This window comes from Maribacter polysaccharolyticus, from assembly GCF_028882255.1.
Classification (GTDB): Bacteria; Bacteroidota; Bacteroidia; order Flavobacteriales; family Flavobacteriaceae; genus Maribacter_A; species Maribacter_A polysaccharolyticus.
The window spans coordinates 643,017-756,064 of the sequence record NZ_JARBUY010000001.1; the positions used below are offsets into that span (position 1 = coordinate 643,017).

Below are 113,048 nucleotides of genomic sequence, written 5' to 3' on the forward strand. Positions count from 1 at the left end.
GATGTCGATACTGAACTCAACCAGTTGTGCATGTATGACATTCATAAGAATGCCATAAATATCATTTTGTTTCTGTTTATAGGCGGCATTCCCGATACGTACGGGCTTAGAACCTTTATAACCACTCAAGTGGTCCAAAGTCTCCTCGGTCAATTTCTTTTCCTTATTGATCCCGTACATGATCTGAAGCTTTTCATCCTTATCGGGCATCAAATCGATGATAAATTGCAAATATCTTTTTGCTACGTTCTTATGTTCGAGGCCACTCATTACCCTAATGACCATTGAGGCATCGCGGATCCAACAGAAACGATAGTCCCAGTTCCTGACCTCACCAATAGTTTCGGGCAAGGAGGTAGTTGCTGCCGCCAAAACAGCACCCGTTTTTTCATAACTCAATAGCTTAAGGGTAATCGCACTACGCGTTATTTCGTCATTGTACTTTTTGTAGGTGGGTGTTTTATTGGTCCAATTCAGCCAATAGACCTTAGTACGCTCTAGATCTAAATAGATTTTTTGGGTCGTTGGCTGTAGGATCTTCTCATTGTATCCCATGAGGAAATAACCGTCTTCGGTTACCGTTATTTCCTTACCTTCCAAAACGGAAACCTTATCAAAGGAGGTATAAAGGAAAACCGTATCGAATTTAACGGTTTTGGTCAAACTCACGATAAAATCGTCCTTAATATACGTTTCCGTTTCCCCTTGGGCATATTCCAATTTAGGATTGTACAATACCGTGAAAACCGGCTTTCCCTTTATGTGTTTCACATAACGCACCAATTCCGGAGGGGCGTTGTACTTCCCCTTTTGGTCATAGTAGCGGGGCATAAAGTCCCGGATTTCAAAAATGTTCCCATTTTTGGAAAACCTGGTAACAAGAACGGCCGTATTCTTTTTATAATATTGTTCTATCTTATAATCTTCCGGGACTTTTATTTCAAAACTCCCCCCTATTTCCTCATCCAGTATTTTGGCAAATACCGATGACGAATCGAACTCCGGCAGGCAACACCATTCAATCGAACCTGTTTTCGATATCAAGGCCGCACTCCTACAATTTCCGATAATTCCATAATCCAGATTGTCCATATTTCAATAATCCTCTAAAAGTCCGTTATTAATTGGTTTTGCCACGCAATTTCACGAAATTTATAGAAACTAAGGATAAATCACTTTAAAATAATCCACTTTATGGGAAAAACTATCATAATCTCAAATAGACTACCTGTTCAATTACAAATTAGCAACGGAGCCATCACTGCCATTCCAAGTGTCGGGGGACTTGCAACGGGTATGAAGTCCGTTCATTCCGGAAGCGATAGTGTTTGGATAGGCTGGAGCGGTCTCACCGAGGAAGATATTCCCAAACAGTTGGCCCCAAAAATAGATCAGGCCTTGGCCGAACATGGATCCTCGAAAGTCAATCTTACTTCCGAAGAGGTCGATGGCTTTTATTATGGGTTCAGCAATAGGACCATTTGGCCTTTGTTTCATTATTTCCTGGAATATTCCGAATTTGAGCTCGACAGCTGGAATGTCTATAAGGCCGTAAACCAAAAATTCGCCGATGCCATCTTGGAAAAAGCCGAAGATGACGATATCGTTTGGGTTCATGACTATCAGTTGATGTTGGTGCCTCAGATGGTACGGGAAAAACGCCCGAATATTTCCATTGGTTTCTTTTTACACATCCCATTCCCTTCTTTTGAGATTTTCAGGACCCTCCCTTGGCGTGAAGAAATACTACAAGGTCTTTTAGGTGCCGATCTCATTGGATTCCATACTTATGATTACGAACGCCATTTTTTGAGCTCTGTTCGACGATTATTGGGGCTGGAAGTAAGTTTCAATGATATTTACCTTGACGATAGGATCATCAAGGTCGATTCTTTCCCCATGGGCATCGATTATAAAAAATTCAGTGAAGCGGCCAAAGAGCACGAAAAGAACACTACGGCCCAGCAATCGGACCTGCAACGTCGCCTAAACAACCATAAACTTTCAACCCCTGATGCCAAGTTGATACTTTCCATTGACCGGCTGGATTATTCAAAGGGAATTGCCAAACGGCTGAATGCTTTTGAATATTTTTTGAATAAATACCCACAATACAAAGAAAAGGTAAGGCTGATCATCCTAGCGGTACCCTCCCGATCCAACGTGCCCCAATATCAGTTGCTGAAAAAGGAAATCGATGAGTTGGTGGGCCGGATCAATGGGGATTTTTCGACCGTAAACTGGACGCCCATCTGGTATTTTTACCGTTCGCTCCCTTTTGAGAACCTTATAGACCTATATACCTCCAGTGATATTGCATGGCTTACCCCGCTTCGGGATGGCATGAACCTCGTTGCAAAAGAGTATATCGCCACCAGGACAGATAAAACAGGGGTACTTATCTTGAGCGAAATGGCAGGTTCGGCCAATGAAATGAACGAATCGCTCTTGGTCAATCCCAACAATTTCGAACAAACTGCCGACGCTATCTTTGAGGCCATAAACATGCCCAAGGAAGAACAGATTTCACGTAACACGGCGTTACAGAATCGATTGGAGCGTTATAATGTGGAAAGATGGGCCCATGATTTTATGTCTTCCTTACAGGAACAAAAAGAGAAAGACGTGGCCTATGTATCGAAACGGTTGACCGAACATCGATTAAACGCCATTTTGGAAGATTTTAAAAACGCAAAAAAACGATTGCTTTTCCTCGATTATGACGGAACACTTTCCGGATTTCATGTCGATCCACAGAAAGCAGGGCCCGATAAGGAACTCTATGACCTATTGGACGAATTAAATGCCTTGAAAGATACCGAAATCTATTTGGTAAGTGGTCGTGACAAACAAACATTCACCAAATGGTTCTTACCCAAAAAATACAATATGATCGTGGAACACGGGGTATGGATCTCTGAAAACGGGGAAGATTTCAGGATGCTCGAAAATGTTAAAAATGACTGGATGGAAAAAATCCGTCCCGTATTGGAATCCTTTGTAGACCGAACACCGGGTAGTTTTATCGAAGAGAAGAATTACTCCTTGGCATGGCATTATCGTAAAACGGATCCCGATTTCGGTAATCTGCGGGCCAATGAATTGAATACCGTATTGACCAGTTTGATCGCCAACGATGATCTAAGTGTCCTGAACGGCAACAAAGTCATGGAAATAAAAAGTAGTAACGTGAACAAAGGGCGTGCCACAATGCGTGTTTTAGGAGATGGCGATTATGACTTTGTATGGGCTATCGGCGATGATTGGACGGATGAGTTCATGTTCCAGGAACTTCCTGAAAGCACCGTAACCGTTAAGGTCGGAAGGCAAAAAACCCATGCGAAGTTTTTTATCGATGACATTAAATACGTCCGCAATGTCCTAAAACGGTTTACCGAATAAAAAGAATAAAGAAGAAACTTTAAGGGCTTGATCACATTACCTTAGGCATCCAATGCTTTCCCTTGCCCTTGTTTACCCTAAAAACAAATCAAATCAATAAATCTATGAAAAAAACACTCTTAGGCTTACTATTTCTCTTTCCCATCCTAGTATGCGCCCAGACAGACGATCGTATTTACGATATTATCGATGCCATTTCCGCAGAACGCATACAAACCGATGTTACCAAACTTGTAAATTTCGGAACCCGACATACCCTAAGCGATACCATTTCCCAAACAAGGGGAATAGGTGCCGCCCGCAGATGGATTAAAAGTGAATTTGAAAAAACATCAAAAGCTTGCGGGGATTGCCTAGAGGTATTTTACCAAAAAGACCTTGTAAAAAAAGGGGACAATAACCGTATTGTCAAGGATGTTATGGTCGTAAATGTGGTGGCCATCCAACGCGGCACCAAATACCCCAATCGCTTTATCATCATGAGTGGGGATATCGATTCAAGGGTAAGCGACCCCAACGATTATACCTCCGACTCCCCAGGGGCCAATGACAATGCCAGTGGTATGGCCGGCACGATGGAAGCCGCAAGGGTACTGTCTAAATACAAATTTGAGAACAGCATCATTTACGTAGGACTTTCAGGGGAAGAACAAGGACTTTATGGGGGTAAAGGACTTACGGCCCATGCCAAGGCGAATGGTTGGGAAATCATCGGGGTTCTGAACAATGACATGATCGGTAACATTAAAGGAGTAGATGGAATCATCGATAATCGGGAATTCCGGATTTTTTCCGAACCCGTACCTCCCACAGAAACCGAAAAAGAACGCAAAGCAAGACGTTTCTATGGCGGTGAGGTCGATGGCATATCCCGCCAATTGGTCCGCTATGTTTACCAAACCACCAAAACGTATATGCCGGAAATGAAACCGATGATGGTCTATCGTTTAGACCGCTTCGGTCGTGGGGGACACCATAGGCCTTTTAATGATGCCGGTTTTGCCGGTATTCGAATAATGGAGGCCCATGAGAATTATACGCAGCAACACCAAGACATAAGAACGGAAGACGGTATTGCCTACGGAGACGTATTGGAACATGTGAATTTTGAATACGCCCGAAAGTTAACAGCGGTAAATGCCATTAATCTGGCATCCATTGCATGGGCACCCCCTAGCCCCAAAGAAGTGAAAATAGGCGGTATCGTAGAGCCATCGGCACGATTGGAATGGAGTAAAGTTGATGGTGCCGCCGGTTATAAAGTGTACTGGCGCGATACAACCGCCCCTCAATGGCAACATAGTAGATTTATTGAAAACGCTACCCAACTCACCTTAAAAGGCATCGTTATCGACAACTCGTTCTTCGGGGTTTCCTCGGTAAGTGAAGATGGATTCGAAAGTCCGGTAGTATTCCCAAATGCAATTTTAAGATAACCTATTGACAATGAAACAAACATTGATTTTATTTATTTCAAGCTTATTTACCTTGAGTATTTCAGGCCAACAGTTTACCCATCAAGATACCATAAGGGGAAGTGTCACCCCGGAACGTGCATGGTGGGATTTGAAATATTACCATTTGGATATTGAGGTAAAACCCGATGAAAAATACATTTCGGGAAGCAACCTTATCGGGTATGAGGTGTTAAACGGCCAAAAAACACTTCAAATAGATCTTCAACCCCCTTTAACAATAGACAAAGTAACCCAAAATGGAAAACCACTCAAAGTAACCTCCGATGGCAATGCCCATTATATCACCCTCAAAAAAAAGCAAGAGAAGGGTGATTACAATGAAATCAAGGTGTATTATTCCGGTCACCCCAAAGAAGCCGTTAAAGCCCCTTGGGACGGAGGATTTTCTTGGAAAAAAGATGCCAATGGCAAGCATTTTGTGGCAACGAGCTGCCAAGGTCTGGGGGCCAGTGTATGGTGGCCCAACAAAGACCATATGTACGATGAGGTCGACAGTATGGCCATAAGTGTAAAAGTCCCCAAAGGATTAATGAACGTCTCGAACGGAAGATTGCGAAAAGTGGATAAAGCCACCAACACCTATCATTGGTTCGTGGCCAACCCCATCAATAATTACGGGGTGAATGTCAATATTGGCGATTATGTACATTTTGGAGAGAAATACCTTGGAGAAAAGGGTATTTTGGATTGTGATTTTTACGTCTTGAGGGACAACCTTGAAAAGGCAAAAAAACAATTCAAACAAGCTTCCATGACCTTAAGGGCATTCGAACATTGGTTTGGCCCATACCCCTTTTACGAAGACAGTTATAAATTGGTCGAAGTACCTTACTTGGGTATGGAGCACCAAAGTTCGGTCACCTACGGCAACCAATACCAAAACGGGTATTTGGGTCGAGACATTTCGGGCTCGGGCTGGGGATTGGGATTTGACTACATCATCATTCATGAATCCGGACATGAATGGTTCGCAAATAACGTTACCTATAAGGATATTGCGGATATGTGGATTCACGAGAGCTTCACTTGCTACTCGGAAAATCTCTTTTTGGACTATCATTACGGAACAATGGCGGCCGAGGATTATGTAGTTGGGCAACGAAAAAACATTCGGAACAAACAGCCTATTATAGGCCCGTACGGGGTTAACCGGCAAGGATCGGGAGACATGTATAACAAGGGGGCCAATATTTTACACACGCTACGTCAGCTGGTGAAGGATGATGAAAAATGGCGTCAGGTGTTAAGGGGCCTCAATAGGGATTTCTACCACCAAACGGTTACCACCGACCAGGTGGAAAAATACCTTATCGACCATACGGGAATAGATCTCACTACCTTTTTTGACCAATACCTACGTACCACCATGATCCCGACCTTGGAATACACCATTGCCGACAACACCCTTAAATACCGTTATAGCCAAGTGGTAGACGGCTTTAATATGCCGATACGGATCGAAATCGACGGAAAAGGACATTGGATCACCCCCAAGAAAGAATGGCAGCGACAAGCCTTCGATGGAGATCTTTCTACGTTTAAAGTAGACAGGAATTTTTTCGTCGAGAACACGCTGATCGATTAGCGGAGTTTCGGATATCAATACCTATCACACGAATATGTATTGAACCAATATTTCGGTGTCGCCTTTTAAGGTCATTGCAAAGGGGAACTATATTTGGATCACGGTATGGGCGGGAATTTTATCGACCGGGATATATAACCAAACTTTTCAATTATAGTACCGTAATGTTTTTATCCTTGAATTTCTGCAAGGCCATATCCGCTGGGTCAAGTTCCGTAATCATGATATCCACTTGCTCTATATTACAGATCTTATAGCGTTGAACGGAATTGATTTTTTCGGAAATTACCGGTGCCACTATTTTTTTCGATGCCCTGATCATGGCTTTTTTAACCTCAACGATTTCCCAATCGAACTCGGTCAGCCCATGTTCCAAATCGATGGAATTTGTCCCCAAAAAACAAATATCGGCCCTTATATCGGCCAACATGTTTATCGCCGTACCCCCTACGGCAATCTGTGAATCCTTTGACAATTTCCCGCCGATCAAAATCACATCAACGTTGTGTTTGGATAGTAATTGATTGGCTATAGGTATGCTGGGGGTAAAACATGTTAAATGAAGGGAAGGGGGCAATTCATTGGCCAATTCCAAATTTGTGGTTCCACCGCTGAGTAATAACCGGTAGTGCTCTTGGAGATGCCACCGGAGATGATTTCTCGGTGGGTAACGGTGGATTCTATACCAGTCCCACTTCACCAACCTATATGATCACCTACAGTGAAGTTAAATTCATATCGGCAGAAGCTAAGTTTAGAAAAGGAGATCTTACAGGTGCCTATACCGATTTTAAGGAAGGGGTTAAGGCAGATTTGGAAAAGGTTACCGTATCTACGGAGGAAATCAACGAATATCTTGCGAAATTGGATGAGGAAATTGGCAGTACGGGCATCAGCCTTTCCCATATATTCGTTCAAAAATACATTGCCAATTTGCTTAACCCTGAAACTTGGGTAGATATGAGAAGGGCCGACTACAGCTCTGACATCTATCCTGGGTTGGAAAGACCCGAAAATGTCAACCTGGATATTTTCCCCAACGATGATGATTGGATCCAAGCGATGATGTACGAATATAATGAAGAGGACCGTAACTATAAGAATATGCCGGATAACAACCCTTATGTACGATTGACCACTCCAGTTTGGTGGAATACGGAAGAATAAGGGCAAGATGACTTAACCAAAAGAAGGGGCGCTAATCGCCCCTTTTTTATGGCCTTATATTTAAGCTTACAATAGGCATGGACCATAGAACACCCATGGCAAACCATATAAAATCCACTAAGAACCCAGACTTGGGATTTATAGCGCAATCGATTCGCTATGCTTCCGGCCACAAAAGACATTGCGGATTTCCGTACTACCCCCCTTGCAACTTATCCGCACCATCCAATAAACCGACCAAATCCTGTGGATTATGGATCAATACAGGAAGATGTTGTGGACAAATGTAAAATTCACTGTCTTTATGATAAAATTTTGTCACTGGGGTTTCGTTTGAGGATTTTTTACAAACGATACACGTTCTGCTCGTATTCATACTTTGATTTTTTATAGGGCAAAGCTATCCTTTCCTACGGGCATAAAAGCTAACAATTATCATGCTTTTTAAAATTTCCCAATCGATTCATGATTTCTTTTCATCCCCTATATCCTTGAATACTTTTTCAAATGGTGTTACTGGTCAAAAATATTGAACCCTATTATTTTTTCATTTACTTCCATTATTTTGTCAACTTAAACGCTTGATATACTTTGTTTTGCATTTTTTCTGTAATTTAAGGTTCCTCTATCAAACAATAGCATAACCATTAGTCAGTACATAGGATGGGCATTTGACGCCCATAGCCCTTAAAACCAAGGGACTATCAAATAAAGCACGTCATGGGTTGGACATCCGTTCATATTGCCACCGAAAAGAGAATGGAACTGACATTGGAAGGAAACTTGGAATACAAATCGCTCTTGGAAGCAGCCTATACCAATTTGGAAAATGCCAGAAAGGTCGGGGCCAACCTACATTTGGTCGATTGCACTTTACTGCGTTCAAAAATCAACAGATCGGAGTTATTTGAATTATCAAATAAGTATTATACGGAATGGGGGCTGCCACCGGGGACTAAAATAGCCCTATTGGAACCCAAGGACAATACATTGAAAATGAAAGCGGAATTCTTTGTTTATGCCATGGAAAAACTGGGTTGGGAATCCGCCCTTTTCTCCAATCGTACAAAAGCATTGGCTTGGTTGCAAGAAAATTGACCCTGAACAATGGGCCTACGATACAACGATCATGGGGCCATATCATCCTTTTGCGTCAAAGTAACCGTACAGGTGCCTGTCAAAGGAATACCGTTACCTTCCCCTTCATCGGTATAACTGGCAGTAATGACCATAACATCATCTGCCTCCGAAGGTTTGGGGAGTATCTTCCCTGACGGTGGTAAGGTTTTCGTTTCAGCTTCATCTTTTACCAAGGACTGGATGTATTGGATGATCTGTCGAGTCTCATTATTGGTAATACTTGAATGGGCGGGCATTACAATATCACCCCAAACTCCAGACCCCCCGGCAGCGATCTTATTCTGCAGATACGACATGGCGTTGGGGTCTTCTTTATATTTTTGTGCCACATTCCGATAGGATGGCCCTATGGATTCCCCTATTTCCTTGTGGCACGATTTACAGTCCATCGATTGTGCAAGGGCCTTCCCCACCAACACAGAGGAAACTTGTTGATGCCCATAGGACATACCAACCTTATCCATCCCACTCACATAATCGACCGAAACATAAATTTTCGAAGGATCTATGGTCTTTCCATCGGCATCGGTTACCGAAATTTTATAGGCTACCGGTATCCCTTCGATAAAAGAGGACGTATTTTCCCCAATGATCATGATTTTTACCTCTGGTTTTGAATTGCCTGCAATAATGGGTACTTTTTCACTGGTCGTAGTCTCATTTTTATCATCGGTCACCCCAACCGACATCATGTACCCCCCACCCTTTACATAGGTATAGGTGAGTTGTGGTTCCTTGGTCTTTATGGTCTCTCCGTTCCCCAAATCCCATGAATAACTGACCGGGTCATTCTCAAGATCTTTCGCTTCAACCGTTGCGGTAATGGTCAACGGTAATTTACCCGAAGTTTTATCCAAAGCCATGGCTTCGATAACCGGCGGCCTGTTCCCTCCGTTATATTCGATATATCCCAAACCCGAATCATCATTTTCCTGAAACCATCCGGTACCGTATTCCAACAGATAAACCCGGCCATTAGGCCCCATTTCCATATCGATAAGATTGTTCAGTGGTATGTCTCCCGCAAAAGGCTCCATTTTATTGAATGACCCATCTTCAAAAAGGCTTACGGCCTTCATCCAACCGCGCATCCAATCATAAACGAGCACTTTGCCGTCATAATAAGATGGTAAGCTTCCGCCATTGGGATATAGGTCGGAATAATACACCGGTCCGGCCATCGCATTTCTTCCGCCTGAACCCACCTGAGGAAACTCCGACGATCTGTCATAAGGATAAAACACAAAAGCACCTTGTGCCGAGGGTAATTCCCTTAGGCCCGTATTGTTTTTCGAATCATTTATGGGTTTCAGGGGATCAAAAGCCTCCCCTACGGTACCGTCGTTATAATCATAGTCCCGATAAGGTTTATTGTCGCCTACAAAATACGGCCATCCAAAATTGCCCGCCTTGCGTGCTTGGTTCAACTCATCATACCCCTTAGGTCCCCGGTGGCCAAAATCATCTTTACGGGCATCAGGACCAACATCGCCCCAATATAAGTATCCATTTTTGGGATCGACGGAAATACGATACGGATTGCGATGCCCCATGGTATAGATCTCCGGTCGGGTATTCCCCTTGCCTTCCGGAAAAAGGTTGCCTTCAGGTATATCATAGGAACCATCTTCGTTCACCTTGATCCTCAAAATCTTACCTCTGAGGTCATTGGTGTTCCCGGAAGAACGACGGGCATCATACTGTCCTTTTCCGGGCATATCGTTCAATGGCGCATACCCTTTGGAAACATAGGCCGCCCCTTTTTCATTGAAAGGCGTCGTATTGTCCCCCAATGACAAATACAACAGCTTATCCGGCCCAAAGGCAATTGACCCTCCGGTATGGCAGCAAATTTCACGCTGACTGTCAATTTCCAGGATTACCTGTTCAGAATCAAGATCAAAATCCGCATCCCTGAATTTGAATCGGGACAAACGGTTTACCCATTTATCGCCTGTTGGGCTATAGTAAACGTAGATCCAGTGGTTGACGGAATAATCGGGATCCTTTTGCAACCCCATAAGACCTTCCTCTACATTTATCCCTGGGGTATTCAAGGCCTTATGGTAAACATTGAGTTTAGCGACCTGATCCAAGGCTTGACTATCCTCATCATAGAGCAGGATTTCTCCCCTGCGCTGGGCAATCAAGACGTCGTTATTCGGTAAAACGGTCATTTCGGTCGGCTCAAAAAACGCTCCGGTGCTTAAGGTAATCTTTGAAAATCGGTCTGTTTCCGGCGGAATTTGCGTTTTCGCCTTACTATAGTCCAATTTAAGGTTTTCCCCGATGGCATATTGTATACCCCCTAGAATATGCTTCCTGAATTTTTCCTCATCAAAACTACTATCGGCATGTCCGGCAGCCGTATAAAATGCCCTTCCCCCATCATATTCATGATACCAACTCATAGGGTGGTCCTTACCGTTCAATCCGCCTTTATAGGTAGATTCATCAACAGTGATCAATACATTCACCTTAGGGTTCAGATTCTTGAAATTATAGAGTTCTTCATCCCTATTCCAAATAGAATCGGTAAAATGTTTCGTGGCAATAAACGAATTGTCCTTGATGATAAAATCCGAATTGGGCGTGCCCGATGGATGGCTCAAAAACTGCCCCCCGACAAGTCTTGTATACCATCCCCAATCGTATTCCGTATCGGTAGCGGCATGGATCCCAACAAATCCCCCTCCAGATTGAATGTAACGTTCGAAGGCCGCTTCTTGATAGTGATCAAGGATATCCCCTGTGGTGCTCAGGAAAACGACCGCTGAATATTTTTTTAGGTGATCATCGGTAAAAAAGGTGGCACTTTTGGTCGTATCCACGGTAAATCCGTTTTCACGACCTAATTCCCGGATCGTCTCGGCACCCTTGGCAATTGAAGCATGCTCGTAGCCCATGGTTTTTGAAAAAACCAAAACCCTAGGCTTCCCCTCCCTTTTGGATCCACAACTCCCCAATGTAAAAAGAGCCCCAATCAACATTAAAAACAGTATCCTTTTCATTATTTAACCTTATCTTTAAATTATCCCTAACGTCGATAAATATAGGCATAGATATAGTTGTTGGCCAAAAGCTTTTTTCAATAAGACAAAAAAAGCAACTAACTGCATTTCCATTTGCCCATTCAGGTAAGGATTGCCAATACACAAGCCCAACCTGACCCGAAGAACGATCGTATGATTAAAGGAATATGACAGGTCGAAAATGAACCTGTAATACCCAATAGCCAAACCGTAAAATATTCTATATGTCGAAATTGCCCCAAGCATACCGATTTTTTGATATATCCGATTACGGTCGTCCTATGGCCAGGTTTATTGCGAACCGTTTAAAACACACCTGGGTAACCCCTATCCATGTCACCATAGGTTTCATAATCTCCGGATTATTGGCGATAGGGTTCATACTAAATCATCACTATTGGGCAGCGACTTTCTTTTTGATCTTAAAATCGATACTCGATGCGGCCGATGGGGAATTGGCCCGGATGAAAAAGACCCCATCCTATACGGGTCGATATTTTGATTCGATATCCGATATCCTAATCAACCTACTACTAATCCTTACGATCCGGTATGTAACCCATGCCTCATTACTTTATGCTTTGCTGGCATTCATCGGACTACAGTTACAGGGTACCTTGTATAACTATTATTATGTTATCCTTCGCAATATGCATAACGGGGATACCACCAGCCGTGTCTTTGAGAACAAACCCCCTATCGCGATGAAAGGGGAAAAACAGAGTCGGGTAAATTTTCTTTTCAAACTATATTCCTTGTTTTACGGTTTTTTTGATAAAACCATCCATTGGTTGGATAAGAACGCGGTAAAGGACACGTATTGGCCAAATTGGTTTATGACGCTGGTTTCTTCTTTTGGGCTGGGCTTTCAGTTGTTGCTTATCGGTCTGTTCATGATCCTCGGACAAATACACCTCATTATTCCCTTTTTTATCTGTTGTACGATTTTTATTTTCATCTTCATTTCCATCAGAAGGTCGATCAATGGATAATCCTTACTTACGGCTGGTTTGGGTGCCGGTTCCTTTTTATGGACCTTATGCCCCCCTAACCCTTTCCAAATTCCATAAACAATCCTAAATTTATGGTCATGAAAAAATATGCCATCTTCGTATTCGCTTTCTTACTATTGGCCTGTACCGATACACCTGAAAAAGGGACCATTGTCATTGACGTGAACGTTTTGGACGTAACCTCAGGGCAACTTTGGGAACATCGGGATGTGGTCATCGATTCGGGAATCATCAAAAGTATTGCCGAACACCGGAAAAACCTGAACGCCTATGAAACCATGGTCGATGGGAAAGGAAAGTATTTGATGCCGGGGCTTTCCGAAATGCACGCCCACATCCCCCATCCTTCCAAAAACAACGACCAAATAGAGGATGTACTCTTCCTATATCTTGCCAATGGCATTACAACGGTTCGCGGAATGTTGGGGCACCCAACCCACCTGCTATTGCGAGACCGGGCCGAATCGGGTGAACTGTTAAGTCCACGTATTTTTACATCGAGTCCGTCACTGAACGGCAAATCGGTCACCTCGGTTGAAGAAGCCATTGCCACGGTAACCACCTATAAAAAAGATGGGTATGACTTTCTTAAAATCCACCCGGGCATAAAAAGGAACGTATTTGACCAGATCGTTAAAACAGCCAATGAATTGGGTATTGCCATTGCGGGACATGTTCCGGTCGATGTCGGTATTCGCCATGCCTTAAAAAGCAAATATGCCTCCATTGATCATATTGATGGATTTTTAGAGGGATTGGTTCCCGAATCGGCAAATGCAAACCCTGGGGAGAATGGTTTTTTCGGATATGCATTCACCCCTTTGGCCGATCCTTCACGAATCGACACACTAGTGGCCCTGGCCAAAGAAAACAAAGTATGGGTAGTGCCCACCCAAAGCCTTTTTGAACGTTGGTTCGCCCCTATCACCACCGATAGTTTACTTCAGGAACCAGAGATGAAATACATGCCAACAAAGACCTTGAGGGCATGGAAAGAACGTAAAAATGCCACCATAGGCCCTGAAACGGGATTCCATCCTACCCAATGGAAACATTTTGATGCCCTTCGTAAGCAACTGATCCGAAAACTTGGTGAAGACGGGCATGGTTTACTTTTAGGTTCGGATGCACCCCAGGTTTTCAATGTACCGGGATTCTCCATACATCGGGAAATAGACGGCTTATTGGAAGCAGGACTCACCCCATTGGAAATCATTCAATCGGGCACTGTAAATCCCGCAAAATTCTTTAATAAAGAAGCGGTCTTTGGTCAAGTAAAAGAAGGGTTTGTGGCCGACTTGATGTTACTCAACGCCAATCCCTTGGATAATATGGATCATCTAAAAGACCTGTCCGGGGTTTTTCGGCAAGGCCATTTTATCCCCAAAATCGACATAAACAAACGTCTGACCGCCATCGCCAATAAAAATGGACATACTTCGGACACCGTTAATCCGGCCGATATAAGTGGCATCTGGAAATACTACAGTCAAAAGGGTAAAAAACCCGCCCCTTCTGCCACTTTTGAGTTGATAAAGTCCTTCGACAACGGCTATTGGTCAATGACCGAAACGAATATCCTTACCAATAAATTGGATTCCTATCAAGGGGGCAGCTATAGGCTTGATGGTTCTACCTATTCGGAAACCACCACTTTCGCAAATAGCAATAGCTTGTATTTGTTGGGGGAAACCCAAGCTTTTGAATTGGAAGTGAAAGGCGACACCCTTATTGAAACAGGTATCGATACAAATAAAAATGAAGTTTGGATTCGAATGGAATAACGGTGGTACCTTACCATTTTTAGCGGTGCTACTTTCATCTTTTCATTAACAGGCTTTTAAGAAATACCCATAAAGAATTATTTATATTTATGCCACGAATAAACCCACCAAAACCAATGAAAAAACTACTTTCCCTTGTGATGCTACTTGCATCGATTTCGCTATTTTCCCAAGATTTCAAAATGGACCTTGTCCAAGACCTTAAACCCCGGAACATCGGTCCTGCCGGTATGAGTGGGCGTGTTACCGCCATAGATGTGGTCCAAGACGCCCCTGAAACCATGTATGTGGGTACAGCTTCCGGCGGGTTATGGAAATCGACTTCCGGAGGCATCAAATGGGATCCCATATTCGACAAGGAAGTAACGGCCTCGATCGGAGCGGTCGCCATTCAACAATCCAATCCATCCGTAATATGGGTGGGCACCGGTGAAGGTAATCCGAGAAACAGCCTTAATGGGGGCTATGGCATCTACAAATCCTTGGATGGAGGCAAAACCTGGAAATCCATGGGCTTGGAAAAAACCCGACACATACATCGCATAAAAATAGACCCCATGAACCCCAATACGGTGTATGTTGGCGCCATTGGTTCCCCTTGGGGCGAACATCCCGAAAGAGGGGTTTTTAAATCCACCGATGGCGGGGAAACCTGGGAAAAGATCCTCTTCGTGAACAATAAAACAGGCGTGGCCGACTTGATCATGGATCCTTCCAACCCCAATAAGTTGATCGCAGCCCTGTGGGAACACAAGAGAGACCCATGGTTCTTTAAATCGGGAGGTGAAGGAAGTGGCCTGTATATGACCCATGATGGTGGAAAAAACTGGAAGAAACTTACAGAGGAAGACGGACTCCCAAAAGGGGAATTGGGTCGGATCGGAGTGGCCATAGCCGCCAACAAACCCAATATCGTATATGCTTTGATCGAAGCCAAAAAGAATGCCCTGTACAAATCGGCAGATGGAGGATTTACCTGGAAGAAGGTCAACGATAAGAGTGATATCGGTAATCGTCCTTTTTATTATTCGGAAATCTATGTTGACCCCCAAAATGAAAATCGGGTTTACTCGGTATTCACCTATGTGAACGTTTCGGAAGATGGAGGTAAGAACTTTTCAGAACTCATGCCTGCTTACGGCGTTTCGAACGGGGTACACCCAGACCATCATGCCTTTTGGATCCACCCCGATAACGGCCAGTTTATGTTAAACGGAAATGATGGTGGACTTAACATTTCAAAAGACGGTGGTCGATCATGGCGATTTATCGGTAACCTTCCAGTGGCCCAATTCTACCATATAAGCACCGATAATGAATACCCCTATAATGTTTATGGAGGAATGCAGGACAATGGCTCTTGGAGGGGTCCGGCTTATGTTTGGAAAACACAGGGAATACGGAATAGTTATTGGCAAGAAATTGCTTTTGGGGATGGTTTTGATGTAGTCCCTGACAAAGATGACTCAAGGTACGGTTACGCCATGAGTCAACAAGGTAATGTTCAAAGATACGATTGGCAAACCGGTAATAATTATATCGTTCGCCCTACCCCACCGGATGCCGAAACCAAACTCCGTTTTAATTGGAATTCCGGAATTGGACAAGACCCCTTTGACAACAGTACGGTGTATTTCGGCAGCCAGTTCGTACATAAGAGTACCGACAAAGGACTTACTTGGGAAGTGATTTCGCCAGACCTGACCACCAACGACCCCGAAAAACAAAAACAATCGGAAAGTGGCGGATTGACCATGGATGCGACCGGAGCGGAAAACCATTGCACCGTTTTGGTCATAGAACCCTCGCCTGTTGAAAAAAACATGTTATGGGTCGGTACCGATGACGGTAGGGTACATTACACCCTAAACGGAGGTGCTACTTGGACCGACGTTTCCCAGAACATAAAAGGCTTGCCCAAAGGCAGTTGGATACCCCAGATCAAAGCATCGAACAAAAATAAAGGAGAAGCACTTTTAATCGCCAATGATTACCGCAGATTCAATTACACCCCTTATGCCTACCGTACCAAAAACTACGGGAAGACCTGGGAGCGTATCGTAGATGGATCCGATGTGGAAAGCTATACCCTTTCGATCCTAGAGGATATTGAAAACCCGAACCTAATGTTCCTTGGCACCGATGATGGACTTTACATTTCTTTCAATGCCGGTGAAAATTGGCAAAAATGGACAGAAGGTTTCCCGACGGTATCTACCAAGGATCTAGCCATTCATCCCAGGGAGCACGATTTGATCATAGGCACCTTTGGACGTGCCGCATGGGTTTTAGACGACATTCGCCCCCTAAGGGCCGTGGCCTCGGATAAATCGATCCTACAAAAAGACTTTAAGCTATTTACCCCTCCTACCGCCTATCTAGCCGCCTACCAACAGCCCACCGGAAGTCGCTTTGGGGCAGACGCCATGTTTAATGCCGAGAACAGGAAGGAAGGGGCCATGATCACTTATTTTTTAAAGGAAGGAAAGAAAAAACCAACCGGAAAAGACAAAGACAATAACGAGGCTGAGGAAGACAAGGACAAGGCCGAGGATACCACAAAAGATAAAACCACCAAAGAAAAACTGACCGGAGTACAGAAGAAAGATTCGATCATGTTCCAATTTTATGATGGGGATAGATTGATTCGCACGATTAAAATGAAAACCCCCGAAAAAGCCGGTTTTCATCGTATGTACTGGGGTATGGATGAAAAAGGGGCCGATAGGCCATCGCGAAAAATCACGGAAAACAAAAGGGAACGTGGTGGCACCGATGTAAAACCTGGAACCTATACCATCAAAATGACCTTTGGGGAAACCACGGACGAAACGACAATCGAGGTAAAATCGGACCCCAGGTTGAACGTTTCCCCCACTTCCATCAATGAGGTTTATGAGGCTTCCAAAAAATTGGAATCCTTCTCTCAGACCGCTGCCGATGCCGTAAAACAATTGGTCGAAAGCAAGGACATTGCCACAAAATACCAAAAAGAACTAAAAGACCTGGATGAAGAGAAATACAAAGACCTGATAAAAGCCTCAAAAGATATTGCAAAAGCCATAGATTCCATCATAGCTGTTTATCTAGGCAAGGTAGACAAAAGGCAAGGTATAACCAGAAATCCCGAGATAACGGTAATGCAGCGTATACGGGAAGCCAGTCGTTATGTAGGTTCCCGTAAGTCAGGAATCACGGCTACCGAAAAACAATTGATACGATTTGCCGAGGAAGAACTCAAGAGCGCCTTACAAACGACCAATGTGTTCTTCAATGAAAAATGGAAACCCTATAGGGAGGAGATTGAAAAGCAAAGTGTCAATCCTTTTAAGACAACAAAGACCTTCAGTCTGGAATAATTCCTGAAAATCGATTGGACCACATAATCCCTTTTTACACAAAAGGGATTTTTTTATGCCCAGAAAACAGCACTTCCAAATCCCCTATTATCGATAGGAGGGCAACCTTAAAAAAATTGTGGAAAATTTATGGGAACTTGACTTTTATCAGGTTTTCCCTTAACGCACGAAAGTACCTTTGCAGCTTCCTTGACGATGTAGGATGCGCACCTTTCCAAATCGACGGGAAGTCCTAATCTTTTGTAACATAAATCCATTGCCATGAAAAAGGGCCTATCGCTATTTTTCCTTCTATTTTCCTTTATTTTGAAATCACAAAGTACCAGTGAAAATGAGTGGGGCTCATGGATCATGTTTTACGGGGACAACCATATCTCCGAACATCTTGATATTGTAACTGAATTCCGGCTGCACCAATATGAGATCTACAATGCCTTGGATAACCGGTTTTACAAAATTGGACTGGGATACCAAATAACCCCAGGGGTTACGGTGGGAGCCGGTTATGTTCATCACTATTCAGAAACAACAACGGATATCAATACCTCGGAAAACAGGCCTTATGAAGAAATATGCATCAAAAGCAAAATCAGAAAGCTGGGCATTTCACACCGTTACCGCATGGAACATCGCTGGATAAACAAAGACGGGGATACCGATTTTGTCAATCGAATGCGCTATCGGCTACAGCTGGCCCACCCTATTTGCGGAAAGTTATATGTCAAGGTCTTCGATGAAATTTTCCTTGATCTCGACGAGGATGTGTTTAACCAAAATAGGTTACATACCGGTATTGGATACCATATTGACGCCAACTTCAAGTTTGAAGTGGGATATGTCAAGAACCACCTGTCGAGCCGTGCGGACGATATTTTTCGGGTAGGTATTTTATTCAACACCGATTTACGAAGAAAACAAGACCCAACAGAATCTTCAGATTAAGTATTCAACACCTTTATCGACCAAGATAGGGTATCTTTAATCTGGGACTTATGAATCTGCAAAAAATATCCTTTAAGAACAAGGAAGGGGAAACCTTGGTCGGACGGCTTGAACTTCCAGTGAGCCAACGTGCCCACAACTTCGCCATTTTCGCACATTGCTTTACATGTAGCAAGAATCTAACGGCCATTCGGAATATCAGCAAGGCCCTAACCTCTAATGGCTTTGGGGTCCTACGGTTCGACTTTACCGGATTGGGGGAAAGTGAAGGCGATTTTGCGGACTCCAATTTTTCAGGGAATGTCCAGGATCTGATCGCGGCATCCGATCATTTAACGGCCAACCATCAAGCCCCCACCCTATTGATCGGACATTCCTTAGGAGGAACTGCAGCCATTTTTGCCGCCGCCCAAATCGATTCCGTTTTAGCTGTAGCCACCATAGGGGCGCCTTCAGACCCTGAACATGTTAAGCACCTCATACAAAATGGTATCGCTGAAATTGAGCAATATGGCAAGGCTTTGGTCAATATTGGGGGAAGGGATTTCACCGTTAAAAAACAATTTTTGGAGGACCTGGAACAAAATACCCTTTCGACTACCGTTAAAAATTTGCGCAAACCCCTTCTCATTCTACATTCACCGCAAGATCTGACCGTTGGCATAAGAAACGCCGAAGAAATTTATAAAGCGGCCCACCATCCAAAAAGTTTTATTTCGTTAAGCGGTGCGGACCATTTGTTAATGAATAAGAAAGATTCCCTCTACGTAGGGAACAGTATTGCCGGTTGGGCAAAAAGATACCTAACGCTTGAAGATGAAGAACATCAAATTGAAAGTGATCACCAAGTAGTGGCAAGTTTGGACTTCGAGGACACCTTTACCACCCGAATGAAAGTTGGCAACCACTACCTGATTGCCGATGAACCCGCAAACTATGGAGGCAATGATTACGGACCTTCCCCTTACGAATTGGTTTCGGCCGCCCTATCGGCCTGTACTGCCATAACACTTCAAATGTATGCGAAGCGCAAAAATTGGCGCATTGAAAATATCGAAGTCCATACATCATACAGCAAAACCCATGCGAAGGATTGTGGGGATTGTGAAGCTGCGAACGCAAAGATCGACACCTTTCATCGAGAAATTAAAATAACAGGGGACTTTGATGAAAAAAAACGCGAAAGATTACTTCAAATTGCCAACAAATGTCCCGTACACAAAACACTTCATAGTGAAGTACTGATATTGACCAAACTTAAACCCTAAAACCCCAATGGGCAACCGACGGTAAATTAAAGCCATTCAAAAAAGCCCTGTAACTACCCATATATTTGCCAAACATAAAATATTACTTAACTTTAAGTCACAACGAAAAAACAAATTCAAATGAAAAAATCCATTCTATTTGCCTTTGCCTTTGTCATTTTGTTAGGATACAACTGCAAAGAGGCAAAAAAAGAAACACATGAAGTAAAAGAAGAGGCTAAGGAGACCATCATTGAAAAGAACAAAGTGGAAGTCATCACGTTTTCAATGGAACCTAAAAGTGACAGCGCGGTACAAGGAGAGGCCAGCTTTTCCCAAACGGGTGATGAAGTAACGATGATGGCCAATTTCTCGGGGCTTACCCCTGGTGAACATGCCATTCACTTACATGAAAAAGCCGATTGCTCATCGGCAGACGGAAAATCCACCGGTGGACATTGGAACCCAACACACGAACCGCATGGCCAATGGGGCGATGAAAAAGGGTACCACAAAGGCGATATCGGTAATTTCGTTGCGGATGAAGCAGGGAATGCCACACTGGAATTTTCAACGGACGAATGGTGTATTGGGTGCGATGACGAAAACAAGGATATTGTAGGCAAAGCCGTCATTGTGCACCAAGGTGTCGATGATTTTGTTTCACAGCCCAGTGGTGCCGCAGGAGCACGCATCAGTTGCACGGGTATTATCAAATAAGGGATCATATACCATCATGAAGCTGCTTTAGGGCAGCTTTTTTACTTTTATGCCATAGGCAAAGATTGCCCAATATTCGAAAATCGAGGGCCAAAGGGTACAAAACCCTTAGTTTTTTATCATGCCAAAACCTATGTCATCCCCTATGCCCAATACCTATCACTTGGGATATTTCAAATCCAAACGATTGACCGAATAATTATTCCCCACAAAGGCGGTGTGTTTTTCCATTTATCTTTAATATTGCATCAAAACCTGTACTAGACAAAGTATCTAATTATTCATACTAATTAAAAATCCATAATCATGAAAAGAATCCATTTATTTACCCTAGGCCTCCTTTTGATCTTAGGTTCGAGTTGCAAACAAACAAAGAAGGAAAATAGCGAGCAGCAGGAAGCATCAAAAGAAGTCGTAGGGGATTCATTCGTCATTATCCCCGATTCTACCAAAGTGAACTTTACCGCATATAAAACCACTGATAAAGTACCTGTAGGGGGACAGTTTAAAAAAATAAGCATTTCGAATGCCAAAACAGGAAGCACCCCCTTGGAAGCTTTGGACGGTATCGAATTCAGCATACCGGTAAGCAGCCTGTTCACCAATGACCCTACCGGAATCAGGGACCCCAAATTATTGGAATTCTTTTTTGGTGTTATGAAAGACACCGAACTCATTTCAGGTACTTTTAAATCCACGGCTGACAAGAAATGTTCGATCGACGTTACTTTAAACGGGGAAACCTCAAATATCCCCTTGGAGTATACCATGGATACCGAAAACAACATCACCTTTAACGGGGTAATGGAATTGGAAAATTGGAAGGCCTTGGATGCCGTAGCCTCCATCCATGAGGCCTGTAAGATTCTGCATACCGGTCCTGATGGGGTAAGCAAGACATGGAGTGAGGTTGCCGTAAAGGCCCAAGTTCAATTCAAGAAAAATTAGTACCGAACCATTACCGTTCCCTTCGAGGAACAAAATCCCGTAAATCGGGATGTTCAGAACGGATTTTAAAAATAGCTGCCCTTTGGCAGCTATTTTTATACGCTTATGTTATGCATCCCAATCGATAAAATAATTTATAGAATACAATTTTGGGGATCGGTTCTTATCAAAACCTCAAAACATGAGGCAAAAGCCAAGATAAAACATGTAATGTCCTTTAATTTGTTTTAATTTGGACCAAAATGATCGTACCATGAACCCTTCGTCCTCAGGATGGATTGATAAATTCGGATATCTGGTAAAAGACCAGGTTGAAAGCTATAAGGATTATATCGATCTTTACGAAGCCTTGAAAAATACCGGTTTTGTATATGGACTTAATGTCAAGTTTCCAAGGTTCATTCAGCCCGAACATAAACTCTCAGAGGATGAAAAGGCCAAGATAAACCTTTTGGCCGCCCTATATTTTACCTTTAGGTTCGAAAAAAAGAGTACCGATTTCGACACCTTTTTACAGGTGGTTTTCCAGTTCTATCAAGATATGGGACTCAACCGGATCTCGTTTTTGAACAAGTTGTTCGTAGGGAACAAGACTTCCGATCAGTTGGAAAAATTAATCGATACAAGGGTGTATCTCGAAGACAATGTCATAAGCAAGACCTTCAATAGCATTATCACGAATTCATTGCTCTACATTGACGTATTGACATTTAAAAGGTATTTGAACGAACCAAACGATATCGCAACGTTCGCCGAGAATTATGAAAAAACGGTAATGAACGTCATTTACCATACCTTGAATTCAAAGGAGAAAAACAACAAAGACCATAAACTGGGCCACTTATTCGAAGCCTCTTTGACCTTTGTCGATAGTGAGACCCATACTTTTGATGCCAATTATCTTGATCGTTTGCAGAAAGATCTTTCGCCACTAGAAAAGCTTTATCTATTAGATCTTGCAGCATTGACGATATGGGAAGATCACTCGATGGATTATCTGGAATCCGAATTCATCTACGGAATCGGAAAAAACCTTGGTTTTGAAAAAAATGAAATAGCGCAGATCCTCGATGGCATTGCCCTGTTTTTTGATGAGAATTTCAAGATCATACCCCATTTAAAAAACCACAATCTAGCCTCCAAGTTTTACGACAGTATGGCCAAAGTGGTGAATAAATTGATTTTAAGGAACAGTAAAAGACTACAAAAAGAACTATCGGAAAGCAAGGAATTGGTAGCACTGATTTCAAAATCGACCATCAGGGATTTAAGTCCCGAAGAAAAGAAAAAAGTCCAACGCCAGCTATTGGATATTTTTAAAAGCATACCTTCCCTTGCTATTTTCATGTTGCCCGGTGGTGCTGTTCTACTACCAATTTTCATTAAATTGATCCCAAAATTACTACCCTCTTCATTCGACGACAACTGGATAGACAAAACCGACTGAAAACAGCGTTTTTCAACACTATAAGAAAAATCTATACTAACATTTAATCACCTGTATTTCAGACGTATAAACGTTCTTACTCCAACCACAACTTAAAGTCTTTTACCCGTTCCCTACTTACGATGATCTCTTGATCAATATAGCGATTTAATTTGATTTTCAAACGTGAATTGGTGTATGCGACAATGTCATTGATATGGTTGATATTCACATAGTGTTTCCTACTTACCCTGAAGAAAATTTTGGGCTCCAATTCTACCTCAAGATTTTCCAATGTGGTATCCAATAAATAATTCCTACCATCTGAAGTTGCTGCATAGGTACCTTTGTTCTCACTATAAAAACACTCCACCTCATCGGCATTGATGATCTTAAGGTGTTGCCCTACCTTGGCCGTAAACCTTTTTTTGTATTCCCGCTCCAAAGGGTTGACCAATAATTTTTTAATATCCTCAAAATCCAAGGTCATTTTTTGGGCATCGGGTTTAACGGCCTTGTATTTTTTTACGGCATTCTCCAACTCATCATCGTCAATGGGTTTTAGCAAATAATCGATACTATTCAATTTAAATGCCTGAAGTGCGTACTCGTCATAGGCCGTTGTGAAAATTATCGCACTCTGCACATCGACGGCATCGAAGATCTCAAACGATAGTCCGTCCGAGAGTTGGATATCCAAAAAAATTAGGTCGGGATGCGCATTGTTTTGAAACCAGGCTATCGCCTCTTCAACGGAATGGAGCATGGTGGATGCCTCCACATCCAATTGCGCCAATTGCCTACTCAGTCTTCTTGCGCTGGGTTTTTCGTCTTCTATGATGATTACGTTCATTCTATCGAGGTTGGGTTTTGAATATCAATTGTGGTTTTGGCTTGCAAAGAAGTTTATTTCGATGCTACCTCCTATACTTTTCGGCTTCTTTCCTATCCTTTTCCATATACTTCTGGATCTGCTTTTTCTCCCACTCCTTCCCGAAAAAAGGATTGTATGAAAAAACCTTGGCTCCGTGGAAAAATAAACCAATGCCCCAGAAAATCCAAACCGCGAACGTCCCAAAGTCCCAAAATGCCTCGCCGAAGCTTTCCCCGTCCCCTAAATTCCGTACGATCTTCATGGTTGAAATAAACGTATTCACCAAAATATAAACCGTAAGGTGAATGTAAAACCCTTTAAGTTCTACTACGCGCTTTTTTGCCCGTCCGAATTTATCATTATCCATAGTATCCATTACTTCCATCTTTTTTGTTGTTTTTCATCTTCTTGCATAAATTCCTTGATCTTACGCTCTTCCCAATTACGCCCGAAAAGCGGATTTAAATCAAAAACCTTAAAGGCTTGGAACACCAATCCTATTCCCCATCCGAAGGCTGCCCAAAGAAACCATGGGTAACGCCACTGGTCGGTCCAATAATTGATAGCTGCTAAAAAGCATATGAAAAAAATATAGGATATTAGACTGGTATAGAACTTTTTAATCCCTTCTACCTTATCCTTTGCTCTAAAATATTTATTGTCTTTTTCCGTTGTTTCCATAATGTTTTAAATTTGATTTGAATTGTCGTTTTATCTATGGTCCAAAAGTAAAATAGCTTTATGCCCTTATAAAACAAACATCACCCAATTGTTGATTTTGTGGAATGGATCGTAGCTTAAAAGTCTTCGTCCTCCATGAACTCCCTCATTTTTCGTTCCTCCCAGGATTTTCCCCATAACGGATTATACCCAAAGACCTCCATCCCATGGACGGCCACTCCAAAACCCCAGCCAATGGCAGGGAATATGACCCACGGAAAAGCCGTTGTATTATAGTTAAGTATAGCCAAAAAGGGTATTACGATACAATAGGCGAGCAGATTGCCGTAAAACCCCTTGAGTTGTTCTACATGTTCCTTGGCCTTTTTATAGCGTTTATCATCAATATACGTTTGTTGTGTTTCCATTACTGTTACTTGTTTAGTCAACATGGGCAGCAATACCTTGAATTCGCTGGACGATTTGGTAATTTCCACCTTTCTGTCTGTTAATATTCCGTAGCGTTGTTGAATATTGTACAACCCAACCCCGCTACGCTTCTTCACCACCTGCTTTTCCTGCAGGTTATTTTCCACCACGAGCATACCCGCTTTCTCATACACTTTGATATGCAATGGTTTTAAGGAGGTCACCACATTATGCTTTACCGCATTCTCAAGTAAAAGCTGAAGGGACAACGGTATGATTTTAGCCTCTGGGTTATTGCTGTGATTCGGGATTTCGAAATGAATGCTATCTTCAAAGCGCATCTTCAACAATTTTACATAGGTCTTGGCAAATTGGTACTCCTCATCCACAGAAACCAAATCCTTGTTCTTCTGTTCCAATACATAGCGATACACCTTGGAAAGGGATGTCGTGAATTTCTGGGCCTGTTTAGGGTCTTCCTCGATCAAACTGGTCAGAACGTTCAAACTATTGAAGAGGAAATGCGGGTCTAATTGGTTTTTGAGGGCATCGAACTTGGCCGAGGCCGTACCAGCAATGATTTTTTGCTCTTTGACCTTGTTCTCCTGCAGGGCCCTATAAAAATAAAAAGCATGGAAAAACAGGGAGATTATCAATGCTATGCCCAAGGCCACGATATAATAGACCGCCTTCTCACCTTCGAAAAATTCGCCCAATGTTTTGCCGTAAAATACCACGGACAAGAGCAAACGCAAAAGGCCAAAAGCCAAAACCGTTAGGAATATCGATCCCAAGGCCCCGAACCATAGCCTTTTTTGGGCCTGTGCTTCCCAACTGAATTTTTTCGAGATATAAGTGCTGAAATAGGCGTTGACCAACGTTAAGGTAAATGCGAATAAAAAATTGATCGCTCCATATTCCAACTGCTCGTTCCAGTCAAAGGGAACATTCCATTTGATTATTCGGGTAACCACAACAATTGCCACCGTTATCAGGATGCTGATCTTCAATAATTTTAAAAACTCCTTCATGTTATGATTTACGGTTCTTGAATATTTTCTAAGCCTTGAATTTCCCCCAATTTGGGATAAAATATCGACCCAGGCTTAAAATTAACAAAAAGTTACATGGCACGTTCCATATACTTGCGCAGGGGCCGGTTTCCTGACTTTGATAACGGTCTTCCCAATACGCCCCTCGGTCAGGGCAGACCATTCCGTTCCTTCGGCAATCCCGCCCCTGCACAGGCCGGTATATCGACTTACAAAAAGACAAAGGAGGATGTTTGTTCATGATGAATGGTATTTTGGATAATTCTTTCCCAAAAATGACAACACTTTGGACCTAAATCCAAAATGAGTTACCCAACTGTTCAATTATCTGGATAGACTGTCACAAAATAGCCGAAACGTCCTTAAAATCATTCAAGATTACGGGCAAACAGGCACCAAACCTACCTCCTATTCCAAAAAAGCCGTTTTGAATTTTATTCAATCACGTTTCGAAATCGGGTAGAATCAAGAAAAAATACATTAGACGGTTTACCCATCCATCCTATACTACCTGAACAGAACCTGCCGTAAAGCCCCATGTTTTATGGTTATTTAGGCTCATTTTAAGGAATTGGAACATTATCCCAACTATTCGACTATCTTTGCCCCTTATTCTTCACGATACATGACATTCAAAGATTTAGGAATTATTGAACCCATCCTTAAGGCCCTTGAGCTAGAAGGTTATACGAAACCCACTCCCATTCAGCAACAGTCAATCCCCATTTTATTGGGCGGCAAGGACCTTTTGGGTGTAGCCCAGACCGGTACTGGAAAAACGGCTGCTTTTGCAGTGCCGATCATTCAACAGATAGCGCTTGACCACCCACCATCTGGGCGAAATCGAAAAATTAAGGCCTTGGTCGTCACCCCTACCCGTGAACTGGCGATACAAATTGGGGATAGTTTTACGGCCTATGGCAAATTCACCGATATCAAGAACACGGTTATTTTCGGTGGAGTCAAACAAGGTAAACAGGTACAGGCTTTAAAAAACGGAATTGACGTATTGATTGCGACCCCCGGGCGATTACTAGACCTTATGAACCAGGGTTTCATATCGCTAAGGGACATTGAATATGTGGTTTTGGATGAAGCCGACCATATGCTCGATATGGGCTTTATACATGACATCAAAAAGGTCATCTCCAAACTTCCCCCTAAAAGACAGTCCCTGTTTTTTTCCGCAACGATGCCCAAGGATATTGTTGAACTTTCCCGTAAGATACTTGGTGATTTTGAAAGAGTCACCGTAAAACCGGAACAAGCTACGGCCGAGAAAGTAAAACAAGAGGTGTATTTCGTAAGCAAAGGCAACAAGGTAAATCTGTTGGTCCATTTGTTACAGGAGCAGCCGGAAAGTTCGGTCTTGGTTTTTTCACGTACTAAGCATGGGGCCAATAAAATAGTGAAAAAGTTGGCACAAGCCGCTATCCCTTCAGCGGCCATACATGGGAACAAATCCCAAACAGCAAGGCAAAATGCCTTAAATGATTTTAAGGATGGAAAATTAGAGGTTTTGATAGCCACGGACATTGCCGCAAGGGGTATCGATGTTGACGGCCTTTCCTTGGTCATCAACTACGATTTGCCGAACGTGCCCGAAACCTATGTGCACCGTATCGGAAGAACCGGACGGGCGAATGCCAGTGGTATAGCGGTTTCCTTTTGCGATAAGGATGAACGCCCCTATTTAAGGGATATCGAGAAATTGATCAAACAGGATGTGCCACGCATTGGCGACCATCCCTTTATGGACGAAAATCAGGAAGCACCTTCAGAAACCCAACAAAAACAAGGTGGTCCAAACAACCAAAACAGGTCAAAACCCCAATCCCAAAAAAGCGGGAATCCTAGGAGGGGTAATAAAAACCAACGTAGAAAGAATACCCGAAACAACCCTCGGTAATCCGCATGAATATGATGTACATACTATTTAGTTGATGGGCAGAATTCATTTGGGCTATGGACATGGACAACAAACCCATAGCCCAAATTCGAATTCCGTTTCATGGCTCCCCCAAACCATTATGGGTTAAAAGTAAGGGTTGTTCCGTATCAAAACTTTGAAAACAGGACGAAACCACGTTATAAGTGTCCTAAACGATACTTTAAATTACCCAAAGAAATGGATAACACCTTCAAATCTTCTGTATACGGTTCAGCAACGGCTCTCTATGCGATTTCCCCATAGGAATTACCTTGCGGTTGATCTCTAAATGTCCTTCGGCCACCACATCGAGTTTCGCAATATTGACCATATAGGAACGATGGACCCTTAAAAATAAACTTGCAGGCAGCTTTTCTTCCATGGTTTTCAAAGTGGTGGTCAACAAATAGTGCTGGGACCCTGTGATGATCTTACAATAATTCCTATCGGCTTCAATGTAATGGATATCTGCCAATAGCAACTTGATCATTTTACCCATATGGCGTATAAAGATGCGATCATCCAAAACTTTCAACGTGGGATTATCCGCAGTTTGACCGCCCGATTTCAATTTGATCTGTTGAACGGCCAATTCAAATGTACGTTGTAACTGTATAATATTCAGTGGTTTGGATATAAATGCAAAAGGGTGCGTTTCCTTGGCCCTATTGAACGTGGCCTCATCGGTATTGGCAGTTAGGTAAATTATGGGGATATGCATAATGGTATGTATCTGTTTGGCCGTTTCGATACCATCGAGCTTCCCTTTTAAATTAATGTCCATAAGGATTATATCCGGACGATTTTCCCGAGCATGAACAAGGGCCTCCTCTCCCCTTGTCTCAATTCCCGTAACCTCATAATCAAGATTGGTCAATTGTAAACTTATGTTGGCCGCAATGATCATATCATCCTCAACGACCAAAACCTTTGTTTTATCTACCATGTTCATGCCGCTTTGTTATATTCAAACTCAAAAGAAACCATTGTCCCTTTTTCAACCTTCAATTGCATTTTACCGTCTAACTGCCTCGTCAGGAGTTTGACCAATTTGGTCCCAAACCCTGTTCCCTCAATCGCACCCCTTTTACAAAACCCTATACCGTTGTCCCCAACCATTAAGGACAATACGGGGCCTGATTTTTTCAATCTGATGGTAATCGTTCCCTTTGCCCCATTGGGGAACGCATATTTCATCGAATTGGTCAATAGTTCATTGACGATAAGACCGATAGGTATGGCGGTATCCAAATCAAGCTCGATTTCCTCCATGTCCAAAAATATCCCGATCCTCTTTTGGGAATCGAATACATTGATGATATAATTCGATAAATTCGAGAAATAGGATTTCATTTCAATGCATGACAAACTTTTTTCCTGATACAATTTTTGATGTACCATACTCATACTTTGGATTCTATGTCGGCAATTTTGCATGGCCTCCACAATTTTTTCATCATTGATTTCCGCCGACTGCAGGGCCAATAGGCTTGAAACGATTTCGAGATTGTTCTTTACCCTATGATGTATCTCCTTCAATAAAAATTCTTTCTCCTCATTTTGCTTTTGGAGCATGCTGTTCTTTTTATTGTTGTTCTTTAAAGACTTATATAACAGTATTAAATAAAGTACCAATAAAATGACAATGGTGATGATCAAGCTCTGCAGTATCTGTTGTTTCGTGATACGGGTTTGCTGTAATTGAATGGTGTTCTCTTTTTGGGCCACGTCGTATTCCGTCCTTAGCTGTGATATTCGATGGTCGGCCTCAGCCGTAAATATCTTGTCCTTTAGATTATCATATACCGCAAAGGCCTGATAGGCCTCTTGGTAATTAAAGTTGCCTGCATAAGCCTTACCTAAAGCTTCGTAGGCCTGACTCAAATAATATTCGTCGCCAAAATCATCGGAAGCAATGGCTATACATTTTTTCAGACTTTCTATGGCGGAAGTATATTTTCCTTGAATATTCTGCAATTTCCCTATAGACAACCACGATCGCATCAACATAAAGTCATTATCCAATAATTCGGCATATTTCACGGCATTTTCACCCGCTTCAACAGCCTTTTCGAAATTATTCAAGTAAGTGTAAAGATCCACCTTGGAAATATATACGTCGCTAAGGTTATTGTAAAACCCATACCGCTCCCCTATGGCTATGGCGCGGTTAAAATAATTCAGGGCCAGCTTATAGGCTTTCAAACTCATATAATTGTTTCCCACAAGGTAAAGGGTAAAGTCGTAATCCAAGTCATTGATCCCCCTTTCCTCAAATAGGGCAACGGATTTAAGACTGTATTCCAAACCCGATTTAAATTTGGACTGCTTCCAAAATAAATTACTTAAATCGCTATAGGCCATAGCTATGGCCTTTTTGTCGTTAAGTTCTTCCCCGATTTCCAAAGCTATCAAGGCAAAATCGGCAGCCCGGTCCAATTCCCCCTTTCTTTCGTATACATATCCCATTTGCGTATATAACATGGGCAGGTCGCTCTTAATTACGTTTTCCTTGGCTTGCGATAAGACGGTCAACGCACTGTCCAATTCCTCCATTCTCAACAAAACGGCTCCTTGGGTAATTCGAAATCTTCCTTCCCACAAGCTGTTCTGCGCTTCAGAGGTCAGTCGCAATCCCTCTAGGGTAAATTGCATGGAGCGCTTTAAATTTCGCGTATGCCAATAATAGGCCAGGTCATTGAGCATGGAAAACTTAAGGGTGTCGGGTTGGGCCAAGGGATATGACCCTTCCAACACATCCAAATAAGAAGCCCCAAAATTATCCGTTGCCACAAATACCTTTGTATACGGATCTTCACGTTCAAAATCGATAATTTGGGATATACCGAAATACCCCATAAATAGAAAAATGGTAAGGGGCAAAACAGTAAGGGGTAAGTCTGTTCTCATTTCTCTATAATTTTTCATCGGGGGAAATGAGTATTTCTAAATATACAAAATTTTGGATAGGAATTGTTCGATAACAAAAAATGGACCTTCGGACAATAATTGCTTCCATTCATCCCCAATGATTTTTTAAGTAAGATCATTATCACTTCTTTTAGTACTCACAATGCAACATTTGTGGTGCCAATTGGCCAACCCCACTAAAATCGAGGATCATGGGAAGAAAGGGAATAGTTTGGATCATTATCGTTTTCTTATCCCTCAACTGTAAAAAGAATTTGAAAAGTGACGGGTCAAATGATCTTGAACAAACCCTTGCAAAGAATTTCAATACTTATATCACCCACGCATGGAACCAAAAAAACATGGATAGCCTAAGAACAATATCGGTTCAAAACTGCAGTCGCCAGCTCAATGGGATAAAGATCGCGGAAAATCTTAATGAACTGGAGGCCAATTTGAATATCTATTTTATCGGTTTTCCCGATTTGAAAATCTCCATAGACCATAGCGCGATCAAAAACAACCAATTGTTTGCCCTGTGGACATTTGAAGGGACCAATACAGGCACCTTTGCGGAATCCGACGCTACTGGCAAACACATCACCGTTAGCGGGTATACCGAAATAACCTTCGACCAAATGGGCAAAATTGCCATCGAAAGAACCTTTTACAATGAACTGGCCTTATTACAACAGTTGGGCTATGCGTTGGTACCTCCCGTCGTTGAGTAAACCAACCCTTAGCTAAACCTGAAAGATAATTTAAATACATCAGTAACACCAAAAGTATTAATCTAAATAGGCATAAAATGAAAACACAAACTTCAATATTTCCAAATTTATTGGTCATGTTCTTATTCATGGGCTTCCTTAACGCCCAAAACGAAAGTTCCCAAGCATTTTGGGTGCATGAGGACGTTGTAAAACCTTCCATGATAGGCCAATACGAAGCTACCTGTAAAGAGCTTACCGACAATATGAAAAAATACAATATCCAAGATTTCAATGTTATCGTAAGCAATACGATCGACAATAGGTACCAATGGTTAAGTCCTATAGACAATATGGCGGATATCGATAAACCGATATTCAAAACATTGGCCGAAAAGATGGGAGAGGATACAATGGGCGCTCTTTTCGATAGGATGGATAAATGCTATGATATTGAACAAAATTTTGTCTTACATCTCGACAAGGAGCTCTCCTATATGCCCGGGGGCATCACCCAAACAATTGAAGGACAAAATTATAGGAAACTACATTACTTTCATTACACCCCCGGGAATAGGGCGGCGGTAAAAAAGAAAGTCCAAGCCATCAAGAACCTTTTTGAAAGTAAAGGTTCAAAGCTACACTACCGGGTCTACCGCAGTGGTTTTGGGACTAGGGGCGAATTTTATCTGGTGGCCATTGCCGCTGAAAGTGCCGGGGATTATGCGCACAAGATCACGGAGAATAATAAAATGATGGGGGAAGAATGGGTTAGTACCTATAACGACTTTATATCGAGTTTGGAGAAGTATGAAGCCATTGAAGCTCGAATGCGACCCGATATGGGTTATTCCCCACAGTAATACCATGCCATCATACAATAACCTCAATACATAGAAAATCATGAGAACACTTAAATTAACGATTTTGAGCATTGCGATGCTCACATTGATTCCGTATACAAGCTTTGCCCAAGAAAATGAAAACCAGCTCTTTTATGTTCATGAAGACCGAGTGAAACCTTCGATGATCGAAAAATATGAGCAAATTTCCAAAGAATTCAAGGAAGCATGTATTGAACATAACCTTCAAGGGCTTAGTTGGCAGGTAGCCGCTACAGCAACAGGACGGTATATGATTATTTCCCCTATGGAGAATATGGCCGAACTTGACAAGAACGTCATGGCGCCTTTAGCTGAAAAAATGGGAGATGAGGCATTTAATAAAATGTTTATGCGCTTTAATGAATGTTACGATAAACATGGGGACTATACGGTGTACCTCAACAAGGAACTAACCTATATGCCAGAGGGCATTAGCACTATTACCGAAGGTCAAAACTATAGAAAATGGCATTTTTTACATGTAACACCTGAAAATATCCAAAACCTTAAGACAAAACTCAAAGAGCTAAAAGCCTTATTTGAACGGAAAGGATCCAAGGAATACTACCGTATCTACCACAATGGATTTGGAACTATGGGCGATTACTATATTGCCGTTTTATCGGCCATTGACGAAGAGGACTATGCTAAAAAATCAAAAGCGAACCAAGTCTTGTTAGGGGAAGAAGGGAAAAAGCTTTTTGACGAAGTCTTCCAGTATGTCTATAAATATGAAGTTGAATCGGGGGGCATGCACCCAGATTTAAGCTATACCCCCAATTGATATCTGCCTTACAAAATTTTAAAGGAATTCTAATATCTTTTAAATCAATGCAATCATGAAAAAATCAAGTATACTAATATTCACGGCAATTCTGTTGATGGGTTGCCAGCAAAAAGCTGCTGAGCGATATACCCAGCAATCACCGCAAATCGACACGGTCAAGAAATTACTGGCCAATTACACCGGTAAAACCTACGATACCAGCATGTATGCAGATACGGCCAAGACCTATTACAATTCCATAGGGAACCCCATGTCCCCTGCCGAGACCATCGCATATCACCAACAAAATGATGCCAATTATTCGTCTAGGGGTTTTCTTGAAGAAGACCAGGAATATGAAATGGCAATCACCGATGATGGGAAAACCTGGGTAAACGCTTGGTTGCATTGGAAAGGCACCTTGGCCGGAAACGGTCAGGTAGTGGATATCCCGATCCACCTGACCTATCAATTCATAGATGGGAAAATCGTTCGGGAGTATGGCTATTGGGACCCCACCGAAGTAGTGCTTGCCCTTCAAAAAATGGAAGCTGAAAAAAGCATGTCGGTCGAAGAAAAGACCGTTCAATCGACCGTGGACAATATAACAAAGGCTTGGAATGCAAATGACAAGGCCTTGATGGCCTCTCATATGACTTCCGATTTCATCAGGACCGAAAATGGCAATATCATAGCCAAAAATCCGCAGGAATATGCTGGGTTCATGGACATCTATTTTGAAGCATTTCCCGACTTTACCGTAAAAATCGATAAAAGTTCGGTGCAGGGCAACAAGGCCTATATATATTGGACCTGTACTGGTACCAATACCGGTAAATTCATGGATAACGACCCTACCGATAAAAAAATAATGACCCATGGTTTCAGCGTTTGGACACTCGACCGGGACGGCAAATGTGAAAGGGAAGATGCTTTTTACGACAAGATGGTCCTTCTCGAACAATTGGGCATGGCACCTTCGATTTAAACCCATCCCCAATCAACATATTCACTATGAAAAAAATTCTTATTACCGGTTGCAGTTCGGGATTTGGCTATAATTCCGCCAAATATTTAGCCGAAAAAGGGCATCATGTATTTGCCTCAATGCGAAATACAGCCCATAAAAACAAAAAGGCCGCCTCCGAATTACGTGATTTTGCGACTTCCAAAGATTTAAAGATAGAGGTACTTGATATGGACGTTACCTCCGATGATAGCGTAGCTAAGGCAGTTTCCAAAGTCCCTCGAGTAGATGTTCTGATCAACAATGCCGGGCGCGGTTTTGGAGGGCCCTTAGAGGCCTTCTCCTCACAGGAGTGTATGGCGCAACTTGACCTGAACATCCTGGGCCCCTTTAGGGTAGCCAAAGCGGTACTTCCGAAAATGCGTGCCCAAAAATCGGGATTGATCATTCAGGTCAGTTCCATTGCCGGCCGGTGTGCGGTGCCGGGTTTCGGTATTTACCATGCCAGCAAATGGGGCCTGGAAGGCCTGAGTGAATCCTTGCGCTATGAACTGGCCCCATTGGGCATCGATGTGGTCGTGGTAGAACCGGGGCCGTTTGCCACCAACTTTTTCCCTGCCCTAGTCCCTGCCGAAAACATAGCGGTCGCTTCGGCCTATAAACATGTGTCGGAATTCAGTGATAATTTCGGTAGTCAGACCCATGCCGCTTTTGAGGATGAAAATGCACCTACCGATCCCATGGTGGTGGTAAAGATCTTTGAAAAACTCATCGATACCCCAATGGGCAATCGCCCACTTCGTACCCTGGCGGGGATGGACTTTGGAATCCAAGACCTTAACAATGCCGTTGAACCGATCAGAAAACGGATTCTTGAATCGTTTGATCTGGCCGATTGTGACGGGCCAAAGGCAAAAATCAAAGCAATATAAAAAACCCATCTTATGAAAAGCCTCCAAGCATACTTCTTATTGGGATCGTTGCTTTTTATAGGTCTGGGCGGACTTTTTGGTCAAGACAACCCCAAAGGACCACCCATTTTATATAAAAGTGGTGACCCTGCCGATTGGCCATTGGACCAAGACGCCGTGATATCCGCACCGAACAATCATAAAATCCTTTTGGAAAATGACATGGTTCGGGTTTTGGAGGTGACCTTATCACCTAATGAACTGGAGCCCCTACACCACCACCAGTGGCCCAGTGTGCTCTATATTATGGAAGCCGGGGATTTTATAGATCGTGATGGGAATGGAAATATCATTTTGGACACCCGACAATTGCCATCGCCTTTGACATTTCCCTTGACCATGTGGAAAGATCCCGAGGCCCCCCATTCCGTTCAAAATTTAAGCCAAACAAAACCGATCCGACTCATACGGGTCGAGATGAAACCATAAAAACCAAATAAATGACAACAACAAAGTACATCCTTACGGGAATTGCCTTAAGCGCTTCAATTGCTTTCTCTAGCTGTAAAGAACAGACCCAAGTGGAAACAACCGAACAAACCGAAACCGTAGTTGAAAACGAAACACCCGAATATTTCCTGCTACGTCCTGAAGTGGAGAAGGCCTATGGCTATTCGCACGCCGTAAAAATCGGTAACGAAATAAAAATTTCCGGCGCCGTAAGTATGGACGATGAAGGAAATGCCACCGCAATAGGGGATATTGAACAGCAAATGATAAACTGCTACTCCGATTTGGAGAAAGTCCTCAACCACTACGGATGCACCTTCGATGATGTTGTGGTAGAAAATGTCTTCACCACCGATATGGCAAAATTCCTTGAAGTCGCCGCCTACCGGGGTGAAATTTACAAAAATCAATTTCCCACAGGGTCTTGGCTTGGCGTCAAGGAACTGGCACTACCCGAATTTTTAATCGAGATAGAATTGGAAGTTTATTCATCTAAATAAAACAAACATCATGATCAAGCTAACAGTACTTTATGGACATCCCACCGACATTCAGGCATTTGAAAAGTATTATTCGGACACCCATTTGCCCAAGGCGGCCAAAATGAAAGGCCATACCAAGCTTGAACTCACAAAATTACTGAGTTCACCCGATGGCAGTAAACCTGAGTTCTACCGCATGGCCGAATTTTGGTTTTCCAGTCCCGAAGCGATGCAGACCACCATGGAATCGCCCGAAGGGCAGGCAACCGCTGCCGACCTTGCCAATTTTGCCACCGGCGGGGCCAAGGTAATGGTAGGGGCCATTGAAAAGTAATTCAACCTGGACAACGGTCCATGCAACTTACGAAAAAGCAAACAGCCATGAAAATATGACCTTGCTGTTATTGATAATAGCAACACCTATTACGGTCCCCATGGCTGTAGAAGTCCAGGCTTTTAACATTCATACCATAAACATCCGGAATCTTAAATACAATTTCACTATGAAAACTACAAAAAAACATTGGAAGAAAACTGAACTACAGATCTATGTGCTGTTGCTCTGTGCAAATGCAGATTCAATGGAAACCGATGAAGAAATAAATTTAATAAAATCAAAAACCGATCCTGACACCTTCAATAAAATGTACAAGGAGTTCATTAGCGATACGTTGGATGAAAGCCTGGAAAAAATCCAACAGAATATATACAAGCACTATTACTCCCACATGGAGCTTATCGAGTTTCGAAAAGAGGTCAATGCGGTTTTCCTTTCAGATAAAAAAATCCATCAGATGGAGCGTAACCTTGATCGGATATTGGATAATATTATCTATTAAGGCGATTCCATAACGCGTTTATGGCAGATTCCTCTACCCAACGATATCAAGGGGAAAACCTTATAGCACCCCATAAACAACCGAGAAATAAAGTTGTATAAATAACTGATATACAGGAAGATGTGTTTTAGTCGTCCCTATAAAAAGTCAACCCATTATGATCAGGGTCATAAAAACCGAATTCCTTGGTACCCCAAGCGGTTTGCCGTAACAAGGTATGGGCATTGAAAACGTCTTTTTCAAAATATTCATCATAGAGTGCTTCAATATTCTGGGTAACTATGCGCAACATAGGCCTGTCATGCATGGCTTCCCTCTCCTTGGGATCACGCCATTGCAAATGGATTTCTATACCATCACGGATTATTCCGGCATAAGTAGGGTTTTTGCTATCATCGGCGAAAGCAATTTTAAAACCTAAACGATTTACATAAAATTTCAACGCTGCGACCACATCTTTTACAGGCAGTACCGGATGTATCTGATGTAAATACCCTTTCATTGTTATCGTTTACTCATATATAATTATCTTGAGTCATAATTTACAAAAAAATAATAGCACCTATGTTCAAATCAAACTTGGGTATACCCATCCTATTTTTTTTATTGGTCCAAGGCCTACAAAGTCAAGAAATTAAGGTAATGACGTATAACATTAAATATGACCATACGATCGACACCCTTAACAACTGGAATGACCGAAAGGAAAGTATGGTGAAATTGATCCGGTACTACAATCCGGTCATTGTGGGGATGCAAGAGGTCCTTCACCGCCAAATTTCCTATTTGGACAGCTCCTTAACGGATTATTCCTATGTAGGGGTAGGCCGTGATGATGGACAACAAAAAGGGGAATACTCCCCTATTTTTTACAACCACAGGAAGTTAAAGGTCTTGGAAAGCCATACGTTCTGGCTTTCCCCAACGCCCGATCGAATATCAAAAGGTTGGGATGCCGCTTTGGAACGCATTTGTACGTATGCGCTTTTTGAAAATAGGGAAGACCACCATAAATTCTATGTTTTCAATACGCATTTTGACCATCGGGGGGCTAAGGCAAGGAAAAATTCCGTGGCACTTATCCTTGAGAAAATCAAGGAAATAAATGACGGTGTTCACCCGTTGGTATTAACGGGCGATTTCAACCTTGGACCGGAAGAAGCCCCCATCCAACACTTAAAAAAATACTTGGATGAGGGTATGGACCATACCCAAAAGCCGTTTTATGGCCCAAGGGGTACTTTCACTGGTTTTGACCCCAATAAAATGGTAAACCATAAAATCGATTATATCTTCGTTAAAGGCTATAAGGTTCAATCTTACACCCATATTGATGACCGTATGGAAAACAACAAGTATATTTCCGATCATTTACCTGTTTTGGCCACCTTGGAAAACTAAAAATCATGTATATCCCACATCACTATAAGAACGAAAATATCACTGAGGTTAAAGATTTCCTCCGTAAAAACAGTTTCGGTATTTTGGTAAACCAAGTAGCGGGTAAGCCTTGGGCGACCCACATCCCCTTGGAATTGGAGACCACCGATGACGGTCAAGATGTCTTGGTCAGCCATATTTCCAAAGCCAATCCCCAATGGCGGCATTTTGCGGAAAACGATAAGGTATTATGTATTTTCAACGGACCCCATAGCTATATCTCGTCGTCATGGTACAAGGAGGAAGAAGTACCTACATGGAATTATATCGCGGTACATGTTTATGGAAGAATAAAAATATTGCCCGAAGCCGCTGTCTTGGCCTCGATGCATAGGCTGGTCGACAAATATGAGCAAAATTCCGAAAACCCCATTTCCTTGGACCAACTTTCCGAAAAGACCCTTCGACAAGTCAAAGGTGTAGTCGGTTTCCAGATCACTATAAACAGCATACAGGCCGCTTATAAACTCTCCCAAGGCAGGAAAGCTGACCATCCCAAGATCATTGCTGAATTGGAAAAGACCGAAAATCCCCTTTCCCGGGATATTGCCAATCGAATGAAGGAATGACCCTATGCATCCGTACTTTTATAGAGCTTCAGGATATGTTCGATCTTTTGATTCGTTTCCGGATTGACAAATTTCCTTTCCGGATTCCCATCCAACCACTTCAATGTCCTTTTAATACCTGTAGCAAAGGGAATCGTAGCTTTAAAACCAGGCACGAAGGTCTTGATTTTGGAATTATCGAAAATAACGCTTTCCGCCTTATCGGCCAGGAGGGTGCCAGTAAACGAAGGTTCTGCTTTACAGATAAAGTCCGAGGCGATATGTACGACCTTGGCCTCTTTACCAAGACTATCGGCCAGAATGGAGTAAATCATGTTCCAACTCAAAATTTCATCCGAGGTAATGTGGAAAGCATGCCCAATGGCCTGTGTAAGTCCCAACAAACCAACGAACCCCTTGGCAAAATCATCGGAATGGGTCACCGTCCACAACGAGGTACCATCCCCATGTATTATGATTTCCTTGCCTTTTTGGATCCTATCTGCGGTAGTATACTCCTTAAATCCGCCTATGGCAATGGGTATTACGGTATCGTAGGTCAATGATGGGCGTACAATGGTCATCGGAAAACCTTCTTCACGATAGGCCTGTTGCAAGCGGTCTTCACATTTGATTTTATTTGCGGAATAATCCCATAAGTTGTTGTAAAGTGGGGTCGATTCGGTAATTACGGGATAGCTCAAAGGCGTTTGATAACAAGATGCCGAGCTGATGAAAATGTATTGCTTAGTCCTGCCTTTAAAAAAGTGGATATCCCTTTCTATATCCTCTGGGGTAAACGCGATCCAGTTGACCACGACATCCCAATGGTGCTTGGTCAATTCCGATACCCCTCTAGTATCATGGATATCCCCGACTATCTTCCTTACCCCCTTAATTTGGAGGGTTGAGTTTCCCCGGTTCAAATGGTAAAGGTCGATACCTTTAAGAATTGCCAAACGACTCGAGGCCGCACTGATATTTCCCGTCCCCCCTATGAATAATACCTTCATGTCCTATCCTTTTTTCAAATAGGGTATGAAGTTAAAAATAAAAGACCAGAAAGACCCTCCGATTCAATTGGATATTGTCATCCCAAATATCAGCTTAGTGTATGGATGGAGGAATTTTTCCCTTTAAGCCACAAAAAGGAGAATGACGATAATCCAATATAAAAAGCAGTGGAATATATCCCATGACTCGAATGAAAAAAAGGTGGAAAGCCTTCCGAAATCGGCACCCTACGCGATTTCTGAAAAACATGCGAAAACCGGTCATAAAAATGGCATTGGGGTACCTTCGCAAAGGATAAAAAACCCTATTTTTATAATCGTTTAAAATTTACCACCTAAATAACTACCACATGGCTCAAGTCTCTATCAGTTCTAAAAAACCCAAGTTATCATTTTGGCAAATCTGGAATATGAGCTTCGGTTTTTTGGGGATTCAATTCGGTTTTGCGTTACAAAATGCAAATGTGAGTCGAATTTTCGAAACCTTGGGTGCCTCAAAGGATGAACTCCCCATTCTCTGGCTCGCTGCACCTGTAACTGGACTTTTGGTACAACCCATCATTGGATATTACAGCGACCGTACTTGGCATAAAAAATGGGGTCGCCGTAGGCCTTTTTTTGCTATCGGGGCTATTTTGGCCACGATCGCCTTATTTGCCATGCCCAATTCAACAGCCTTGTGGATGGCAGTGATCATGCTATGGTTAATGGATGCATCAATAAACATAAGTATGGAACCTTTTCGTGCTTTTGTGGGCGACATGTTGCCCAACGAACAACGTACGAGCGGTTTTGCGATGCAAAGCTTCTTTATCGGTTTAGGAGCCATCATAGCCTCTGCCCTGCCGTATATCTTCACCAATTGGTTTGGAATCAGCAATATTGCTTCCGACGGTGGGATACCCGATGCGGTAAAATGGTCATTCTATGTTGGGGGTATCGCTTATTTCAGTGCAGTCATGTGGACGGTCCTCAATACCGAGGAATATCCACCGGATGATGTGGAAAAGCTGAAACTCGAAAATGCCGAAACCGGTGTTTTTACGGGTCTAAAGGAATCTTTTATGGGCATTTTCAATATGCCGAAGACGATGGTGCAATTGGCCTTTGTACAGTTCTTTTCATGGTTTTCCTTGTTCGCGATGTGGATTTATACGACTTCAGCCGTCACCAGCCATGTCTATGGCACATCGGATACCACTTCGGTCTTGTACAATGAAGGTGCCGACTGGGTAGGTATTTGTTTCGCCATCTACAATGGAATAGCCGCCATTGTTGCATTTTTACTACCCGTAATCGCAAAACGGACCAGTAGACGGATCACGCACTTAATGGCATTGTTCATTGGAGGTTTAGGCCTTGTATCCATATATTTTATCACCGACCCCAATATGCTCTTGGTTTCGATGATCGGTGTCGGAATAGCCTGGGCCAGTATCCTATCTATGCCTTATGCGATGCTTTCCAGTATCTTACCGGCAAATAAAATGGGTTATTATATGGGGGTTTTCAACTTCTTCATCGTAATTCCCCAAATCGTTGCCGCCGGTATCCTAGGTTTTATGCTCAAGACCTTTTTTGAAAACGATGCGATTTATGCCATGATGATTGGCGGTGTTTCATTTTTTATAGCCGGTTTGCTATGCTTGATCGTACAGGACAATGAAGACAAAGATGAACCTGCCGATAAATAGGTGTTCCTTTGATATTACGCCTCCCGGCGTCTGAACCGTTCACCTCCTGAATTACTTTTGTGCCCATTGGATCGGATGTATTCGGCAAGCAAAAAAATACTTTTATATTTCATTAAAAATCAGTAACTTATAGTGTAATCCATTAAATACAAATCGCTATGGGAACTGTAAAAACATTGAATAAATGGGCAAATGCCCATTCGTACTATCTTTTTGATTTGATCCGGGTTGCCCTTGGCGTCTTCCTCTTTGCCAAAGGTGTTGATTTTATGTCGAACCATGTTCAAATGGCCGAAGTGTTAAAACCATTTGAAAATATGCCCGGAGGCATGTTGATCATACATTATGTGGCACCCGCCCATTTTGTGGGTGGATTTTTAATTGTAATCGGTTTATTGACCCGTTGGGCCGTAATAGCACAATTACCTATATTGGTAGGGGCCATACTGGTCAATTTCTTAGGGGAAATGAATATGAACAACCTGATACTTGCAACTGTAGTTCTGATCAGTTGTATGTTTTTCATATTCTTCGGTTCCGGTAAACATTCGGCGGACTATTACCTTAAAATGCAACAATAAGCCAAAACCGCTCCCTACAACGCCCCCCTACTTAGGGACAAATTAAGGCTAAAGGAAGCTACGTCGGTACCCTATAGCCCTAAAATAAAAAAGGCTTCAATTAAGAAGCCTTCTTTATATTTACACTTTCGTGGCCTAAATTTCCTCGGCCAACCAAGCTTTCATCATCCAAACCGTCTTTTCCTGTTCGGAAATAAAATCGCTCATCATGGAATTTGTTCCTTCGTCTTCCGCATCGTCGGAAGCATTTAAGATCTTACGTTCGGTTACCAATAATTGTGTCAATGATTCAACAATAAGGCGTATGGCTTCCTCATCCTTGGTGATATCCTTACCCACGGGAACCTTGGAATTGATTTTATAATCCTCAAACGTGTGTAAAGGAACTCCCCCTAGGGTCAAGATACGTTCTGCAATCTCATCAACCTTAACATTCGCGTCGTTATACAGCTCCTCGAACTTAACATGAAGATCAAAAAAACGTTTCCCTTTGATATTCCAGTGAATACCCCTTAAATTTTGGTAATACGTTTGGAAGTTTGCCAATAATTCATTCAAATCCTCGCTTAACGCCAAGGATTTTTCTGCATTTAAACCTATACTATTGTAAGACATAATGTTTGTTTTTATTATCACGTAAAATTAATGAATATTCAGGTCATTGAAGATCATTTTGATCGTTAGTTTTTATACTTTTATAGGCCAAAATTATACGACATGACCATTACTCAACTACAATATGTATTGGCCGTTGCCGAGTACAAAAACTTCACTTTGGCCGCCCAAAAAAGCTTCGTTACACAACCTACTTTGAGTATGCAGGTTCAAAAACTTGAAGACGAATTGGATGTTTTGATTTTTGACCGAGCCAAAAAACCCATAGCAGTTACCGAGGTAGGTAAAAAGATTGTTGAGCAAGCCAAGAATATTGTGAATGAGGCCGACCGTATAAAAGATATCGTAGACCAAGAAAAAGGGTTTATTGGCGGGGATTATACCTTAGGGATCATACCTACCATTATGCCGACTTTATTGCCCATGTTCCTGAAAACGTTCATCAAGAAATATCCCAAAGTCAATCTAATCATAAAGGAACAGCATACCGAAAGCCTTATCCGCAACCTTCAGGACGGCCATTTGGACGGTGCCATTGCCGCTACCCCGTTGGAAATTGAGTATATCAGGGAACGACCTTTATATTATGAGCCTTTTGTTGGTTATATCCCTCCCAGCCATAGATTGGCCGGTAAGGAGAAATTGGAGCCTAACGACCTCGACATAACCGATATTCTTTTGCTAAAGGACGGGCACTGTTTTAGGGAAGGCATCATCAACCTTTGCAACGCTACCAAAAATTATGGGGAAGAACACTTTCAAATTCAAAGTGGCAGTTTCGAAACCCTAGTGAATTTATCCAATGAAGGACTCGGGATGACCCTTTTGCCCTATCTAAATACCCTTGATCTTGACGGGGACAAAAAAAAATACCTAAAACATTTCAATGCACCTTCCCCAGCCCGTGAAGTCAGTTTGATCTATCACAAAAGTGAGTTGAAAATTCAGATTACCAATGCCTTAAGGGAAGTAATTTCAGGTATTGTCAGGGGAGCAATCGCCTTTCAGGACGTGAAGATCATAAGTCCGTTGGGTAAATAAGATTCAATCCATTCGTTTATACCTGTACAAACACCCCTCGATACAACCGAGGAATCCCAAAATCAGTTTATTTTCTTCGAATGAAACGGTATAAACAGGTTCATAGGGTTCGGAATTACATAGAAAAAACAGCTTCAGTATTTCCTCCGTTACGGTAAAGGTGCCTTCAACAGGCGATTTACAACCTTCCCATTTTGATAGCCCGAAAGTACCATCCTGTCTAAAAACGTATGTTTCCCCATCTTCAACAGAGACCCAATCCACTATTCCGCCTGGGCTAATTTTGGTCGCTTCCAATTGCCATTTGCCAACAATAGCATAACCGACGTCGTTATCGGAAAGGTCATTATCGACACAACCAAAAACCATTAGGCATAAAAATGGTAATAACCACCTAATAAACTTGTTACAACAATTTATATGCAGCATATAAACCATATACGGCACAAAAGTAGTTGTGGTTTACAAGAGTCCAAAAAAAACCACCCATGAGGGTGGTTTTTTGGTTTTATGCTTTTAATAAAATAAGACTATCCTTTAATTGCGGTTTGTCGGTTATGAACTGTACTAACCAGTATTTCAGTTCTTCAATTTCGGCAGGCAGTAGTCTTCTTACAGCCTTTTCCAACTCCTTACAGAAGAGTTTGGTGTCAAAACTAACTTTTTTAAGTACCGTTTTAGTGTACTCAAACATAGCTCTAGCCATACTTCAAAATGTTTATTAGTTGTTGTATACCCAAATTTAACTATAAAACGAGTTACAATATTGTTTGTTACTAGTTAAATAATCAATAATTTCCTGTTAAAATAGGAAACAAAAAACAAAAGGGATAAAATCCACGTCAAAAGTATGAAAAAATTCGTTGTCCTACTTCTTATAACCACCTTATTCACAGGATGTTCCAGTACCAAAAGACAGATTTTCAAAAAAATAGGCACCCAAGTGGAAACAGGAGCATACGACAAACAATTTACCGGAATCCTTATGGTCGATGCCGTTACAAAAGACACCCTTTATAAAAAAAACAGTACCAAATACTTTACGCCCGCCAGCAATACCAAGATATTTACGCTGTTTACCGCGTTACAATTGATCCCCGACAGCATTCCCGCTTTAAAGTATACCACACAAAACGACACACTTTATATTGAAGGTACCGGAGATCCTTCTGCCCTACATCCTTTTTTCAAAGACAGTACGATCGTTCATTTTCTACGCTCCCACGATAATATTGCCCTTTACCTAAATAATTTCAAGGATGAAAAATATGGTCCTGGTTGGTCATGGGACGATTATCACTATTACTATTCCCCTGAACGAAACGGTCTTCCGCTATATGGGAATGTACTTACCATTGAAAATAATGGACCCCTTAAGGTTCTTCCGGAATATTTCAAGGACAGTGTCCTTCCCTTTAAGCATACGGTGCAACGGGAACCTGAAAAAAACCTGTTCTATTTTAATCCTTCTGAAAAAGACACCCTTGAGATTCCCATGATGGTCGACAGTAGCCTCACCCGGAAATTGTTGGAAAAAGCACTGGACAAAAAGTTACGGATAACCCTTACCATGCCTACTACCGAAAAAAAGGCCCTATATGGGATACCTGCCGATTCGGTATATAAAAGAATGATGGAAGTTAGCGATAACTTCCTGGCCGAACAGTTGTTGTTCGTAGCTTCCTCAACCCTTTCGGACACCCTGAACAGCGCCAAGACCCGAAAATTCATTATCGAGAACTTTTTGTCCGATCTAAGACAACCGCCAAGATGGGTCGATGGTTCCGGACTCTCGCGGTATAATCTGTTCACTCCGGAATCAATGGTACATGTATTAAGCAAATTGTATACTGAAATACCCACGGAAAGATTGTTCGGTTTTTTTCCTACCGGAGGAATAGCCGGTACTTTGGAAAATTGGTACCCTGGTGATCCCGAACCCTATATACATGCTAAAACAGGAAGTTTAAGCAATAATCATTGCCTAAGTGGCTACTTGCTTACAAAATCGGGTAAAACAGTGATTTTCAGCTTTATGAACAACCACTTTATGGCGAATTCTTCCGAAGTCAAAAAAAGGATGCAAACTATTTTTGAGAACATCCGTGACAATTATTGAAATTCGAAGTTTTTACCATAATACCTTTTAAAAAACCCTCATTTCAACATCGGAATTTAAGGTGTACTGCGCTAACCGCCCTATGCCATCATAACAACCGTGACCATGGTTATCATCCCATTGATGGCCAGAAATCGGATTGCAAAGTCCTCAAGTAAGCTATTAATATACACGAGTATTTTTTCAAATTCACAATACAACGTGTATAAAATAATTATATTCTTAAAATTTCTTTAAAACGATAGTATTCTCACCTTTCAATTCGTAATTTTAAACATAATACTAAAAGATAATTATTCCTATTTAGTAATGATTGATGGACACTAAAGAAATAGCAATTAAACTTTCAAAAAAAGGATTGCGGGTCACTCCACAACGGATTGCTATTTTAAGTGCCATAATCAAACTGGACAACCATCCGACAGCCGAGAATATTTTAGAATACATCAATAAAGAGCATCCGAACATTTCGTTGGGGACCGTATACAAGGTATTGGATTCTTTCATCGAGGCCAACCTCTTGAACAAGGTAAAAACGGAAAGTGGTAAAATGCGTTATGACCCCCTATTGACAAATCACCATCATCTATACTGTGGAAAAACCCATAGAATCGTGGATTATGAAGATGAAAAATTGGACGGACTTTTACTCGAATACTTTAATAAAAAGCGAATAAGGAATTTTAAAATTCAAGATATCAAATTACAAATAACAGGTACTTTTAAAAATTAATATTATGGATAAAAACAGCACTCTTGGCAAATGCCCGGTAATGCACGGTGGAAATACCTCTGAAGGGAAATCAGTAATGAATTGGTGGCCCAACGCACTCAATTTGGATATTTTACACCAGCACGACACCAAAACAAACCCCTTAGGTGAAGATTTCGACTATCACGAAGAATTAAAAAAACTGGATGTAAAGGCCTTGAAAAAAGATCTACACGATTTAATGACCGACAGCCAGGAATGGTGGCCTGCCGATTGGGGCCATTATGGCGGATTGATGATCCGTATGGCATGGCATGCCGCAGGAACCTATAGAATTTCAGATGGCCGTGGTGGTGGCGGTACCGGTAACCAACGATTTGCCCCACTTAATTCCTGGCCAGACAATGTAAGTCTCGATAAGGCAAGACGTTTACTATGGCCCATAAAGAAAAAATATGGCAATAAAATAAGTTGGGCCGATTTGATCATTTTGGCCGGTACGATCGCTTATGAAAGTATGGGGCTTAAATCCTACGGCTTTGCCTTTGGACGGGAAGATATCTGGCATCCGGAAAAAGACATTTACTGGGGGGCCGAAAAAGAATGGCTTGCACCGAGTGATGGACGATATGAGAATTTGGAAAACCCATCGACCATGGAAAATCCTTTGGCAGCCGTTCAAATGGGGCTGATTTATGTGAATCCCGAGGGGGTCAACGGCAAACCCGACCCCATGAAGACCGCAGCCCAAGTGCGGGAAACTTTTGCGAGAATGGCCATGAACGACGAAGAGACCGTTGCCTTGACCGCTGGCGGACATACGGTTGGCAAAACCCATGGTAATGGGGATGCCAGTATTTTAGGTCCGGAACCCGAAGCAGCACCTGTAGAGGCACAAGGCCTAGGTTGGGCCAATCCCCACAAGACAGGTAAAGGTCGCTATGCCGTAACCAGTGGATTGGAAGGCGCATGGACCAAATTCCCTACCCAATGGGACAATGGCTTTTTCGACATGTTGTTCAACCATGATTGGGAATTACGTAAGAGTCCGGCCGGAGCGTGGCAATGGGAACCGGTAACCATCAAGGAAGAAGATAAACCGGTAGATGTGGAAGACCCTTCGATCCGACATAATCCGATGATGACCGATGCCGATATGGCCATGAAGGTCGACCCCATTTACAAAGAAATCTCGTTGAAGTTCATGAAGGACCAAGACTATTTTTCCGAAACTTTTGCACGTGCATGGTTTAAATTGACCCATAGGGACATGGGTCCGAAATCCTGTTATTTTGGTCCGGATGTACCCGCGGAAGACTTGATCTGGCAAGACCCGATTCCCGCTGGTCTTAACGATTATGACGTAGTGAAAGTAAAAGAAAAGATTGCGGCTTCGGGCCTTTCCCATTCGGATATGATAGCCACTGCTTGGGATAGTGCCCGTACTTTCCGTAATTCCGACAAACGGGGCGGTGCCAATGGTGCCCGTATTCGTTTAGCCCCCCAAAAAGATTGGGAAGGCAACGAGCCCGATCGATTACGCAAAGTATTATCGGTTTTAGAACCCATTGCCAAAGAATTCGACATTAGTATTGCCGATACGATCGTATTGGCGGGTACCCTTGGAGTTGAGCAAGCTGCTAAATCAGCTGGTTACGATATCACCGTACCTTTTGCACCCGGCCGTGGTGATGCTACCGATGAAATGACCGATGCGGAATCGTTTGCCCCACTTGAGCCACTTGCTGATGGTTATCGCAACTTCATGAAGAAAGAATATGTCGTAACTCCAGAGGAATTAATGTTAGACCGTACACAACTTATGGGACTAACAGCTTCGGAAATGACCGTTCTGGTCGGTGGTATGCGTGTATTGGGAACCAATCACGGAGCCACTAAACACGGTGTATTTACCGATAAGGAAGGTACACTGAGCAACGACTTTTTCGTCAATTTAACCGATATGGCCAACACCTGGAAGCCCATAGGGAAAAACCTCTATGAAATCCGTGATCGTAAAACGGATGCCCTAAAATGGACGGCTACCCGAATAGACCTTGTATTTGGTTCCAATTCGGTACTTCGTTCCTATGCAGAAGTCTATGCCCAAGATGACAATAAAGAAAAATTTGTCAACGACTTTGTCAATACATGGGTAAAGGTCATGAATGCCGACAGGTTTGATCTGAAATAAGAATAGTTAATAGGTGTAGGCCCCATCAATCCATAGTATTATCCACTATGGATTATGGGGCTTATTTTTTTGGCACCTATTTAGAGAGGAAAACTTTGACCTGGACCCTTGCCGGTATGATGTTACCTAATCCGGTACAAAATATGGGGTCATTAGGGCATTGGTCTATAGACTACCCCAACAACTTGTTGATTTTGGCATACTGCAAAAGCATAATGGTCTTGGCATCCTTGATTTCACCGGTTTCGATCATTTTAAATGCCTCTTCAAAGGGCATCTCCAACACCTCGATATTTTCTGTTTCATCATCGGCACCCCCACCTTCGCTTATTTTCATCGCATCTTCATAGGCTGCCGTGAAATAATGTAAAACTTCGGTAACGGATCCAGGGGACATATAGGATTCAAAAACCTTTCGTACATTTTCGATCTTATAACCCGTTTCTTCCTCCACTTCCTTTTTGATACAGTCCTCAGGACGATCCCCCTCCAACACTCCCGCACAGACTTCAACCATCATTCCGTCTTTATTACCGTTTACGTAGGTAGCCATTCTAAACTGTTTCGTAAGGACCACGGTTCCTTTTTTTAGATTGTATAGTAAGATAGCTGCCCCATTGCCCCGATCATAGACCTCCCGGATCTGGGTTTCCCAAGTGCCGTCTTCTTTTTCGTATTCGAATGTCAATTTATTGAGAGTGTACCAATTATCGGATAACAACTCGGTTTTAATATTCTTTACGCGCCCTTTTTCCAAGATCGATCAGGTTTTAGTTATGATTAGGTCCCGGCCATGTTCAACCTTCAGCTTTATATCGTCTTGCGGTTTAAGGCCAATATACCGGAATCGTAAATGAAATTTAAATATTACTTTTAGCCAATGGCCAAAACGTTATCAATTATTTCCTTGGACAAATTTCAAGGATTTTAACCAAACCAAAGAATAAACTGCATGAAAAAATCGCTTGCCTTTCTAACAATTTCATTTTTATTGATATTTAGCTGTAAACAAATAAAAAAAGAAGCCCAAGACACCCAAAAACTTCCCCGGGTAGCGATAGCAGGTCTGGGCATCGAATCGAGTACCTTCTCCCCTGCCCAGAGTCATGAAGAAGCATTCCATGCCCGCATCGGGGATTCCATTTTTGGAAGATATCCTTTTTTTGCAGCAGATAGTGATATCCGCAAGAGGGCCGATTGGGTACCTATCCTCTTGGGTAAAGCCATACCTGGGGGTATAGTTACCAAGGAAGCCTATGAAAGCATGGTTGGCAAAACCTTGAAAATGTTGGAAGAAAATGGTCCCTATGACGGGTTGTTTTTTGATATTCATGGGGCAATGAGCGTTGTTGGACTGCAAGATGCTGAAGGTGACCTGATCAAACGAATTCGAGCGGTCGTAGGACCTAATGTGCTGATTTCCACTTCAATGGATTTACACGGGAACGTAACCGAAACATTGGCAGGACATAGCGATCTGATTACCTGTTACCGAATGGCCCCCCATGAAGATGCCTTGGAATCCAAGGCCAGGGCAATCACCAATTTATTGGACCGCTTGGAAAATGGCATGGGCAAGCCCAAATACAAGGCTTGGATACCCGTACCCATATTATTGCCAGGGGAAAAGACCAGTACACGCATTGAACCCGGTAAAAGTCTTTATGCAAAAATACCAGCCATAGAAAAACAAGAGGGCGTAATAGATGCCGCCATATGGATCGGCTATGCTTGGGCCGATGAACCCAGAAACCATGCAGTTGTCATGGTCACCGGTGATGACAAGGAACAAGTTACACATGGGGCGGAAAAATTGGCCAAGGCTTTTTGGGATGTTCGGAACGAATTTAAATTCGTAGCTCCCGTTGCAACGTTGGAAGAGAGTTTGGAGAAGGCACTGAACAGTGCTAAAAAACCCTTTATGATCAGTGATATGGGAGACAATCCCACCGCTGGTGGTGCAGGCGATGTTACCTGGACCTTAAAACAACTTTTGGACCGCCCTGAGTTTAAAACCGAAAATGGCCCTTCTTTGATCTATGCCTCCATTCCAGGTCCCGAATTGGTCAATGAGGCCATAAAGGTTGGAGTGGGCGGTAAAGTCTCTGCCATGGCAGGTGCCGCTATTGACAATCGATTTGCCCCTCCCTTGAAACTTACGGGAACGGTAACCGCCATAAAAGAAGGCGACCGTGATGCCGAAGTGGAAGTAGTGGTACAGATCGGCAGTATTCGGGTAATCGTAACCAAAAAGAGAAAACCCTACCACTATAAGGCCGATTTTACCGATTTGAACCTGGATCCGGAAAAAACGGATATCGTAGTAGTCAAAATCGGGTATTTGGTTCCCGAACTTTATGAAATGCGGGGCGATTGGATCATGGCCTTGACCCCTGGTGGCGTGGACCAAGATTTGGAACGTTTGGGCCATAAACATATAAAACGTCCGATGTTCCCATTGGACAAGGACATGGCCACTCCCGATTTAAGCGCACGTTTGATCGAGGCTTCGGACCAATTAAACTAAAAACAAAATGGGATAGGGTGCCCACACCCTATCCCATTGATAATATTTTCGTGTAAAAACCATTCGATGGTTCGAAGAACGATTGGCTACTCCCGACTAAAATCGGTTATCCCCACCTACAATATCGCCCAAGGTACCTAAAATACTGCCTTCCCCTTTATCCTTACCCCCTCGTGGTAGTGAAGCCAGTATCCTTCCTGCCAATCGACTAAAGGGTAATGATTGGATATAAACCGTCCCCGGACCACGTAAGGTTGCAAAGAACAATCCCTCTCCCCCAAAGATGGTATTCTTGATTCCCCCCACAAACTCAATATCATAATCAACATCCTTGGTAAAACCGACAATGCAACCTGTATCTACCTTTAGGACTTCCCCCGGTGCCAATACTTTTTTTGCCATGGTTCCACCTGCATGTACAAAAGCCATTCCGTCGCCTTCGAGCTTTTGCATAATGAATCCTTCGCCCCCGAAAAGTCCCCTTCCCAGTCGTTTTGAGAATTCAATCCCTACGGAAACCCCCTTTGCCGCACATAGGAAGGCATCTTTTTGGCAAATAAACTTCCCCTCCTTTTCGGACAGATCGATGGGTAAGATCTTTCCTGGATAGGGAGAGGCAAAACTCACCTGTTTTTTCCCTTGTCCGGCATTTAAAAAGGCTGTCATAAATAGGCTCTCACCCGTAAGTACCCGTTTACCTGCGGAAAAAATCTTTCCCAGAACACTATTGTCCTGATTGGAGCCATCACCGAAAATGGTATCCATCTTTATATCGGAATCCATCATCATAAAACTACCCGCCTCAGCCACAACGGCTTCCTGTGGGTCGAGCTCTATCTCGACATATTGCATTTCTTCCCCGTAAATTTCATAGTCTATTTCGTGTGCGTTCATTTTTTGAATGTTTTGATCAATGCCTATTAGTTATAACTTCATGGCTTTTGTTACAACATATCAGAAAATTTAAATTACCCAAGGGCATATGGAATTTAAGGATATCGAATACCAGTGGAAAGACACATTGCCTTGTATCCTAACGGAAAAAGCGTATCACCATCAGTACTTAATGGTGATACGCTGTATATGTTAAAATCAAAGGGGGTAACGGCCTTTATCAACAAGCCTAATAAGGACTTTTGACCTTTGTCTTTTTCTTTAGATTATACTTGAGTCCAAAATTGTAATATGCCCCATTTTTCATATCAAAATCGTAAATCCGATCGGCATCATAATCTTGGACTTCCATCGTATTGAAGGCAGAATAACCGGCTTGGACATTGAATTCGAAATTGCTGAAGAAGGTGATGTTATACCCCAATCCCCCCACCAAATAGGTGTTTTTTAAGAAACCGGTATAATCTTCCTTATAAATCTCGAGGTCATCGTTTATATTTCCTGCAAAACCATCCAAGGTGGTAAAGGCTTCAAAATAATGATTGTCATTTATGGTCCACTTTATCCTCGCATCGGGGAAACCTATTTTATAAGCCCATTGATCATTCAATCTTTTTGTATAAGCAACAACGGGAATCGGGTATTCCAAACCGTTTTGGGAATCATAATCCACCCCGAAACTCCACATGGTTTGCTTTTCTTCATTCAATTTATCGAAAATCAAACTCCCACCAATGAAAAGATCTTCACTATTGAACTCGTTGGTATCATAATTTGATGATAATTGTGGGGTCACTTTTAGCGAAAACCCCCAGCCATTGTTAAGAATCCTATTATACGCAAGACCTAAACCTATGGTATTGAAATTTTCGATTTGACCAGTTTCAAAAGGCACATCCTCATCCACAAAATTTATGTTCATATTCTGGAATTCCCCAATCAAACTGATACTCTCCTTGTCCGAAAATGTTTTTAACGGATAATCAAATCCAAGGCTGTTCTTTTTAATGGTTGCCACATCGGAATTCGGTAAAACTTGAGATTCAACATACACACTTCCCGTTTCCTGTGCCAAACCTAAACTTGCCGAACCAAGAATTAAGATAATTACCAACTTACGCATTTTTCATTTCTGTTTTAAAGGTTATTAATGTTGGTCTCGGTTATTAGACCCTTTAAAGACCAATCAGAAACGAAATTGGTGATTATGGCAAAAAGTGACAAGGTAAATAGATATGCAGGGGTATTAAGCATACCAATGAGCGGTATTTATCTATGGAATTCTTTAGGGATGTAATTAATCGCCTTTTAACTTAATGGTCCATTCAAACTCAAAAGTGGAGACTACTACACCATCTTCGTTGACACCGACGGATTTCATCCATACGGTCTGTCCTTCACCCGTGGCAATGGTTTTATCCAACGCTTCCTTTATTTTATGGCCATCTTCACAGGTAAACGTAATTCTCCCTGTGGCCTTTTTGGAAAAGTTGGCGGTGTTGTTGGCTACCAACATGGAAATATTCTTTCCCGTGGCCCTGATTTGATCGATCATCATAGTGCCCGTGGCAAATTCCGCAGCCATGCCTTGAACGGCCCAAAACAAAGATCTAAATGGATTTTGATTGAACCATTTATGCTTTACGGTTACTATGGCTTTTTGCTTATCCAGGTATTTTAAACGTACACCACACCACCAGGCAGATGGTAATTTAAAAAAAGCGAACGTATTGTATTTTCGTACGGAAACCCCCATAATTGGTCTTATTTCAGCTAAATGTAGCTAAAATAATCGAACTTATAAATGTTAATTATAAGTTAATTTTTAGTACTATGCTTTGCAAAGTACCTTCTTTTAGATATATATTTGTATAAGAAAATAATAGGCCATGACAGACACCATCTCAAAACACGAGCGAAATTTATCCGCGATCATACATGCTTCGACCTTCAGCAGGTTCTTTATCCCTTTTGGTAATTTCATTATTCCGTTGGTCCTATGGACCGCCAATAAGAAGGATTATGAATTTGTGGACTATAATGGAAAGCAGGCCCTGAACTTTCAGATCAGCATGCTTTTGTATTCATTGATCCTTGGCATGGTAAGCATCCCGTTCTTCCTTGGATTCCTACCCCATCTTTTCGATCACGGTTTTTTTGGTTTCGACGGCCTGAACAGTTATAACAATTTCAGGATCGATCTTGACTTCGACGGTTTCCCTTTCAATCGATGGATTTTTCCTATCGGAATCGCAGGGGTACTGCATGGTGCGCTCTTTGTGATAAATGTGGTCTATACCATTTTGGCAACCATGAGGACCAATGAGGGACAGACTTTTAGCTATCCTTTCACCATAAACTTCATAAAATAATGGGAACGGCAAAAAACATCGCACTTTTTCTGGGTTTGGTCATGGTGGCCCAACTAACAATGGCGCAAGAGGCCATGGATTCTGAATTGTACAAAACAATAAAGGCCTTGGACAACGAATATTTTACGGCTTACAATACCTGTGATATGAAGACACAGGAAATGCTATTGGCCGAGGATTTGGAATTCTACCATGATCAGGGAGGGTTGTCCACTTCAAGAGAAACGGTTTTGGAAAGTATAGAAAAAAATATTTGTGGCAAGGTAACCCGAGAATTGCTAAAGGATAGTTTTGAGGTATATGAAATAAAAGGTTTTGGGGCTGTGGCCATGGGACTCCATAAGTTTTACAATAACCAGGAGCCGGATGCCATTTCAAAACCCAGCAAATTCATTGGGATTTGGGCCCAAAATAACGGTCAATGGCAGATGAAAAGAATTATCAGCCTGCATTAAAAACGATAAGGTACATCGTGTACCCATGATGTGGAAGAAAGGAGTTTAATCATCAATCAAAACCTGTACCGGATCTGTTTCAGGACACCTTAATCACGTGTCGCAAATTTTGAAAGGGGTCGGGTACAGGAACAAACGAACAGTTAAATTAATAGAATCATGAAATTATGAATGTAGAAAACACAAAAGCACAAATGCGCAAGGGGGTTTTGGAATACTGCATACTGTCCATTCTTAACGGAGAGGACAAATATGCATCGGAAATCCTAAGTACCCTTAAAGACGCTAAGATGCTCGTCGTAGAAGGTACCATTTACCCTTTATTGACAAGGCTTAAGAATGCCGGCTTGCTCAACTACCGTTGGGAAGAGTCGACCTCAGGCCCGCCAAGAAAATATTACACGTTGACCGAAACAGGAAAATTATTCCTGAAGGAATTAGATACTACCTGGGACGAATTAAGAATGGCCACCAATGTGGTAACCAACAAAAAAAATAAAAAATAATGAACAAGACAGTAAACATAAATCTCGCAAATAGGCTTTTTCATATGGATGAAGAGGCATACGATAAAATGCGTCGATATTTGGAAGCTATTAAACGTTCTTTCGCCAACACCCCGGGCAGTGATGAAATACAAGCTGATATCGAAGCAAGAATTGCCGAACTTTTCTACGAAAAGTTGGAAAATGAACGTCAGGTCATCACCTTAAAGGAAGTCGATGCCATTATCTCGGTCATGGGCCAGCCAGAGGATTATATGATCGATGAGGACATCTTCGAGGATGAACCGGTCAACAAATCGAAATCCACATCGCGTACGGCCTCCAGGGTCAAAAAACTCTATCGGGACATGGAGCACAAATACATTGGTGGGGTTTGCGCCGGTTTGGAACATTATCTCGGTATCGATGCCCTATGGATACGTATCATATTCATTATCCTAGCCCTTACCACCGGTTTCGGTTTTATCGCCTATATTCTTCTATGGATCCTGGTACCAGAAGCAGTAACCACCGCCCAAAAGTTGGATATGACGGGAAAGCCCGTGAATATCAGCAACATAGAACGTAAAGTGAAAGAAGGGTTTGATGACGTTGCTGATAGGGTAAAAAGTGTGGACTACGAAAAAGTAGGGAACAAAGTCAAAAATGGTACCAAGACTTTTTTCGATACCATAGGCGAAATATTCATGTTCGTTTTTAAAGTCTTTGGTAAATTCATAGGTATTATACTGATCCTCATAGGGGCCGCTACCCTCATTGGCTTGTTTGTAGGTCTTTTTACCGTCGGCCTCCTGGATATGATCCATATTCCCGGCGTGGATTTTTACAATATGGTGAACTCGACCAATGCCCCCGTTTGGTTGGTATCGTTATTGGCCTTCTTTGTGGTGGGTATACCGTTTTTCTTCGTCCTCTATTTAGGGTTGAAGATCTTGGTGAACAACCTAAAATCCATTGGCAACATCGCCAAATTCTCTTTGCTGGGCCTTTGGTTGATTTCCCTGATTACCTTAGTGGTACTAGGAATTCGTCAGGCAGCCGCACATGCCTATTCCGATAGTATAACCGTAGAACAAAACATATTGTTCGAGGTCCCCAACGACACCCTGTTGATTGGCATGCAACCTTCGGAATATTATGAAAAGAGAAGGAACATGGCCATTGATGGCGTCATGGTCACGGCGACCGATGAGGGAGAGGAAATATTGGTTTCGGATGATGTTCGCCTGTCCCTTAAAAAATCAAAGGACAGCATTGTACGTGTTAAAATACGAAAAGACGCCAACGGAAGTTCCTTTAGCGAGGCCAAGGAAATTGCCCGAAATATCGAATATGCCTATAAGGTAGAGGGTAATTCGATGGTTTTCAATGATTTTCTCACAACCGCTTTGCACTATAAATTCAGGGACCAAGAGGTATGGATCACCTTATATATACCCGAGGGCAAAGCGATTCAATTTGATAGCGAATCGAGAAGATGCTTGCCCATTAGCACAAGGAACGATCGGGATATGGGGCGTTGCAGTATTACCGAACACCTATGGTCTATGGGATCCGACGGGGAACTGAAATGTCAGGACTGTCCTGAAATCATTGAAGATGAAGAAGGAAATGACCGTATCATCATCAATAAGGAGGGTATCGATATCGACATTAAGGATAATGGGGATTCCTTTAAAATGAAAATCGATGAAAACGGGGTCAAGATCAAAGCAGATGACAGTAATGACGGGGAGGTACTGAACATTGACCTGAACGATCAAGGGGAGGGACTTAAATTGAATATTGACGAAGATGGTGTGGCCATCAAGAACAAGGATAGTTAGATTCCTTGACGATCCAGCAGCTTTCAACGACAACTGGGTAACTATTATTGGCTAAAACCCCAAGCGATTACGAAGTTTATTCATCAATTAACAACAATCAACTTGTCCTATCAAGGACATTAAATCAACACGATCATGACAACATTAGTACGCATTACAATCGCATTGATATTGACTTTATTCCTGTCTTCATGTGGACTCGACATTAACTTCGGGAACTTTGGAAGTGGCAAAAAGGGTAATGGAAACATTACCTCGGAAACAAGGGAAATTACAGGTAATTTTACCGAGGTTTCGGCCTCTGAAGGCCTTGATGTATTCGTCACCGAAGGCACTGAATTCGAAATCACCGTTGAAGCGGACGATAATATCATCGACCTTATCGCCACCGACATCAGAAATGACCGATTACGTATCCATACCGAAGAAAATATCGGAAGGGCCACCAAGAAAATATTCGTTACCCTACCAGAGGTAACGGGATTGAAAAGCTCCAGTGGGGCCCATTTAAGTACCGAAAACAGGATTACTTCCGACAAATTGGAAATAGATGCCAGCAGTGGGGCCAATGTACATATTGAACTGGAGGCGAACGAAGTGGATATCGATGCCAGCAGTGGGGCCAACCTCAGTATTTCCGGCGATGCCGGTTCGGTCTATGTCGATGCCAGTTCGGGGGCGAACATCAATGCCAAAAAATTGATGGCTAAAATATGCAGTGCCGAAGCCAGTAGCGGTGGCAATGTATCGGTAAATGTTTCCGATGCATTGACCGCAGATGCCAGTAGTGGCGGCAACATTTCCTATTCCGGGGATGCCAAGGTCACCAAAAAGAAATCGGTATCGGGAAGTGTACATAAAAATTAATCCTCCCGAACCAAAAACGCATAAAAAGCCATCAAAATATTGATGGCGTTTTTAATTTATAGTCCCTCCGCTTTATTTATATTAGCACAAACATTTTCTACATGCAGCTCCAATTAAAAAAGTACACTTTACCCTTAAAACATACCTTTAGCATATCCCGGGAATCACATGATTTTCAAGACACTATCATCGTTTGTCTTTCTTTGGACGGACATACGGGCTATGGTGAAGCCACTTCCAACCCTTATTACGGCATCACCGTCGAAAGCATGATGGGTGAAATCGAAGCGATCATTGGCGAAATCGAAGCTTTCGATTTTACGGTTCCCGAAGTTTTCCATCAGTTTCTTGTCGCTAAAGGAGTAAGCAACTTTACCTGCTGTGCCTTGGATCTTGCGGCACATGATCTTTATGGCAAATTATTGGGAAAACCCCTATATAAAATTTGGAATACCACGACCGACCACTACCCTACCTCGAATTATACGATCGGTATAGCCGATATACCAACCATGGTCAATAAAATGGAAGAAAAGCCATGGCCTATTTACAAAATCAAGTTAGGTACCGAAAATGATGTGGAGATCGTACGCGAATTGCGAAAACATACCGATGCCCTATTTCGAATAGATGCCAATTGCGCCTGGTCTGCCGAGGAGACTTTAGCCAATGCGCCCCTGCTAAAGGATTTGGGGGTCGAATTTTTGGAACAGCCCTTAAAAGCAGCGGATTGGGAAGGCATGAAAATAGTATCGCAAAATTGTGTTTTACCCATAATAGCCGATGAAAGCTGCATCGTTGAATCGGATGTTGAAAAATGCGGGGCTTATTTCAATGGTATCAACATTAAACTGACCAAGTGTGGGGGGTTAACTCCAGCGCTGCGTATGATCCAAAAAGGGAAAGCCTTAGGGCTTAAAGTCATGGTTGGTTGTATGACCGAATCTACCGTAGGTATCTCGGCCATTGCCCAATTGACCCCACAATTGGATTATGTTGACATGGACGGGGCCATGTTATTAAAAGAAGATATTGCCGACGGTATTAGCATTAATGATGATGCGACCCTGGTTTTCCCAACTTTGGGCGGCAGTGGAATAACCTTAAAATAATGGCACATTACATTGATCGTTTTCCAGGTCGTGAATTAACCATAAACGGGTCAAAGTATGTCTATTTTGGAGGAACCTCCTATTTAGGACTCCAAACCGACAAGGAATATCAAGATCTGTATATCGATAACATTAGAAAGTACGGTACAAACTACGGGGCTTCGAGAAAATCGAATGTACGACTATCGGTATATGAAGAGACCGAATCCCTTTTGTCCAAAATCGTAGGTAGTGAGGCCGCCCTGACCTTATCTTCCGGATATTTGGCAGGCCAATTCATTGCCCAAAATTTCAATAAACCACAATACAGGCTTTTTTATGCCCCCAATACCCATTCGGCACTCTACAATAATTACAATAAACCGTATGCCGACTTTCAAACACTTCATAATGCCATAAAGGCCTATGTAAACAAAAAAGAAAAGACGATTCCTGTTTTGTTTCTGGATTCCATTGATTTCAATGGCCAAAATTACCCCGATTTCAAAGCATTGGAAAGTCTTCCGTTAGATGAGGTCATTGTGGTGGCCGATGATTCCCATGGTATCGGTATCGTGGGGAATAACGGGGAAGGCGTATACAGGACAATACAAGCATTAAAGCCAAAAGAACTCATTGTATGTTGCTCGTTGGGAAAAGGTTTTGCCATACAGGCGGGGGCCGTATTCGGAACCAAGGAAAGAATAGGGCAACTTAGCAATACGGCTTTTTTTGGAGGGGCCAGTCCAGCCGCACCATCAAGTTTGGCTACCTTCTTGGACGGACAAACCATTTATTCAAAAAAAAGAATCCAATTGCTCCAAAATATGGCCTACTTTGAAAAATCGATCACTGACATTGATTTTTTCGGTCATATGAAGGGCCATCCGACGTACAGTTTCAATACTCCCGAATTAACGGATTACCTTGAAAAAAACGGATATATCATCACCAATTTCAATTACCCGGCGGAAAGTTCCTCTGTAATGAGCCGTATCGTTTTGTCTAGCCATCATACCCAGGAGGATATTCAAGACTTATGCCGACACATCAATCCTTTTATTTGATACTATCACAATAAAAACCGAATTTATTTATTATATACCCAATAATAGCTTTTTTTCATTATGTTTTTAACATATTTATTTGTAACTTTTAGATGATTTAAACTCCTAAAACTAATACATATGAAAAAATTGCTTGGTGCTGTCTTTTTGATGGCAATCTTTATAACGATGGTAGCTTTTACAAGCTCTAAACCGGAACCATATCATACAATCGAAGGTACATGGGAACTTCAAAGTTTTTATCAATTTGACGGCGAACACATTACCGACACCTTACCTACAAGCGAAGGGTATAGACAGGTGAAAATGTATTACAATGGAAAGGTCATGTGGTCCAGAACTACGAAAAAGTATGTTAAGGATGCTGATGGGAACAATGTAAAAGGTAGGTTTGGCTATGGCACTTATAAGCTAATGGATACTTTTTTAATTGAAAATATCGAATATGGTGATATTGGTATGATGACCAACTTGGATACCTTAAGAACCTTCAAATTTGAACTATGGCTCGAAGATGACAAATACAGCCAAATCACAATCGATGAGGAGGGAAACAGGACATTCTCTGAAAACTATATAAGAATCGATTAAAACCCATTTTACATTAAACAAAAAAAATCCGCTGTAATTGTACAGCGGATTTTTTTTGTCCCTACTACTTTTAGGTATCTAAACGGTTTCTTCCTTGGTAGATTCAACCATGGCCAAATAACGTTCAGCGTCCAAGGCGGCCATACATCCCGTACCAGCTGCAGTAACTGCCTGCCTGTATTCCTTATCCTGTGCATCGCCACAGGCAAATACACCAGGTAGATTTGTTTTCGTGGATTTTCCCTGGGTAATAATATAACCGGTTTCATCCATATTTACCTGTCCCTTGAAAATATCGGTATTCGGTTTATGACCAATGGCTATGAATAGACCCGTAATCGCTATTTCTTCCTTTTCATTGGTTTGGTTGTTAACCATTCTTAAACCCTCGACCACTTGATCACCCAATACCTCATCAACCTCCGTATTATACCTGATTTCCAAATTGGGAAGGCTGTTCACCCGATGTTGCATGGCTTTGGAAGCCCTCATATAATCTTTACGAACGAGCATGGTAACCTTGTTACAGATATTGGCCAAGTATGAGGCCTCTTCCGCCGCAGTATCACCGGCACCAACGATGGCAACATCCTGTCCTTTATAGAAAAAACCGTCACAAACGGCACAGGCGGAAACGCCCCCGCCCCTTAATCGTTGTTCACTTGGAATGTTCAAATATTTCGCGGTAGCACCTGTCGAAATGATAATGGTCTGTGCTTCAATGGTCTTTTCATTATCAACCGTAACCTTATGGATACCTCCCAATTCCTTGCTCAATTCCACTGCTGTGACCATCCCGATACGTACATCTGTCCCAAATCGCTCGGCTTGCTGTTGCAACTGCATCATCATTGTTGGGCCGTCAATGCCTTCAGGGTACCCTGGAAAGTTATCGACTTCAGTGGTAGTCGTCAACTGCCCGCCAGGTTCCATACCTGTATAAAGAACAGGCTTTAAATCTGCACGTGAGGCATAAATGGCCGCAGTATACCCTGCAGGTCCTGAACCAATGATCAATGTTTTTACTTGTTCTACTTTGTCAGACATATTCAAATTCTTCAAATGAAATTAATACGACAAAAGTAGGTTTTTTGTAAAAACCTTACAGATAAAGTTATTAAAAATTGTTGAACCCCTTTTGCATCTAACAACGACCGCTAAGGAACGACCGACAATTCCTTTATGATCCGTATCATAAAAAAATCCACGGTGTTTTGTAATTTTAACATCTATTTCAAAAATCCGCTATGTACTGGAAAATTGCCCTAATAATTTATGTGTTCATAGCCATCGGAATGGTGCTGAGTTTATTGGTCAATGGTATAAAACCTGCAAAAACATTGGCATGGTTATTAGCGATTTTCACCATTCCGGTTGCTGGTATCCTTCTTTACTGGATGATCGGAAGAAACCGGAAAAAATATTCTTGGAAAGAAATCCATGAGGACATTGCCATTCATGATTACCTAGAGAAGGTCCAACAAAAACAGGATACGGTGGAACCTACCGAAATGGATTTCAAGGAATTTTCCAAAATCACCCGAATGGTTGAAAAAAACAATGGATTCAAGCCCACGAAAAACAATGAGGTCAAGTTATTGAAAGATGGCAAGGCAACATTTGACGCTATTTTTGATGCCTTGGAGTCCGCTGAGGAGTACATTTATCTGCTCTATTACATTTTTGAGGAAGGCGAGCTTGCCAATCGTTTGATTTCACTTTTCGAAGAAAAGGTAAAAAAAGGGGTTAAGATAAAGATCATTTATGATGGGGTCGGCAGTTATACCCTGAGTAAAAAGTATATTGCCAAACTCAAATCGATTGGTGTGGAGGTAAATCCGTTCCTGCCGTTTAAATTAGGCCGGTTTTTATCTTCCGTCAACTATAGGAACCATAGAAAAATCATTATTGTAGATGGTAAGATAGCTTTTACGGGAGGCATAAATATTTCCGATAAATACTTGAAAGGTGATTTGGTCCTGGGCAAATGGCACGATATGCATATTCAGTTGAAGGGAGCTTCGGTCCTAGAACTGAAAGTGGTGTTTGAAATAGATTGGTTCCTGGTTTCCGGGGATAATTCAGAATTTAAACGTGAATTGCCCTCCTTAAAAGAAAAAATCGGCAACCAGATCGTACAAATCGTTTATGGCGGACCCGATCATTACTTCTCCCCTATCGGACAAACGTATTTTGCACTGATCAATAATGCCCAAAAATATATCTATATCACCAACCCCTATATTATTCCCGGAACGACTATCCTACATTCACTCGAAGTGGCAGCACTTAGTGGTGTGGATGTACGCCTTATGTTATCGGACAAGGCAGACAGCGCACTGGTCAATTGGAGTGTTAGGTCCTATTTTGAGTCCCTCCTTAAGGCCGGGGTAAAGATATACCTGTTCCCGAAAGGTTTTTTACATAGTAAGATCATCGTCATTGACGATCACCTAGTTTCCATTGGAACGGCCAATATGGACATACGAAGCTTTGAACAGAATTATGAGGTAAATGCCTTGGTTTTTAACCAAGAAACGGCTCTTATACTAAAACAGGATTTTTTGAACGAGATAGACCAAAGCATTCCGTTGGATTATGAAACCTTCAAAAACAGATCCTATCTTGAGAAGTTAAAAGAAGGTTTTGCTAAAATATTCAGCCCTATATTATAGGACGAGGGTTTCAAAACCCAATTCATTTGCACAGGGTTCACCTTGCTCCCAACAATCCAAATTATAGAAGGTTATTTCCGCGATATTGGTAAGGGCCTCTTTTGTCACATAAGCCTGGTGGGGGGTTAGCAAGACATTGGGAAAAGACAACAAGGCAATTAAGGTCTCATCCTTTATACCATTCGGTGAATTGTCTTTAAAAAACAATCCTTTTTCCTTTTCATAAACGTCAGCGGCATAAAAGCCCAACTTTTTATCCCTTAAGGCATTGATAAGGGCTTTGGTATCGACAACAGCTCCCCTCGCGGTATTCAAGAGAAAGACATTCGGTTTCATCTTTCCAAAAGCTTTCCCATCGACCATGTGATGGGTCGCTGCGGTCAACGGTACGTGTAGACTAATGATATCGGCTTGCTTATACAGTTGGGGAAGGTCAACGTATTCGACCCCATATTCGGCAATCAAATTGTCATCCATGTGTATATCGTTTGCGATAATCTTGCAGCCAAATCCATGCATGATCCTCGACATTATGGAACCTATACGCCCCGTACCGATGATCCCCATGGTTTTGCCTACCAAATCAAAACCCAACAACGCTTCCTGTCTAAAGTTATATTGGCGTACCTGACGATCCGCCACATGAATTTTTCTGTTTGCCGCCAATAGTAAGGCAACGGCATGCTCGGCAATGGCATTGGGCGAATAATCCGGTGCATTGGCCACCTTAAACCCGAGCCTTTTGGCAGATTTCACCTGTATATTGTTATAGCCGGCCGATCGCAAAGTAATGTACTTAACCCCAAGATCCCTTAATTTTTCGAGTACGATCAAACTGGCATCATCTGCCGAAAAGATACTGATGGCATCAAAGCCCATGGCTTTTATGGCGGTATTCGTATCCAAGGCCTCCTTAATGAAAGTGGTCTTATGCCGCTCCCTATTTGCCTTTTTAAGAAAAGGAACCTCAAAATCCTGTGCGCTATAGACCAGTAACTTCATTTTTTGTTTTTTTTCTGAAAATCAGATCTTGATCTTCCATTGCCATTATGACCAACTTGATGTAATCATCTATGGTTTCTTCAATATCAACGGGATCTGAGATATCTATTGATCCCCTCCAGATCAATTCCATATCCTTCCCGGGACAGATACAGTATAAGGACGTTTCTGCATGATATACCGGAAAAGTACCATATTCATCCGGTTCATAATAAATTCTTTGGTTATTGATATAATCCTCTTCAAAGCCACCGGTATAACGATCTATGTTGGTCAAAAGCCTTCTATGGTTCTCGATATTCTCGACCCCGATGATCTTTGAAAAAAGTATCGCATCGAAGTCCTTGTCCAACAATTGCTGCTCTACATCAGACAGCTCTTCTTCCGATCGTTCAGCCGATGTGAACTCCACATCGAACACGTCTATGCTGCGCATGGCTTCAACGCCTCGCGCCTCAAACTGATCGCGTAACCTTGTTTCATAGAGTACCCGGGCATCTTCATTATGGGTCAAACCCACAATCAACACCTTACTTGCATCGAAAATCACGATATCCGGATTCTTCCAATTTTCGACCAATTCGGCCGAGGAACACCCCAATACCAATAAAACCAACACGACATACCAACCGATTTTTTTCATGGTATTTACTTTATAGGTGACGTTAGTTCAATAACCTTTTCTGCTTTTCCTTTTTCATGACCTTTGAGATCATCTGGAACAAACTCCCCTTAAGTTTCCTATATTCCACCAAATAGTTATCAATAGTAAAAATCATGTCCTTATGGGATTCGGTATACGCCTTTTCCATTTTGGGTTGATCGACATCATCGATCATGATCGACAATTGATTTTCGTGCACTTGGGCTTTTTTCAATAGTTTTTCAGCCTCCAGTTCCGAATTGGATATGGCCGTGACCAGCTCCTTACTTTCATCATACATCCCTAAACCGGTAATTTGCAGGGTATAGGATCTCACTAATTCATTAAGGAACAATTGCTCATCGATAACAAATTTCAATGCCGAAATCCACTCCAATGAAGTTTGATGCATTTCATCCGGACTTTTCCACTCCAAATACCTGTAAATCTTATCTTTATCTTTCATGGCCTACATTTTTAATACACTTCCATTACTATATTGCCGCAGTATTTCAGCGGTTCCCAAACCAATAACAAGATATCTTTTTTATTGTCGAAGAAAAATGATTTAGATCAGTCACCCTACTGGCCATTACACTGATTTGGATAAAGTAATGTAGGTTTTATCCTAGGTATTGTCCTATTTTTTAGACAGTTTTAATTTAGTATTCCTATTTTTGAAGGTAGTTTCATTTTTGGAAGTTAGGTATCCTTGGATGCATATACAACATTGCAGGACACGATACCCAAATGCCATGTAGAATTTAAGTCAACATAATTGTTCGTCCCCAAAATGACCAAAAAAACATTGAACACCGTAGTCGTTGAGGACTCTGAAACTCAGAGGGCCCTTATTACCCAATTAGCCAAAGCGAATCCCAATTTAAATGTTTTGGGGGACTACCCCAATGGCATCCTTGCTTTGAATGCCATTCGCAAAAGCAAGGTAGACTTAATTTTACTCGACATCGTTATGCCCGTGGTCAATGGTTTTGATTTACTCGATGCTTTGGAGACCCCACCCCAGATTATCCTTATTTCGGATAGCAGCGATTATGCACTAAAGGCTTTTGAATACAATAACATAACCGATTATCTGCAAAAACCGGTAGCGAAAGCCCGTTTTACAACGGCAATCGATCGGGCCGTAAAAACACAGAACCAATTAAACAAGGAAAAGGATGAGAGCGAGTTTATACTTGTGACTGTTGACCTACAAAGGAAAAAAATCTATATTAATTCCATTTTATGGGTCGAAGCCATGGGAGACTATATTAAGATCGTTACATCCGAAGGCCATTTTGTCGTCCTCTCTACCATGAAGGCCTTTTTGGCACAGATGACAGGAAACAAACTGATCCGGATACACAAATCCTTCATTGTCAATGTGAACAAGGTCGACAATTGGACCAGCTCCAAGGTAGAGGTTGCCGGCGTTAAGCTCCCTATGAGCAGAACCCATAAAGATGAGCTGGAAAAAATACTGATCACTATCGATTAATACCTTTCAACTGCATCAAAAATCGGGTTTGCGTTTCTTTAAAATCCCCCCGGCATATTCAAATATCTCGTATTTCAGATCTTTGAACATTTCCAGATAGGCCACCGTTTCCGCTTTGAGTTTTTCATGTTTTTGATGATAAAAGGTATCACAAACCGTATCGGTACATTCGAGCAATCCGCTTATGCTGTGCTCATGGTTTCCGATCTTTTCGGTAATAACGTCCAAATTGGTATTGGATTTTTTTATTTGGGCCTTATAATCCTGTAAACGCTCAAATAAATTCGGGGTATTGGGCTCAAAAACATAGGAGTTGAGAAGTTGTTTGATAAAAGTGAGTTCATCCTGGATAAATTGTAGGCAAGATTTCCAATGAAGTACTTCCCGGTGCATCTCATCTACTTTTACCGACACCGCCTTTTTTGTCAATTTTCCCTGATAGTCCATAGCTTTTATTTTTAACCATTAAAATTATCCATGGCCAACAAAATTTACAATGACGAAGATCAGCCGGCATCTATACCATTAGTTCAATGGTCTCATAAAGTTTGGGGATATGCACATGCCAATGGTACGTATACACCAATTTACTTCTAAAAGTATCAAGTGCAGTAGGTTCGCCATGCACCAAAAAAACCTGTTCCGGTATGTTTTTCAACGCTTCGGTCCAATGCAACAGTTCCGATTGGTCGGCATGGGCCGAAAGGCTCTCCAAATGTCTTATTTCGGCCTTTACCGGGTAATATTTACCAAAAAGCTTAAGTTCATGGGCTCCTTCCAAAAGCTGCTTTCCCCGTGTTCCTTCTGCTTGATAGCCTACCAAAAGAACAATCGTATTTTTAAGATCCACCAATTGTTTTAAATAAGTGAGCACCCTCCCACCGGTTACCATACCACTACCCGCAATAACGATTTTAGGTCGAGGGTCATCTATGGTTTCCCATGTTTCTTTATACGAACTGATGATATTCACGTGCTCGCACATGGCACGATATTCCTGTAATGACAGTTTGTGCCATTTCGGAAACCGTTCAAAAACCGATAATACGTTATTTCCCATAGGACTATCGATAAAAATAGGAATGTTGGGAATTTTGTTCTTTTTATAGAGCATCCACAATTGGTACATCAGCGATTGTAAACGTTCTACGGCAAATGATGGGATTATAAGCGTACCTTGTTGATGGATCGTCTTGATTACCAATTGTGTCAAGATAGCCTCGACATCCTCTTCAGGATGGTTTTTATTGCCGTAGGTACTCTCTATAAAAAGGTAATCTGCCCATTCGGGGCGTTCCGGCGGCTCCAATAACAGATCTGCCCTTCGACCTATGTCCCCCGAAAACACGAACCGCTTCCCGAAAATCTCCAGTTCAATGAACGTCGCCCCAATAATATGACCGTTGTATTGGGTTCTGAACCGTATATTCGATGACAGGCTCGTCCATTCGTTGTTTTCTATAGCCGAAAAAAGTGCAATGGTCCTTTCCGCTTCCCGCAGGGTATAGAACGGCAAGGCGGGATCATGTTTGGAATACCCTTCTTTGTTCGCTTTTTCTGCCTCCTCTTCATGGATTTTCGCACTATCCTTCAATATGATCGCTGTTATGGCCAAGGTGGGCGACGTACCTAAAATCTGTCCCTTAAAGCCTTCTTTCAGCAATCTGGGTAAATAACCCGTATGATCCAAGTGCCCATGGGTAAGCAAAACGAAATCGAGTTTTTCTACATGGATCGGGAGCGGCTCCCAATTCATTTGACGCAGCTCTTTTAAACCTTGGAACATGCCACAATCGACCATAAGGTTCAATTCCGGTGTTTCCAAATGGTATTTAGACCCTGTTACGGTACCCGAAGCCCCTAAAAATTGAATCTTTACAGTATCCATATGATGATTTTTCTAACAGCCACACAATTGATGTAATTCTTTCATGATCCTTTTCTTCCTAGGTTCCTTGACCTCTAAATGATCTAGAAAAAAACTGTCATTCAACAATTCCCGGCACAATACAATATCGCGACTCAACAAAAATTGCTTCTCACGCTGGCTTAACAAGGTTGAAACGGTTATGGGGTACAATCCCAATCTATCGATCCGATCCCTTAATCCATCCCCATGGGGAACATCCCAGCTTAGTAGAAAAAGGTCAACACATTTTCCGTAGGCAAGGGCATCTTCGGTGAAACGGGTATTCGTGACTACCCACCCTTTATCCAGTTCGCCATTATCATGGCTCTTGCGCTCCCAATGTTGTTTGATATCGTTGTATCTGGAATTGATATACAGGGGGATTTTTACGTTACAATTGCGTCCTTCATCACTATGGAACTTACATTCGATTACCGCTATAAGTCCATTTTTCCTGGCCAAAACATCAACTTCATGGCTAACGCAATGACCTTGTAGCACTTTACCCACCTCTGTAGTATATCCGGAATAGCGCAATATCGCGGCAACGAATTTTTCAAAGGGAAAACCTGTAGGTCCCAATTCGTAAATGGCTTTTTTCAACTTGTATTTAGAAGCCAAGACCGATTTATTCTTCTTTAACAAGGCGAAAGCCCTATTGTATATTTCCCGGGTTGAAATGCCCTGATATAGTTCATCCCGGACTTGATCCACGATTTGTTCCACCAAAGCATCTTCGGCTCCACTGCGTTGCAACGACCTTCGAAGTTTGGAAAGTGAGAATTTCATCTTATCGCCCGATGATTTAATGACCTCTATGGCTTCTTGTTCTTTCATTTGACAATATTTTCAGTTTAAGTTCAATACAAAAGTTGCCATCGCTAAGGCACTTTTAAATACACAGGATATCAATGCCCTGAATGCACACGTACATCCATTTCGGGAATTTTCAATAATTGTAAGGTAGTCGAAGCCAACTTGACTTTTCCGTCTGTAAGGGAAATACCTTGCGCTATGTTATCAAACAATCTATTCTTTGTGATCCTTCTTAATTTGTAATCGGTGATGTACCTTAGGTTGACAGTGATCCAATTATCGGTTAATCCGATGGCCAGTGTAGGATCTAATTTCGCGTCTTCCAAATAATACCGTTCTACCATCTTGGCCCATCTCGATTTCGATTTATCGGTATAGTCCGATAACAATTCGGAAGCTTTTTCGAGTATTATTTTTTTGGCCATTTCAAGGTTCGAATCAAAAGTCACAAGAATGTTGAGTTCATCCCAAACAAACGGGAAATCCATGGAGTAGTTCTTTATGGGTCCCTTGAATACGAATGCATTACTGATCTTAACGATCCTGCCCGAGTAATTATCACTGCTGACCCACTCCCCCATTTCCATGATAGTGGTATAAATACTATCGATATCGATAACATCCCCTTTGATATTGTTGATCTCAATACGATCCCCCGGTTTATACACCCGAACGAAAAAAATATAAAATGAACCCGCGACACTGAGTATTAATTCTTGAAGGGTAAAGGTCAATCCTGCGGTAAAAAGCCCAATAATAACGGTATAATCCTTAACACTCTCCATGGTAAATGATATGATGAAAAGTGAAATGATAAGCAAGTATCCAATAACCTCGATACCTTTTTGGGCCTTATACCTTAGATTAATGTTCTCTATTCGTTTTTTGGCCAATTTTCGAAGAAAACCAATGCAAAGAACTATGAAGACGATCCATATCAACAACCGTATTCCTTTCAGGACGAAGGGATCCTTTAGGAAATCTTCAAATACTTGCATATTCAGGGGGTTTAAACCTATTTAGTGAAAAAATCACGCACCAATTTTTTTACTTGGTTGTCGGTCATACTATCCACTTTGGTTACCGTTTTCACCTTGGCTGCCATTTTCGGATAGTTCTCATCCAACTCTTTCTTGAATCTTGAAGCCGTTTCGGCCGGACCGAACAATGCAATACTATCCGCTGACCCCAGGACTTTCACTAAATTCTTGAAATATGCCTTGTATTGGTGATTTTCGCGTTCCAGGAACTTACTGTCCTGTACCACATCTTGAGGGCCCCATTTGGCGGTTTTTGTACCTGAACCCCCTACGGGCCTATACGTTTCAATTTCTGAATGCAGTGTTTCAAATTTTTCCGAATCATTGTCCAACGTAACAATGTGGGCCTTTTCCTTGTCGAGCCAAATACCAATATTATCCATAACACGTATTTTGATTAGTATGCTCAATATGATTAAAAATCAGCCCCGAAACAATGATGCAAATCAGGTCTTCCCCGGTATAACCAAAAATGGAATAGCTATTTTACATGCCAATTTTTGTATGATCGGTTCTTTTACCAAATTCTCGAAAAAATTATGATCGTAATTGACCATGGCTACCATACCGATATTGAGTTCTTCCAAAAAAACCTCAATGGCTCTCGTTTTACTGGCAAAATCGGGCATCCAATGTAAAGAATGTCCTATGGGATTTAAATATGTCTTCAATGTTTCCAGATTACTTTCCTGTTGCTTCGATAAAATTTCCTCTTCATTGATATGTGCTATGCGTATGGCCGAACCACAATGGGCAGCCATTTCTTTTAAGGGATGAAGCACTTCGGCATCAAAAGTCCTTTTAAACCCCGTGATAAAAGCGATTTCATAAGGCATCTTAAATTCGGCATCCATTGGAACGGAAAGAATGGGGCACTTCTTGATCGATGCTATCGCTTTGGTGGTCGAACTTCCCAAAAACAACCCAAAACCATTTGTTTCCCCTTTATTGCCCATCACGATCAAATCTATATGGCGATCATCGACCGTCTTCGAAATCGCTTCGATAAGATTTTCTCTCTTGGAAATCAATTCATAGGTATGGTTACGGCATTTATTGTCTAGATTGATTTTGTGGAAGGTACGCTTCAATTCTTCACAAGATTCGTCTTTCAGTTGTTCTAACAAGCCTTTGCGATTTCCATTTCCTTCACCTCTTTCCAAATTCCTACTCAGTATGGGGGTGCGCTCACTATAGGCATTCAAAAGATAAAAATTACAGGTTTTCGTTTTAAAAAGATTGGAGGCATAAAAAAGGGCATTATACGCATCATTCGAAAAATCAGTAGGTATCAATATATTTTTCATCCTCAATTATTTTCGTGTGGTGGAATGACCAAAAAGGGTATGGTTTCATGAAAACCCAATTTCTTGATCACTGGCTCAATGAACAACCGCTCTAAAAAAGTGTGTTTATTTTGTATCATTGCCAAGATATTGGTACGGTTTTTTTGCTGAAATGAATTAATGGCGGTAATGATTTCCTGATTGGGCTCCTCGTGGAATAGATGTGCCGTCTTACCTAGAATATTGTCCAGTTTGGCCTTGTTTTCCAATTGTGGACCCGTCAAATCGTAACCAGAGGATACGTGCATTACATTGATTTTGGATTTGTACTTTTCTGCCCATCCGATTACTTCTTTTAATTGCTCCGATTGATAATCGATCTCAAAATCGGTGGGGAACAATATCCCTTTTGGTGCTTCGAATTCGGTATTTGGCGGAATGGCCAAAATCTGGCAGCATCCCCTTTTAATGACATGTACGGTATTTGTTCCTATGAATATCTCTTTGGCACCCGTGGCACCTTGGGTACCCATGACCACTAAATCGGCTTTTTCTTTTTTAGCGGTTTCCACGATCTCATCCACGAGTATATTGAAAGCCGAGTGCACCATGAACGTATGGTTCTTATTGTTGAACTCCGCAATCAATTGCTTTTTCAAATCATTCAATCGATTCAATGAATTTTCCTGATAAATATCCCCTAGACCGATCTGCCCTGGACTGTGCAACAGGTATTCTGCCTGATAGATGGCCGGGGTATACGTATTCAGGAGATAAAACGTACATGCTACATCCTTGTAAAGATTTAGGGCATAAGAAATGGCATTATAGGCATTGTTTGAAAAGTCTGTAGGAAGGATTATACGTTTCATGGTTGTTGTTTTTAATTATCTAAACAGATTTTGCATTACCAAAAATGGAATCTTTACATGGAGTCCTATTTTGTCCAAAGTGGACTGTACCAACATATCTTCAAGGAAAGAATGCCTGGTGTTTATCAACACCAGCATGTCAATTTTATAATGGACGATATATTTCGTTATGGCGATGGCCTTGTCTTTTTCCTTTGAGGTCTCAAAAACCAATTTTGCCTTGGGTAAACAATCCCTAAGGAATTGTTGATTGTCTTCTTGCCTTAGGGTCAGTTTTTTTATGGGATCGATGTAAAGCATATGTATGGTCGACCTGAACGATCCCGACATTTCACAGAGTAATTTCAATTCCCTCCTATTATAGGGTACCAAATAATTGGTAGGAAACAGCACATTCTTGGGAGGGTGGTAGGTATACCCTTCAGGAATGGCCAATACCGGACAACTTATGTATTTCAACACCTGTAAGGTATTACTTCCGAAGGTAAGGCTGCGGTCATTTGTTTCTCCCCTCGTGGCCATGACAACAATATCCATATTCTCCAGGTTGACCATATCGTTCACTTCATCGATCAAGCTCCCAAATGCGGATACCTGTTTATATTTATGCTGGGGATTGGGGTATTCAAGGCTTATTTTCTTTTTAATCGAATTCAGCTTTTCTTCTGATTTCCTTAAGGCCTTTTCCTTCAATTCCTCAAGAAGGCTTCTTTTTGTAAGTTTGTCTTGTTGGTATACCTCATCGGCATAGGCATGCATGATGAAAATCTCACTTTTTTCATACTTGAATACATGACAGGCATATTTTAAAGCATTGTAAGCATTATCGGAAAAGTCGGTCGGGACCAAAATCTTTCTCATCTCGGACAATTTATTCGTTATAATCAAATTTAACTTTTAACACTTGTTAAAACCATGATTTTAGTCAGTTTGAAAATCAGTGTATTTTTATAATTTGCATTCACAAATGATTCCTTATGAAAAGTAGTTTTAAGAATATCATAAATTCGGAAACCCCGGTCTTGGTAGATTTTTTCGCTGATTGGTGCGGTCCTTGTAAAATGCTGGCCCCCATTCTGAAAGAGGTGAAAAATGAACTGGGCGATGGTATTAAAATAGTAAAGATCGATGTGGACAAAAACCCATCGGTAGCCTCAAAATATCAGGTAAGGGGTGTACCGACCATGCTCTTGTTCAAAAATGGCCAACAGCTTTGGAGACAATCGGGCGTTCTTCAGAAAAAAGACATAATCCAAATGGTACGATCACAAACCTGATCGATATTACTCGTGCAATACAAGGAAAGGTATATCGGTATGGTAGCTGATTTTCTCCACTTTTGGACGAAATAGGATACGTTGAAAGAAGTTAAGGTTTTTGGCTACCATGGCAATCATGTCGATATCACGTGATTCGGTAAAACATTGCACCGATGTTTCGAGATCAATGCCGGTAAGGGAATGAAAACTGTGTTTTACATCTTGTAAATAATCATTCAGGAATTCTTTGTTCTCCTTTTGTTCTTCGGTTAACCCCGCTCCTTTTTTGGAAATATGCAACACCCGTAAATCCGATTGGTGCAGGTTGACCATATCAATAAGGGTGTTCAACACTTTTAGGTCATAGTTTATGTAATAGTCCGTAGGAAACGCAATTTCCCTCGGGGGATTGAACACCGTATTTTCAGGTACGGCCAAAAGCGGGCATTTCACTTTGGTGAGCACATCCCCGGTATTACTGCCCATGGCAACTTCTTTTAACCCCGATGCCCCTTTTGTCCCCATAATGATCAAATCGATCTTTCTTTTGGCCACCTGTCGTTTGATCGATTCGACAAAAAAATTATGTGAGGAGATGGTCGTGAAATTATGTTTGGTGTTCGGGTCTGTTTTTTCAACTTTTGCCAATAAATGTTCCAAACCGATTTTACTCTGTTCCAACATATCACCTTCGGCCAATTTCGACGAATACCTTACAGACGATTCGGCTCCTGAATAAGGGGGAATTGGGTTTATATGCAAAAGATAAAAGGTACATGCAACATTCTTATACAACTGAATGCCATATTTAAGTGCATTCCAAGCATTATCCGAAAAGTCGGTCGGGACCAATATGTGCATCATTTTATATTGATTTTTACTTTAGCCTTAAAAATAGCATGTAGTAACAAACCGGTAAATGATTCCCATCATGTGCCGCACGACTTTAAAATACACTAATAGATGCGACTTAACGTTTCTTGATCAAGTATCCTGATATTATGGTCTTCCATGGCAATCAAGCCCTCCTTTCTAAAACTGGAAAGGGTGCGGATCAAGGTTTCCGTGGCCATACCGGCAACACTGGCCAGATCACTACGCAGAATATGGATGTTACCTTGTTTGTCCCGCTCTAATTTGTCGGCAAACTTCAATAACGTACTTGCCGTCTTTTTGCGTACGGAACCATAGGCCATTTCCAACAATTGTTTTTTGGCCTCGGTGAGGTTCTCTGCCAATACATGCATCAATTCTATGGCGAGATCATGGTTTTCCTTGACCACGGTCCTCAGTTCATCCTTACAGACCCCCACTAGTTTCGTATCTTCGATAGCCAAGGCATATTCCTCATATACCTCCTGTGCTGTCAATGAGGTAAATCCAAAGAATTCATCCGCATTATAAATGGCGGTGATCAATTCCTTACCATTCTCATCCAATTTATAGGTTTTTACCACCCCTTTGATGATCAGATAGACCATATGCACATGGCCCCCTTCCCTAAAGATCTCTTCGCCTTGGGAAAATTCGAATTCCTGTCCGTTATCATCCAAATAATTCTTGAATTCGTGTATGGTTCGCACCCCGACTTCGGTTTCTTGCCCATTACCGGACTTGGAGCTTTGGATTTCCTTTAAAATAGCGGCCCTTGCGAGCCTACTTTCTATGGCACTGATAAGATCCGATTCTTCAAAAGGTTTGGTTAAATAATCATCTGCACCAAGGTTCATTCCTTTTCGGATATCCTTTCGTTCTGTTTTCGCCGACAAGAATATAAAAGGAATGTATTTGGTTTCCAGATCCTCGCCCAATTGTTCAAGCACCCCATAACCGTCCAACTCCGGCATCATGATATCGCAGATGATCACATCGGGCAATTTTTCTTTTGCTATGGCCACCCCCCGCGCTCCGTTTGAAGCCGTATAAACCTCATAATCCGAAAGCTCCAAAAGTTCAGCGGTGTTTTCCCTAAGTACAGGGTCATCCTCTATCAGTAGTACTTTGTTCATTATTATCTAGTTTATCACTGAATGAAGTCGATCTCCTATTGGAAGCTCGACCGTAAATTTGGTTCCTATATGCTCAATACTCTTAAAATAAACTTTTCCCCCAAGATTATTGATATGTTCCCTTATTATATTAAGTCCAATTCCCGTTCCTTGGTTCAACAACGCATTTTCGGCCCTAAAATAGCGTTCAAAAATATGTTTTTGGTCTTTTTCGGGTATACCGATGCCTTGATCTTCAATATTCAAATGCAACATATCATCCAACACATTGATGGTTATAGCTATTTCAGAATCCTCTGGGGAATACTTCACAGCGTTATAGAGCAAATTCGTCAATATTAAGGTCACTATTTTTTCATCTTGGTAAATGACCAAATCATTAATATTATGGGGATAATCGATCCGCTGTCCCATTTTTAACAACATATTCGCGTTATAGACTACCTCGTTGACCACTTTACTTAAAGAAAACAGGGTGAAATCATATATTTCTTTTCCTTTTTCAAGCTTTTCAATGGAGAGGAAATCGGTCAAAATACCATTAAGGTACCTAACCTCCCCTATTATGGTCGATAAATGCTTGTCCCGTTTCTCTTGGTCCGTGGTCTTTTTATACTTACCGACCAATGTGGCCGAAGTCAATATCCCACTAAGTGGGGTCTTGAATTCATGCGATACTAAAGATAAGAATTTTGTCTTCAATTCACTTAATTCCCGCTCTTTTTGAAGGGCCGATTTCATCTTGCTTTCAGCTACTTCCCTTCTTTTGATCTCACTTTTGAGCTTAGCAACGGTCTCCCTTAATTCAAGGGTACGACCCAATATCTTTTTTTCGAGATATTCATTCAACTCTTTGATCTGATGGTCCCTTTCGTTAAGACCTGTCTTATCCACAATAAGGACGAGTATATAATCCGCTTCCCCAAAATTAAAAGGGTTGAGTTTGATTTTTATCGGGAACCCGCCTTTCGTCCTATGATGGCCGAATAATAGGCGATCCACCATCATTCTTTCCGATAACCTGGTATTGGAAAAATCGGTCAAATGATCTTCAAGTTCCCTGTCATAAGGAGCGGGAACCAAAACAGTGACCGGTTTCCCTACAAGTTCACGTTCGTTGTAACCGAACATGGCTTCCGCTTTGTTGTTCGTCGCCACAATGCGGTGTTCCTTGTCCACTACCAATAATCCTTCGTAAACCGTTTCTGAGAGTAGGTTAAAAATGTAGTTGTCCTTCGCAAAAACCATCATATTGTATAGAATTGCATTAAGTTCCCATAAGGCATAAGCACATATTAAAATGGTTGGAAATTAAAGGTAAGTTAATTCATTAGTAACAGTGGCCTTATGATAAAAATCATTTTATGAAAGCATGGATAAGGCTAATTTTAGTCAAAATCATCGATCATGAAAAAAGTGATTACTACTTCCAATATAGATATATCTTACATTGTCGAGGCTTTGCAGAGCTATATTGAGGACTGCGAAAAATCCAAATTCGATATCGCATTGAAAATGAAGGATATACGATTTTTGCAAGAACTTCTTGATCGCTATTTCGACAACATCGTCCAGGTTGGAAATTTGGATGAAATACGTGAAAGCCTTATGCGTTTTCAGGATCTTTGTTATGATTGTTCCCGTTTAAAAAAACGTATTAAAGACCACCAACGCCTATTGGTCGATATCCTCAAGGGGTATGAAGGTTTAAATATAAAGGTATTGTACGATGAACAAGCTTGGATAGAAAAACACAGGAATACCCTTACACATGATCTAATATCCGTTGAAAAGGAGATTTTGGTGATTGCCGACAACGTAATACGGTTAGACCAGGACCATAGAAACACCATGTTACACTGTTAGGGCCCACAATGACCTCAAAGTATTCATAACCAATTAAGTTACCCTGTATAATGGATTACATTGACTATTATAGCGTATTGGGGATTTCAAAAAACGCCACACCCAACGAGGTGAAGAAGGCATACCGAAAACTTGCCAGAAAATACCATCCGGATGTCAACCCGAATGATGCAGAGGCCGAACGAAAATTCAAACAGGTCAATGAGGCCAATGAGGTATTGGGGAATCCTGAAAACAGAAAAAAATACGACGAATACGGTAAAGATTGGCAACATGCCGAAGAGATAGAAAAAGCCCGGAAAGCCCAACAACAGCAGCGGCAAAACTACCAATACCAATCTTCAGGTGGATTCGGGGAGCAGGATTTTTCCGATTTTTTCGAATCCATGTTCGGAGGGAGGACTTCCGGTGGTTTTTCCAGCGGCAGAAAAGTAAAGTATCGGGGTCAAGATTTCAATGCCGAACTACAATTGACATTGAAGGATGTGTACCAAACCCATAAACGAACACTAACGATCAATGGAAAGAACATCCGCATAACCATTCCCGCGGGAATTGAGAACGGACAAACCATAAAAATCAAAGGACATGGCGGTCCCGGAAGTAACGGTGGCCCCAATGGCGATCTGTTCATTACCTTCTCGATAATAAACAACACCCCTTTTAAACGTGATGGGAACAACTTACATAAAACCGTTGACCTGGATTTATATACCGCTGTTCTTGGCGGTGAGATAACGGTCAATACCTTCGACGGTAAGGCCAAACTTAAGGTAAAGCCAGAGACCCAAAACGGAACCAAGGTAAAATTAAAATCGAAAGGGTTTCCCGTGTATAAGAAAGAAGGGCAATTCGGAGATCTGTTCATTACCTACAGTGTAAAGACACCTACAAAGCTATCGGCTAGGGAAAAAGAACTTTTCAAGGAATTAGCCGCACTAAAAAAGACCTGAAGATGGAAAAGTACAATTATATAGCGGTCAGTGAATTTTGTGCCAGCCATGGAATCTCTTCGGAATTCATCCTTGAACTGCATGAATACGGATTAATAGAAATCATCGAAGAGAAAGATGCCCATTATCTCTTGTACACAGAGCTTCCAAAGGCAGAGAAAATCATCCGTCTTTATTCGGATCTCGATATCAATCTCGAGGGTATCGAGGTCATCCACGACTTATTGGACCGTATTGAACGAATGCAGAATGAAATCATATCATTAAAGAATAAACTGCGGTTTTATGAATGATATCCCCTAGTGGGCCATACCGGCAAAAGAGTAGGATGCACTGCACCTACCCTTAAAAGTTGATAATGACCACAAAGGCATGAAAAACATACTGACCAAGGTAACGGACCTGTATGGCTGAACAAGGGTTATAGTGGGTTTCATACTTTTAACACACAAGACATATCGCATGGTTTATAGAACTTTAATCTTGATCTTAACGTTATTCCTGACTTCCTGTGGGTCGGAATCAGAAAAAATACTTCCTTCCAAAACAGCAATGACCGAATCGGTATACTCCTCGGTAACCGTTCAACCGGATAGCCTATACTTGGCCTATGCGGCTGTAGGGGGCATCCTTGATAAAAATCTTCTTGAAGAAGGGGATTTGGTGGAGAAAGGACAACCGATCCTTCAGATCATCAATACCACGCCAAAATTGAACACCGAAAATGCCAAGCTTGCCTTGCAACTGGCCAAGGAAAATTATGAAGGAAGTGCGGCGGTCCTAAGTGGCATACAAGACGAGATCAGGGCCGTACAATTAGCTTTGAAAAGCGATTCGATCAACTATTTTCGACAAAAAAACCTTTGGAAACAGCAAATAGGCTCCAAGATCGATTATGATAACAGAAAACTGGCCTATGAGCTTTCGCAGAATAAGCTACTCTTGCTCCAAAACAAATATAAGCGTACCAAAAATGAATTGGAGACCCAAGTGAAGCAGGCCCAAAATAACCTTAGAACCTCCCAGGTTGCGACCAAGGACTTTACCGTAACCTCTAAAATCAATGGTAGGGTCTACGCCTTATTCAAAAATCCAGGGGAAATCGTGACCACTTTGGAGCCTTTGGCCTCGGTAGGTAGCAAAGATATCTTTGTGGTCGAAATGCTGGTAGACGAAGTGGATATCGTAAGGATAAAAATAGGGCAAAAGGCATTGATTGTCCTTGATGCCTATAACACGACCGTATTCGAAACGACCATCAGTAAAATTTACCCCAGTAAGGATGAACGTTCCCAGACCTTTAAGGTAGAGGCAGTATTCGATGTCCCCCCAAGAATACTTTACCCAGGCCTAGCCGGGGAAGGGAACATCATCATCGCACAAAAGGACAGTGTTTTAACCATTCCGAAAGAATATCTCATTGATGGGAATAAAGTTCGAACCGAAAATGGGGAAGTACCTGTAACCATTGGCCTGCAGAGTTTGGACAAAGTCGAGATCCTCTCGGGCCTGGACCCCGAGACCTTCATTTACAAACCCGAGGAATGATCAACTGGAAAGTCATATTGGGCATTGCCAAAACCCATCTTGTCACCAAGATGAAATCGACCATAACGGCTTCCCTTGGGGTTACCTTCGGCATAGGCGCCTATATTACCTTGGTAAGTTTTATGACCGGCTTGAATAAAATGCTCGATGACCTGGTATTGAACCAAACCCCGCACATTCATCTGTACAACGAAATAGAACCTTCCGAAGACCAGCCTATTGCCTTATACGAAGAGTTTGAGGAAGCCTGGAATGTGGTACATTCCATAAAACCAAAACAGAGTCAAAAAAAAATCCATAATGCGCTACCCATCTTAAAGTATCTAAAGGATGACGATCAGGTAAAAGGGGCTACCCCCCAATTAAGGGCTCAAATATTCTATCTATCGGGTTCTATCGAATTGGGCGGCAATCTTGTCGGAGTGGATATCTTGGAAGAAGTGCGTATGTCGAACATCCAGGATTATATTGTTGAAGGCACCCCAGAAGCATTGAAAAATAACGATAACGGAATATTATTGGGTGCCGGTTTGGCAGATAAAACCTCATTAAACGTTGGGGATAGGATCCAGATCAGTACGGTGAAAGGCGATATTTTCCCTTTAAAAATCGTTGGGATTTATCAAAGTGGTATCGCCGATATCGATAATGTCCAGAGCTTCGCCAACCTCAAAACCGTACAACGGATCTTAGGGGAGGCCGAAAGCCATATTACCGACATTAATGTAAAACTCAATGATATAGAAGCGGCAGGCCCCATGTCAAAACGGTTGGAACGCCAATTTAACGTAAAGGCCATTGACATCAATGAGGCCAATGCCCAATTTGAGACCGGAAGCAATATCAGGAATTTAATTACGTATTCCGTTTCCATCACCCTGCTTATCGTGGCAGGTTTTGGGATCTACAACATTTTGAATATGTTGATTTATGAGAAAATGAAGGATATCGCCATTTTAAAGGCAACCGGTTTTTCCGGTACCGATGTACAATTGATCTTTATGAGCCAAGCCATGATCATCGGTGCCATCGGTGGTGTTTTTGGATTGCTCGTCGGATACATCCTATCAAGGCTAATCGACAATGTCGCCTTTGAAACCGAAGCCCTACCTACCATCTCTACCTACCCTATTGAATATAACACCATGTACTATATCATTGGCATCTCATTTGCGCTTCTTTCTACTTTCATCGCAGGATACCTGCCCTCCAGAAAAGCAAAAAGGATCGATCCGGTAAAAATAATACGTGGAACTTAAACCAAAAGCATGTCATTGGTCCTGGAAGCGAAACATATCGATAAATATTTCAAAAAACCCGTGCTTTTCCATGTGTTGAAAGACCTGAATTTTACCATTAAGAAAGGGGAATTCGCTTCGATAATGGGAAAATCGGGCTCCGGTAAATCCACATTGTTGTACATCCTCTCCACCATGGATACGGACTATGAAGGTAAATTGTACCTTGATGGAGCCTTGGTAACCGGAAAACCCAATAAACAATTATCCCGAATCCGGAACGAGCATATAGGATTTGTATTTCAGTTTCATTACCTATTGTCAGAATTCAGTGTTTTGGAAAATGTAATGCTTCCGGCAAAAAAATTAGCCGTAAAAACAGTTGCTGAAATTGAGCACGATGCCATGGAGAAACTAAGAATGCTGAATATAGATCAATTGGCCAAAAAACGGGCTTCCAGAATTTCCGGGGGCGAAAAACAACGTGTGGCCATTGCCAGGGCCTTGATAAACAACCCTTCAATACTTATGGGCGATGAGCCTACGGGCAACTTGGACAGCCATAATGCCGAAAATGTCTTTCAAATCTTCAAACAACTTAAGGATGAACAAGGGCTCTCCCTTTTGGTGGTCACCCATGACATGGACTTCGCACAGCGTACCGACCGGATAATCCAAATGGAAGACGGGCGGATAGTAGCCCAATGATCCGATATGCAGTAGGACAATGACATAAATCATAAATATCAAGATAGGTATGGGGTACCTTTATAAGACAGGATGACTGTTGAATTTAAAAAGCGGCACGATGGAAAATTATAGAATTAGACCTAAAGGAGATTATATTCAGCAAACCGATTGGAACGAATTGTTCGTTTTGACGAAACATTGGAAATCCGATTTGATGTTTTATAAACAAGACCTGGATTTCTTACATGGATTATTGAAAAAATATTTTATTTGGATTACCAAGGAGGAAAATCTTGATGTCGTAAAAGAAATAGGGAAAGGAATCTTAAACGATAAGAAGACCGGTGACATCCTATTGCAACGTGTTGAAGAACATCTGACCCATATCGCACAAACCATTGAGGATCCCTTTAAATATGACACCCGGTTATTTCGAAAAGAACATCAGCAACTTGAAGATGATATCGCCGCATATTATAAAACGGTTCGCCAAAACAGGAAAAAGGTCTTTGCCATAACTTCGTATATCGTGGATAGTGAAAGCCTGCAACATTTACTCTAGGCCAGAGGTTTCGGAAATATGTTCCCATGCCAATGCTGCCGGTCCCAGGATGGCTGCATTTCGTGGAGCGTCGGATAAATACACTTTTATCTTACCCTTATAGGCTACAAACAGGTTTTTTTCCATACTGGCCTTTACCGGTTTTAATAGAATATCCCCGGCCTTACTGAGTCCGCCTCCCAAAATAAAGGCTTCGGGATCTAAATGTGCGACCGTATCGGCCATTTTACGACCTAAAATATCGGCAGTAATATCGAATGCCCTACGTGCCAAAAGATCGCCGTCAATAGCAGCTTTGGCGATATCCTCACCGGTCAAGTCCTCAAAACCGATCCTGCGTAAGGGCGATGCTTCCCGCATTTCTGCGATCAATTCAAAAACCGTTCTCTTTATTCCGGTAACCGAAGCGTAGGTTTCCAAACACCCTTGCAGGCCACAATTGCAATACCTACCCATGGGATCTACGTTGACATGACCGATCTCCCCAGCTTGGGCATGTGCTCCCAACAAAAGCCTGCCATTTACGATAATACCGCTTCCCAATCCCGTTCCCAAGGTCAAAACCACAAAATTCCGCATGCCTTTTCCCAAACCGAACTTCAACTCCCCCAACGCGGAAGCGTTGGCGTCGTTTGCAATAAATACCGGTAACCCAAAGGCCTTGGAAATAACGTCGACAATCGGCGTTTCCTTTCCCCAATTCAGATTTGGGGGATTCTCGATGTTACCGGTCAATGAATTGGCATTGGGTGCCCCTATCCCTATGGCCTGTGGCTGAGCGGCCTTATCAAGGCGACCCAGCAATCCATTGATATTGTACAGCAGGTCTTTTTGAAAATCCGTGAATGGTCTTTTCGCCTTTGTATCAAATACCTTTGACCCCAGTATTTCCCCTTGTTCGCCAACGATACCGACCTTGGTATATGTTCCTCCGATATCAATCGCCAATACAGTGTTCATGATACATGGTTTAAACAACAAAGGACACAAAAAATATTATTTTAAGGACTGATGCAAATCATCCTGTACCACAATATTTAAGGCTATACTTAACATGGAAAAAACGACTACTTCGGAAATCATGAATACGAGTAAGGAGCAACTTTATTATCACCTGGGGTTACTATTTTACGCCATTGCGATCGCGGACAAAAAAATCCATGAAAAAGAATTTGAAAAATTCAAAACCCTTTTAAGGCAAAAGTGGTTGCACTATCCCGGATATGATAAAACTACGAACAAAAACAACGCTTTGGAATTGTATAATGCCTTTATCAAAATGCAAGACCTGGAAACCGGGAGCACTGAAAGCTTTGAGCGTTTTCGAAAATACTTTCTTAAGAACACACCGCTCTTTACGCAAGAACTAAGGGCCTTTATTTGGGAAACCGCCCAAGCGATAGCTACCTCCAATGCCCAGAAAAACAAATCGGAATTGATGGTTTTGGCCAAGCTGGGGATGCTATTGCAAAGCACCACCTAAACTTTGAACGTGATCACCGGAAGGTCTGCGTGATTGGCAATATCTTCCCCGATACTCCCTTTAAAAAAGTGCGCAAGTCCTTTTCTTCCCTGTGTGGGCAAGGCAATGATATCGGCCCCTATGGTTTCGGCATAATTATAGATCCCCTGTTCGATACTATAGTCATTCAAAATAACGATATTATCCTTTGCAGGAACCTTATTAAGGTGGGCCTTACCCATGAAACCGGCTATTTGGCCTTCTATCTCCTCAGTACTCTTGAAATATTGATTAGGACGGTTAATGTAGACTTTATGGACTTCCACATCCAACCTATTAAAGAATTTCATGGCTTTTTTATACACCTCTATATGGTCTAGGCTAAAATCACTCGCAAATACCGCTTTCTTTAAATTAAAATCGGCTCTCTTCTTTTTTATGACAAGAACCGGGACCACACAATTACGGATTACCTTTTCGGTATTGGAACCAACAAAAAGACCGCTAAGGCCCGATGTCCCATGGGAACCCATTACCACAAGGTCTATGTCGTGCTCTTTTACGATATTGTTTATTTCATAAAAATCCTTGTAATTCTGAACAATCTCATTCTTTTTTATCCCTTTAAGGTAGGGCTTGTCCAAAAAATCCATAAATCTTTTCTTCGCCAATTTCATGTAGTATTGGGCTTCCATGAATTCTTGGGCATCATCTTTTGTCAAAAATGCTTCAGAAAGGCCCAGCATGTGCAATAAGATCAGATCCGCTTTGAATTTATGGGCCAACTGGGCCGCAACTTCCAGAGCATTTTCAGAAAATTCAGAAAAGTCGACAGGTACAAGTATTTTGTTCATCATTTACCGGTTTTATGTCCAAGTAACCAATACTCAGCGTTTGTTCATAATGGCTTTTCGCTTGTTCAATTGTTTTTCAAGATCCTTGATCGTATTCGCCGCGGCCTTTTCAAAATCATCTTCATTGGAACGTGCAAAAATCCTGGGACCGGGGGCACTGAGTTCCATTTCACATATTTTACCCTTTCCTGAAGGATCATTCTCTTTTTTAAAATGGACTTCTGCCCTAATGACCCATTCGAATTTACCGGCGAGCCGATTTAATTTGGAAGTTATTAGATCATTCATCGCTTCACTTGTAGGCATTTGAACATATTGAATGTTGATCGTCATATTATTCTAGTTTAAGATTTAACATAAAGCTATTGTTATTCATTACGTAAAACCATGATAAATATCATTAGATAATCCTTATTTAATAATAGTATTCAAAGACATTCATCCTAATGGTCCTATGGTTAATTTGATATGGTCTTGTGTATTACCCCTTCTCGCTTACCATATCGGGTTGGGTATCCGTATGTACCTTTTGATATAAGAACGGAACTTTCATTTGATACCCTATATCATTGGCCTTCTCCTTATCCAAAATATCCAGGCCATAGACGATATTTTTCGTATCGTGATAGACGAAGGTTCCAAAAACCCTATCCCAGAGAGAGAAAATATTCCCATAATTGGTATCGGTCCATGGCATTTCGTGATGGTGGTGGAACTTATGTGTGTTCGGAGAAATAAACACCAAACTAATGGCCTTGTCCAACGCATGGGGCAATCGGATATTGGCATGTGAAAAATAGGTGAACAGTATGGTCATTACGCGATACACCAGATAATAGGCCAATGGCAAGCCTGCGATTACGATGGCAAACAGCGCAAAGATTTCCCTTATCAAATAGTCGATAGGATGATGACGTGTACCCGACGTTACATCTACATGGGTATCGCTATGGTGCACCATGTGAAAACGCCACATGAACTTCACTTTGTGCAACATGAAATGTACCACATATTGGGCCATAAAATCCAATACCATTATGGCCACAATCAGTTCTATCCATACCGGCCAATCGATGAGGTTCAACAAACCGAACTTACTTATTTCGAGCCAATGGAATATCCCTACCGTAGCCAGACCGAACAGGACGTTTATTGCAATGGAGGTAGCAAGTAATATTAAATTCGGCCGGGCATGTTCCCATTTCCCATAATTGAATTTCCGAAGGGGATAAACCCCTTCCAACAACCAAAAAACCATTAGGAGACCAACAATCCAAATCAGTTTTTGAATACTGGTCAGGTGGGCAAAAAAGTCAATGAATGCATCCATACTCCATTTCCTGTTTTTTTTAACGAATAACTAAATTTTAACGTCAATATACATCAAAATAACAAAAAACGACACGATTTACCACATCATTAACAACTACCCTTAAATGTCCCCAAAAATATACCGGCCACGACAGAAAGGACCCAGATCAAAATAAAAAGCGGTTTGGGTACCTGACCCAAACCGCTTTATTTTAAAATCATTCAATTCTCGGTTACTTGTTCAAAAAGTCGAGGACTTCATGGTACACTTTCTCTCCCGTGAACCCGAATTTATCGTCCAACACCTTTGCCGGTGCAGAATATCCGAAATGATCCAATCCGAAAACCTTACCATTTTCCCCTACCAAAGCCTCTAAGTTCACCGGCAATCCTGCAGTAAGTCCAAAAACAGGAACTCCTTCAGGAATCACACTGGTTTGGTACGCTTTTGATTGCAATCTGAAGACTCCTTCGGAAGGAATTGAAGCAATACTGATTTTCAAATCCTGTTTTTCTTCCAGCAATTCGGCAGCCTCTATCAAGGTGGATACTTCCGACCCATTGGCTACGAAGACCACATCCGGATTTGGGGTTTCCTTTACGAGATATCCTCCCTTTTCAGCCCCTAAAGCTTCGGCATACCTAGATCCCGATTTTGCAGGTACATCTTTGATGCCCTGTCTTGAAAGTATCAAGCCGGTCGGGGTCTTTTTATTTTCCATAGCCATTTTCCAAGCCACACTTGTTTCTTGGGAATCAGCAGGGCGCAATGCAACAAAACTCGAATCCCCACTGTGGTTTTTCAATTTTTCCAACAAACGTATTTGCGCCTCTTGTTCGATGGGCTGGTGCGTTGGTCCGTCTTCCCCTACCCTAAAGGCATCATGGGTCCATACGAACTTAACCGGCAATTCTTGGATACAGCTCAACCTGATGGCCGGTTTCATATAATCGGAGAAAACAAAGAACGTTGCTACCACAGGGATTACACCCCCGTGAAGGGCAATACCGTTGGCAATCGACGCCATGGTCAATTCCGCTACCCCGGCCTGTAAAAAGGCTCCCGAGAAATCCCCTTTTTTCAAGGCTTTTGATTTCTTTAGGAAACCATCGGTTTTATCACTATTGGATAAATCCGCAGAGGACACGATCATATTCTCCACATTCTCTGCCAGATAGGCCAAGACATTTGAAGAAGCCGCCCTCGTGGCCAATCCGTCTTTATGGACAACAGATCCAAAATCGAGCGCTGGCAATTCACCGGAAAGGAAAAGATCCAATTTATCGGCCAATTCACTATGTTCTTTTCTCCAGGCATCGATCTCACTCTTTTTCACTTTGGCATCGGCTTTCTTCTTTTCCAGAATATCCGAATAGAACGCTTTTACCTCTGGTAGTATCTCAAAAGGTTCGCTGGGGTTTACACCCAAGTTCAGAAGTGTCTTTTCATAATCCGCACCGGTATGCCCGATAGGCTGGCCGTGCAGTTCGCAATGACCTTCGAACATACTGCCGTCTGCCGTTACGCAACCTTTACCCATTATGGTTTTTCCTATGATCAACGTGGGTTTTTCGGTCTCGGCGTTTGCCTCGGTCAATGCCTTTCTAATCGCATCGTGGTCATGACCATCGATAGTGATTACCTTCCATCCCCAAGCCTTATATTTCATTTCGGTATCCTCAGTGGTCACCTCATCGGTCATTGTGGATAATTGTACATCATTGGAATCATAGAACATGATGAAATTATTCAACCCTAAATGCCCGGCAATCCTACCTGCTCCTTGTGAAATCTCCTCTTGTACGCCTCCATCGGAAATGAACCCATATACTTTATGGTTCATCCAATCCCCAAAACGGGCCTGAAGGAATTTTGAAGCTATAGCCGCCCCAATACCCATGGTATGGCCTTGTCCTAACGGACCGGACGTATTTTCGATACCTCTAGCCACATCCACTTCTGGGTGGCCAGGGGTATTGGAACCCCATTGTCTAAAGTTGGAAACGTCGTCTTTCGAATAATTCCCCAACAAATAATATTGTGCATACATCAAAGTGGACAAATGACCGGCATCCATAAAGAAACGGTCCCTGAACGGCCAAGTCATATCACTTGGGTCAAAGTTGAAAAATTCTGAATATAAAATGTGCATGAAATCGGCACCTCCCATTGGCCCTCCAGGATGGCCAGAATTCGCCTTTTCAACCATTGCTACTGCCAAAGCCCTAATATTATCAGCCGATTGCAGATTAATTTCTTTGTTCATTCGATGTTTTTTCTAAGAGTTATCAGTTTGTCTTTTAAATTAAATTTTCGCTAAAAAAAATTCAGACAAATCTACCTTTTTTTATTGTTTTTTAGTTTACCAAGACCGGAAAAACTATTTACAAAGATATCCACATCAAAAACCTCATAGTGCCACTTTAGGGATAGCCCTTGTTTTTATTGTATTTCCGATCTTTCTTCCTGGGTTTTTACGATCATATAACGATTTCGTATTTATGGAAACACAGGCTCTGGAAAGGAATAAACGATACCTTTTCAAAATGACATAAATAACGGCAAACATGGTTGTTATGGCATTTGTAAACGGTTTGGACACACCCCTTACTGGGGTTCAAAAATTATCATGAACGCTAATTCTTGAACTCCGAAAACGTAGTTGATTTTCGCTAGATCCGAAAAAGTAGGGACTCAGAACTTATAATCCAAAGTCAAATAGGAGCCTCTCGGCAGTACGGGAAATACTATAAAACTTGCATCAGGGTTGGCTTGAATATATGCTGCAGTAGCGGAATTGGCACTCGCACCAAAACTATTCGGCCCAGCGAAATTGGCAAGCCCCGCTGAATTGAACAGATTGGTCACTTCCAGGTTCGCTGAAAGGTTCTCGATGATCTCAACACCGATCCCCATATTAAAAATACTATAGGCCGGTAATTGAAACGTATTTGCAACATTTCCTTGCCGTTCGCCCATAAACTGCCATTTGTAAAAGCCACTCCATCGTTCCTTATGATAGTTAACCCCTAAATTGAACCTTAGGGCCGGATTAAATGCCAATTCGTTATCGGAATAATCCAAAATACCATCATCGGCCATATCCACGGTACCTGCAGCATCATAGACCGTCCATTTCGTGGCTTTTGCATTTTGGACCACCCCATTAAAGGTAAAGGCCAAATTCAATAAAGGTGAATAGGCACTTTCCCATTCCATACCAATGGTACGCGTATCATTGACTTGGACCGGGGCATAAAATACGCTTCCCGCTTCGGAGTCAAATTGAAAATCCGCAATTCCCACATTCTTTAATTGGCTCCAGAAAACCGTTCCAATGGCAGAAAATTGTCGGGTATGTCCTTTAAAACCCAGTTCGAGTTGGTTTATTTTCTGAACTTCCCCTTTTTGATTTATGGGCACCCCTGAAAAATTATTGAAATAGTAATTCATTTCCGGAGCCTTGTTGCCCGATGAAAAACGGCTAAAAACATCCATCTGTTCATTTACCGTATAATTCAATGCCGTAGAAAAAGATAGGTAGTCATATTTAAAATCGAAGGAGTCCCGTTCTCCGGAGGACATTAGAATACCGTTATCGTATTCGGTAGTTGCATTACCATCATATCCTCCTTCATTTTCATAAGGGATTGCTTGATCCTTTCCTCCCTTATGCGCGATATATTCATATCGAATCCCCAAATCCAATTGCATATGTTCACTGAATTCCCAGAGATCATTCACGAAAAATGCCGTCTGATCAATATCGGCCTGGGCGTTGTCAAAGAACAACCCCCCGTAATTGCTCAACCCATTTGAATCCGACAAATCGAGCACAGGTTGGTCCGGATTTTCAAGGGTTACCTGCAACATACGTGGATTGGCCTCATAGGTCACAAAACCAAAGCTGCCTTGTGTAAATAGGGAAGTGCTCGCCCTTCCGAAATCCATCCCAAAATTAAGGTCATGATCCTCCATTACCTTTCTGAGGGTAAAATTGTTCATCCATTCATCGCTACGGTTCTGTTTTAACCAAGCCGCTATCCCCATGATCCCATCATAGGGCAATGTACCCGACCCAACATATTGAAAAGGCTCCCCAATTAAGATCCAGCTATTGTCCACACGTGCCATTTCAACCCCCGAAACCGCATCTTTGAAAACCACTTCACCAATAGGAAATTGGGCTCCGGAAATAAAATAAGCCAATGGATCGTTCAAAGAGACATAAGCATTACTGATGGAAGTCTGCCAATTCGCATTCTTGTGTGAATATTTCAGATTGAAGCTGAAAGACCATTCTTTACCCAAATCCTGTAACAAAGCCGCTCCGAAGGCCTTATCCTGGGCATGAACCCCTTGTGAAGGGTCGAAAAGGTTCGTTCCCCCACCATCCAAATTCCTCCCGTCGGGTACATTTGCCGTAAATGCAGGCATAAGTAAAGCCGTTGTATTGAAATCCTGACCAAAGGCCGCTACGGGATCGTCCCAATTGGTCGCAGCCACCCCTGTATATCTATTCGTAAAATCATCCAGGAATTTTCCATAAAACTTGACAAACCCCTTTTTGTGTTTCTTCAGTAGGTTGAACCTCAATTGTCCACCCTTGCTAAACGTGAAATCGGTATTGCGGGCCCCTTCATCCTTTCGATAATGTCCACCCACATTATAAAACCAATCCTTCCCCAACGGACCGCTAACCCGACCATCAATTCTGGCCATTGGATTATTTTCCCCCTGGAGTCCCCCTTGAAGCCTGACTTCCCCTCCAAAAATATCGTTAGGGCCTTTGGATATGAAATTATATATTCCTCCAGGCGCATTGGGTGCCGTAATTGCCGCACTACCCCCCCGAATAGCCTCGACCCTTGCCGTAAAAATATCGGTCCTATGAAAAATATCGGGGGCATAATACGAATGTTGCACCAAACCTATGGGCAGACCGTCTTCTTGAAGCGAAACATAGTACCAGCCCATGTCATCCTCAGCGGAAGCGGATATGCCCCGCGAATGGACTCTGGTAAACACTTCTCCCGCCGATGCATCGGTAAAAGTACCTGGAATGGAATTCAATAAATCTGCCGTACCCCTAAAATAGCCTTTTCCCAACCCATTTGTTTCCATGGTACTTATAGAGGTAGCAGATGAAAGCTTGCTTCGGGGTTCGAAAGAGCCGGTTACGACAACGGACTGTAAGGCCAGCACATCATCCTTCAATAATACCTGCAGTTGGACATCTTCCCCTTTTAAAACAACCGTTTCCGAATGGTTCTTTGTTCCCAAATAAGTTATGGTCAAAAGATATTCCGCAGCTTCCAGATCGGCAAATTCAAATCTACCTTGATCATCGGTGGAGGTCGAATACCCTTTCGGAAAAAGAAGAACATGTGCCCCTACATAAGGCTCCCCGTTCTCATTTTCCACTGTTCCGTTTATGCTAGACTGGCCCACTGAACTATTGTAGGCCAATAGTGATGCGAATAAAAAAAGGAGTCGTAATACCTTGGACATTATACGTTTGTCGGTTTACCCAAATATATAACATTTTGTTAATTTACCAACATCCTTCTAAAAGTAGGTCTCCTGGGTAAAAACCATGTGCCCACGTCATGGTGTAGCCGTTAGACAACTTCGACTATCGCTGTTTAAAATTAACCCTCGGCAATACGTTTACACCCCTTATTTCACATTGAATTTGAAGGAAGTCACCGTGGTATAATTTTCCCCTGGGTTCAATACGGTGGTCGGAAAATCAGGCCGATTCGGGGAATCGGGATAATGTTGTGTCTCCAAACAAAACCCACTTCTTTTGCCATATACGCCCCCACCCGGGATAGGGAGGGTGCCATCCAAAAAATTACCGGTATACAATTGCACTCCGGGTTCCGTTGTGGCTACTTCCATGGTTCTCCCCGTTTTGGGTTCAGAAACGGTCGCTACGGTACGCAATCCGGAATCTTGATCGTTCAATACCCAACAATGATCATAGCCCCCACCTTTTTCCAACTGGCCATGGTCTGCATCGATATCCTTCCCGATGGCCTTAGGCGACCTAAAATCGAACGGGGTCCCGGCTACTTTCATGAATTCGCCTGTCGGAATCAAATTTTCATCAACAGGAACAAGTTTGTCCGCATCCAAGGTAACCTCATGTTGAAGAACGGGGGTTAAAAAATCACCGGAAAGATTAAAGTAACTATGTTGTGTGAGGTTTACAACGGTAGGTTTATCCGTGATGGCCCCATAGGCTACCTCCAGGGCATTATCCTCGGTAAGTGTATACGTAACGTTACAGGTTAGATTCCCGGGAAAACCCTCTTCCATATCCTTACTAAAACAGCTAAGTTGCAATGAAACGCCCCCTCCTTTTTCACCTTCCGTCGCTTGCCATACTTTTCTATCGAAACCCTTTATACCCCCATGTAAACAATTGGGGCCATTATTGGCCGCCAAGGTATATGTAGTGCCGTTCAATTTAAATTCGGCATTCGCTATCCTATTCCCATAACGGCCCACCAAGGCACCAAAAAACGGATTCTCATTTTCATACTGTTCCAAGGTATCGAAGCCCAAGACCACATTATTGAAATCCCCATTATTATCAGGAACGGATATCCTGGTAATACGCCCTCCATAGGTTATGATATCCACTTCCATCCCGTTTTTGTTCCTTAAGGTATAAAGATCCACGGATTTATCGTCCGAAGTAATGCCGTATACCCGTTTTACAAGCGTTGCCTCCTTTTGTGCGGCCATAGTAAAGATGTTTTTTATATTCCTGATTATTCCCTGCCAACAGGCAAGACCAAAGATCGCCCCAATGGTTCACTTATAAAAGCCATTGTATGGCAAATTTCATATAATTTTGTTTTCAATATCCGCATTTTACTTAAAAACCAGTGAAAATAGGTTGTATAAACCTTTATACCGACTAATTGTATTACCCTTTGGGGCCATAATGCGACGACCCTATCCGAAAAGTCAAATTGTTTCCACTTTCTAAAAATTCCAATGAAAAAGGTAGGATTAAATACCATAGGTTCTTTAGTTGGTTACGTGTAGGATCATTCGGTTTTTTTGACAAAGGCCGAGTCATGATCCTATGGTATTTTATACTCAAAATATTATGACATAAGTCATGAATATTATTTACTTATCGTCTGATCTTTGAAAGCGAAAATCGTAATTTCACATTTTTATATTCCAATGAATCGTTGCATAAAGAAATTATCCCACCCCCAATTCACAACAATTCTGTATTTATTGGTCATGGTTGCATTTACAACTCATGTAAACGGACAGGAACAGGAAATAAGTATTGCAGAGGCATTAGACTTAAGCTACAGGAACAACGAGCAGATCAAGCGTTATTCGGAACGTGTAAAACAGAAAATCTACGAGGACAAGGCAGCAAAAGGAAATTTTCTTCCTTCCATCAGCCTGATGGGGGGATACACCTATTTTAGTGAAAACATTGAGATGAACTCTTCCCAAATGTCAAGTTCATTAGACGAATTAGGAGGTCTGTACAGTGCGGCATTTGTGGAGGCTTATGGGGATCAGATCGGATTATCGGACGTGAGTGCCGAAAGCGCCTATAGCACAATGGTCAGTGTCCTAGGGCAATTTCCGGATTATTCCAATATGGTCATAGACAACCAGGAATTCCTTACGGCAGCCCTTACCGCCACGCAACCCTTGTTCACGGGTGGAAAGATCATTGCTGCAAAAAAGTACGCCAAAGCGGAACTACAATCGGCAGACATAGCGCTTAATCAGGTAAAGGATGAAATTGCCAACGAACTCATTGAACGGTATTTGAACGTCGTGCTATTGCAACAGGTCATTAAAGTACGGCAACAAATTTATGAAGGCATGCTTAAACATAAGGAACAGGCCGAACGGGCCATCCAATTGGAGATCCTACCCAAACATGTCCTATTACGGGCACAAGTGGCGGTTGCCGATGCTGAAAAGGATCTTGACAATGAGCGTAATAAAATGCAATTGGCAGAAATGGCTTTGCGGGCTACCATGAATCTACCGGACTCAATTCAGTTCAAGGTAATGGACAGTCTGGCATACCGGGACGTTTACCTTGATTTTGATGCCCTACTCAACAAAGCCTATACACAGCAGCCCATACTCGAGTTGATAGAACAGAAAGAGGTAATGGCCAAACAAGCCCATGCCATTGAGAAAGCGAAGTTCATGCCCAATGTCGCGGCTTTCGGCAGTTATAATATGTTTCGGGAAGACTTAACCGTAATTCCCCCTAAATTCATTGTAGGGGTACAAGCGGAAATCAATATTTTCAATGGTTTTAAGGATGTGAACAATTTAAAGGCCAGTAAGCATTTACAAAAGGAAGTGGAAAATGCAAAAGAATATGCCAACCAGCAAATTCTCCTTTTGGTCAAGAGCAACTATACCAATGCCCTGAACCAACAGAAATTATATAAAAGCCATATGACCACTGTTGCACTGGCCAAGGAAAACCTTAGAATAAACAAGCGACGCTTTGAAGAAGGCCTTGGCAAATCCATCGATGTTATCGATGCTTCCCTATTATTTGAAAAATCGAAAGTAGAGCAATTGGTAGCCTTGGACGGTTATTATAAAGCCATCGCCAACCTATATACCGCGATTGGGGAACCAGAAAATATAATTCAAATCTTAAGTAAATAAGTTCGACCGTGAAAAAATCATCCATAACCTTAGGTATACCTTTACTGATCATCCTGTTTTCAATTGTATTCTTTATCGTTCGTGCCAATATCCCCAAACCCGAAATTTACTCGGGGATACTGGAAACCACAGAGGTCAATGTGTCTTCGGAGATTGCCGGCAGGGTGCATACCATCGTAATTGAAAAAGGACAGACCGTAGAAAAGGGACAGGTATTGGCCACTCTGGAGCCCGATATACTCGATGCGAAAAAAGGGCAGGCAGAAGGCATGGTCAAAGCAGCCCGCTCCTTGGTCGACAAAGCCGAATTCGGCGCGCGGACGGAGGAAATAAATGCCCTGAAAAACCAATACCAAATGGCGAAAAGCCAGTTCGACTTTGCCGAAAAAACATATCAAAGGTATCAAGCCTTATATGCCGACCACATCATTTCAAAACAGGAGATGGACGAGCTCCAATTTAAATATGACGCAGCAAAAGAACAGATGAATGCGGCGAAATCCATTTGGGAAATGGCAAAAAGTGGGGCAAGAAAGGAAGATATCAAAGCGGCCTATGGCAGTTATGAAAGTGCAAAAGGGGCTTATAAAGAAGTTGAGGCCTTTTACGATGAACTGCAAATTACCGCCCCAACTTCCGGAATAATAAGCAATCAAATAGCCGAGGAGGGAGAAGTGATGGCTGCCGGGTATCCTATCGTTACCATACAAAGGCCGGAAAAAATATATGCCATCTTCAATATTAGGGAAGATAAACTGGCAGATTTCAAAATGGATCAAACGCTTAAGGCCAAGGTACCCGGATTGGGTAATGAGGAAGTAACATTTAAAGTAACCTTTATCTCCCCAATGGCCGATTTCGCCACCTGGGTACCCGTAAAGGCCAAAGGCCAATATGAGCTAAAGACCTTTGAAGTGCACCTTAAACCCCAAGAGCGTATAGCGGAATTGCGTCCTGGCATGTCCATTCAGATATACAAATAAGCCGTTATGCTAAAGACATGGCCTGTATATCGTGTATTTAAGCGGGAGTTGCTGCGATTGGCTCAGCAAAAATCGATAAGGAACCTTTTTATAATCATCCCTATCGTGGTATTCCTGGTTTTGGGGGCCATTTACTATAAAGGAGCTTTAAGGGAGGTCCCAATAGCCGTTTACGATAACGACAACAGTACCCTAAGCCGTACTTATATTCGATTTTTGGAGTCCTCCCCCAACCTTAAGGTCACTACCTATTTATCGGCTACCGATGCCATTGAGAATGCCTTTGTGGAGAAAGATGTACAAGGGGTGTTTTATATCCCAAAGGATTTCTATAAGGATATTCTAAAAAACGCACCGACACAGGTTCGGATTTATACGAATTCGACCAATATTGTATTCGGAAACCTTTTATATAAATCCGCGGTGGAAGTAACACAAAGTCTGAGCGGTGCCATCGTTGCGAAAAGAATGGCCCCTCTAGGCATCAATCCGAACAAAATTTTGGGAACGGTCCTCCCCATAGCCATCAATACCAGGGTATTGGGAAATCCCCAATACAACTATGTTTATTATTTACTTCCCGGATTGACGACCGTTTTGCTACAAATGATCCTATTTCTTGCCGCATCCAGGGCTTTCAACCATGAATGGAAAAAAAATACCTACTCCCAATTATTCTCCCTCTCCGAAGGTAGCATTACTGCGATGTTATTGGGTAAATATTTTGCTTTTATGGTCTATGGCCTAAGTCTGTGTGGTTTGATATTCGCTATTATTTTTCCGATTTTCGGAATTCCCATATACGGAAACCTTATGCACCTATTGGCCTTGGTATTGCTTTTTATCAGTGCCAATATCTTACTGGGATTCGGACTTTCACTGATTGTCAAGGATGAGATAATTGCCCTCGATGCTGCCATTTTCTACAATTCCCCTGCTTTTATATTCAGTGGTTTCACATTTCCTATTTGGGCCATGCCTTGGTTGAATACCCTATACGCCCAAATCATACCCTATACCCATTTTTTAACGGCCTTTCTCAAACTCTATCAGATAGATACGCCTTTGAGCTTTATTTGGCCCGAAGTATGGAAACTCCTGCTATTCCTTTTATTAGGATTACTGATGATATCGATCGGACTCATTATCAATAAGAACAAAATTTTCATTTCCCAAAAGACAACCGTAGCATGAATCCAAGGCTTATATGGAAATCAGTGAAAAAGGAAGCCGAACTGGTCGTCAACGACCATAGTATCTTATTGGTACTATTGGCCGCCCCATTACTCTATTTTATATTGATGGGTTCTACCTATATAAAAAAGGATGAGGAAAAAGTAAGCATAGGGGTTGTAGATCTAGACTTGACGAAGAGCAGTAAGTCGTTTTTAAACAAGATCGATGCGACACAAAAAGTCGCTATTACGCATGCGTACACCGATCTTTCCGAAGCTAAGGACGGTTTATCCAAATTTGAAGTGCAAGGGATCGTGAGTATTCCCAAGGATTTTGAAAAAAAGCTCAAGAAAAATGAAAGCTCCCCTATTGGACTTATCTTGAACAATACAAAGTTCTTATCTTCCAATGACATCAACAAGGCGGTTAACTTGGTCGCCATGGAGTATGCCTTGGATTCACGCCAAAAGTACTTTGAATCGAATGGGATCAATCCTTCCCTTGCGGAATTAAAGGCCAATCCCATTGTTTCACAAGTGAATGCGGTGTATAACCCGACCAATAATTACGGGAACTTTTTATTACCCGTCCTATTGCTTCTTATCCTGCATCAAACCTTGCTCATTGGGCTCTCGGAAAGCGTGGCTTCGGACCGAAAAAAGCAGGTCATGCAAATTGCGTTTAAAGAAAGTAATCAAAACTTCCTTAACTATATCGTGGGTAAACTGGGCTTTTATCTATTCCTATATGCGGCCTATATGCTGTTCACTTTTTCGGTGGCTTTTCCTTATTTTGATTTACCCATACATGGCAATTTCATTACCTTATTGGCAGTATCATCAATATTCTTGACCACAACCCTTTTATATGGCTGGTTTATTTCTTCTTTTTTCAGTTCCCAAGTCATAGCCATGGAAATCATGGCCTTTACTTCGTATCCGGTATTTCTGATTACAGGGGTAACATGGTCGCTTGATCAAATGCCATTACTATTACAGTTGGTTTCCAAACTTATTCCGCTACAGCCTTTTTTCGAATTTATCAAAAGACATGCCATCATGGGAGTCGACCATCACTTGTACTCGGATTTGATCGTTCACCTACTGGTCTTATTGCTCCTAGGGTATGTCGTTGCCTTCCTTCGATTCAGTTACCTACAAAAGAAATACATGACATCGGTTAAGGATATTCCAAATTCCATCCAAGAGGGATAATCCTTTTACGCTAACGGTAAACACCCCTACCTAATTCACTGCCCAATATATAGTACAGCGCTGTTTAGAGCGATAAACAAACCATTTCCTGAAATAAATGGCCCTTCACCATATCGCAAATCAAGGAACTGGCCATGTTGAAACCGATGCTTTACTTAAAGTATGGCAACCTTTTAAAAATCGTTCTTTTAGAATGAATAACGAACTCCCAAGTTAAATCCCATTCCACTCGCATTAACATACTGGGTAGGAATTTCCCTAGGTTCGTCCTCATTGGGTTCCGTTGTTAAGCTTTCGGTATAGCTATCACTGAAAATGAATTCCTTTTCATATGTGGTAAGATCCTCCAACTGTTCACCCGAAACAAGTGATGATTGCCCATCGGTTACGGCAAAAGTGGTGTACTTCTTGATTTCTGCCGATTTACTTTTAATCGTAAAACTTTTAAACTCCCATTCCCCGAAAATGCTGAATTTATCATTGATGGGATAGGTAACTCCAAAGGCTCCCGTATATCCGACACTGAATTTGGATTTGACCTCGGATTCCGCATTTACCAGGATATCGGTACCATCACCACCCCCATCGATCTGCAACACCTCTGTATCTATGGTCAAAGTACCCCCTACGGTCAATAAAAAACCGGCCCGTAAATACGGATTCAGTTTCGGGAATTTCGGCGTTAAGTAAATGCCCGGATTTAAATCGACCCCTTCGATATAAGTAGTTGCCTTGGACTGTACCGAGGAAGTGGTCAATTGACCTACCGACGTTTCATCCCCCTTAAAATAATTAAGCCCCATCTCGGCACCAAAATAATCATTGAACATATAGCCCCCGGTCACAAAAAACTTATACCCGGCCCCTACGGTACCATTCAAAGATTCAATAGTCGCGGTACCATCGTCATTCACGGTAACTTTTGTGGATTGTTCGATTCCTGTGATACCGTTTGGATCGGTATTGTTGAATTCGGTTTTTGCAAACTCTCCGGAATAGCCACCTCCGGCCCGCACATACCAACGCTGTGCAAACATATTCGTGGTAAAAAGAAGTAAGAAAATTGTGGTGATTGGTAATAACTTTTTCATGGATTTCCTATTCAGTATTATTGATTGTTTATAACAGCATTTTATTTTGACTGCTATCTTTGGTCGGTTAAAATTTCAAGGCGCGAAAGTATTATAATTATTTCATAACGCTACCCTTTACACCATGTTTTTAACCCTTTGGAAATAATGCGCCAATTGAAAAAAAAAAGCCCATTGACATCCAAAAACAATGCTAACCCAACCTAAAAACCTAAATACCAAACCATTGCACCTTTCAAGAAATAAAATACGGACTATGTGATTTTTCTTTTAGGCTATTCGCCATACCAAGGAAATTTGGAAGAATCAAATCCTAGCATAAAAATCGGTTAGCCAAGAATCGGAAGGGGCAATGAGAAAAACCACGGATCTTGCCTTCACGGGATAAGTGTCCCCTTCAACAATTTCCGCATTTTCCAAACGGACAATATCATTTGGGGAAGGCAGGGAAGTATCGATAATGCGAAACCAATTCATCTGGTTGAAATCATTGGTGTCCGGAATCTCAAAATCCAGCTCTTCAGTATGGGCATTACATACCAGGAATAAAACGGTATCTTTTTTATCGGACCATACGGTACCTGCCAAACTATGCGATGTAAAACTCCAATCAGGCTGTCCCAAACGTACACCACTCCAATTTATTCGTCGTTTGGTCCGTAGAAATTCCATTAAAGAAAGTGTCCTATCATCCACGCTCAATTCGGTATTTAACCTAAACCCGTTCAAAACCTTGACAAATCGGTACAGGGATTCGTTTTTTTTAAGTAGGTCCCAATCGAACCAACTGATTTCATTGTCTTGGCAATAGGCATTGTTATTGCCCTTTTGCGTTCGGCGTAGCTCATCGCCCATCAAAATCATCGGCGTACCGTAGGAAAGAAGCGTAACCGCCAAATAATTCTTTATCTGCTGTTCCCTTTGCCGCTCAATGATTGGATCATCGGACGGCCCTTCTACGCCAAAATTATAACTGAGATTGTGGTCTGTGCCGTCACGGTTACCTTCCCCGTTTTCCCAATTGTGTTTTTCATTATAACTGACCAGATCATTTAAGGTAAACCCGTCGTGACAGGTAATAAAATTAATACTGGTATCTGCCGGTAGGTTCCTTTGGCCAAAAAGATCCGGGCTGGCCAGTATTCTAGAAGCAAAATTGGATATCGTTCCTTGATCTCCCCGAATAAAACTCCTTACATCGTCCCTGAACTTACCATTCCACTCTTTCCATTTGTCCCCTACAAAACTTCCCACCTGATACAGACCTGCCGCATCCCAAGCTTCGGCGATCAATTTGGTCCCAGCCAAAATGGGATCCGATTGGATTTCCCATAGAATGGGTGGATTCTGTTGGGGGTTTCCGAACTCATCCCTTGACAATACGGAGGCAAGATCGAAACGGAATCCGTCAACATGCATTTCAGAAACCCAAAAACGCAGGCTATCCAAAATCATGCGACGTGCTATGGAATGATTGGCATTGATCGTATTTCCACAACCCGAATAATCCTTATAAGCCCCTTCGGAACCAAGGATATAATAAGCCTTGTTCTCTATTCCCTTAAAGCACAACGTGGGCCCCTCCTGCCCCCCTTCAGCGGTATGGTTGTATACCACGTCGAGGATGACCTCTATGCCGGCCTTGTGCAAGGCCTTGACCATATCCCGGAATTCATCCAAAGGCCCCATAATGTCTTTTCGGGAACTATAGGCCCTATGGGGGGCAAAAAAGGAAACCGGACTATAGCCCCAATAGTTTTTTTTACCCAGTGGTGCATCTTGGTCATCAAACTGGAAGACAGGTAAGAATTCCAAAGCAGTGATCCCCAAATCTTTTAAATAGGGTATTTTTTCAATCAACCCCGCATAGGTTCCCCGCTTCTCCCCTACTATTCCTGAATTGGGATGTTGGGTAAACCCTTTGACATGCAATTCATAGATAATGGTATGTGTAAAGGAATGTCTTGGAAAGACATCATCTTCCCAGTCATAGGTACCGGTATCGACCACCACATTTTTAAGGGCACTACTTACATTGTTTCCGGGTCGGGTTGCATATTCCCGTTTATAGGCCTTAGGGATAATAACGAGCTTGCCATAAGGGTCTAGCAACACTTTTTGGGAATCAAAACGATAGCCCCGTTCCGGATTGAACGGACCATACATCCGATAGGCATAAATTTGCCCGGCTTTAAGACCTGGAACGAAAACGTGCCAATACGATTCCGTTCGATTGATTTCTTTATCGAGCGTTATCGTTTCATTGGGTTGGGCATCATCAGGATCATTGAACAACAACAGCTCCACCGCCGTACTGTTCTTTGAAAAGATACTGAAGTTGACCCCATCGGCCATGACGGATGATCCGATCGGGAAAGTCGAACCTTTTAAAATTTGCCTATTCATTTCCAAGATAAAAATGCTATCGATTTCGATATTTTGCCACCAAATTCCTGAACCCGTCTACGAATTCCATATTAATGGCGTTCCAATCGAATGGCGCCCTAACCGCTAGGTCGGAATGGGGAATTGCCGCGTTGACGGGGATTTTATTGTATTGACAATTTTCGGTCCCATAATAGAGAACTACGGGAAGATCGAGGGAAAACAACAGTTCAAAAGCCTGTAACATAACCCGGACATCCCCATTACAGAGCAATAGGAACCGATCCATGTCGTGATTATCCAAAAACGTCACCATAAAATAATCGGATGATATTTTCCCAATATGTTTTTCTATTTTAGTGTTCAGGTTTTTGTCCGATAACAGGTCGACTCCATTCCCTACCGCTTCCACGACCAAATTCCTCAACGCAAAGTCCAACACCCCATCCAATTCACGACCATATTCAAGTTGGATTTTTTCTTGGGATATCCCAAACCTTCTTTTCAGTGTTTTATGTCTCAATCCCGTGGTCTTAATCAGTTTTTTATCCAACCCTTCACACCAAACTTCCCCGATAAACACGCCTTGTGGATAACGTGCCTTCATTATTTTCCTGAATTTCTTCCAAAATTTATGTGATGGGCCTATGGCATGGTCAATTCTATATCCATCGAGACCCAAGGACATCCAATAATCGGCCACATCGATCATATAGTCCCTTGCTTCAGCATTGTCGAGGTTTATTTTGGGAAGTTCCCCAAAGTCCAAAAAACAACGATATGTGTCTGGCCAATGATCGAAAATGAACCAATCGTAATACCTGCTGTCTTTATTTTTACATGCTTCTTGAAAAAAGGGGTGTTGGTACGAACAATGGTTCGGGACAAAATCCGCAATAATATAAAGTCCTCTCTTGTGGGCTTCCTCGATCAAATTCCTCAAATCCCCTTCTGTGCCGAAATGGGGATCCACTTTTTTGAAATCAGTGATATGGTAGCCGTGGTAATTCAGTGATTCATAGAAGGGTGAAAGCCAGATTACGTTGATTCCCAAACGCTCAAGGTAATCGAGTTTCCCTAATACTCCTTTTAAATTTCCGCCGAGAAATGCAGGTTTGTTTTCCGTCTTTTCAAAGCCGTTGAACCGATCGATAAATACTTGGTAGACAATAGCTTTTTGAAACCAATCCGTCGTATTCATAACTTTTCCATCTTAGGGAGCATTTTTTGGTTTTTCTCATGGAACTGCTCCATATGGGAAAGGATTTTATTCAACAAAATAAGGACATCATTGATATACGGCCCTTTGTTCAGCATTACACATTCGGCTTTAAGGGAGGCTGTGGCATCGGTAATCTCCGCCCTGGAAGGCAAACCTTTTTTAGCGAAACTCTCTAAAACCTGGGTAGCCCAAACCACGGGAACATGGCCGGCACCGCATAAGGTCAATATTTCTTCCTGTACCTTTCCTATGGCATCCCAACCTGTTTCTACCGCAAGGTCACCACGGGCGATCATTACGCCTACATATTTAACCTTCATGGCAGAAAGAAGAATCTCAAATAGGTTATCGAAAGCGAATCGGGTCTCTATTTTTAAAATAATGCTCAATTTGTCTATCGCATTCAATTTTTCCAATTCGGCCAACAATTCCCCAACATCCTTTTTTGAATTGACAAATGAAAAATTGACCACATCGGCATGTTGTACTATAAATTCCAGATCAATCTTGTCTTTCTCTGTCAATCCGCTTATCCCCAGCATGGTATTGGGAAAGTTCATCCCTTTTTCCGCCTTTAATTTGGATCCATTTTCATTGGCGCGTACAATACGTACATCTATACGGTCCTTAAGGATACTTTCGGTACGACCTTCGATCTTACCATCATCGAATAAAATCGTATCCCCTTTCTTGATCTTATCAAAAACCTCTGGGAGTTGACACGATATACTTGCCGGTTCAACAAGTTTCCCTTCTTCATCGAATTTTGCAGGTTTGCCCAATGTACCCCCTTTCGTGATGGTTAGCATGTCGTTGGTCCGCAATAGGATCGACTTCTCAATTTCCGGTAATTCACCTACAACGCCATCCGCAATAGTACGATTCACACATTTTAAGACCATTCCGGTACGTATGTAGGACGTTTTGGTACCATGCAACAACACCTGTTGTTCACCTATTTCGACCACTTTGAATTTACGTCGCTTGTTGCGGGTATCGGTAAGGACCAGTTTATCGCCAAGTTCCAATTGTTGTAACCAATCCGAACCCACAGGCAAAGCATTAGGCTCTGACGTATCGTTAAGTTCCGGGACCAATACCAAAAGTGCGGGAAAAACCACCACCCCGCTTTCATTGCGTTTGGGACAAAACTTACGGACTTTTGGACCAGGGGTAATATTGCCTGTCCTGATTTTTGGTCCGGCAAGATCCATCGTAACCTTGACCTTTCTATTCAGGGCCTTAGCGGCCGTTTTTACATTTTGAATGATTTTCTCCCAGGTTTGGGGATTGTCATGTGCACAATTGATCCGCGCACAGTTCATCCCGTTCAACACCATGTTATGGACCATTTGGTAATCATGTGCCGCCTGGGTCGGTAGGGTTACCATTATACGAACCCTTCTTCCTTCGGAACAGGGCCCGAGTAATGCCTTGGTATGGCTGGTCAACAGCCGATTACCGTTTTTAATGGATAGCCCGGCCTTTGAATCCTTTGAAGGTTTTTCGCCGATTAAACTATAAAGGATAAACCTGGTCTTTACCAAGCTCGACATTAAATGGCCTTCTGCCTTGGCAAGCCTCGTCAATCCCAGATTCTGTAACTGCTTTTGAATAACCCGCAAATCAAACTTTCTAAAGGCATTGTAATGGATTAAATTTCTGGCGCTTTTTTGATAATCCGGATGAATCTGTTCCAAAACCGCCTCTGCATCTGCCTCTTCACCTTTTATAGCAACAATTATCGCCTCAATTTGGGTGATCAGCTCCTTAATTTTATCTTTCTTAATGTTCATCAACCAAAATTTTGAAACTTGAATTGTTAAAGTACTAATTTACGAGAGACGTTTCAACCAAATCATGACATTGATCATAATCTTTTGCCAACAATCATTTTTTCCGACTCGCCAGTGGCAATTTCATGATAATTAAGACAATAAGTACCCTTATAAGGTATGAAAACAACCTCATTTTAAGTCTTACCCCTTTATAATATTGCAATAAACGATAGTCAAAAGCAAGAATGAAACCCATTATCGGGTCTCACCTAGGCCGCCCTGAATCACTTTACCAACCATTCCCCATGTTCAAATAAGCCTCAGCACATCAAGATAAGGTTTTTTAACCGCCTATGCCCGACAAAAAATTAACTCAATTATAATACCTATTTTTAAGAAATAATATACAAATTCTGTTATTTTGATATGCTGTAAGGGCACCATGGGTTTTGGGAATTTACAGAAGAGGGTCACTGGATGTTTTCCTCGATCCATGGACTTTGGAAGCAACTAAAATTGACCATCAGACAAAAGCATCCGGCATGTTTTGGGGAAAAAGAAAATGGGTATCCATTTTCAATACCCCTTTCAAAACAAAGGGGTCATTCGCCTTCGCGAACAAATTAAGGTCAAGGTCAAATGACCGCCACGAATTGTACTTAGAAAAACCATTGAAACGGTTTTCAGGATTGAAGATAAAGATAGAGGCCTAAAAAGGTTTCAGTATAAAATTATATTAGATAAATGACAGATTTCGAGTTATTTGAGCCCAGGAATTGGATAGAACTCCAGGAATTTTTATTCAATGAAAAGGACCATAAAATAGATAGGTTCAGATCCCCTTATGCGTATAGGGGCGTTCATAACGCCGAATTCGGATTGGAGCCCAGTCTGCAAAGGATGGGAAGAAAACCCTCTAAGGTTGAGGGCACAATGATCAGAAACTTTAAGAAATACTCCCCGATAAACACCCTGACAGATGACTATAACAACCTTTGGAACTGGATTTCCTTAGGGCAACACCACGGACTTCCCACCAGACTTATCGACTGGACGCACTCCCCCAATGTAGCATTACATTTTTTAACGGAAGACATGAGTACCTATGATGTCGACGGGGCCATCTGGATGGTAAACTATATAGGACTTAGGGAACAACTGCCCGAAGAACTTAAAACGCCTATTTTCAATAAAGACATATTCTATTTCAGTTCTATGGAACTGAAACAAACGATAGGCAATTCCCTAGAGGAACTATACGATTTTTCAGATAGGAACGCAAATACCATGATATTTTTCGAACCCCCCTCCATTGATGATCGTATCATAAACCAATTCGCCCTATTCTCATTTATGTTGGATCCCGATTCCAATCCTTTGGAGTGGCTTAAAAAGCATCCCAAATATTTGAAAAAAGTGATTATCCCTTCAGGTTTAAAATGGGAAATTAGGGATAAGCTCGATCAAGCGAATATTACCGAAAGAATTATTTATCCCGGCTTGGAGGGGATTTCTAAATGGCTCAAAAGATGGTATAGCGACAAGAACAATATCTAGGGGTTTCTTGGTTTTATCGAACACCATTGTTTAAATTATTCAGCCCAATTACCCCCTTTTCTGAATGGTCTATCTTAATCCACAGCCCCTTAAAAACTGAAATCCAATGAATTGTACCCTAAAGGATTTCAATCCAGCAATACCCATGGTCCTTATCCTAGTCCGTACCACAAAAAAGACCGAAAGTCAAGTAGGGAACTTCAATTATAAGCAAGGACGGAGGGTTTTAACCAAATTACAAAAAAGACCTCGGACCAAATATTCCAAAAAGGCGTGTGCCTGCCTTTCAAAGTACTTTAAACCAAAATCGATTATCCGAAAAAATTGTAGTTTTATAACATATACCAACCATCATTTATGAAAAGAATCTTATGTATTTTACTTTTTGCGGTAGCCTGTAAATCCCCAAATGAAAACCCGGATTATGATTTTGAAACGCATTTCGAGAAAACCGGAGGGTCAGAAACAGCCACATACCGGCAAACTATAAAATATTATAATGATCTGGCCGAAGCTTATCCTGAAATTTCGATTGATAGCATGGGCAAAACCGATGCTGGCAAACCCCTTCACTTGGTTACCTATAATCCGGATGCAGTGTTCGATTTTTCCGAAATACGGAAAAACAAACGCATTATTTTGATCAACAATGGAATCCATCCCGGAGAACCCGATGGTATCGATGCCACGATGATGCTCTTTAGGGACTTGGTTCAAGGACACATATCGCCCCCAAAGAATACTGTTTTGGCCACGATTCCCGTCTACAATGTCGGCGGTAGCCTAAACCGTAATTCAACTACCCGAACCAACCAAAACGGACCCAAGGAATACGGCTTTAGAGGTAACGCGAGAAATTACGACCTAAACCGGGACTTTATAAAATGTGACACTGAAAATGCACAAACCTTTGCCCGGATCTTTCATTTGGTCGAACCGGATGTCTTTATTGACAACCATGTCAGTAATGGTGCCGATTACCAGTACACCCTTACCCATTTATTTACACAACACAACAAACTTGGAGGCAATTTAGGCCATTATCTTCATACGAAAATGATGCCACAACTAGAAAAAAAATTGGCCGAAAAAGATTGGGACATTACCCCTTATGTCAATGTTTTCAATCGCGTGCCCGACTTGGGATTTTCCCAGTTTATGGATTATCCCCGTTATTCCTCGGGGTACACCACACTGTTCAACACCCTAGGGATGATGGTTGAAACCCACATGCTCAAACCCTATAAACAAAGGGTTGAAGGCACTTATGGGCTTATGATAAGCATGATGGAAATTACCGAAGAAAATGGCGAGACAATAGCCGAATTACGAAAAAACGCTTCTCTTGAAATTCAAGACCGGAAAACCTATGCCTTGGATTGGGAAGTTGACGCTACAAAAACCTCGATTTTGGACTTTAAGGGATTTGAAGGTGAAATCAAAAAAAGTGAAATCACCGGATTGGATCGATTGAAGTATGACCGTTCAAAACCATTTACCAAAAAAGTAACCTATCAAAATCATTTTAAACCCACTGTTGAAGTCGATGTTCCCAAAGCCTATATGATACCCCAAGGTTGGTGGAACGTCATTGACCTATTGAAACTCAACGCGGTTGAAATGACCCTGCTTGAAAAAGACACCACCATAACCGTTGAGTCATACAACATACTGAGTTATGAAACCAGGAAAACGCCGTATGAAGGCCACTATATGCATTATGGCACCCAAATTCAAAAATCCGTGCGTACGGTTAACTTCGCCAAAGGGGATTACTTGGTCTATACCAGGCAAAAGGCGTTTCGATATTTGATCGAAACCTTGGAACCACAAGCCCCCGATTCTTTTTTCAACTGGAATTTTTTCGACACCGTTCTGCAACAAAAGGAAGGGTTCTCCCCTTATGTTTGGGAAGATAAGGCATTGGAAGTACTGGCCGATGATCCCGAATTGTACGTTGCATTCGCCGCTAAAAAATCAGGGGAAATGGATTTTGCGACTAATTGGTATGCCCAACTGGATTGGATACATAAACACAGCAAGTATTACGAAAAAGCCCATTTACAATATCCTGTTTACCGAATCGTCGACTAAATAGGAACCCAGACGTTCGACAAATTTCCCACTCACTTCGTTCAACTAGAACTCTTAATGTGAATGTAGGTCGTACCCTTTTTGGTCTACCACATATTGTCTGTTGAACCCCTTATGTTAATCAAAAGTTAATCCTAATCGCAATAACACTGAAGCGATAACATTTAGCTTCATTTTTTGTAGTTTTAACCTGATTCATCATAGGATGGAATCGTACTGACAAAACCACTAAAACCAACCTTAAAATGAAAACCATTGTCAAGTTATCCTTACTCTGTTTATTTACAATCTGTACAGCCTTTCCTTTAAGGGCACAGGAAAAGTCCAAAAACCCGTTGAAGGGACTGGAATTCAGGAATATCGGTCCGGCATTGACTTCTGGCAGGATCGCCGATATCGCCATTCATCCTGAAAATGAAAACATTTGGTATGTAGCCGTTGGTTCGGGTGGGGTCTGGAAAACGACGAATTCCGGAACCACTTGGACATCCCTTTTCGATGATCAAACCTCCTATTCCATGGGTTGTGTGACCATTGACCCCAATAACCCCCATACCATTTGGGTCGGAACCGGTGAAAATGTCGGAGGCCGGCATGCCGGTTTTGGTGATGGCATCTATGTAAGTCATGACGATGGGAAGACATGGAAGAATATGGGATTGGAAAATTCCGACCACTTATCGAAAATCATCGTACATCCCAACAATCCCGATATCGTCTGGGTGGCTTCCCAAGGTCCTTTATGGAGTAAAGGGGGAGACCGTGGGGTTTTTAAAACCACCGATGGTGGAAAAACCTGGAAACGCACCTTAGGGGATGCCGAATGGGTGGGTGCCACCGATTTGCTTATCGACCCGCACAACCCGGATGTTCTCTATGCCGCTACTTGGCAAAGACATCGGACGGTTGCCGGTTATTTAGGGGGTGGCCCTGGATCAGGACTTCATAAAAGTATCGATGGAGGGGAAACCTGGGAACCGCTTAAAAATGGCATCCCCAAATCGAACCTCGGTAAAATCGGCTTGGCCATGTCGCCCTTCGATTCACAGGTTATTTATGCGGCCATTGAATTGGATCGAAAAACGGGCGGTGTTTATATTACTTGGAACGGAGGTGCATCTTGGTCGAAACAATCAGATGCCGTCTCAGGGGGAACCGGACCCCACTATTATCAGGAATTAATCGCTTCACCACATACTGAAGGCACCTTATACCTCATGAATAACAGTGCGTTGGTTTCAACAGACCACGGAAAGACCTTTACCTTTATGAGTAGGTCAAACCAACATAGTGACAGCCATGCCCTGGTATTTAAGAAATCGGACCCCAATTACCTATTGATCGGAACCGATGGCGGCTTATATGAAAGTTTTGACAATACGGAAAGCTGGAAATATATAAGTAACCTGCCCATTACCCAATTTTTCAAAATTGCGGTAGATGATGCCGAACCTTTTTACAATGTTTATGGGGGCACACAGGACAATGGATCCCAAGGGGGACCCTCGAGAACCATCAGTTCCGATGGCATTGCAAATGCCGATTGGTGGAAAACCCTTGGGGCAGATGGGGCACAAACGGCTACAGAGCCGGGAAACCCTGATATTACCTACGGGGAGTTCCAACAAGGCGTTTTATGGCGGATCGACAGTAAGACCAAGGAGACCGTTTTCATCCAACCCCAAGCAAGGGAAGGGGATCCCTTTGAACGCTATAATTGGGATGCTCCAATTCTGGTAAGTACACACAATCCGAAAAGATTATATTTTGCTTCACAACGGGTTTGGAAATCCGAAGACAGGGGGGATTCCTGGGAACCGATTTCGGGTGACCTCACCCTGAACCAGGAAAGAATGACCTTCCCCTATTACGGTACCTCCCAAAGTTGGGACAATGCCTGGGATATTGGCGCCATGTCCAATTACAATACGATTACTTCTTTGGCCGAATCACCGAAACAAGAAGGGTTGCTTTACGCCGGTACCGATGATGGCCTTATCCAAGTATCGGAAGATGGAGGTGCCCATTGGAGACAATTTACGTTGAACACCATCAAAGGGTTGCCAAAAACCCCGTTCGTAAACGATGTTCGCGCCGACCTATTCGATGCCAATATTGTTTATGCGGCCTTGGACAACCATAAGTATGGCGATTATAAACCCTACATCATAAAGAGTACCGATAAGGGAAAAACCTGGTCGTTGATCAACGGCGATCTTCCTAGTAGGCTGTTGATATGGAGGCTGGTGCAGGATCACGTCAAAAAGGACCTCTTATTCGCCGGTACCGAATTCGGGGTTTATGTCACCTTAAACGGAGGTAAAAATTGGATGGAATTAGAGGGTGGAATGCCAACTATTCCTATTCGGGATATCACCATACAAAGACGTGAAAATGATTTGGTCGCCGGATCATTCGGCCGGGGCATATTCATTTTGGACGATATCTCGCCCTTGCGTGATTTTGATGCGAACATGGATGCTTCCGAAGTAAAGCTCTATCCCGTTAAACCGGTAGACTGGTATACCCAATCGAGCAGGGTGGGCAGTCAGGGTGATGCCGAGTATATTGCGAAAAACCCTCCGTTCGGGGCTAATTTCACCTATTTTATGGGCGACAACCTTAAATCAAAAACCGATATCAGAAGGGATAAAGAAAAAGAGGTTGCCGCAAAATTCCCTGGGTGGGATGCCCTTGAAGCGGAAAGCAGACAAGATGGGCCATCGCTACTTTTAGTGATAAAAGATGCCAATGGAAACGTAGTCAATACCGTAAAGGGTACGAACAAAAAAGGCTTTAACCGGGTGAATTGGAATTTAACGTATCCAAGTAAAAGCGGAGAGCGATTACAGGCTCCAGAAGGGAGAAGAGGTTTCCGTAGGGGTGGCGTAATGGTTACTCCCGGGGAGTATTCAGTGACTTTGGTGAAACGGGTCGATGGTGTCAATACCGTATTACAGGGACCGGAAACCTTCAAAGTAACCCCCTTGTTCGAAGGGGCATTGCCTAGAAAATCCTTTGAGGAAATGGATTCGTTCCGGGAAACCGCTTTCGCATTTCAACAAGACTTGACGGCAACTAACATCGCCTTGTCAACCAGTCAGCAAACTGTTGATGCCATGTTAAGGGCCTTGAATAAAGCGACATCGCCTTCTGATGACCTTTATGTACGGTTACATGAAGTTAAAAACACCTTGTTGGATATCGACAAAGTGCTTCATGGCGACAAAATCAAAGGGGAAATCGGCGAACGTTCAAACCCAACGGCGAGTGAAGGCAATTCAATCAGTTGGAGGGCTTTAGGAAATACCTACGGACCAACAGCGGAGCATAAAGGGTTCTTGAACCGTGTACAAAATCAACTTAAGACGGTCAAAAGCAAATTACTGCCTATCGTCAACGAAACACTTCCGGCACTTGAAAGTGATCTGAAGAAAACCGGGGCCCCTTGGATAGAAGGGCAAGGAATGATCAAGAATTAAACCTTTCGCTAAAAGACGCATAAAAAAGCCCGAATAAAATATTCGGGCTTTTTCTTTTTGGATTTTGGTTTAAATCGAATCACCCTTTAAATTCGAAGTCCTTTCCCAAGGAATTCCAAACTACCGGGACTCCCAAGAATTTAACCCAATGGCAATACGCATCCTTAAAAGTTTCACCATCGAAACCGGTTGTTTGGGTAGTCTTTCGGAGGATTGAAGATCCGATTCGTTCATGGTAAGGAACGGTCCGGCCCCACAATGTGTAAGGATCATGAAGTGGTTTTAGATTCGTCCACAGCGGCAGTAACCGGATATTGTTTCCGCTCAATTTTTATTTCAGGATTTATGGAATCCTGAAAAACCCTTACTGAAAATAGAAAAGTGAAGGCTAGCGCCTTCTCCCTTTTTTTGCCTCCTTCAACTCACCCAAACTGGGTTTGGCAAACCTCCCAAGACAGGATTTAAAGAATCCTTAAAAACCCTCACTGAAAATAGAAAAGTGAAGGCTAGCGCCTTCTCCCTTTTTTTGCCTCCTTCAACTCACCCAAACTGGGTTTGGCA

General features: G+C 42.1%; 103 protein-coding genes (1 of these 103 only partly in view). 58 read left to right on the forward strand and 45 right to left on the reverse strand.

Translation table 11 applies throughout. The annotated features are described in order from the left end of the window. A protein-coding gene (locus tag PHU20_RS02865; RefSeq protein ID WP_274823831.1) for a glycoside hydrolase family 15 protein crosses the window boundary here: on the reverse strand, positions 1-1,092 show its 5' portion. The gene continues 711 nt to the left of window position 1, outside the view; the window shows 1,092 of its 1,803 coding nt (coding positions 1-1,092); it begins with the start codon at positions 1,090-1,092; the stop codon falls past the left edge of the window. 102 nt (positions 1,093-1,194) lie between these two features. Here PHU20_RS02865 and PHU20_RS02870 point away from each other — a divergent pair, with 102 nt between their 5' ends. The 3 genes from PHU20_RS02870 (at position 1,195) to PHU20_RS02880 (ending at position 6,465) form a co-directional block, all read left to right on the forward strand. After that, positions 1,195-3,402 carry a bifunctional alpha,alpha-trehalose-phosphate synthase (UDP-forming)/trehalose-phosphatase gene (locus tag PHU20_RS02870; RefSeq protein ID WP_274823832.1) on the forward strand — a complete coding sequence of 736 codons (2,208 nt, stop codon included), beginning with the start codon at positions 1,195-1,197 and terminating at the stop codon, positions 3,400-3,402. A gap of 104 nt (positions 3,403-3,506) precedes the next feature. Then, entirely contained in the window at positions 3,507-4,838 is a 1,332-nt protein-coding gene (locus PHU20_RS02875; protein ID WP_274823833.1) for a M28 family metallopeptidase, read from the forward strand. A 10-nt stretch (positions 4,839-4,848) separates the two neighbouring features. After that, positions 4,849-6,465 (forward strand): M1 family metallopeptidase, encoded by a 1,617-nt coding sequence (locus tag PHU20_RS02880; RefSeq protein WP_274823834.1) that lies wholly within the window; start codon positions 4,849-4,851, stop codon positions 6,463-6,465. Between the two features lie 151 nt (positions 6,466-6,616). Here the strand turns inward: PHU20_RS02880 and PHU20_RS02885 are convergent, their stop codons facing one another. Continuing rightward, complete coding sequence (locus PHU20_RS02885; RefSeq protein WP_420828659.1) at positions 6,617-7,060, reverse strand: DeoR/GlpR family DNA-binding transcription regulator; 444 nt, start codon at positions 7,058-7,060, stop codon at positions 6,617-6,619. Positions 7,061-7,128: 68 nt separating this feature from the next. Between PHU20_RS02885 and PHU20_RS02890 the strand changes: the two genes are divergently transcribed. Then, positions 7,129-7,632 (forward strand): SusD/RagB family nutrient-binding outer membrane lipoprotein, encoded by a 504-nt coding sequence (locus PHU20_RS02890; protein WP_274823836.1) that lies wholly within the window; start codon positions 7,129-7,131, stop codon positions 7,630-7,632. A gap of 196 nt (positions 7,633-7,828) precedes the next feature. On the opposite strand, the gene PHU20_RS02895 is transcribed toward PHU20_RS02890, so the two are convergent. Further along, a complete protein-coding gene (locus PHU20_RS02895; RefSeq protein WP_274823837.1) occupies positions 7,829-8,008 on the reverse strand; it encodes a hypothetical protein in 180 nt (59 codons plus the stop codon). A 344-nt stretch (positions 8,009-8,352) separates the two neighbouring features. Here PHU20_RS02895 and PHU20_RS02900 point away from each other — a divergent pair, with 344 nt between their 5' ends. Next, the gene (locus PHU20_RS02900) at positions 8,353-8,730 is read left to right on the forward strand and encodes a hypothetical protein (RefSeq protein WP_274823838.1); all 378 of its coding nucleotides are present in this window, start codon (positions 8,353-8,355) and stop codon (positions 8,728-8,730) included. A 29-nt stretch (positions 8,731-8,759) separates the two neighbouring features. On the opposite strand, the gene PHU20_RS02905 is transcribed toward PHU20_RS02900, so the two are convergent. Beyond that, on the reverse strand, positions 8,760-11,783 hold the full coding sequence (locus tag PHU20_RS02905; protein WP_274823839.1) for a ThuA domain-containing protein: 3,024 nt from the start codon (positions 11,781-11,783) through the stop codon (positions 8,760-8,762). Between the two features lie 245 nt (positions 11,784-12,028). Here PHU20_RS02905 and PHU20_RS02910 point away from each other — a divergent pair, with 245 nt between their 5' ends. From PHU20_RS02910 to PHU20_RS02945, 8 genes are all read left to right on the forward strand, one after another. Continuing rightward, positions 12,029-12,796: a CDP-alcohol phosphatidyltransferase family protein gene (locus PHU20_RS02910; protein WP_274823840.1), complete on the forward strand. Its 768-nt coding sequence runs from the start codon at positions 12,029-12,031 to the stop codon at positions 12,794-12,796. A gap of 98 nt (positions 12,797-12,894) precedes the next feature. After that, the gene (locus PHU20_RS02915) at positions 12,895-14,601 is read left to right on the forward strand and encodes an amidohydrolase family protein (RefSeq protein WP_274823841.1); all 1,707 of its coding nucleotides are present in this window, start codon (positions 12,895-12,897) and stop codon (positions 14,599-14,601) included. 116 nt (positions 14,602-14,717) lie between these two features. Then, the gene (locus PHU20_RS02920) at positions 14,718-17,960 is read left to right on the forward strand and encodes a WD40/YVTN/BNR-like repeat-containing protein (protein WP_274823842.1); all 3,243 of its coding nucleotides are present in this window, start codon (positions 14,718-14,720) and stop codon (positions 17,958-17,960) included. Between the two features lie 261 nt (positions 17,961-18,221). Beyond that, the gene (locus PHU20_RS02925; RefSeq protein WP_274823843.1) at positions 18,222-18,902 is read left to right on the forward strand and encodes a DUF2490 domain-containing protein; all 681 of its coding nucleotides are present in this window, start codon (positions 18,222-18,224) and stop codon (positions 18,900-18,902) included. A gap of 50 nt (positions 18,903-18,952) precedes the next feature. Continuing rightward, positions 18,953-20,170 (forward strand): bifunctional alpha/beta hydrolase/OsmC family protein, encoded by a 1,218-nt coding sequence (locus tag PHU20_RS02930; RefSeq protein WP_274823844.1) that lies wholly within the window; start codon positions 18,953-18,955, stop codon positions 20,168-20,170. A 120-nt stretch (positions 20,171-20,290) separates the two neighbouring features. Continuing rightward, entirely contained in the window at positions 20,291-20,869 is a 579-nt protein-coding gene (locus tag PHU20_RS02935; RefSeq protein WP_274823845.1) for a superoxide dismutase family protein, read from the forward strand. 306 nt (positions 20,870-21,175) lie between these two features. Further along, positions 21,176-21,817, forward strand: a complete 642-nt coding sequence (locus PHU20_RS02940; protein WP_274823846.1) for a YceI family protein — start codon at positions 21,176-21,178, stop codon at positions 21,815-21,817. Between the two features lie 253 nt (positions 21,818-22,070). Beyond that, positions 22,071-23,264 carry an LETM1-related biofilm-associated protein gene (locus PHU20_RS02945; RefSeq protein ID WP_274823847.1) on the forward strand — a complete coding sequence of 398 codons (1,194 nt, stop codon included), beginning with the start codon at positions 22,071-22,073 and terminating at the stop codon, positions 23,262-23,264. A gap of 76 nt (positions 23,265-23,340) precedes the next feature. Here the strand turns inward: PHU20_RS02945 and PHU20_RS02950 are convergent, their stop codons facing one another. From PHU20_RS02950 to PHU20_RS02965, 4 genes are all read right to left on the reverse strand, one after another. Further along, a complete protein-coding gene (locus PHU20_RS02950; RefSeq protein ID WP_274823848.1) occupies positions 23,341-24,096 on the reverse strand; it encodes a LytR/AlgR family response regulator transcription factor in 756 nt (251 codons plus the stop codon). Positions 24,097-24,160: 64 nt separating this feature from the next. Continuing rightward, a complete protein-coding gene (locus tag PHU20_RS02955) occupies positions 24,161-24,502 on the reverse strand; it encodes a 2TM domain-containing protein (RefSeq protein ID WP_274823849.1) in 342 nt (113 codons plus the stop codon). Beyond that, a complete protein-coding gene (locus PHU20_RS02960) occupies positions 24,493-24,798 on the reverse strand; it encodes a 2TM domain-containing protein (protein WP_274823850.1) in 306 nt (101 codons plus the stop codon). Before PHU20_RS02960 ends, PHU20_RS02955 begins: the two co-directional genes overlap by 10 nt. A 116-nt stretch (positions 24,799-24,914) precedes the next feature. After that, entirely contained in the window at positions 24,915-26,237 is a 1,323-nt protein-coding gene (locus tag PHU20_RS02965; protein WP_274823851.1) for a 2TM domain-containing protein, read from the reverse strand. A gap of 646 nt (positions 26,238-26,883) precedes the next feature. Between PHU20_RS02965 and PHU20_RS02970 the strand changes: the two genes are divergently transcribed. Then, on the forward strand, positions 26,884-28,167 hold the full coding sequence (locus PHU20_RS02970; protein ID WP_274823852.1) for a DEAD/DEAH box helicase: 1,284 nt from the start codon (positions 26,884-26,886) through the stop codon (positions 28,165-28,167). Between the two features lie 232 nt (positions 28,168-28,399). On the opposite strand, the gene PHU20_RS02975 is transcribed toward PHU20_RS02970, so the two are convergent. Further along, the gene (locus tag PHU20_RS02975) at positions 28,400-29,140 is read right to left on the reverse strand and encodes a LytR/AlgR family response regulator transcription factor (RefSeq protein WP_338040869.1); all 741 of its coding nucleotides are present in this window, start codon (positions 29,138-29,140) and stop codon (positions 28,400-28,402) included. Then, positions 29,137-31,098 carry a tetratricopeptide repeat-containing sensor histidine kinase gene (locus PHU20_RS02980; RefSeq protein ID WP_274823853.1) on the reverse strand — a complete coding sequence of 654 codons (1,962 nt, stop codon included), beginning with the start codon at positions 31,096-31,098 and terminating at the stop codon, positions 29,137-29,139. The genes PHU20_RS02975 and PHU20_RS02980 overlap by 4 nt, the downstream gene beginning before the upstream one ends. A gap of 212 nt (positions 31,099-31,310) precedes the next feature. Between PHU20_RS02980 and PHU20_RS02985 the strand changes: the two genes are divergently transcribed. The 9 genes from PHU20_RS02985 to PHU20_RS03025 all read left to right on the forward strand — a co-directional run bounded on the left by PHU20_RS02985 (position 31,311) and on the right by PHU20_RS03025 (position 37,167). Continuing rightward, on the forward strand, positions 31,311-31,829 hold the full coding sequence (locus PHU20_RS02985; protein ID WP_274823854.1) for an ester cyclase: 519 nt from the start codon (positions 31,311-31,313) through the stop codon (positions 31,827-31,829). A gap of 77 nt (positions 31,830-31,906) precedes the next feature. Continuing rightward, positions 31,907-32,671: a hypothetical protein gene (locus PHU20_RS02990; protein WP_274823855.1), complete on the forward strand. Its 765-nt coding sequence runs from the start codon at positions 31,907-31,909 to the stop codon at positions 32,669-32,671. A 40-nt stretch (positions 32,672-32,711) separates the two neighbouring features. After that, the gene (locus PHU20_RS02995; RefSeq protein ID WP_274823856.1) at positions 32,712-33,476 is read left to right on the forward strand and encodes a hypothetical protein; all 765 of its coding nucleotides are present in this window, start codon (positions 32,712-32,714) and stop codon (positions 33,474-33,476) included. A 55-nt stretch (positions 33,477-33,531) separates the two neighbouring features. Further along, positions 33,532-34,446, forward strand: a complete 915-nt coding sequence (locus PHU20_RS03000) for an ester cyclase (RefSeq protein WP_274823857.1) — start codon at positions 33,532-33,534, stop codon at positions 34,444-34,446. 26 nt (positions 34,447-34,472) lie between these two features. Beyond that, positions 34,473-35,357, forward strand: a complete 885-nt coding sequence (locus PHU20_RS03005; RefSeq protein WP_274823858.1) for an SDR family oxidoreductase — start codon at positions 34,473-34,475, stop codon at positions 35,355-35,357. Positions 35,358-35,369: 12 nt separating this feature from the next. Continuing rightward, entirely contained in the window at positions 35,370-35,825 is a 456-nt protein-coding gene (locus PHU20_RS03010; RefSeq protein ID WP_274823859.1) for a hypothetical protein, read from the forward strand. Positions 35,826-35,836: 11 nt separating this feature from the next. Then, complete coding sequence (locus tag PHU20_RS03015) at positions 35,837-36,346, forward strand: RidA family protein (RefSeq protein ID WP_274823860.1); 510 nt, start codon at positions 35,837-35,839, stop codon at positions 36,344-36,346. Positions 36,347-36,356: 10 nt separating this feature from the next. Continuing rightward, complete coding sequence (locus tag PHU20_RS03020; RefSeq protein WP_274823861.1) at positions 36,357-36,662, forward strand: EthD family reductase; 306 nt, start codon at positions 36,357-36,359, stop codon at positions 36,660-36,662. Positions 36,663-36,831: 169 nt separating this feature from the next. Continuing rightward, positions 36,832-37,167, forward strand: coding sequence for a hypothetical protein (locus tag PHU20_RS03025; RefSeq protein WP_274823862.1), 336 nt, complete (start codon positions 36,832-36,834; stop codon positions 37,165-37,167). 127 nt (positions 37,168-37,294) lie between these two features. Here PHU20_RS03025 and PHU20_RS03030 read toward each other — a convergent pair whose 3' ends face one another. Continuing rightward, a complete protein-coding gene (locus tag PHU20_RS03030; RefSeq protein ID WP_274823863.1) occupies positions 37,295-37,669 on the reverse strand; it encodes a VOC family protein in 375 nt (124 codons plus the stop codon). A 62-nt stretch (positions 37,670-37,731) separates the two neighbouring features. On the opposite strand from PHU20_RS03030, the gene PHU20_RS03035 reads away from it, so the two are divergent. Then, positions 37,732-38,568 carry an endonuclease/exonuclease/phosphatase family protein gene (locus tag PHU20_RS03035; RefSeq protein ID WP_274823864.1) on the forward strand — a complete coding sequence of 279 codons (837 nt, stop codon included), beginning with the start codon at positions 37,732-37,734 and terminating at the stop codon, positions 38,566-38,568. 5 nt (positions 38,569-38,573) lie between these two features. Further along, a complete protein-coding gene (locus PHU20_RS03040) occupies positions 38,574-39,176 on the forward strand; it encodes an FMN-binding negative transcriptional regulator (protein WP_274823865.1) in 603 nt (200 codons plus the stop codon). Positions 39,177-39,178: 2 nt separating this feature from the next. Here PHU20_RS03040 and PHU20_RS03045 read toward each other — a convergent pair whose 3' ends face one another. Further along, complete coding sequence (locus tag PHU20_RS03045) at positions 39,179-40,168, reverse strand: NAD-dependent epimerase/dehydratase family protein (RefSeq protein ID WP_274823866.1); 990 nt, start codon at positions 40,166-40,168, stop codon at positions 39,179-39,181. A 410-nt stretch (positions 40,169-40,578) separates the two neighbouring features. On the opposite strand from PHU20_RS03045, the gene PHU20_RS03050 reads away from it, so the two are divergent. Next, positions 40,579-41,862, forward strand: a complete 1,284-nt coding sequence (locus PHU20_RS03050; RefSeq protein WP_274824456.1) for an MFS transporter — start codon at positions 40,579-40,581, stop codon at positions 41,860-41,862. 158 nt (positions 41,863-42,020) lie between these two features. Further along, positions 42,021-42,443 (forward strand): DoxX family protein, encoded by a 423-nt coding sequence (locus PHU20_RS03055; RefSeq protein WP_274823867.1) that lies wholly within the window; start codon positions 42,021-42,023, stop codon positions 42,441-42,443. 135 nt (positions 42,444-42,578) lie between these two features. On the opposite strand, the gene PHU20_RS03060 is transcribed toward PHU20_RS03055, so the two are convergent. After that, positions 42,579-43,058 carry a Dps family protein gene (locus PHU20_RS03060; protein WP_274823868.1) on the reverse strand — a complete coding sequence of 160 codons (480 nt, stop codon included), beginning with the start codon at positions 43,056-43,058 and terminating at the stop codon, positions 42,579-42,581. 102 nt (positions 43,059-43,160) lie between these two features. Here PHU20_RS03060 and PHU20_RS03065 point away from each other — a divergent pair, with 102 nt between their 5' ends. After that, a complete protein-coding gene (locus PHU20_RS03065) occupies positions 43,161-44,099 on the forward strand; it encodes a LysR substrate-binding domain-containing protein (protein WP_274823869.1) in 939 nt (312 codons plus the stop codon). 3 nt (positions 44,100-44,102) lie between these two features. Here the strand turns inward: PHU20_RS03065 and PHU20_RS03070 are convergent, their stop codons facing one another. After that, complete coding sequence (locus PHU20_RS03070; RefSeq protein WP_274823870.1) at positions 44,103-44,468, reverse strand: lipocalin family protein; 366 nt, start codon at positions 44,466-44,468, stop codon at positions 44,103-44,105. Positions 44,469-44,607: 139 nt separating this feature from the next. Continuing rightward, a complete protein-coding gene (locus PHU20_RS03075) occupies positions 44,608-44,805 on the reverse strand; it encodes a hypothetical protein (RefSeq protein WP_274823871.1) in 198 nt (65 codons plus the stop codon). Between the two features lie 144 nt (positions 44,806-44,949). On the opposite strand from PHU20_RS03075, the gene PHU20_RS03080 reads away from it, so the two are divergent. The 3 genes from PHU20_RS03080 to katG all read left to right on the forward strand — a co-directional run bounded on the left by PHU20_RS03080 (position 44,950) and on the right by katG (position 49,124). Beyond that, positions 44,950-46,218 carry a D-alanyl-D-alanine carboxypeptidase gene (locus PHU20_RS03080; RefSeq protein WP_274823872.1) on the forward strand — a complete coding sequence of 423 codons (1,269 nt, stop codon included), beginning with the start codon at positions 44,950-44,952 and terminating at the stop codon, positions 46,216-46,218. A 316-nt stretch (positions 46,219-46,534) separates the two neighbouring features. Further along, the gene (locus PHU20_RS03085) at positions 46,535-46,951 is read left to right on the forward strand and encodes a Fur family transcriptional regulator (protein ID WP_274823873.1); all 417 of its coding nucleotides are present in this window, start codon (positions 46,535-46,537) and stop codon (positions 46,949-46,951) included. 4 nt (positions 46,952-46,955) lie between these two features. Then, entirely contained in the window at positions 46,956-49,124 is a 2,169-nt protein-coding gene (gene katG, locus PHU20_RS03090; RefSeq protein WP_274823874.1) for a catalase/peroxidase HPI, read from the forward strand. A 172-nt stretch (positions 49,125-49,296) separates the two neighbouring features. Here the strand turns inward: katG and nudK are convergent, their stop codons facing one another. Continuing rightward, positions 49,297-49,881 (reverse strand): GDP-mannose pyrophosphatase NudK, encoded by a 585-nt coding sequence (nudK, locus tag PHU20_RS03095; protein WP_274823875.1) that lies wholly within the window; start codon positions 49,879-49,881, stop codon positions 49,297-49,299. A gap of 195 nt (positions 49,882-50,076) precedes the next feature. Between nudK and PHU20_RS03100 the strand changes: the two genes are divergently transcribed. After that, positions 50,077-51,651, forward strand: coding sequence for a M81 family metallopeptidase (locus tag PHU20_RS03100; RefSeq protein WP_274823876.1), 1,575 nt, complete (start codon positions 50,077-50,079; stop codon positions 51,649-51,651). 96 nt (positions 51,652-51,747) lie between these two features. On the opposite strand, the gene PHU20_RS03105 is transcribed toward PHU20_RS03100, so the two are convergent. From PHU20_RS03105 to PHU20_RS03115, 3 genes are all read right to left on the reverse strand, one after another. Further along, positions 51,748-52,545 (reverse strand): TIGR00266 family protein, encoded by a 798-nt coding sequence (locus PHU20_RS03105; protein WP_274823877.1) that lies wholly within the window; start codon positions 52,543-52,545, stop codon positions 51,748-51,750. Positions 52,546-52,774: 229 nt separating this feature from the next. Continuing rightward, positions 52,775-53,668 (reverse strand): DUF6268 family outer membrane beta-barrel protein, encoded by an 894-nt coding sequence (locus tag PHU20_RS03110; RefSeq protein ID WP_274823878.1) that lies wholly within the window; start codon positions 53,666-53,668, stop codon positions 52,775-52,777. Positions 53,669-53,842: 174 nt separating this feature from the next. Beyond that, entirely contained in the window at positions 53,843-54,301 is a 459-nt protein-coding gene (locus tag PHU20_RS03115) for a DUF4442 domain-containing protein (RefSeq protein WP_274823879.1), read from the reverse strand. Positions 54,302-54,434: 133 nt separating this feature from the next. On the opposite strand from PHU20_RS03115, the gene PHU20_RS03120 reads away from it, so the two are divergent. The 8 genes from PHU20_RS03120 to PHU20_RS03155 all read left to right on the forward strand — a co-directional run bounded on the left by PHU20_RS03120 (position 54,435) and on the right by PHU20_RS03155 (position 61,320). Further along, positions 54,435-54,917, forward strand: coding sequence for a DUF4870 domain-containing protein (locus PHU20_RS03120; RefSeq protein WP_274823880.1), 483 nt, complete (start codon positions 54,435-54,437; stop codon positions 54,915-54,917). Continuing rightward, the gene (locus PHU20_RS03125; protein WP_274823881.1) at positions 54,917-55,372 is read left to right on the forward strand and encodes a nuclear transport factor 2 family protein; all 456 of its coding nucleotides are present in this window, start codon (positions 54,917-54,919) and stop codon (positions 55,370-55,372) included. Before PHU20_RS03120 ends, PHU20_RS03125 begins: the two co-directional genes overlap by 1 nt. Positions 55,373-55,539: 167 nt before the next feature. Beyond that, a complete protein-coding gene (locus tag PHU20_RS03130) occupies positions 55,540-55,878 on the forward strand; it encodes a PadR family transcriptional regulator (RefSeq protein ID WP_109650550.1) in 339 nt (112 codons plus the stop codon). Further along, positions 55,878-57,704: a PspC domain-containing protein gene (locus PHU20_RS03135; RefSeq protein ID WP_274823882.1), complete on the forward strand. Its 1,827-nt coding sequence runs from the start codon at positions 55,878-55,880 to the stop codon at positions 57,702-57,704. The genes PHU20_RS03130 and PHU20_RS03135 overlap by 1 nt, the downstream gene beginning before the upstream one ends. 135 nt (positions 57,705-57,839) lie before the next feature. Continuing rightward, the gene (locus PHU20_RS03140; protein WP_274823883.1) at positions 57,840-58,571 is read left to right on the forward strand and encodes a head GIN domain-containing protein; all 732 of its coding nucleotides are present in this window, start codon (positions 57,840-57,842) and stop codon (positions 58,569-58,571) included. A gap of 101 nt (positions 58,572-58,672) precedes the next feature. Next, positions 58,673-59,683, forward strand: a complete 1,011-nt coding sequence (locus PHU20_RS03145; protein WP_274823884.1) for a dipeptide epimerase — start codon at positions 58,673-58,675, stop codon at positions 59,681-59,683. Continuing rightward, positions 59,683-60,729, forward strand: a complete 1,047-nt coding sequence (locus tag PHU20_RS03150) for a PLP-dependent aminotransferase family protein (RefSeq protein ID WP_274823885.1) — start codon at positions 59,683-59,685, stop codon at positions 60,727-60,729. The genes PHU20_RS03145 and PHU20_RS03150 overlap by 1 nt, the downstream gene beginning before the upstream one ends. Positions 60,730-60,849: 120 nt before the next feature. Then, positions 60,850-61,320: a hypothetical protein gene (locus PHU20_RS03155; protein ID WP_274823886.1), complete on the forward strand. Its 471-nt coding sequence runs from the start codon at positions 60,850-60,852 to the stop codon at positions 61,318-61,320. 78 nt (positions 61,321-61,398) lie between these two features. Here PHU20_RS03155 and trxB read toward each other — a convergent pair whose 3' ends face one another. Then, the gene (gene trxB, locus PHU20_RS03160) at positions 61,399-62,367 is read right to left on the reverse strand and encodes a thioredoxin-disulfide reductase (RefSeq protein ID WP_274823887.1); all 969 of its coding nucleotides are present in this window, start codon (positions 62,365-62,367) and stop codon (positions 61,399-61,401) included. Between the two features lie 200 nt (positions 62,368-62,567). On the opposite strand from trxB, the gene cls reads away from it, so the two are divergent. Further along, positions 62,568-63,995: a cardiolipin synthase gene (cls, locus tag PHU20_RS03165; protein WP_274823888.1), complete on the forward strand. Its 1,428-nt coding sequence runs from the start codon at positions 62,568-62,570 to the stop codon at positions 63,993-63,995. Here cls and PHU20_RS03170 read toward each other — a convergent pair. The 3 genes from PHU20_RS03170 to PHU20_RS03180 are packed head-to-tail and all read right to left on the reverse strand — an operon-like array spanning position 63,990 to position 66,106. After that, positions 63,990-64,997 (reverse strand): 2-hydroxyacid dehydrogenase, encoded by a 1,008-nt coding sequence (locus PHU20_RS03170; protein ID WP_274823889.1) that lies wholly within the window; start codon positions 64,995-64,997, stop codon positions 63,990-63,992. The two genes, cls and PHU20_RS03170, sit on opposite strands and share 6 nt — an antisense overlap. Beyond that, complete coding sequence (locus PHU20_RS03175; protein ID WP_274823890.1) at positions 64,978-65,640, reverse strand: hypothetical protein; 663 nt, start codon at positions 65,638-65,640, stop codon at positions 64,978-64,980. Before PHU20_RS03175 ends, PHU20_RS03170 begins: the two co-directional genes overlap by 20 nt. Positions 65,641-65,662: 22 nt before the next feature. Next, a complete protein-coding gene (locus PHU20_RS03180; protein WP_274823891.1) occupies positions 65,663-66,106 on the reverse strand; it encodes a hypothetical protein in 444 nt (147 codons plus the stop codon). Between the two features lie 327 nt (positions 66,107-66,433). Here PHU20_RS03180 and PHU20_RS03185 point away from each other — a divergent pair, with 327 nt between their 5' ends. After that, positions 66,434-67,141, forward strand: coding sequence for a LytR/AlgR family response regulator transcription factor (locus PHU20_RS03185; RefSeq protein WP_274823892.1), 708 nt, complete (start codon positions 66,434-66,436; stop codon positions 67,139-67,141). Positions 67,142-67,156: 15 nt separating this feature from the next. Here the strand turns inward: PHU20_RS03185 and PHU20_RS03190 are convergent, their stop codons facing one another. From PHU20_RS03190 to PHU20_RS03225, 8 genes are all read right to left on the reverse strand, one after another. Continuing rightward, the gene (locus PHU20_RS03190) at positions 67,157-67,588 is read right to left on the reverse strand and encodes a hypothetical protein (RefSeq protein WP_274823893.1); all 432 of its coding nucleotides are present in this window, start codon (positions 67,586-67,588) and stop codon (positions 67,157-67,159) included. Positions 67,589-67,658: 70 nt separating this feature from the next. Continuing rightward, entirely contained in the window at positions 67,659-69,029 is a 1,371-nt protein-coding gene (locus PHU20_RS03195; protein ID WP_274823894.1) for an MBL fold metallo-hydrolase RNA specificity domain-containing protein, read from the reverse strand. A gap of 12 nt (positions 69,030-69,041) precedes the next feature. Continuing rightward, positions 69,042-69,887: an ATP cone domain-containing protein gene (locus PHU20_RS03200; protein ID WP_274823895.1), complete on the reverse strand. Its 846-nt coding sequence runs from the start codon at positions 69,885-69,887 to the stop codon at positions 69,042-69,044. A 71-nt stretch (positions 69,888-69,958) separates the two neighbouring features. Next, the gene (locus tag PHU20_RS03205; RefSeq protein ID WP_274823896.1) at positions 69,959-70,864 is read right to left on the reverse strand and encodes a mechanosensitive ion channel domain-containing protein; all 906 of its coding nucleotides are present in this window, start codon (positions 70,862-70,864) and stop codon (positions 69,959-69,961) included. A gap of 17 nt (positions 70,865-70,881) precedes the next feature. Then, positions 70,882-71,289, reverse strand: a complete 408-nt coding sequence (locus tag PHU20_RS03210; protein WP_274823897.1) for a hypothetical protein — start codon at positions 71,287-71,289, stop codon at positions 70,882-70,884. Between the two features lie 63 nt (positions 71,290-71,352). Next, positions 71,353-72,213: a universal stress protein gene (locus PHU20_RS03215; protein ID WP_274823898.1), complete on the reverse strand. Its 861-nt coding sequence runs from the start codon at positions 72,211-72,213 to the stop codon at positions 71,353-71,355. A 2-nt stretch (positions 72,214-72,215) separates the two neighbouring features. After that, positions 72,216-73,064 (reverse strand): universal stress protein, encoded by an 849-nt coding sequence (locus PHU20_RS03220; protein WP_274823899.1) that lies wholly within the window; start codon positions 73,062-73,064, stop codon positions 72,216-72,218. Positions 73,065-73,079: 15 nt separating this feature from the next. Continuing rightward, on the reverse strand, positions 73,080-73,925 hold the full coding sequence (locus PHU20_RS03225) for a universal stress protein (protein ID WP_274823900.1): 846 nt from the start codon (positions 73,923-73,925) through the stop codon (positions 73,080-73,082). 116 nt (positions 73,926-74,041) lie between these two features. Here PHU20_RS03225 and trxA point away from each other — a divergent pair, with 116 nt between their 5' ends. Continuing rightward, positions 74,042-74,341 carry a thioredoxin gene (trxA, locus tag PHU20_RS03230; protein ID WP_274823901.1) on the forward strand — a complete coding sequence of 100 codons (300 nt, stop codon included), beginning with the start codon at positions 74,042-74,044 and terminating at the stop codon, positions 74,339-74,341. A 6-nt stretch (positions 74,342-74,347) separates the two neighbouring features. Here the strand turns inward: trxA and PHU20_RS03235 are convergent, their stop codons facing one another. From PHU20_RS03235 to PHU20_RS03245, 3 genes are all read right to left on the reverse strand, one after another. After that, on the reverse strand, positions 74,348-75,187 hold the full coding sequence (locus tag PHU20_RS03235; protein ID WP_274823902.1) for a universal stress protein: 840 nt from the start codon (positions 75,185-75,187) through the stop codon (positions 74,348-74,350). 92 nt (positions 75,188-75,279) lie between these two features. Then, positions 75,280-76,332 (reverse strand): response regulator, encoded by a 1,053-nt coding sequence (locus PHU20_RS03240; RefSeq protein WP_274823903.1) that lies wholly within the window; start codon positions 76,330-76,332, stop codon positions 75,280-75,282. 6 nt (positions 76,333-76,338) lie between these two features. Next, a complete protein-coding gene (locus PHU20_RS03245) occupies positions 76,339-77,583 on the reverse strand; it encodes a sensor histidine kinase (RefSeq protein ID WP_274823904.1) in 1,245 nt (414 codons plus the stop codon). 156 nt (positions 77,584-77,739) lie between these two features. Here PHU20_RS03245 and PHU20_RS03250 point away from each other — a divergent pair, with 156 nt between their 5' ends. The 7 genes from PHU20_RS03250 to PHU20_RS03280 all read left to right on the forward strand — a co-directional run bounded on the left by PHU20_RS03250 (position 77,740) and on the right by PHU20_RS03280 (position 83,189). Further along, a complete protein-coding gene (locus tag PHU20_RS03250; protein WP_274823905.1) occupies positions 77,740-78,198 on the forward strand; it encodes a hypothetical protein in 459 nt (152 codons plus the stop codon). Positions 78,199-78,248: 50 nt separating this feature from the next. Beyond that, positions 78,249-79,151: a J domain-containing protein gene (locus tag PHU20_RS03255; RefSeq protein ID WP_274823906.1), complete on the forward strand. Its 903-nt coding sequence runs from the start codon at positions 78,249-78,251 to the stop codon at positions 79,149-79,151. A 2-nt stretch (positions 79,152-79,153) separates the two neighbouring features. Then, positions 79,154-79,444: a chaperone modulator CbpM gene (locus PHU20_RS03260; protein WP_274823907.1), complete on the forward strand. Its 291-nt coding sequence runs from the start codon at positions 79,154-79,156 to the stop codon at positions 79,442-79,444. Positions 79,445-79,613: 169 nt separating this feature from the next. Then, positions 79,614-80,699 carry an efflux RND transporter periplasmic adaptor subunit gene (locus PHU20_RS03265; protein WP_274823908.1) on the forward strand — a complete coding sequence of 362 codons (1,086 nt, stop codon included), beginning with the start codon at positions 79,614-79,616 and terminating at the stop codon, positions 80,697-80,699. Next, complete coding sequence (locus tag PHU20_RS03270) at positions 80,696-81,958, forward strand: ABC transporter permease (RefSeq protein ID WP_274823909.1); 1,263 nt, start codon at positions 80,696-80,698, stop codon at positions 81,956-81,958. Before PHU20_RS03265 ends, PHU20_RS03270 begins: the two co-directional genes overlap by 4 nt. Before the next feature lie 9 nt (positions 81,959-81,967). Further along, a complete protein-coding gene (locus tag PHU20_RS03275; protein ID WP_274823910.1) occupies positions 81,968-82,645 on the forward strand; it encodes an ABC transporter ATP-binding protein in 678 nt (225 codons plus the stop codon). A 100-nt stretch (positions 82,646-82,745) separates the two neighbouring features. After that, positions 82,746-83,189 (forward strand): hypothetical protein, encoded by a 444-nt coding sequence (locus PHU20_RS03280; protein WP_274823911.1) that lies wholly within the window; start codon positions 82,746-82,748, stop codon positions 83,187-83,189. Here the strand turns inward: PHU20_RS03280 and PHU20_RS03285 are convergent. Beyond that, positions 83,181-84,149 (reverse strand): ROK family protein, encoded by a 969-nt coding sequence (locus PHU20_RS03285; protein ID WP_274823912.1) that lies wholly within the window; start codon positions 84,147-84,149, stop codon positions 83,181-83,183. The genes PHU20_RS03280 and PHU20_RS03285 overlap by 9 nt on opposite strands. Before the next feature lie 94 nt (positions 84,150-84,243). Between PHU20_RS03285 and PHU20_RS03290 the strand changes: the two genes are divergently transcribed. Continuing rightward, on the forward strand, positions 84,244-84,672 hold the full coding sequence (locus tag PHU20_RS03290; RefSeq protein ID WP_274823913.1) for a hypothetical protein: 429 nt from the start codon (positions 84,244-84,246) through the stop codon (positions 84,670-84,672). Here the strand turns inward: PHU20_RS03290 and PHU20_RS03295 are convergent. The 6 genes from PHU20_RS03295 to PHU20_RS03320 all read right to left on the reverse strand — a co-directional run bounded on the left by PHU20_RS03295 (position 84,669) and on the right by PHU20_RS03320 (position 93,573). After that, positions 84,669-85,508: a universal stress protein gene (locus PHU20_RS03295; RefSeq protein WP_338040870.1), complete on the reverse strand. Its 840-nt coding sequence runs from the start codon at positions 85,506-85,508 to the stop codon at positions 84,669-84,671. The genes PHU20_RS03290 and PHU20_RS03295 overlap by 4 nt on opposite strands. Before the next feature lie 30 nt (positions 85,509-85,538). Beyond that, positions 85,539-85,838: a ribosome hibernation-promoting factor, HPF/YfiA family gene (gene hpf / locus PHU20_RS03300; protein WP_274823914.1), complete on the reverse strand. Its 300-nt coding sequence runs from the start codon at positions 85,836-85,838 to the stop codon at positions 85,539-85,541. A 148-nt stretch (positions 85,839-85,986) separates the two neighbouring features. Continuing rightward, positions 85,987-86,835 carry a sterol desaturase family protein gene (locus PHU20_RS03305; RefSeq protein WP_274823915.1) on the reverse strand — a complete coding sequence of 283 codons (849 nt, stop codon included), beginning with the start codon at positions 86,833-86,835 and terminating at the stop codon, positions 85,987-85,989. 214 nt (positions 86,836-87,049) lie between these two features. Continuing rightward, complete coding sequence (locus PHU20_RS03310) at positions 87,050-89,083, reverse strand: transketolase family protein (RefSeq protein WP_274823916.1); 2,034 nt, start codon at positions 89,081-89,083, stop codon at positions 87,050-87,052. A gap of 428 nt (positions 89,084-89,511) precedes the next feature. Continuing rightward, the gene (locus PHU20_RS03315; protein ID WP_274823917.1) at positions 89,512-92,328 is read right to left on the reverse strand and encodes a TonB-dependent receptor; all 2,817 of its coding nucleotides are present in this window, start codon (positions 92,326-92,328) and stop codon (positions 89,512-89,514) included. Positions 92,329-92,496: 168 nt separating this feature from the next. Next, a complete protein-coding gene (locus tag PHU20_RS03320; protein WP_274823918.1) occupies positions 92,497-93,573 on the reverse strand; it encodes an aldose epimerase family protein in 1,077 nt (358 codons plus the stop codon). 513 nt (positions 93,574-94,086) lie between these two features. Here PHU20_RS03320 and PHU20_RS03325 point away from each other — a divergent pair. From PHU20_RS03325 to PHU20_RS03340, 4 genes are read left to right on the forward strand one after another with little or no spacing between them, the layout of a single operon-like run. Then, positions 94,087-95,505: a TolC family protein gene (locus PHU20_RS03325; RefSeq protein WP_274823919.1), complete on the forward strand. Its 1,419-nt coding sequence runs from the start codon at positions 94,087-94,089 to the stop codon at positions 95,503-95,505. 8 nt (positions 95,506-95,513) lie between these two features. Next, positions 95,514-96,488, forward strand: coding sequence for an HlyD family secretion protein (locus PHU20_RS03330; protein WP_274823920.1), 975 nt, complete (start codon positions 95,514-95,516; stop codon positions 96,486-96,488). A gap of 6 nt (positions 96,489-96,494) precedes the next feature. Further along, the gene (locus tag PHU20_RS03335; RefSeq protein WP_274823921.1) at positions 96,495-97,682 is read left to right on the forward strand and encodes an ABC transporter permease; all 1,188 of its coding nucleotides are present in this window, start codon (positions 96,495-96,497) and stop codon (positions 97,680-97,682) included. Then, a complete protein-coding gene (locus PHU20_RS03340) occupies positions 97,679-98,878 on the forward strand; it encodes an ABC transporter permease (RefSeq protein ID WP_274823922.1) in 1,200 nt (399 codons plus the stop codon). The genes PHU20_RS03335 and PHU20_RS03340 overlap by 4 nt, the downstream gene beginning before the upstream one ends. Before the next feature lie 188 nt (positions 98,879-99,066). Here PHU20_RS03340 and PHU20_RS03345 read toward each other — a convergent pair whose 3' ends face one another. The 4 genes from PHU20_RS03345 to PHU20_RS03360 form a co-directional block, all read right to left on the reverse strand. Then, positions 99,067-99,969, reverse strand: a complete 903-nt coding sequence (locus PHU20_RS03345) for an outer membrane beta-barrel protein (protein WP_274823923.1) — start codon at positions 99,967-99,969, stop codon at positions 99,067-99,069. A gap of 306 nt (positions 99,970-100,275) precedes the next feature. Next, a complete protein-coding gene (gene glgX / locus PHU20_RS03350) occupies positions 100,276-102,375 on the reverse strand; it encodes a glycogen debranching protein GlgX (RefSeq protein WP_274823924.1) in 2,100 nt (699 codons plus the stop codon). A 16-nt stretch (positions 102,376-102,391) separates the two neighbouring features. After that, complete coding sequence (locus PHU20_RS03355) at positions 102,392-103,555, reverse strand: alpha-amylase family glycosyl hydrolase (protein ID WP_274823925.1); 1,164 nt, start codon at positions 103,553-103,555, stop codon at positions 102,392-102,394. After that, positions 103,552-105,372: a pyruvate kinase gene (locus tag PHU20_RS03360; RefSeq protein ID WP_274823926.1), complete on the reverse strand. Its 1,821-nt coding sequence runs from the start codon at positions 105,370-105,372 to the stop codon at positions 103,552-103,554. The genes PHU20_RS03355 and PHU20_RS03360 overlap by 4 nt, the downstream gene beginning before the upstream one ends. A 726-nt stretch (positions 105,373-106,098) precedes the next feature. On the opposite strand from PHU20_RS03360, the gene PHU20_RS03365 reads away from it, so the two are divergent. From PHU20_RS03365 to PHU20_RS03375, 3 genes are all read left to right on the forward strand, one after another. Further along, positions 106,099-106,911, forward strand: coding sequence for an FRG domain-containing protein (locus tag PHU20_RS03365; RefSeq protein ID WP_274823927.1), 813 nt, complete (start codon positions 106,099-106,101; stop codon positions 106,909-106,911). 357 nt (positions 106,912-107,268) lie between these two features. Further along, complete coding sequence (locus tag PHU20_RS03370; RefSeq protein WP_274823928.1) at positions 107,269-109,005, forward strand: M14 family metallopeptidase; 1,737 nt, start codon at positions 107,269-107,271, stop codon at positions 109,003-109,005. A gap of 245 nt (positions 109,006-109,250) precedes the next feature. Further along, positions 109,251-112,487, forward strand: coding sequence for a WD40/YVTN/BNR-like repeat-containing protein (locus PHU20_RS03375; protein ID WP_274823929.1), 3,237 nt, complete (start codon positions 109,251-109,253; stop codon positions 112,485-112,487). Positions 112,488-113,048: the final 561 nt, after the last annotated feature.

Bases quoted from the DNA above. Each gene is read 5' to 3' on its own strand.
- PHU20_RS02870 (WP_274823832.1), top strand. From the start codon at position 1,195: ATGGGAAAAACTATCATAATCTCAAATAGACTACCTGTTCAATTACAA.
- PHU20_RS02875 (WP_274823833.1), top strand. From the start codon at position 3,507: ATGAAAAAAACACTCTTAGGCTTACTATTTCTCTTTCCCATCCTAGTA.
- PHU20_RS02880 (WP_274823834.1), top strand. From the start codon at position 4,849: ATGAAACAAACATTGATTTTATTTATTTCAAGCTTATTTACCTTGAGT.
- PHU20_RS02895 (WP_274823837.1), bottom strand. From the start codon at position 8,008: ATGAATACGAGCAGAACGTGTATCGTTTGTAAAAAATCCTCAAACGAA.
- PHU20_RS02900 (WP_274823838.1), top strand. From the start codon at position 8,353: ATGGGTTGGACATCCGTTCATATTGCCACCGAAAAGAGAATGGAACTG.
- PHU20_RS02905 (WP_274823839.1), bottom strand. From the start codon at position 11,783: ATGAAAAGGATACTGTTTTTAATGTTGATTGGGGCTCTTTTTACATTG.
- PHU20_RS02910 (WP_274823840.1), top strand. From the start codon at position 12,029: ATGTCGAAATTGCCCCAAGCATACCGATTTTTTGATATATCCGATTAC.
- PHU20_RS02915 (WP_274823841.1), top strand. From the start codon at position 12,895: ATGAAAAAATATGCCATCTTCGTATTCGCTTTCTTACTATTGGCCTGT.
- PHU20_RS02920 (WP_274823842.1), top strand. From the start codon at position 14,718: ATGAAAAAACTACTTTCCCTTGTGATGCTACTTGCATCGATTTCGCTA.
- PHU20_RS02925 (WP_274823843.1), top strand. From the start codon at position 18,222: ATGAAAAAGGGCCTATCGCTATTTTTCCTTCTATTTTCCTTTATTTTG.
- PHU20_RS02930 (WP_274823844.1), top strand. From the start codon at position 18,953: ATGAATCTGCAAAAAATATCCTTTAAGAACAAGGAAGGGGAAACCTTG.
- PHU20_RS02935 (WP_274823845.1), top strand. From the start codon at position 20,291: ATGAAAAAATCCATTCTATTTGCCTTTGCCTTTGTCATTTTGTTAGGA.
- PHU20_RS02940 (WP_274823846.1), top strand. From the start codon at position 21,176: ATGAAAAGAATCCATTTATTTACCCTAGGCCTCCTTTTGATCTTAGGT.
- PHU20_RS02945 (WP_274823847.1), top strand. From the start codon at position 22,071: ATGAACCCTTCGTCCTCAGGATGGATTGATAAATTCGGATATCTGGTA.
- PHU20_RS02950 (WP_274823848.1), bottom strand. From the start codon at position 24,096: ATGAACGTAATCATCATAGAAGACGAAAAACCCAGCGCAAGAAGACTG.
- PHU20_RS02955 (WP_274823849.1), bottom strand. From the start codon at position 24,502: ATGGAAGTAATGGATACTATGGATAATGATAAATTCGGACGGGCAAAA.
- PHU20_RS02960 (WP_274823850.1), bottom strand. From the start codon at position 24,798: ATGGAAACAACGGAAAAAGACAATAAATATTTTAGAGCAAAGGATAAG.
- PHU20_RS02965 (WP_274823851.1), bottom strand. From the start codon at position 26,237: ATGAAGGAGTTTTTAAAATTATTGAAGATCAGCATCCTGATAACGGTG.
- PHU20_RS02970 (WP_274823852.1), top strand. From the start codon at position 26,884: ATGACATTCAAAGATTTAGGAATTATTGAACCCATCCTTAAGGCCCTT.
- PHU20_RS02975 (WP_338040869.1), bottom strand. From the start codon at position 29,140: ATGAACATGGTAGATAAAACAAAGGTTTTGGTCGTTGAGGATGATATG.
- PHU20_RS02980 (WP_274823853.1), bottom strand. From the start codon at position 31,098: ATGAGAACAGACTTACCCCTTACTGTTTTGCCCCTTACCATTTTTCTA.
- PHU20_RS02985 (WP_274823854.1), top strand. From the start codon at position 31,311: ATGGGAAGAAAGGGAATAGTTTGGATCATTATCGTTTTCTTATCCCTC.
- PHU20_RS02990 (WP_274823855.1), top strand. From the start codon at position 31,907: ATGAAAACACAAACTTCAATATTTCCAAATTTATTGGTCATGTTCTTA.
- PHU20_RS02995 (WP_274823856.1), top strand. From the start codon at position 32,712: ATGAGAACACTTAAATTAACGATTTTGAGCATTGCGATGCTCACATTG.
- PHU20_RS03000 (WP_274823857.1), top strand. From the start codon at position 33,532: ATGAAAAAATCAAGTATACTAATATTCACGGCAATTCTGTTGATGGGT.
- PHU20_RS03005 (WP_274823858.1), top strand. From the start codon at position 34,473: ATGAAAAAAATTCTTATTACCGGTTGCAGTTCGGGATTTGGCTATAAT.
- PHU20_RS03010 (WP_274823859.1), top strand. From the start codon at position 35,370: ATGAAAAGCCTCCAAGCATACTTCTTATTGGGATCGTTGCTTTTTATA.
- PHU20_RS03015 (WP_274823860.1), top strand. From the start codon at position 35,837: ATGACAACAACAAAGTACATCCTTACGGGAATTGCCTTAAGCGCTTCA.
- PHU20_RS03020 (WP_274823861.1), top strand. From the start codon at position 36,357: ATGATCAAGCTAACAGTACTTTATGGACATCCCACCGACATTCAGGCA.
- PHU20_RS03025 (WP_274823862.1), top strand. From the start codon at position 36,832: ATGAAAACTACAAAAAAACATTGGAAGAAAACTGAACTACAGATCTAT.
- PHU20_RS03030 (WP_274823863.1), bottom strand. From the start codon at position 37,669: ATGAAAGGGTATTTACATCAGATACATCCGGTACTGCCTGTAAAAGAT.
- PHU20_RS03035 (WP_274823864.1), top strand. From the start codon at position 37,732: ATGTTCAAATCAAACTTGGGTATACCCATCCTATTTTTTTTATTGGTC.
- PHU20_RS03040 (WP_274823865.1), top strand. From the start codon at position 38,574: ATGTATATCCCACATCACTATAAGAACGAAAATATCACTGAGGTTAAA.
- PHU20_RS03045 (WP_274823866.1), bottom strand. From the start codon at position 40,168: ATGAAGGTATTATTCATAGGGGGGACGGGAAATATCAGTGCGGCCTCG.
- PHU20_RS03050 (WP_274824456.1), top strand. From the start codon at position 40,579: ATGAGCTTCGGTTTTTTGGGGATTCAATTCGGTTTTGCGTTACAAAAT.
- PHU20_RS03055 (WP_274823867.1), top strand. From the start codon at position 42,021: ATGGGAACTGTAAAAACATTGAATAAATGGGCAAATGCCCATTCGTAC.
- PHU20_RS03060 (WP_274823868.1), bottom strand. From the start codon at position 43,058: ATGTCTTACAATAGTATAGGTTTAAATGCAGAAAAATCCTTGGCGTTA.
- PHU20_RS03065 (WP_274823869.1), top strand. From the start codon at position 43,161: ATGACCATTACTCAACTACAATATGTATTGGCCGTTGCCGAGTACAAA.
- PHU20_RS03070 (WP_274823870.1), bottom strand. From the start codon at position 44,468: ATGGTTTTTGGTTGTGTCGATAATGACCTTTCCGATAACGACGTCGGT.
- PHU20_RS03075 (WP_274823871.1), bottom strand. From the start codon at position 44,805: ATGGCTAGAGCTATGTTTGAGTACACTAAAACGGTACTTAAAAAAGTT.
- PHU20_RS03080 (WP_274823872.1), top strand. From the start codon at position 44,950: ATGAAAAAATTCGTTGTCCTACTTCTTATAACCACCTTATTCACAGGA.
- PHU20_RS03085 (WP_274823873.1), top strand. From the start codon at position 46,535: ATGGACACTAAAGAAATAGCAATTAAACTTTCAAAAAAAGGATTGCGG.
- katG (WP_274823874.1), top strand. From the start codon at position 46,956: ATGGATAAAAACAGCACTCTTGGCAAATGCCCGGTAATGCACGGTGGA.
- PHU20_RS03100 (WP_274823876.1), top strand. From the start codon at position 50,077: ATGAAAAAATCGCTTGCCTTTCTAACAATTTCATTTTTATTGATATTT.
- PHU20_RS03105 (WP_274823877.1), bottom strand. From the start codon at position 52,545: ATGAACGCACACGAAATAGACTATGAAATTTACGGGGAAGAAATGCAA.
- PHU20_RS03110 (WP_274823878.1), bottom strand. From the start codon at position 53,668: ATGCGTAAGTTGGTAATTATCTTAATTCTTGGTTCGGCAAGTTTAGGT.
- PHU20_RS03115 (WP_274823879.1), bottom strand. From the start codon at position 54,301: ATGGGGGTTTCCGTACGAAAATACAATACGTTCGCTTTTTTTAAATTA.
- PHU20_RS03120 (WP_274823880.1), top strand. From the start codon at position 54,435: ATGACAGACACCATCTCAAAACACGAGCGAAATTTATCCGCGATCATA.
- PHU20_RS03125 (WP_274823881.1), top strand. From the start codon at position 54,917: ATGGGAACGGCAAAAAACATCGCACTTTTTCTGGGTTTGGTCATGGTG.
- PHU20_RS03130 (WP_109650550.1), top strand. From the start codon at position 55,540: ATGAATGTAGAAAACACAAAAGCACAAATGCGCAAGGGGGTTTTGGAA.
- PHU20_RS03135 (WP_274823882.1), top strand. From the start codon at position 55,878: ATGAACAAGACAGTAAACATAAATCTCGCAAATAGGCTTTTTCATATG.
- PHU20_RS03140 (WP_274823883.1), top strand. From the start codon at position 57,840: ATGACAACATTAGTACGCATTACAATCGCATTGATATTGACTTTATTC.
- PHU20_RS03145 (WP_274823884.1), top strand. From the start codon at position 58,673: ATGCAGCTCCAATTAAAAAAGTACACTTTACCCTTAAAACATACCTTT.
- PHU20_RS03150 (WP_274823885.1), top strand. From the start codon at position 59,683: ATGGCACATTACATTGATCGTTTTCCAGGTCGTGAATTAACCATAAAC.
- PHU20_RS03155 (WP_274823886.1), top strand. From the start codon at position 60,850: ATGAAAAAATTGCTTGGTGCTGTCTTTTTGATGGCAATCTTTATAACG.
- trxB (WP_274823887.1), bottom strand. From the start codon at position 62,367: ATGTCTGACAAAGTAGAACAAGTAAAAACATTGATCATTGGTTCAGGA.
- cls (WP_274823888.1), top strand. From the start codon at position 62,568: ATGTACTGGAAAATTGCCCTAATAATTTATGTGTTCATAGCCATCGGA.
- PHU20_RS03170 (WP_274823889.1), bottom strand. From the start codon at position 64,997: ATGAAGTTACTGGTCTATAGCGCACAGGATTTTGAGGTTCCTTTTCTT.
- PHU20_RS03175 (WP_274823890.1), bottom strand. From the start codon at position 65,640: ATGAAAAAAATCGGTTGGTATGTCGTGTTGGTTTTATTGGTATTGGGG.
- PHU20_RS03180 (WP_274823891.1), bottom strand. From the start codon at position 66,106: ATGAAAGATAAAGATAAGATTTACAGGTATTTGGAGTGGAAAAGTCCG.
- PHU20_RS03185 (WP_274823892.1), top strand. From the start codon at position 66,434: ATGACCAAAAAAACATTGAACACCGTAGTCGTTGAGGACTCTGAAACT.
- PHU20_RS03190 (WP_274823893.1), bottom strand. From the start codon at position 67,588: ATGGACTATCAGGGAAAATTGACAAAAAAGGCGGTGTCGGTAAAAGTA.
- PHU20_RS03195 (WP_274823894.1), bottom strand. From the start codon at position 69,029: ATGGATACTGTAAAGATTCAATTTTTAGGGGCTTCGGGTACCGTAACA.
- PHU20_RS03200 (WP_274823895.1), bottom strand. From the start codon at position 69,887: ATGAAAGAACAAGAAGCCATAGAGGTCATTAAATCATCGGGCGATAAG.
- PHU20_RS03205 (WP_274823896.1), bottom strand. From the start codon at position 70,864: ATGCAAGTATTTGAAGATTTCCTAAAGGATCCCTTCGTCCTGAAAGGA.
- PHU20_RS03210 (WP_274823897.1), bottom strand. From the start codon at position 71,289: ATGGATAATATTGGTATTTGGCTCGACAAGGAAAAGGCCCACATTGTT.
- PHU20_RS03215 (WP_274823898.1), bottom strand. From the start codon at position 72,213: ATGAAAAATATATTGATACCTACTGATTTTTCGAATGATGCGTATAAT.
- PHU20_RS03220 (WP_274823899.1), bottom strand. From the start codon at position 73,064: ATGAAACGTATAATCCTTCCTACAGACTTTTCAAACAATGCCTATAAT.
- PHU20_RS03225 (WP_274823900.1), bottom strand. From the start codon at position 73,925: ATGAGAAAGATTTTGGTCCCGACCGACTTTTCCGATAATGCTTACAAT.
- trxA (WP_274823901.1), top strand. From the start codon at position 74,042: ATGAAAAGTAGTTTTAAGAATATCATAAATTCGGAAACCCCGGTCTTG.
- PHU20_RS03235 (WP_274823902.1), bottom strand. From the start codon at position 75,187: ATGATGCACATATTGGTCCCGACCGACTTTTCGGATAATGCTTGGAAT.
- PHU20_RS03240 (WP_274823903.1), bottom strand. From the start codon at position 76,332: ATGAACAAAGTACTACTGATAGAGGATGACCCTGTACTTAGGGAAAAC.
- PHU20_RS03245 (WP_274823904.1), bottom strand. From the start codon at position 77,583: ATGATGGTTTTTGCGAAGGACAACTACATTTTTAACCTACTCTCAGAA.
- PHU20_RS03250 (WP_274823905.1), top strand. From the start codon at position 77,740: ATGAAAAAAGTGATTACTACTTCCAATATAGATATATCTTACATTGTC.
- PHU20_RS03255 (WP_274823906.1), top strand. From the start codon at position 78,249: ATGGATTACATTGACTATTATAGCGTATTGGGGATTTCAAAAAACGCC.
- PHU20_RS03260 (WP_274823907.1), top strand. From the start codon at position 79,154: ATGGAAAAGTACAATTATATAGCGGTCAGTGAATTTTGTGCCAGCCAT.
- PHU20_RS03265 (WP_274823908.1), top strand. From the start codon at position 79,614: ATGGTTTATAGAACTTTAATCTTGATCTTAACGTTATTCCTGACTTCC.
- PHU20_RS03270 (WP_274823909.1), top strand. From the start codon at position 80,696: ATGATCAACTGGAAAGTCATATTGGGCATTGCCAAAACCCATCTTGTC.
- PHU20_RS03275 (WP_274823910.1), top strand. From the start codon at position 81,968: ATGTCATTGGTCCTGGAAGCGAAACATATCGATAAATATTTCAAAAAA.
- PHU20_RS03280 (WP_274823911.1), top strand. From the start codon at position 82,746: ATGGAAAATTATAGAATTAGACCTAAAGGAGATTATATTCAGCAAACC.
- PHU20_RS03285 (WP_274823912.1), bottom strand. From the start codon at position 84,149: ATGAACACTGTATTGGCGATTGATATCGGAGGAACATATACCAAGGTC.
- PHU20_RS03290 (WP_274823913.1), top strand. From the start codon at position 84,244: ATGGAAAAAACGACTACTTCGGAAATCATGAATACGAGTAAGGAGCAA.
- PHU20_RS03295 (WP_338040870.1), bottom strand. From the start codon at position 85,508: ATGATGAACAAAATACTTGTACCTGTCGACTTTTCTGAATTTTCTGAA.
- hpf (WP_274823914.1), bottom strand. From the start codon at position 85,838: ATGACGATCAACATTCAATATGTTCAAATGCCTACAAGTGAAGCGATG.
- PHU20_RS03305 (WP_274823915.1), bottom strand. From the start codon at position 86,835: ATGGATGCATTCATTGACTTTTTTGCCCACCTGACCAGTATTCAAAAA.
- PHU20_RS03310 (WP_274823916.1), bottom strand. From the start codon at position 89,083: ATGAACAAAGAAATTAATCTGCAATCGGCTGATAATATTAGGGCTTTG.
- PHU20_RS03315 (WP_274823917.1), bottom strand. From the start codon at position 92,328: ATGTCCAAGGTATTACGACTCCTTTTTTTATTCGCATCACTATTGGCC.
- PHU20_RS03320 (WP_274823918.1), bottom strand. From the start codon at position 93,573: ATGGCCGCACAAAAGGAGGCAACGCTTGTAAAACGGGTATACGGCATT.
- PHU20_RS03325 (WP_274823919.1), top strand. From the start codon at position 94,087: ATGGTTGCATTTACAACTCATGTAAACGGACAGGAACAGGAAATAAGT.
- PHU20_RS03335 (WP_274823921.1), top strand. From the start codon at position 96,495: ATGCTAAAGACATGGCCTGTATATCGTGTATTTAAGCGGGAGTTGCTG.
- PHU20_RS03340 (WP_274823922.1), top strand. From the start codon at position 97,679: ATGAATCCAAGGCTTATATGGAAATCAGTGAAAAAGGAAGCCGAACTG.
- PHU20_RS03345 (WP_274823923.1), bottom strand. From the start codon at position 99,969: ATGAAAAAGTTATTACCAATCACCACAATTTTCTTACTTCTTTTTACC.
- glgX (WP_274823924.1), bottom strand. From the start codon at position 102,375: ATGAATAGGCAAATTTTAAAAGGTTCGACTTTCCCGATCGGATCATCC.
- PHU20_RS03355 (WP_274823925.1), bottom strand. From the start codon at position 103,555: ATGAATACGACGGATTGGTTTCAAAAAGCTATTGTCTACCAAGTATTT.
- PHU20_RS03360 (WP_274823926.1), bottom strand. From the start codon at position 105,372: ATGAACATTAAGAAAGATAAAATTAAGGAGCTGATCACCCAAATTGAG.
- PHU20_RS03365 (WP_274823927.1), top strand. From the start codon at position 106,099: ATGACAGATTTCGAGTTATTTGAGCCCAGGAATTGGATAGAACTCCAG.
- PHU20_RS03370 (WP_274823928.1), top strand. From the start codon at position 107,269: ATGAAAAGAATCTTATGTATTTTACTTTTTGCGGTAGCCTGTAAATCC.
- PHU20_RS03375 (WP_274823929.1), top strand. From the start codon at position 109,251: ATGAAAACCATTGTCAAGTTATCCTTACTCTGTTTATTTACAATCTGT.